Source organism: Polynucleobacter sp. AP-Nino-20-G2, assembly GCF_018688235.1.
Taxonomy (GTDB): Bacteria; Pseudomonadota; Gammaproteobacteria; order Burkholderiales; family Burkholderiaceae; genus Polynucleobacter.
In genome coordinates this window covers 1855582-1967684 of the sequence record NZ_CP061313.1, presented here as the reverse complement: position 1 = coordinate 1967684, position 112103 = coordinate 1855582, and the positions used below count along the sequence as shown (strand labels likewise).

Below are 112103 nucleotides of genomic sequence, written 5' to 3'. Positions count from 1 at the left end.
AACTGATCGGCTTCGGTACTTTTGCTTCTGGTAAGCGCGCTGCACGTATGGGTCGTAACCCAAAAACTGGCGAGCCACTCAAAATTGCTGCTGCTAAAACTGTTAAGTTTTCTGCTGGTAAGGCATTTAAAGATTCAGTTAACAAGCGTAAGAAGTAATTCTTGCTTTGTGATGAAAAAGCCCGGCATGCCGGGCTTTTTTGTTTCTGGAAGTATCGTAGTCCTAGTGAATTTGATTTAGCTTTGCACAAGACGGCGGTGGCGATGAATGCTCATCAAAATGCCCGCGCCAAAGCCTAGGGTAACCAGGGCCGTGCCACCGTAGCTAATGAAGGGTAGCGGAACTCCTACTACCGGCAATAACCCGCTCACCATCCCAATATTCACAAAAGCGTAGGTAAAGAAAATTAACGTTACCGATGCGCCAAGTAAGCGAGTGAATAAATTTGGTGCGCTTGCTGAGATAGCCAACCCTCTTTTAATGAGTGCAAAAAAGAGCGCCAATAAAACCAGGTTACCTAAGAGGCCAAACTCTTCAGAAAACACAGCGAATACAAAGTCAGTATGTTTTTCTGGAATAAATTCCAGATGTGCTTGTGTGCCTTGAAACCAGCCTTTGCCAAAAAATCCACCAGAGCCGATGGCGATCATCGATTGAATAGTATGAAAACCTTTTCCAAGTGGATCGCTGCTTGGATCGAGCAATGTACAAACACGGTGTTTCTGATAGTCATGAACAAATGGCCATACAACATCATGCGCGCAAATGGTGTTGCCAAAAATAACAATCAAAATAATTCCAAATGCGCCGACCCCGATAAATGGCAGAATCCATTTCCAAGGCAAGCCAGCAAGAATGATCACATACATACCTGCGGCAAAAACTAATAAAGCAGTACCCAAGTCCGGTTGCCGCGCAATCAACAACACTGGAATACCTAGAATCAATGCAGCTACTCCATAGTCCCAGGATTTTTGAATGCCCTCCCGTTTTTGAAAGTACCAAGCAAGCATGAGCGGCATTGCTATCTTCATGAGTTCAGATGGCTGAATCACTACGCCGATATTGAGCCAACGTCTCGCACCCTTTTTAATTAATCCAAATACGGCAACTGCAATTAGAAGAGCAACGCCAAGACCGTAAATCCATGTCGCTGCCATTTCTAACCACTTTGGTGGGATGCGAGAAACAATCCACATTACCGCGAATGACAATGCTAAATTTCGAAACTCATCTTCAAAGCGAACGGGCGTATTTTGACTGGCGGATAAAAAGGTTACAAAGCCAACAGCCGCTAAGCCAAGCAATATAAGGCCTAGCTGGCGATCTAGTCCGCTAAAAATGCTGAAAAATAATTCTTTTAATTTATTTATGGCGCTCTTTTCCATTCAGGAATCTCCTTGGGCCATTTACCTTCAAGATAAAAATCGAGCGCTTTTCTTGCAATCGGAGCAGCATACTGTGCTCCAAATCCAGCATTCTCTACCACCATCGCAATGACGATGGTGGGCTTATCTGCAGGAGCAAACGCAATATACAAAGCATGATCGCGCAAAAATTCTGCGGTAGCGCCATGCTTATATTCTTTTGAGTTCAAGCTAAATACTTGTGCGGTTCCGGTCTTTCCGCCTACCTGATATCCAGTGCCCTTAAATGCGGCTGCAGATGTCCCGGAATTATTTACTTCGACCATTGCTTTTTTAATGACTTCAATGTTTTCTGGATTGAGATCAATCCGATAACTTTCTTTGGGTGTCGTCAGAGTGCGATGTCTGGTGAATGGATCTTCAATGGCTTTTACTAAATGGGGCTTCATCACAACCCCGTTATTCGCCATGTTCGCCATTGCATGCGATAGCTGCAAAATGGTGAAGGCGTTATACCCCTGGCCAATACCTAATGAGATGGTTTCGCCCTCGTACCATTTTTGTTGTTCTGGTTTCTTGAAGGTATTTTTTTTCCATTCGGTCGATGGTAGAACGCCTTTGGATTCACCTTGTAGATCGATGCCCGTGATTTGACCAAAGCTAAATGGCTTCATAAAGTCATGCATCATGTTTACACCCATATCGCGCGCCAACATGTAGTAGTAGGTATCGCAAGATTCAACAATCGACTTTTGCATATCGACAATGCCGTGACCACCCTTTTTGTCGTCCCGAAATGTATGGTTACCAAAATCAAAGTAACCAGGATCGGAAATGGTTTGTGATGGCGTGCGCTTTTTTGTCTCTAAAGCGGCCAGCGCCATAAATGGCTTATAGGTAGATCCTGGTGGATAGATGCCTTTGAGTGGGCGGTTATAAAGCGGCTTCTGTGGAGAGTCATTGAGCTCTTTCCATGTCACCGAATCAATGCCCTCAACAAAGTCATTTGGGTTGAAGTTGGGCTTCGATACAAATGCCAATATGTCACCAGTCTCAGGTTCAATCGCCACGAATGCCCCGCGGAAATTTCCATAGAGCTCCTCCACCAAATATTGCAATTTGATATCGATGGACAGGACGATATTTTTTCCAGGAACAGAGGGCGAACTAGAAAGTGTGCGTACCGGTTTTCCGCCGGCAGTGATCTCCACTTGATCGTATCCAGGGACGCCGCGTAAGACAGATTCGTAACTTTGCTCTAAACCAATTTTTCCTACGTACTGAATGCCAGGCAAAAATGAAGTCTGCAATGCATCTGGATCATCCGTTTTGGAGCTCTCGATTTCAGCCTGCATTTTCTCTTTATCTCTTTGAGAAACTCGGCCGATATAACCAATTAAATGGGAGGCTAGCTCGTTATATGGGTACTCTCGGAAGCTGCGTGCACGAATCTCCACCCCGGGAAAGCGGTAGCGATTTGCCATAAATCGGGCTGTTTCGGCCTCAGTAAGCATGGATCTGAGGGGAAAAGTGCCCATTTTTCGAGAATCCTCGAGGGAGCGCTTGAAATTGCGGCGATCTCTAGGGGAAATCAGCACAATTTGCGAGAGTTCGTCGATCAGATCATCCACATTTCCTTTAATCTCCTCGGCATTGACATCTAGAGTCAGTGCCGAGTAATTCCTGCCGATCACAATCCCGTTGCGGTCAATGATGAGGCCGCGATTGGCCGGGGCTGGAACTAGGGCGATGCGATTGTTTTCAGCGAGAAGCGCATATTTTCCGTGGCTCACCAGTTGCAGCCAAACCAAGCGTGTAATCAGCAATAAGAAGCAGAACGTAACGAATAAGGTCGCAATATGAATGCGCTCTTGAAACGAGTCGAGATCTGGTTTTTTGAAAGAAACCATACCGCTCTTTAGATTGGACGATTGTGATCAACGTCAATTGGTCGACGTTGAGGTGAGAGCAAGATGCGGGTTGCAATAGGCCAAAGCAATGCTTCAATAATTGCTTGAATAGTGCCAGTCAAGGCCCACCAGTAGATCTCTCCACTCAATAGCCAATGCGCCAGTACCGGAAATAGCGAGACCAATAAAAAGATTGGTAGCAAATGTAACGCTTGAGTGAGCACTGATAGCGCAATGATGCGGCGATGCCAAGAGATTGCAAGGTAAGCCACTAGCGAGTAACTAAAGGCATGGAGCCCCAATAGATCCGAGTTATGCACATCCATAAACAGACCAAGAATAAAAGCAATAATCACGCCGACATAGCGATGTTGGTGAATGTTCCAAAACACAATGCAAATAATGAGCCAGTCAGGGACCCATCCGTAATTGCCAATAGGTAGTAGGTTTAATAGCAGCGCGCAAAATAAACTGAAATAAATAAATACCGGGTTAACCGGACGCAGAATGTAGCCGCTTTCAAAGTCGATCATTGCATGCCTCGCGCGCGGGTTTGACGACGACCGGGAGTATTGGTAAGTGGCGCCCCAGGCTTATTGGTGACTGTTGATGCTTTGGCATCCCATTGTGGATCGTAAAGAAGTGCAAGTGCTTGACGATAGCGATTTACTGGCGCCACTGGAACGCAGAATACATTCGAAGAATTTTTGTCTGCATTGCGTTCAATGCGACTAATGATCGCCACTGCAAATCCCGGAGGGTAAACGCCATCAATACCAGAGGTGATGAGTACGTCGCCCACCTCCAGATCGCTTGCGACTGGTAAGTAACGAAGCTCTAGGGGGTTGCCGCGCCCTGCGCCAAACACCGCGGCCCTCAAGCCATTGCGCGCTACTTGCACAGGAACTGCAAAGTCACGATCTTCCAATAAGGACACTTCCGCAGAGTGATCGTAAATACGAACTACCTGACCTAGGATGCCCGAGTCGTTGGCAATAGGGTTTCCCAACTTTAGTCCGTCGTCACTACCGCGATTGATCACTATGCGTTGCGAAATCGGATTGGGTGGGTTGAATAAGATCTCTACGGGTAGCGTTTTAAATGAAATATGTTTCTGGAGCTCCATGAGCTGACGCAGGTTTTGGTTCTCCACCAACAGAAATTCAGATTGATTCGCAAGCAAAGAAAGCTCTGCTTGACGTACTTTCATTTCTTGATTTTCTTTGTCGAGTGTTCCGCGTGTCGTGAAATATTCCGATGTTGCTTCAAGGGCATTGCGAGGCATCATCATCACATATTCAAGCGGACGCAATATCCAGTTGACGTTGTTACGAATCGGATCAAGCGCTTTAAAGCGAAAGTCGATCAACATCAATGCGATGCTGATCGATAGACAGACAATCAGTTTGACTAAAGCCGGAACGCCTTGTCTGAAAAGTGGAGGAGCGCTGTGTTGCAATTCCCTAATCGACGTTTAAGTCAATTACTCTTGTGAGAAAACGCCGCCCAACTTATCCATGCGCTCTAGTGCAATACCGCAACCACGAGCAACGCAGGTGAGTGGATCTTCTGCTACATGAATAGGAAGGCCAGTTTCTTCGAGCAACAAACGATCGAGGTCGCGCAATAGTGCGCCACCACCGGTGAGCATCATGCCGCGCTCAGCGATGTCGGATGCGAGCTCAGGAGGAATCTGCTCTAAGGCTGCTTTTACTGCAGTGACGATTTGATTGAGCGGATCGGTCAAGGCTTCAAGCACTTCATTGCTAGTAACAGTGAAGCTACGTGGAATACCTTCAGAAAGATTGCGACCCTTTACTTCCATTTCGCGCACTTCTGCGCCTGGGAATGCAGATCCGATTGTTTTCTTGATCAACTCAGCGGTTTGTTCGCCGATGAGCATGCCGTAGTTACGGCGAATGTAATTAGTGATCGCTTCATCAAACTTATCGCCACCAACACGAACCGAGCCTTTGTAAACCATGCCGCCTAATGACATGACGCCAACTTCCGTTGTGCCGCCACCAATATCAACCACCATTGAGCCTGCTGCTTCAGAAACTGGCAAGCCAGCACCAATTGCCGCAGCCATTGGCTCTTCAATTAAAAATACTTGAGATGCGCCAGCACCCAATGCGGATTCGCGAATCGCACGACGCTCAACTTGGGTAGATCCGCAAGGAACGCAAATGATGATGCGTGGGCTTGGCTTTAAAAGCTTGCTCTCGTGCACCATTTTGATAAATTGTTTGAGCATTTGCTCGGTGATGGTGAAATCGGCAATTACGCCGTCTTTCATTGGGCGAATCGCCTCAATATTTCCTGGAACGCGCCCCAACATCGCTTTTGCTTCTTTTCCAACTGCCAAAATGGTTTTTTTGCCATTTGGGCCGCCTTCAGTCCGAATTGCCACAACAGAGGGTTCATCAAGCACAATACCCCGTTCACGCATGTAAATTAAGGTGTTGGCGGTGCCCAGGTCGATGGCCAGGTCATTAGAAAAGTAGCTGCGGAAAAAACCAAACATGATGTAGTGGGAAAATAAGTAAGTGTTAAAAAATATATATAGGAATGATACTCTAGCGCCCCATGAAACTTGATGATGTCCAGCGCATTGCGCACCTTTCCAGCCTTGAGTTAAATCAAGCAGAAGCCGAGGCAGTTTTGCCTCAATTACAGGCAGTTTTTGCCCTAGTTGAGGAAATGCAGGCTGTCGATACAAGTGGTCTTGAGCCCTTGGCTCATCCCATCCTATTTTTGCGTGATTTGGCCCAGCCCATGCGTGTTGATGCGGTGACTGAATCTGACCATCGCACCGAAAATATGCAATCTGCCCCTGCTCAGCAGGATGGCTATTTCTTAGTTCCAAGGGTGATCGAATGAGCTGGAATCAAACCCCCATTGCCCTAATGGCAAAAGCATTGGCCGCTAAAGAGGTCTCCAGTACTGAGTTAACCAAGTACTTTTTGGATCGAATTGAGGCTGGAAAACAGTGGAATGCCTATCTTGATGTAAGCGCTCACTTAAGTCTAGAGCAAGCTTCTAAAGCAGATGCTTTATTGGCGTCTGGAAAAGGTGGCAAATTGACTGGTATTCCTGTTGCCCATAAAGATGTTTTTGTGACTCGCGGCTGGAAGTCGACTGCCGCCTCCAAAATGCTCGATGGCTACCTCAGCCCATTTGATGCCGCCGTTGTCGCCAATCTGGGAATTCCGAGTGAAGAAAATCCCCATGGCGCAGGTATGGTCTGCTTGGGCAAGACCAATATGGATGAGTTTGCGATGGGCTCATCCAATGAGAATTCAGCCTATGGCCCAGTCCTAAATCCCTGGAATTCACAATATGTAGCCGGTGGTTCATCGGGTGGCTCGGCAGCCGCAGTTGCCGCAGGATTGGCACCGATTGCTACTGGTACAGATACTGGGGGCTCTATCCGCCAGCCAGCTGCTTTTTGCGGTTTGACAGGCATTAAGCCAAGTTATGGGCGCGTTTCGCGCTACGGCATGATTGCCTATGCCTCCTCCTTGGATCAGGCGGGCCCCATGGGCAAGACGGCTGAAGACTGTGCGCTCTTGCTCACGGCAATGTCATCCCACGATCCGCGTGATTCAACCTCGCTTGCTGATTCTGGCGAGGATTACGGACGCTATCTTGCTCAATCCTGGAAAGAAGGTAATACCAATCCAGTAAAGCCTTTAGAAGGTTTGCGTGTTGGCTTGCCTAAGGAATTCTTTGCCGATGGTTTGGCACAAGATGTGGCAAATTCAGTGAATGCCGCAGCAAAAGCTTTGCAAGACTTAGGTGCGCAGTTGATTGACGTGAGTTTGCCAAAAACGAAGCTATCGATTCCAGTCTATTACGTCTTGGCACCAGCCGAGGCCTCCAGTAATTTGAGCCGATTTGATGGCGTGCGTTATGGTCATCGCGCTAATGAATATCGTGATTTAGCCGATATGTACAAGAAGTCTCGTACCGAAGGATTTGGCGCTGAAGTGAAGCGCCGCATCCTCATTGGAACTTATGTGCTTTGCCATGGTTACTACGATGCCTATTACCTACAAGCGCAGAAAATTCGTCGCATTATTGCGGCAGATTTTCAGGCGGCATTTGAGCAATGCGATGTGATTTTGGGTCCTGTGGCGCCGGATGTTGCATGGCGCTTAGGGGAGAAATCAAAAGATCCAGTGCAGATGTATTTGGAAGATATTTACACGCTCTCTACTAACTTAGCGGGACTGCCAGCAATGAGCGTTCCTTGCGGGTTCAATTCAAACAATTTACCGATTGGTATGCAGTTGATTGGCAATTACTTTTCAGAAGCGCGCTTGTTACAAGTGGCGCATCAATATCAGCAAGCCAGTGATTGGCATTTGCGTCAAGCAAGCGAGGTGGCATGATGCAATGGGAAGTCGTTATTGGTCTAGAAACCCACGCGCAACTACAAACACAATCTAAAATTTTTAGTGGTGCAAGCACGCGCTTTGGCGCTGGTCCAAATACACAAGCTTGTGCAGTGGATTTAGCATTGCCCGGAGTATTGCCAGTGTTAAATCGCCAAGCAGTCGAGCATGCCATTCGCTTTGGTCTTGCAGTGAATGCGAAGATTTCACCAGCGAGTATTTTTGCTCGCAAGAATTATTTCTACCCAGATTTGCCTAAGGGTTATCAGATTAGTCAGATGGAGCTCCCTGTAGTTGTTGGCGGCTATTTAGAAATCTTGGTCGGCGATCAAGTGAAGGTGGTTGAGCTTACACGCGCTCACATGGAAGAAGATGCGGGTAAGTCCGTTCATGAAGAAGGTTTTATTGGTCCTCATGGTGAAGCGTCTAGCGGCATTGATCTTAATCGCGCCGGCACTCCTCTATTGGAGATCGTGACTGAGCCAGTGATGCGCAGCGCCGCCGAAGCAGTGGCATATGCAAAAGCCTTGCATACCCTGGTGGTGTGGTTGGGCGTATGCGATGGCAATATGCAGGAGGGCTCCTTCCGTTGTGATGCCAACGTTTCTGTGCGCCCAATGGGTCAAAAAGAATTTGGTACGCGTTGTGAGATTAAGAACTTAAACTCCTTCCGCTTTTTAGAAGAAGCCATTCAATATGAAGTGCGTCGCCAAATTGAATTAATTGAAGATGGCGGTACAGTCATTCAAGAAACGCGTTTGTACGATCCCGATCGCCAAGAGACGCGTAGCATGCGTAGTAAAGAAGATGCAAACGACTATCGCTACTTCCCTGACCCCGATTTATTGCCAGTGGTCATTGATGACGCTTGGATTGCAAATGTACGTAGCCAAATGCCAGCATTACCTGCGCAGCTTCGCGAGCAGTGGCAAGGTGAGTTTGGTTTGAGCGCATACGATGCACAACTGCTTACACAGGATCGTGACACGGCCCAAGTGTTTGAAGAGCTCTTGGCGCTTGTTGGTAAGCCATTAGCAAAAGCTGCGGCCAATCTGATTGCGGGCGAGTTTGCCTCGTCATTGAATCGTGCAGGCATTGCTACTGCAAGCGCACCTTTGAAGGCCGCACATTTAGCACCACTGTTGACTCGTGTTGCTGATGGCACTATCTCTAACAAGATTGCAAAAGATATCTTTGCGATTCTGTGGGAGGAGGCTGTAGCTGGTAAATCCATCAGCACCGTTGATCAAGTCATTGACGCTAAGGGCCTAAAGCAAATTAGTGATAGCGGTGAGCTTGAGGCGATGATTGACAAGGTCTTGGCCGCGAATGAGAAGTCCGTAGAAGAGTTCCGTTCAGGCAAAGAAAAAGCATTTAATGCATTGGTAGGTCAAATCATGAAGGCGTCCCAAGGAAAAGCAAATCCTGGTCAAGTGAATGAGTTGTTGCGTAAAAAACTAAGCTAAGCACAAGCCAAATAAAAGAGTAAACGAGGAAGAGATACATGAGCGCGATTGATCCCAAGCAAGCAGAGCAAGAAGAGTTGGTGGCGGAGTGGTTGCGCGCAACCCCTGGTTTTTTTGAGCGTTACGCAAACCTCTTGAACGAAATTCGTTTAAAGCATCCGCACGAGGATCGCGCGATTTCATTGCAAGAGCGTCAAATGACTTTATTGCGTACGCAAAACCAAGAGCTCAATCGTCGTTTAAGTGAGATGTTGCACTTTGGTAGCCGCAATGACAAAACACAGCAAAGTTTGGTCTCCTGGTTGCTGCGACTCATGCGCGCCAACAGCAAGGCTGACGTTGAAGCTGCGGTGACTGCGGGCTTGGCAGAAGTGTTTGAGGTTGAAGCTGCGGAACTCCTGTCGCCCAATCCCGCATTTAGTCCTTGGGTTGATACGCCGCTGTGTGGATCGGCCAAGGAGTTGGCTTCTGCCAGCGTGGATTTACTTGCAACCCAAGTCAAGATAAATCCAAAGTGGCAAAGCATGGTCGCGATTGGATTGCCTTTAGGTAAGAGCGTTGGAGCCGTTCAGTCTCCGGCGGTGTTGCTCTTGGCTAGCAAGGATGAAACGCGTTTCACGGCTGATATGGGTGCTTTCTATTTACGCCAGATTGCTGAATTAACTGCCGCAGCTTTGGATCGCATCCAGGCTTATGAGCCAAACGCTAGCTGAGCTTCATCCTCTTGTACAAGAGTACTTGCACGAGCTGCATGTCCTAAGGCAGCTCTCACCGCATACGCTGAAGGCCTATCGCATGGATCTCAGCGAGCTCCAAACCTTTGCAGCGGATGATTCAGTGGAGTTGCTCAAGGTGACTAATGCGCATGTGCGCCGGTGGGCCGGACGTATGCATTCAAAAGACAAGTCTTCTCGTACCATTGCTAGAGCGCTGTCTGCTTGGCGCGGTTGGTATGACTGGCTAACTGAGAAAGATGCGCGCCGTGAGGCACAAGCTGGGCGCGTGACTGCCAATCTTGTTGCTAACCCTGTCGATGATGTCAAAGCCCCTAAGCGTTTGAAGTCTTTGCCTAAAGCCCTCTCGGTAGAGCAAGCACTCTCTTTGGTAAACCAGGCGGTTAAAGAGGCCGAAGAAAAGCAAGATTTAGAAAGCATGCGCGATGCCGCCATCATTGATTTGCTCTACTCCTCGGGATTGCGTTTATCTGAACTTCTAGGCATCGATGTCATGCAGAGCAAGGATCGTCAGCATGAGTCTGCAGGTTGGCTTGATTGGGATGCTGCTGAAGTCACTGTTTTGGGTAAGGGCGGCAAGCGTCGCTCCGTCCCCATCGGCGGACCAGCCATGCTGTCTTTGAAAGCGTGGCGAGAGGCTCGAGATCAAGCCTGCCACGCTGGGCAAGCGCAATCTTCACATGCCCTGTTTATATCGGCTACGGGGGCCCGTCTATCTCCGCGGACGGTACAGGCACGCTTGCGAACCTTGGCGATGCGAGCAGGCCTTCCAACCCATGTTCACCCCCACATGATGCGACATAGCTTCGCTAGCCATGTTTTGCAGTCATCACAGGATTTGCGTGCCGTTCAGGAGATGTTGGGCCATGCCAGCATTGCAAGCACCCAGATTTACACCTCTTTAGATTTTCAGCACCTTGCTCAGGCCTACGATAAAGCCCATCCACGCGCAAAGGCTGGCAAAGACTGAGGAACTCGGTAAGATATCAGGTTTCCCGCTTGGGAACGCATTACTTCTAGATTTTGATTGGATCCATCATGGCGTTAATTCCAGTAACCATTCTGACTGGCTTTTTAGGTAGCGGTAAAACCACTTTGCTCAAACATATTCTGACTGAGCAACATGGCAAAAAAATTGCCGTGATTGAAAACGAGTTCGGCGAAGAAAATATCGATAACGATATCTTGGTTCAAGACAATCAAGAAAATATTGTGCAGATGAGCAATGGTTGTATCTGCTGCACGATTCGTGGTGACTTGGTGGAAGCGCTCAATGAGTTGTGGGAACAGCGTAAAGATAAAAAAATTAGCTTTGAGCGTGTAGTCATTGAAACTACAGGCGTTGCCAATCCAGGCCCGGTAGCACAGACATTCTTTATGGATGACGATGTTGCGGATCATTATGTGTTGGATGCCGTTGTGACATTGGTAGATGCGAAGCATGGACAGCAACAGCTGACTGAACATGAAGAGGCGCAGCGTCAAGTGGGTTTTGCAGACCAAATCTTTATCACTAAGACCGATCTAGTAAGCCCTGCAGAGGTGGATGCTTTACGTGGTCGCTTAATGCACATGAATCCTCGTGCACCGATTCAGGCGATTTCTAAAGGAGTGGTTCCTTTGGATGCTGTTTTAGATCTCAAAGGCTTCAATTTGAATGCCAAGCTAGACATTGACCCCCATTTTCTGGAGCAAGAGGATCATGATCATGCGACCTGTGGACACGATCACAGCCATGATCACCATGATCACAGCGCTTGCGGGCATGACCATAGCCATGACCATCATGGCCATTCTGGCCATACGGACCGCATCCAATCCTTCGTTTTTCGTAGTGATAAACCCTTTGATCATAAAAAACTGGAAGACTTCCTTGGGGGTATTTTGGAGGTCTTTGGCGAGAAGATGTTGCGGTACAAAGGGGTGCTCTACGTGAAGGGCAGTAACCGAAAAGTCGTGTTTCAGGGCGTTCACCAGATGATGGGGAGCGATTTGGCTGGTTTATGGGGCGCGGAGCCCAAGCAAACCAGGATGGTATTTATAGGCATCGATTTGCCCAAAGACACGCTACTGGCTGGGCTGGAGGGCTGTTTGGCCTAGGGTTTTTCAAGTACAATCCGGCCCCACGGTCAATATTGATGAATATTACCTAAAGTGCAGTAAAACTTTGGCAGAATGAAGTAATAATGCTTCAAACCCATGGAAAGAATGAAATGACGGTAAAAACACCAACGAAATCTACGGCTACGGCAAAAGCGAGCACTAAGGTTGCCAAGGGCGCACCTTTAACTGAAGCTGAGTTGCTCAAGATGTCCGATAAGGACTACATGAGTGCAGCCCAGTTGGATTTCTTCCGTCAGAAGTTACTGACTTTAAAAGACGACATCTTGAAGAATGCTTCTGAAACAACAGAGCATCTGCGTGAAAATATTTTGGTTCCCGATCCTGCAGACCGCGCGACGATTGAAGAGGAGCATGCCCTTGAGTTGCGCACACGCGATCGCGAGCGTAAGCTGCTGAAAAAAGTTGAGCAGGCCTTGGCTCGTATCGAGTCTGGCGATTACGGTTGGTGCGAAGAAACTGGCGAGCCTATTGGTCTAAATCGTTTAATTGCACGCCCAACAGCCAACTTATCTCTTGAGGCGCAAGAGCGTCGCGAACTCCGTCAAAAATTGTTTGGCGATTAATTCACCGGATCCACTTTTAATAAGTAGCAATGACTAAGCAATCTCCATCTATTAGCGAAATCCCCCCCTTACTGAAGGCGGAGATTTTGGCCGAGGCTTTACCTTACATTCGTGCTTATCACGGTAAGACTATTGTGATTAAGTACGGTGGTAACGCCATGGTTGAGGAGCGCTTGAAGGAAAGCTTTGCGCGCGATGTCATTTTGCTCAAGCTGGTTGGAATGAATCCTGTGGTGGTTCATGGTGGCGGTCCGCAAATTGACGAGGCTTTGAAAAAGATTGGCAAGACCGGCACCTTTATTCAAGGCATGCGCGTGACCGATGAAGAAACCATGGAAGTGGTGGAATGGGTTCTTGGTGGTGAAGTGCAGCAAGACATCGTGATGTTGATTAATCACTTTGGCGGCCAGGCTGTTGGCTTGACCGGTAAAGATGGCGGCTTGATTCGTGCGAAGAAAATGTTGGTTGCTGATGAGCAGAAGGCTGGCAGCACTATAGATCTTGGCTTCGTTGGTGAAATTGAGGCTATTAATCCTGCGGTAGTAAAAGCGCTGCAAGATGACGCATTTATTCCGGTGATCTCCCCGATTGGATTTAGCGAAGAGGGTCAGGCATACAACATCAATGCTGACTTGGTTGCTGGCAAGATGGCTGAAATTCTGCATGCAGAGAAGTTGGTAATGATGACCAATATTCCTGGTGTGATGGATAAGAGCGGCACTCTATTAACCGATCTCACTGCGCGTGAGATTGATGGTTTGTTCGCGGATGGAACCATTTCCGGTGGGATGTTGCCTAAGATTTCTTCGGCCCTTGATGCGGCTAAGAGTGGTGTGAATTCGGTGCACATTATTGATGGACGAATTGAGCACTCGTTGTTGCTGGAAATTCTTACTGAGCAAGCATTCGGGACAATGATTCGCTCGCGTTAAGAGCTGAATAAGAGATATGAATATGCGTGATTCTTTGGACCCAAATTCATCAGAGGTTGAGGCCGTGATTGCCGATGAGGGTAAGACACGCAAGCGTCCACGCCCCGGCGAGCGACGCCTACAGATTCTTCAGGTATTGGCGGAGATGCTGCAAAACCCTAAGGGTGAGCGCGTTACAACCGCAGCGCTAGCAGCGAAAATTCAAGTCTCAGAAGCGGCGCTTTATCGTCATTTCGCCAGTAAGGCGCAGATGTTTGAGGGATTAATTTCCTTTATTGAGCAGACCGTATTTGGTTTGATTAATCAAATTAATCAAAAAGAAGAGTCTGGCTTGGCACAGGCGCGCGGTATTTTGCAGATGCTTTTATTCTTTGCGGAAAAAAATCCGGGAATGACTCGTGTATTACTAGGTGATGCTTTGCTCCAAGAAGATGACCGTTTGCAAGAGCGTATTACACAAGTGCTTGATCGTGTTGAGGCATCTTTGAAACAAGCATTACGTATTGCGCAAACACAGGGCGGCTCTTGGGCAAACGTGTCTCAAGATGAAGTTAGCATTCGCGCGGCAATGTTGATGAGTTCCGTCTTAGGCCGTTGGCATCGATTTGCGCGCAGTGGCTTTAAGAAGCTTCCCACAGAATCTTCTGACATTAGTCTTCGCATCCTTCTATCCGAATGAGCGAGTTACATCTCTCTAGAAATACTATTCACTTTGCCGAGCCTTTGCCTTTGCAGAGTGGCGCCACTCTATCTGGCTATGACTTAGTTATTGAAACCTACGGCAAGCTCAATGCTGATAAAAGTAATGCCGTCTTGGTTTGCCATGCCTTAAATGCTTCACACCATGTAGCCGGACCAAATCCTGATAATCCCAACGATATTGGTTGGTGGGATAACATGATCGGACCAGGCAAACCTGTCGATACCGATCATTTTTTTGTCATCGGTGTGAATAACTTAGGCTCCTGCTTTGGCTCAACTGGGCCGATGAGCATTAATCCCGCAAGCGGCAAGCCCTATGGCGCAGATTTTCCAGTAGTTACTGTTGAGGATTGGGTAAACACCCAAGCTCGCCTAGCCGACAAATTAGGTATTCGCCGATTTGCAGCGGTGATGGGGGGCAGTCTTGGCGGCATGCAGGCGATGGCTTGGGCGATTCAATTTCCTAAGCGATTGCAGCACTGTGTCGTGATTGCTTCAACACCAAAACTGAGTGCGCAAAATATTGCCTTCAATGAAGTGGCGCGCAATGCCATTTTGTCTGACCCCGATTTTCATGGGGGCAATTACTATGAGTATGGAGTGGTTCCAAAGCGTGGCCTGAGGTTGGCCCGTATGGTTGGTCACATCACCTATTTGTCAGACGATGACATGGCTGAGAAATTTGGTCGTGAATTACAGCGACCCAATGGCGAGTCAAATGATTACCGTTTTAGCTTCGATGTGGAATTCGAAGTAGAGAGTTACTTGCGCCATCAAGGTGACAAGTTTTCTACATATTTTGATGCCAATACTTATCTACTGATTACTAGGGCATTAGATTACTTTGATCCCTCGCGTCGTTATGAGGGTAGCTTGAACCGTGCGCTGGCTGAGGTGCAGGCTAAGTTCCTAGTGGTGAGTTTCTCCACCGACTGGCGCTTCCCGCCAAATCGCAGTCGTGAGATTGTGGAGTCTTTATTGAGCAATAAGAGTGAAGTGAGCTACGCAGAGATCGATGCGCCTCATGGCCACGATGCTTTCCTGTTGGATGATCCGCGTTATCACAATTTGATTCGCGCTTACTTTGAGCAAATGCTAAAGGACCAACCATGAAGCGCGCAGACTTTGCGGCAATCGCGAAATGGATTGCCCCTAATAGTGAAGTGCTTGATCTCGGCTGTGGTGATGGTAGCTTCTTGGAATACCTATACAAGCAAAAACCAGTACATGCCTACGGTGTAGAGATTGATGATGCGCGCGTTCTCTCTTGTGTGCAAAAGGGGTTGAACGTCATTCAGCAAAATCTTGAAGGCGGCTTAGCTTTGTTTGAGAACGACAGTTTTGATACGGTTGTTCTCTCCCAAACTTTGCAGACTATTCATCAGACTGAAAAGATTTTGCGCGAAGTGGTTCGTGTCGGCAAAGAATCCGTTATATCTTTCCCAAATTTTGGGCACTGGTCCCATCGTTTGGCGGTTGGCTTTGGGCGCATGCCGGTTTCTAAAAGTTTGCCATATCAGTGGTACAACACCCCCAATGTCCGTGTTTTAACGGTTGCCGATTTTGAGAGGCTGGCCTCTAGTCTTGGACTGAAAATTCTGGATCAATGCATCTTGCATGAGGGTCGTCAGGTGACCTTGTTGCCCAATCTGTTTGGAAGTTTGGCGCTATTCCGCATCCGTCGTGCTTAAGGCGATTGGGTCCTGGTTAAAAGATTTTCGGGTTTACCTCGAATGGCCTTGTTTGCGAATGCTCTTCTTGGGCTTCTCTGCAGGGCTTCCTCTGCTCCTCATCTTAGGAACGCTCAGCTTCTGGTTAAGAGAGGCAGGCATTGATCGCAGCACCATTGGTTACCTCACTTGGGTAGGGTTGATCTACGCGGTGAAGTGGATGTGGGCTCCCTTAGTCGATCGACTCCCAATCCCGTTGCTAACGAAATTTTTTGGTAGGCGCCGTAGCTGGCTTCTATTTGCGCAGCTGTTGATTATCTTGGGCTTGCTTGGAATGGCTAGTATTGATCCCCAGGCGCAACTCACTTCAATTGTTTGGTGTGCATTGTTGGTGGCTTTTGGCTCCGCCACCCAAGATATCGCCCTTGATGCATTCCGCATCGAATCAGCTGACAGTGATCACCAGGCCGCTTTAGCTGCAACCTACCAAACAGGTTATCGACTCGCTTTGATTTGGTCTGGTGCTGGTGTGTTGTGGCTCGCAGCTCGAGTTGAAGCGGGGGCGGGATCATATGATGCGAGCGCTTGGCAGTTTGCTTATCTTTGCATGGCGCTCTCAATTGGAGTGGGCGTAATTACCACTTTACTTAGTAAAGAGCCGCTACGCGTTCAATTGCCCCAAGTGCGTGATGCTAAAGCGTGGCTGTATCAAACCGTAGTCGAGCCTTTTGCAGATTTCATTCAGCGTTATGGATGGCATGCCATTTTGATTTTGTCCTTAATTGCAATCTATCGGATTAGCGATGTTGTCATGGGCATCATGGCTAATCCTTTCTATGTTGACATGGGCTACACCAAGGATGAAGTTGCCGCAGTGAGCAAGGTGTTTGGTGTAGTGATGACTCTGGTGGGCGCCTTCGTTGGAGGCGTGCTCACGCTGCGTTTCGGAGTGATGCGCATCTTGTTCTTGGGCGCTATTTTATCGGCTGTAAGCAATTTGCTATTTGCTTGGTTAGCTACCCAGGGCCATGATTTACATGGATTGGTATGGGTGATCTCCGCTGATAATTTAAGCTCGGGCATTGCGAGCGCTGCCTTTATTGCATTCTTATCGTCACTGACAAACATTCAATATTCAGCGACTCAGTACGCTTTATTCAGCTCAATGATGTTGCTATTGCCAAAGTGGCTGGCAGGATTTTCTGGAGTGTTTGTTGACCATTTTGGCTACCAGGCATTCTTTGTTAGTACGGCGATTATTGGCGCGCCAGTGTTAATTCTGATTTGGCTTGCCATGTACCTCAAGGTAGTTGAATTCAAAAAACACGATTCACAACTGGCTAAATAGACCAGTCGTAATCTACCGTTAAGGGTGCATGATCGGAGAAGCGCTCATCCTTGTACACGGCTGTGTGCTTGGCGCTAGCGGCAATTCCAGGCGTGGTGATGTGATAGTCAATACGCCACCCAACATTTTTCGCATAAGCCTGACCGCGATTGCTCCACCAGGTATAACAGGCATCGCTCGCTTCAGGCTCTAATTTTCGATAGACATCTACGTAACCTACTTTATCGAAGAGGTTCGTGAGCCACGCACGCTCTTCTGGTAAGAATCCAGAGTTCTTGAGGTTGCCCTTCCAGTTCTTCAGGTCGATTTCATTGTGGGCAATATTGACATCGCCGCAGAGCACGATTTCGCGCCCAGACTTTTTTAATTCAATCAGGTGTGGCAAGAAAGAATCTAAATAACGATACTTCGCCTCTTGTCGCTCTGGCGAACTAGAGCCTGAAGGCATATAGACGGAAATAACGGATAGCTTCTTAAATCTTGCCTCTACATAGCGACCTTCAGCATCAAATTCCTCATTGCCATAACCATACAGAACTTGATCTGGTGTGTGGGGGGTGTAGATGCCGCAACCGCTGTAGCCTTTTTTCTCGGCATGGTGAAAAAAGCCATGCAGACCGTCTGGATTGAGAATGGCATCCTCTAGGTCATCCTGCTGAGCTTTTAGCTCTTGCATGCAAACAAAGTCGGCCTTCTGTTTGACCACCCAAGGCATAAAGCCCTTTTTGACCGCGGAGCGGATTCCGTTGAGGTTGGCAGAAATGATGCGTAACATATAGGCCTATGAGCTCAAAAAATTCTAATCAAGAAAACTTTATTCGTTTCGCCTTAGAGGCAAACGTTTTGTCGTTTGGGGAGTTTAAAACCAAAGCTGGTCGACTCTCCCCTTATTTCTTTAATGCGGGTGGATTTAATGATGGCGCGCGCTTAAGCGCTCTTGGACGCTATTACGCTAAAGCCTTGCAAGAATCAGGCCTTGAGTACGACATGCTTTATGGCCCCGCCTACAAGGGTATTACTTTGGCCGCTGCTACTGCCATTGCCTTAGCAGATAGCGGTCGCAACGTGCCATACGCCTATAACCGCAAAGAAGCTAAGGATCACGGAGAAGGGGGTTCTTTGGTGGGTGCGCCTGTGAAGGGTAGAGTGGTCATCATTGACGACGTTATCTCTGCAGGCACTTCGGTGAGAGAGTCGGTTGCCTTAATTCGCGCGGCTGGTGCGGAACCTGCTGCTGTATTGATCGCCTTAGATCGAATGGAGAAGTCGGGAACAGCAACAGAGATTGGCGATAAATCCGCAGTTCAAGCAGTTGAGCAGGAATTTGGCTTGCCAGTAGTGGCGATTGCCAATTTAGCTGATCTGATGGCTTTCTTAACGGCATCTAGCGATGCGGAGCTGACCAATTACTTGCCAGCAGTAAAAGCGTATCGCGAGAAATACGGAATCTGATTCAAGGGCTGCGGTAAATATGGCCACTTTCCTTAAATGCTGGTTTCGCCCTCAAAGACAGTAATAGCTGGGCCAGTCATGATGACTGGCTGAATAATCTCATTGATAGTTCCGCCCCAGGCGATCTGTAAATCACCGCCACGGGTGTGAACGTTTACAGGGGAATCGAGTAGTCCACGACGAATGCCTGAGACAACCGCTGCGCATGCTCCAGTGCCGCAAGCAAGCGTCTCGCCAGCGCCACGCTCATAGACACGCAACTTAATTTCATTGCGACCCATGATTTGCATATAGCCCGCATTGACCTTTTTAGGAAAGGCTGTATGCTTTTCGATGGAGGGGCCTTCTTCTAGAACCGGTGCGCTATTGACATCTCCCACTACTTGAACGGCATGCGGGTTGCCCATGGATACCACGCCAATCCAGCTGTCATGGGTAGCCGGAGTGGCGATGGGAAGGGCATAGAGCATCTCATGAAACTCTTGTTTGCTTGCTAAGCCATCAGCTACGAACGGAATGTTGCTGTGTTCAAAAATAGGCGCACCCATATCCACCTCAACCCGTCCATCTTCATGGGATTTGAGGGTAAGAACGGTATGCGCCACTTCAACACGCAATGGATTTTTATTGGACAGCCCTTGGTCGAGTACAAAGCGAACAAAGCAACGAGAGCCGTTGCCGCACTGCTCAACTTCGCCGCCATCGGCATTAAAAATACGATACCGAAAATCCGCATCTGGACGACTTGCTTTTTCAACGAGCAGAATTTGATCTGCGCCAATACCAAACTGACGGTGCGCTAGTTTTTGCCACTGCTCACGAGTGATGTTGCTGAGGTCTTGGTCAATGCCGTTGAGCACAATGAAATCGTTGCCCGCACCATGCATTTTGGTAAAGCGCAGCTTACGTGCGGACTGATTTAGATTCGTGCTCAAAAGATTTCCAATTATTGATAAAGACTAGGTTCGCCAGGCGGCCTATGTTTAAAGCGTTTATGCACCCAATAGTACTCTGCCGGTCTTTCGCGAACAAGATCTTCAATGTATTTGTTCAGGCGCGCTGTATCAGCTTCTACATCATCGGTTGGGAAGTTGGGCAGTGGTGCACTGATGTTGCAGGTATAGGCTTTGCGATCTGGATTCAATGTAGTGGTCATGAGGCACACTTCGGCGCCACTGAGTCTTGCTAGGCGTGAGACAGAGGTAATCGTATTTGTCTGAATACCAAAGAAGGGTACAAAAATAGAATCACGTGGTCCTAGATCGATATCCGGAGCAATAAAAATAAAATTGCCCGTTTGAATTTCTCGAATGAGATCACGTAAACGACTTTGCCTCTCAATGGATTTGCCGCCAAAACGATTTCTCCATTCAATCATCTTTTGATTGAAGAATGGGTTCTTCATATTTTGATAGAGACCGGCACCGCGCGGCCAATCATGCTGGCTTGCTAAAACGGAAAGCGCCATGAAGCCGCCCTCAAGTCCCACAAAGTGAGGATTGATTAAGAGTCGAGGCTTGCGATCGCCCAAAGTAATTGCAGAGTTGATCGTGACGATGTCAGTAATTTGTTTGCCGCTGCCAAGCCAGATACGACTTCTCTCAATTACGCTGCGGCCAAATAACTTCCAGTGCTCAAGTGCCAGCGCATCGATTCCTGTTTCACTGAGATTGGGAAAGCACAGGCGTAAATTCGTTTTAACAACTTTTACTCGTTCATTTGGGATATGCGCTACCAGCCAGCCCAAGCCATAGCCTATGTAGATGGTAAGGGTGTAAGGGAGAAACGCAAATAGGCGCAGCAGATTGAGCGCAAAAAAATTAAAGAAGTTTTGTAACCAGATCATCTTCAATAAATTATAAATTTATTAACTAATGGCTTGGTGGTAATTCCGCTCCGCTCGGATGCTTATAGCGGTTGTATGCCCAAATAAATTGGTTGGGTGCAGTCAAGATAGCATTTTCAATTGCGATGTTCAGTTCTGTCGCCGCGAGAAGAGAATCTTCTGAAAGTGGCGCCAGTCTCTTGGCTTGCATGAGCCATCCTTTGCCTAGCCCTTTGCGTTTGGCGGTAAACATCACGACGGGCGTGTTGTTGCGATTAGCTAGCCGTGCAGGAAGCGGAGTCGTGTAGGCGGGGCGCCCAAAAAAGGGGACCCATACACCTTCACCGCCGCTGGGCACTTGATCCGGAAGAATGCCAATGGCTTCGCCACGCGTTAAGGCGCGCGTCATTTGACGAACCCCATTCAAGTTGGTGGGTACGAAATGCATATTGGGGTATGCACGACCTTCTTCGACCACTTCATTAAGCCATGCTTGTCTTGAGGGGCGATAGAGGATGGTTGCTGGAAAGTGTTGCGCTAAGACTCTGGGAATGATTTCAAAGCCACCCAAGTGGGGCGTGAGCATTACCAGGCCGTGCCCTTCGCTGATTGCCGCTTCAACCACTTCCCAATCCTGTACCTCCACTAGGTTTAGTGCCTTTTGGGGGTTGCGCCAAATCCACAGACTATCGGAGAAGAGTTGGCCGGAGGCGGCAGCAGCGCTCCAGATCTGAAGGGGCAAACCGCGGCTTTTCAGCACTGCCTCATATTGAGGACGAAAAAGTGAGCGATATTGCTTTGAGCCAACATAAGCCAATATGCCTAAGGCCGCTCCAATTGCCTGGACCAGGAAAAGGGGCAAGACTGCTATTGCATTGAGAATGAGCTTGAAGAGTAGTTTGCGCACCCTGCAATGATATTCAATGCTGAGCCCAGGGCCAAATTTCTCACGGTTCTTGATGGATATAGCGCTTTTCGGATAGAATTGCCCCATCGCTGAGTTAAGGCAACTTGCAGGGCGATTCATAAATTCTGCTAAAGCGTCGCCGTTGTGGTTCCTGGCACGTCGAGTTGTCACTTAGATCGTGTTAATTTTTAAAGGAATATGTAATGGCAAACGATTACTTCTTTACCTCAGAATCCGTTTCTGAAGGTCACCCCGATAAAGTAGCAGACCAAATTTCTGATTCGATCTTAGACGCCATCTTGGCTCAAGATCCGACAGCGCGTGTTGCTGCAGAAACTTTGTGCAATACCGGCTTAGTTGTTTTGGCCGGTGAGATTACTACAAATGCGAATGTGGATTACATCCAAGTTGCTCGCAATACTTTGCGTGAAATTGGTTACGACAATACAGATTACGGTATTGACTACAAAGGTTGTGCGGTATTGGTTGCCTATGACAAGCAAAGTCCTGATATTGCTCAAGGCGTTGATAAAGCGCACGACGATGGCTTAGATCAAGGCGCTGGTGACCAAGGCCTCATGTTTGGTTACGCTTGCGATGAAACAGCAGAGCTCATGCCTTTGCCAATTCACCTGTCACACCGTTTGGTAGAGCGTCAATCTCAGTTGCGTCGCGACGGTCGTTTGAACTGGTTGCGCCCAGATGCGAAGTCCCAAGTAACCCTGCGTTATGTTGATGGTAAGCCAGACTCTATTGATACCGTTGTTCTCTCTACTCAGCACGATGAAGAAATTTCACTCGAGAAATTGCGTGAAGCAGTGATTGAGGAAATCATCAAGCCAGTATTGCCTAAGCATCTCATCAAGGGTGCGATTAACTTCTTGGTTAATCCAACAGGTCGATTTGTGATCGGTGGCCCACAAGGCGATTGTGGTTTGACTGGCCGCAAAATTATTGTTGATACATACGGCGGCGCAGCTCCACATGGTGGTGGCGCATTCTCCGGCAAAGATCCTTCTAAGGTTGACCGCTCTGCCGCATACGCAGGCCGTTATGTTGCCAAGAACGTGGTTGCCGCAGGCTTAGCAAGCAAGTGCTTGATTCAGATCTCCTACGCAATCGGTGTAGCAAAGCCAACTTCAGTAATGGTGAGCACATTCGGTACGGGCAAGATCTCTGACGAGAAGATTGCGCAATTGGTGTCCGAGCACTTTGACTTGCGTCCAAAGGGTATTGTGAAGATGCTGAATCTCTTGCGCCCGATTTATCGTAAGACTGCTGCTTACGGCCACTTTGGTCGTGAGGAGCCAGAATTTACTTGGGAGCAGTGCGATAAGGCTCCTGCCTTACGCGCAGCAGCGGGCCTGTAATCGGCCTGCAAGCAGTAAATTGGTAGTTTGTTGTTGTATTGAAGCTAAATATGGCGAAATTGATTACAATTTCGCCATACCTTCAAGGAGCGTTGCAAGGAATGCTGAGACCCAGCACTTCCCCAGGCTTGAAGGGAGTGAGTTCCTAAACGGAATTTGCTAATTGCAACTGCGCTCGCTAACCCATGATTCAATGGCTAGCGAGTTCTTACTCCAGCATTGAATCGTATTTAGCTGGAGCATTCATGAGTACCGTTTCCGATTTAAACAACTTTGTTGCAACCCGTTGCGCTATTGCCGATATTTCCTTGGCTGATTTTGGCCGTAAAGAAATCGCTATTGCTGAAACAGAAATGCCTGGATTGATCGCTATTCGTGATGAGTTCGCGGCGCAGCAACCATTGCGTGGTGCACGCATTACTGGTTCATTGCACATGACCATTCAAACTGCGGTATTGATTGAGACCCTTGAAGCGCTCGGCGCTGAAGTGCAGTGGGCTTCTTGCAATATTTTCTCTACACAAGATCACGCTGCCGCTGCGATTGCTGCAAATGGCACGCCTGTATTTGCGATCAAAGGCGAAACCCTTGAGCAATACTGGGATTACACCCATCGTATTTTTGAATGGGCTGATGGTGGCTTTACCAATATGATTTTGGATGACGGTGGTGATGCCACTTTGTTATTGCACCTCGGTGCCCGCGCTGAGAAAGATCAAGCTTGCTTGAACCATCCAACGAGCGAAGAAGAAACGATTTTATTTGCGGCTATTAAAAAGAAATTGGCGCAAGATCCGACTTGGTATTCCACACGCTTAGAAAAAGTCAAAGGCGTTACAGAAGAAACCACTACTGGCGTACATCGCCTGTATCAAATGTTTGCTAAGGGTGATTTGAAATTCCCAGCAATTAACGTGAACGATTCTGTTACTAAGAGCAAGTTCGACAACCTGTATGGTTGCCGCGAGTCTTTGGTTGATGCGATCAAGCGCGCTACCGATGTGATGGTTGCCGGTAAAGTTGCAGTGGTTTGTGGTTATGGCGATGTGGGTAAAGGCTCCGCACAAGCTTTGCGTGCTTTGTCTGCCCAGGTTTGGGTGACCGAAGTGGATCCAATCTGTGCATTGCAAGCCGCGATGGAAGGTTACCGCGTTGTAACGATGGACTACGCTGCTGATAAAGCGGACATCTTTGTTTCTGCAACAGGTAACTACCATGTGATTACCCATGACCATATGGTGAAGATGAAGAATCAGGCCATCGTTTGCAACATTGGCCACTTTGATAACGAGATTGATGTTGCTGGTATTGAAAAATACAAGTGGGAAGAAATTAAGCCACAAGTTGACCATGTGATTTTTCCGGCGGCCAATGGCATGCCTGAGAAGCGCATCATCATCTTGGCTAAAGGCCGTTTAGTGAACCTCGGTTGCGGTACTGGACATCCTTCATACGTCATGAGCTCTTCATTTGCAAACCAAGTGATTGCTCAGATTGAATTGTGGAATGCCGTTGGTACAGATAAATACCCAATCGGTGTTTACACATTGCCTAAGCATTTGGATGAAAAGGTTGCTCGCTTGCAGTTGAAGACGCTCAATGCAGAGTTGACAGTATTGTCTGATCAGCAAGCTTCATACATTGGCGTAACGAAGGAAGGCCCATACAAGGCTGACCACTACCGTTATTAATCCGCACTATTGCTAGACATTGTTCATTAGATACACAGGCCCAAGATCATGGAATTAAGCGTCGAATTCTTCCCTCCAAAAACACCTGAAGGTGAGACTAAGTTGCATCTTGTGCGCGAGCGTTTGAGTGAAACACTCAAGCCTGCGTTTTATTCCGTGACTTTTGGTGCTGGTGGCTCTACACAATCTGGCACATTAAAAGTGGTGAGCGATATTCATGCGGCCGGTGCGTCAGTTGCCCCTCACTTATCTTGTGTTGGTAGCTCACGTGAAAGCGTGCGTGAAATGCTCAAACAATATCAAGCCTTAGGTGTTAAACGTATTGTGGCCTTACGTGGCGACTTACCATCTGGTATGGGCCAGTATGGTGAGTTCCATCATGCCAATGAGTTGGTGGAATTTATTCGCGCAGAAACAGGCGATTGGTTTCATATCGATGTTGCCGCCTATCCAGAAACGCATCCTCAGGCCAAGTCGCCTGCAAGCGATGTGGACTTCTTTGTGCAAAAGATGAAGGCTGGCGCTAATTCAGCAGTGACCCAGTATTTCTACAATAGCGATGCTTACTTCCGCTTTGTAGATGAAGCTTATGACCAAGGCGTTACTCAGCCGGTGATCGCTGGAATTATGCCGATTACTAACAGCACGCAACTTCTGCGTTTTTCAGATGCCTGTGGCGCTGAGATTCCACGTTGGATTCGCTTGCGTTTGCAGTCGTATGGGGATGACATTGCTTCGATTCGGGCATTTGGCGAAGAGGTAGTTACTGATCTTTGTGACCAGCTCTTAACGGCAGGCGCTCCAGGTTTACATTTTTATTCGCTCAATCAAGCAGATGCCGTATTGGCCATTGCTGACAACTTGGATCTAACAAAGTAAGTGCTCGGCTTAGCGATGTAAGCCGGACTCTGTCAGAAGCATATCTAGGGGCTCATCATGAGTTTGGGCCGACCACTGAGCATCATCAAGTTTTTGCCAATCAAAACCAATCCCAAGACATATAAGCTTGGGATTTTTTCTTCTGAGCTGAGCTAGGGTTCGATCGAAGTATCCACCGCCATAGCCTAAGCGCCAATAGTGATTTTTTGAGCCTTGTTGAGATTTAGACCACCCTACACAAGGGATCAAAATACAGTCTGGTGTCACCTGGGGGCGACGAGGATTATTGGGATCTGGCTCCGGAACGCGATGCTGACTTGGAATGAGAATATCGCTGTCTTGCCAGGTATAAAAATCAAGGTGTTTGTCAGGGCGCGCAAATGGTAGCGACAGCACTCTTGCTGGTGATGCATTGGCCCAGGCTAGCAGAGTCGGCCGAAGGTCAATTTCTTCCTTGATGGGGCAATACAAGGCAACTGTGCGCAAAGCAACCCCAGAATCTGTAAGAAAATCGCCAAGCCCTACTAAAAGAGCATCTCTTGCGGCAGGATAGCTAGCGCTAGCCGCAAATTGTCTTCTTTGGGCTAGTAAGTCCTGCCGTAGAGTTTTTGGAGAATTGCCGTGCATATCAAGCATTATCAGGCGAAAATTAGCAGATATAGTAAATCGATAAGGCAAGACGGTGAAAAAGAAGTTTGATGCTTTGAGTGCTTGGCAAAAAGCCTTAGGTGGGGTGTTATTTCTTGCGTTGGCAATGAATGCTCCTAGCTTTGCAGCTGAGAAATCAAAGAAAGTGACGCCCCCAAAAGAAAGCAGAATTTCTGCTTTTGAGATTACCGATGGCGACCGTACTTTTATCGAATTACGTGAAGCGGCAAAGAAGAATGATGTTGCTCGCTCTCAAACACTGGCGGCTAGCTTGTCTAGCTATCCCTATGATGACTATGTAGCCTATTTCCGCATTAAGCCCCAGCTTTTCGATAGTGCCGGTGGGGCCCGCGCTGATACCAATGCCGACTCCCAAGTGATCGCCTTTCTCAATCAGTATCAAGGCACTGCTTTAGCCGATCGTATGCGTAATGACTGGTTGCTGGTATTGGGCAAGCGCAAGGATTGGTCTCGCTTTGATGCCGAGTATCCCAAGTTTGTTTTGGATGACGACACGCAGGTGAAGTGCTATTCACTCCAGTCTAAGTTAGCTCAAGGCGAGAATCCAACTAAGGTGGGTATAGATGCCCGCGCCATCTTGCTTGACCCCCGTTACTTTGGGCAAGCCTGTCAGGAGTTGGTACCCGCCCTAGTAGCGGCAGGCGGAATGACTCCAAGCGAAGCAAAAGCGATAGGCCGTGCTGCAGCTGAAATGGGTTTTGACACCATGGCCCGTCGTCTCGGTGGTGAAGATCCGATTGCAGAGGTTGTGAAGGCTGCCAAGGCTGATCCAGCAAAAGCATTTAAGGACTTTTCTCAAAATGCATCGCGCTACAGCAAAGAAAATCAAGCCCTTGCGTGGGGTGTGATCGGCCAGTTTTTAGCGAAGAAATTAGATCCCAATGCTGATGATGCCTATCGACTCCAGCAAGATCTTGGTTACAACGAGCTGCTATCAACCGAAGGTCAAGAGTGGAAAGTGCGTGCGGGCTTGCGCGCTAAAGACTGGACTTTAGTGAAGAATGCGATCGAAGGCATGAACCCTGCAGTGCGTAGCAAAGATCCCGCCTGGACATATTGGTATGGTCGCGCACTGAAGGCTGAGAGTCAGAACGAGAATGCGCGTGAGAATTTTGAGCTGATCGCTGACCAGTACAACTTCTATGGACAATTGGCTCGTGAAGATTTGGGTAAGTCCAATCATGCGCCGGCTCGGACTAAGGTGAGCGATCAAGAAATTGAAGCCATGTCTAGTCGCAAAGGCTTTGTTCGTGGTGAACGTTTATATGCTATGAATCTTCGCTTCGAAGGCAATCGTGAATGGAATTGGGAATTACGCAATATGAGCGACAAGCAATTACTTGCAGCCGCTGAGTATGCCAAGCGAATTGGGCTCTACGATCGCGTCGTCAATACTGCGGATCGCACCAAGCAAGAGCATGACTTTAGTTTGCGCTACCCCACGCCTTATCGTGATGAACTTTCTCCGATTGCAAAGCAGATTGATTTGAACTTAGCGTGGGCATATGGATTAATTCGTCAAGAATCCCGCTTCATCATGAATGCCTCCTCTTCAGTAGGAGCTTCGGGTTTGATGCAGGTGATGCCAAATACCGCCAAGTATGTGGCCAAGAAAATTGGCATGACCAGCTACACCAATGACAAGCTGAGCGATACCAATACCAATCTCACCCTGGGTAGTAATTACCTCAATATGGTTTTGGTAGATTTAGATGGCTCATGGGTGTTGGCTTCCGCTGCATATAATGCCGGCCCATCCCGCTCCAAATCATGGCGTGAAAAACTCACCAGTCCAACGGAAGGCGCAATCTTTGCGGAAACCATTCCGTTCAATGAAACGCGTACCTATGTAAAGAACGTGCTCGCTAATGCAACATATTATTCTTCGGTGATGCACGGCCAAGCGCAATCTTTAAAGCAACGATTGGGAGTGATTACTCCTAAAGCAGCAAATCCTTCTGAATTACCTTAGCATTCCAAAAATATCGGAGCCTTATGAAATACGACATTCTGCTGATTGGTGGTAACGGTTTTGTAGGAAGAGTGTTAGCTGCTCAATTACAGGCAGAGGGCTACTCTGTTTTATTGCCTACTCGGCATTTAGCGGCTGCACGTGAATTGAGGCTCTTGCCTAAGGTGCATCTTGAGGATGCGGATGTGCATGAGTTTGATGCTTTGCAAGAACTTTGTTCTTGTATCAAATCGAATGGTGCAGTCATTAATTTAGTTGGGGTATTACACGACAAACCAGCAAGGCCTTATGGCAAAGTATTTGAAGCTGCGCATGTTGAGCTGCCCAAAAACATTATTACGGCGATGCAAATGCATGGCCTAAAACGTTATCTGCATATGAGTGCGCTGGGTGCCGATTCAACAGGACCATCGATGTATCAGCGTAGCAAAGGCGATGGCGAGGCCGCTGTGAAGGCAAGCAATTTAGATTGGACCATCTTTAGACCTTCGGTTATTTTTGGTGCCCATGATCAATTTATTAATCTGTTTGTAAGGCTGACAAAGTTATTCCCGGCGATGCCTTTGGCAAATTCTGATGCTCAGTTTCAGCCAGTAAGTGTTGATGATGTAGCAACTGCTTTCACTAAAGCTTTAAAGATGCCATCCACCATTCATCACGCTTATGATTTGGTGGGCCCTACGGTATATTCCATGAAAGAGATTGTGGAATTTGCCGCACGAAAAGCAAAGACGCGATGCGCCATCATTCCAGCTCCCGATTTTGTTGGATATTTGCAGGCGCTGGCGTTTGAATTTTTGCCGGTACCTACGTTGATGTCTCGTGACAATATTGACTCTATGAAGGCGCCTAACATCTTGCCACTCAACGGGCTGGATGCATTGACTACGGTTTTTGGAATCAGTCGTCGTACTTTGGAAGGTATGAAATAAGCAAATGAAGATCTACGCGGTTGGTGGCGCAATTCGGGATACCCTTATGGGTATGCCGGTGCACGACATTGATTATGTTGTGGTTGGCGCCAGCGTAGAGGAAATGATTGCGCAGGGCTTTCGTCCTGTCGGAAAAGATTTTCCCGTATTTCTGCATCCAGAAACACAGGCCGAGTATGCCTTAGCTCGAACCGAGCGTAAGACAGGCAAAGGCTACAAAGGCTTCCTGTTTTACGCTGATCCAACAGTCACCCTAGAGCAAGACCTAGAGCGTCGCGATTTGACGATCAATGCCATGGCGCAAGAGGTGGGTGATGATGGAAAGTGGGTTGGTCCAATCTTAGATCCATTTAATGGACAACAAGATTTGGCCGCCCGAATATTTCGTCATGTGTCAGATGCATTTGCGGAAGATCCACTTCGCTTGTTGCGCATCGCGCGTTTTGCCGCACGCTTTCCGGATTTCACGGTGGCAACAGAAACCATGGATGCTTTGCAGGCGATTGTGCAATCAAATGAGCTATCAGATTTATCGGCCGAAAGAATTTGGCAAGAGTTGGCTAGAGGGTTGACGGCTGCCAAACCCATGCGCATGTTTCAGGTACTGCTGGATACTGGAGCGGCAAAGTCGCTCTTACCAGCAGACTTAGTCAGCGCGCTAACAAATGAGTCATATCGTGAAGAGTTGATTGCCCGTTTGCAGACTTCAAGCGATCGCTTGGAGAATCGTTGTGCGGTAGTGCTCATACATTTACCTGCTAGTGAGATTCGCTCATGGTCAGACTGTGTGCGCATGCCAAATGATGTGCGTGATTTCAGTGAGATCTTTAGTGAACTCAATCAACTAATCCAAAAGAGCATCAGTACAACTCAGTGCGCCTATGGCGCTGTCGATGTGCTTGCTTGGTTTAATCGCGCGGATGTTTGGCGTAAACCTGAGCGTGGAGAAGCCCTATTGGATTTAGCTAATCGAATTGGTTTAAGGGTAGATGCTCTACTGCAAGCGATGCGAAACGCACAGGTGCTCAACACCGCAGAAATTATTTCGAGTATTCCTGCTGAAGATCGTACGAATGGCGAATGTATTCGTAGTGCAGTAGACGCCGCAAGACTTTCTGCCGTTGCCTCCGCACTCAACACCTAAAACCTAGAGTCTATTTCGGCCTCTCAGGCCTGGTAAATCTTCTAGCGTCTGGCCTGGCAACAGATCATTCAGTTTCTTTGAAAAGGCAAAGACTTTAAAGAGCTCACCCATCTCTGCTTCGGACAAGAGTTTTTGTAATGCATTGCTAATCGGTAAAAAAGTTTCTGGATTTCCAGGGTCGCCATTTTCAAGGGCGATATCACCAATACCAGCATCAAGTAAGTAGCTTGCCTGATTACTAAGATACACATCATCGACATCTGCTTCTAATGCGTTACGCGCAATTTGGGACCACTCAACGTGCGTTGTGATGTCACAAAGACCAGGCAGATGAAATGGATCTTGAATGGCGTGATGGCGATGATGTGCCATGAGCGTGCCTTCTAGGCGTTGCGCATGGTAATACTCAGCTTCTGGAAACCCATAATCGAATGTGAGGAAGAGGCCAGCATCCAGCTGTTTGGCGATATGACGCATCCAGGCATTTGCTTGCGTATGCAATTCAGTGACGTAGCCCTCTGAAAAATTTCCTGTGAGCAATGTTTCAGGAAGCAGGGATTGCTCAACAGGCTTGCCGGTGACCCAAGCTAATTTCCCGCCAGTGATCGCAACCCCATGCCAATACCAAAAACCATTCTGAAAAACGATCGCCTCACAAGGAATTGCGTCAATGACTTCGTTGGCCAGAATAATTCCTGTGAAGTTATTCGGGAGTGATTGAGGCCAGTTACATTGGGTGGAAAGCTGGAGATTTTTAGTAAGAGCTTTAAGACGGTTTTCTTGCCTTTGGGCCAAATCAGGCGATATCTCGATGATGTCGTAGCGATCTAGCGAGAAACCAAGATCATTTAGGCGGCTCAAAATGGACTCCGCAAGCTTTCCGGTGCCGGCACCAAATTCCAGGATTTGAGTAGGTAAACCTTTGGCTTTCAGGCCCTCTAGGATGGGTAATAGCGTGGAAACGATGGCGGCGCCAAAGAGGGGGGACAATTCCGGCGCCGTTGTGAAATCCCCGCCCGCACCAAGCTTGTGGGCGCCGGCGCTGTAATAGCCCATGCCTGGCTCATAGAGAGCCATTTCCATATACCTAGAAAAGGGCATCCAACCCCCTTGAGAGGCGATTTCACCCATTATTTTCTGGTTCAGGAGCTCGGTATGCGCCGTTTCAAGGCCGGTCAAGGTAATATCCATAGCTCGCTAGTCTAAGAGAATTTCAGTGAACTTGAGTTCAAATCCACAACATCAGCAAAACAAAGCGGTTTTAGTGACCGGCGCAGCTAAGCGTCTCGGTCGTGAAATTGCCTTAGAGTTTGCACATCAAGGCTGGGATGTGGCTATTCATTATGGAAGGTCTGAGCTTGAGGCTCAGGCAACGGTCGGCGATATTCAGAAGTTGGGACGTAAGGCGCACGCCTTTCAGGCTGACCTCGCTCAAGAGGACCAAATCAATGCTGTATTTTCCGCGGTTACTGCAAAGTTTCCAGATTTGCGCTGTCTGGTCAATAGCGCATCCATCTTTGAATATGATCGTGCTAATTCCACAAGCCCGATGACGGGTAAAAACTTGCGTGATCATATGCAGGTGAATTTGGCTGCTCCAATTCTGCTGTCCCAGCTCATGTTTGAGTATCAAAAGAGCAGGTCTAAAAATGCAAGCGATGTAGAGAGATCCATTGCCTCTGTGATTCAGCTGCTTGATCAAAAGCTCATTAATCTGAATCCAGACTTTTTGTCTTATACCCTCTCAAAGGCAGCCCTCTTAAGTTCCGTAGAGCTGCTTGCTGTGGACTTTGCACCTTACTTAAGAGTGCTTGGCTTGGCCCCCGGCATTACGCTTCTATCAGGTGATCAAACTGAAGAAGGTTTTTCTAAAGCGCATCAGATGACGCCATTAGGTAAGTCTTCAACGCCTGGCGACATTGCTAAAGCAGCGGTATTTTTAGCAAGTTCAAATTCTATTACTGGTACCACCTTGTACGTTGATGGCGGACAGCATCTGCTGCCTTCTTCACGCGACGTGATGTTTAAAACAAGTTGAGTATTTCACTAAGAAATTCATTAAAAGTTATTCAAAATTTATGCACGCTATTCTTTCTCATCCAGCATTAGTTGATTGCCGACGCTTATTCTTGCGTGACTACGAAATCTATATCAATATCGGTGTTCATGATTTTGAGAAGAAGGCAGAGCAACGCGTCATTCTGAATGTGGATCTATATATCCCTTTAACTATGAATACTCCTTCAAAAGATTTGCTAGAGGAGGTTGTTGACTATGACTTTATGCGTGAAACCATTAAGGCGCGGTCTTCCCAGGGGCATATCCATTTGCAAGAAACCTTCTGCGATGACATCGTGACTGCGATGCTGCTGCACCCCAAGGTTATTGCTGCTCGTGTCAGCACGGCCAAGCCCGACGTGTATCCCGACTGTCATTCTGTAGGCGTTGAAGTCTTTCGGATGAAGCAAGTTTAAGAGCAGTATTAAGAAAAGAATTTCCTAGCCATGAGTGATATTCGTAAAGTCGTCTTCGAAGAAAACAAGCTTGAGAAAAAGCTATGCCGTTTAGTGGGTCAAGCTATTGGCGACTTTGGCATGATTGAAGATGGTGACAAAGTCATGGTGTGTCTATCGGGTGGTAAAGATAGTTATGCCATGCTCGATATCTTGCTGAAGTTGCGTGAGCGTGCCCCCATCAACTTTGAAATTGTTGCTGTGAATTTAGATCAAAAGCAGCCAGGATTTCCGGCTGATATCTTGCCAAACTACTTAACTGCTTTGGGGGTCCAATTCCACATTGAAAATCAAGATACCTATAGCATTGTGAAGCGAGTTGTTCCAGAAGGTAAGACCACTTGTGGACTCTGCTCTCGATTGCGCCGTGGCATTTTGTATCGTGTGGCGGACGAATTGGGTGCGACAAAGATCGCCTTGGGTCATCATCGCGATGATATTTTGGAAACCCTATTATTGAATATGTTCTTTGCTGGCAAGCTAAAAGGCATGCCGCCAAAGTTACGTTCAGATGATGGCAAACATATTGTCATTCGTCCTTTGGCATATGTTCCAGAGAAGTTGCTTGAGCGTTATGCCGTGGATATGAACTTCCCCATTATTCCGTGCAATCTTTGCGGCAGTCAGCCCAATCTTCAGCGTGGCGCCATGAAAGAAATGCTGCGCGAATGGGAAAAGAAACATCCGGGCCGAGTGGAGAACTTGTTCCGTTCTATGCATCACATCGTGCCCTCCCATTTAATGGATGACGAAGCGTTTGACTTCAAGGGCCTGGAAATTTCGACTGAACTTTCGGGCATCGCCGCTAGATCTGCTGGCGACAAGGCTATTGATGAGACGGAAATCGATGAATTGGCCTGCGGAACCCTAATACAAAGCGTTTCAGGCCCCTTTAGCGACTAATACTTATGGGGAATATAAATAAGGCAATTTATAATTCCTCTTTATGAATATCGTTATTTTGGCTGCTGGCCAGGGAAAGCGGATGAAGTCCGCCTTACCCAAGGTTCTACAAACCTTGGCTGGAAAACCGCTCCTCCAGCATGTTCTAGCTACAGCCCTCTCCCTGCAGGGTAAGAATGCCAAAAACGGCCCAATTGTTGTCGTAGGCCATGGCGCTACGGATGTAAAAGACTTCTTAGATCTTGCTAGTGAGCAGGATGCTACCTATCGCAAGGTCAGCACTGCATTACAAGCAGAGCAAAAGGGTACGGGCCACGCCCTATTGCAGGCGCTACCTAAGCTTGATGTCAATGAACCTACATTGGTTCTTTATGGCGATGTCCCTCTGACGAGCAAACAAACCCTGTCTAAATTGGCGAAGTTGGCTGACGGCGTACGCGGTCAAGATTCCGCCTTGGCTTTGCTGACACAGAATTTAGATAAGCCAACAGGCTATGGCCGCATTGTGCGGGATGTCGATGGTTCCGTTAAAGAGATTGTCGAAGAAAAAGACGCAACGCCTGCGCAAAAGCGCATTCAAGAAATTAATACGGGCATTATGGTTTTGCCAACCCAAGCATTAAAAAAATGGCTAAAGGCTTTGCGTGCTAGTAATGCTCAAGGTGAATATTATTTAACGGATGTGATTGCAATGGCCGTTAAAGATGGGGTGCCGATTCGAACTGCACAAGCTGATGCTGAATATGAGACGGTGGGTGTTAATAGTCGCGATCAGTTGGCTGCTCTAGAGCGTGTGCATCAACTCAATCAAGCGAATCTACTGATGGATGCGGGAGTATCTTTGGCAGATCCAGCGCGTATTGATATTCGAGGAACACTCGAATGCGGCACGGATGTTTTTATTGATGTAGGTTGTGTATTTGAGGGTTGTGTGACCTTAGCTTCTGGTTCTAGGATTGGCCCTTATTGCATTATTCGCAATAGCGCAATTGGTAAGGGCGTGATCATCCATCCATATAGCCATATCGATGGCGCTAAAGTGGGCGCGGGCTCTTTGATTGGTCCGTATGCTCGCTTACGCCCAGGTGCTGACTTGGCAAACGATGTTCATATTGGCAACTTTGTTGAAGTGAAAAACAGCAAGATCGCCTCGAACAGTAAAGCAAATCATTTAGCGTATGTGGGTGATTCAATCGTTGGTTCTAGAGTCAACATTGGCGCCGGAACAATTACTTGCAACTACGATGGTGTGAATAAGCATCAAACAATTATTGAAGACGATGTCTTTATTGGCTCCGATACGCAATTGGTTGCTCCTGTCCGTGTTGGTCGTGGCGCAACTTTGGGGGCGGGTACTACCTTAACTAAGGATGCGCCTCCAAACCAATTAACTGTTTCTAGAGCAAAGCAGATTTCTTTGCAGTGGCAACGTCCAGTAAAGCAAGAAAAGAAAGTGGTCGCTAAAAAGCTTACCGCAAAGACTCAGGTAAAAAAGGTAAGTAGTAAAAAATCCGTTAAGGCTAAAAAATAATGTGCGGAATTGTTGGCGCAGCATCACGTGAAAATATTGTCGATGTCTTAATCGAAGGGCTTCGTCGTCTTGAATACCGAGGCTATGATTCATGTGGCTTCGCGGTGATCAATGGTGATGACGCAAAACACCCCATTGAACGTGCGCGGACAACAGCGCGCGTTTCTGAATTGGCCGAGCAGGGCAAGGATTTCCGAGGCACTTTAGGTATTGCGCATACACGCTGGGCGACGCATGGTAAGCCTGATACACAAAATGCCCATCCCCATATTTCTGGTGGATTGATTGCAGTGGTTCATAACGGCATCATTGAAAATTACGAATCACTTCGTGCGGAGTTGAAATCTGCTGGATATGAGTTCACCTCAGAGACCGATACAGAAGTGATTGCTCATCTGATTCATCAAGCTTATATATCGAGCAAGCAAGCAGATTTAGTTGCCTCCGTGAGATCGGTGCTGCCACGATTGCATGGCGCTTATGCTATTGGTGTCATTGCGCAAGATCGTCCCGACATGTTGGTGGGCGCGCGCGTTGGATCTCCACTTGTGGTCGCGCTTGGTGAGAATGAAAACTTCTTGGCTTCCGACGCTTTAGCCCTTGCGGGTAGGGCGCACTCTATGATGTATCTGGAAGAAGGTGATGTTGCCATTCTGAAGGCTGATAGTGTTGAGATTATTGATCAAGCGGGTCAAGCGGCTCAGAGAGAACATAAGGCTATGCCAGCGCAGGCTGACTCTGTTGATCTTGGCCCTTATCAGCATTACATGCAAAAAGAGATTTTCGAGCAGCCTAGGGCAATTGGAGATACGCTGGCCAATATCGCTAGTTTTGGTCCTGAACTCTTTAATGCTGATTCAGAAGAGTGGCAAAAATTTGATCAGATCCTCATCTTAGCTTGTGGCACCAGCTACTACTCAGCTTGTGTTGCGAAGTATTGGCTGGAAGATCTTGCTGGAATTCCGACACAGGTAGAGATTGCGAGCGAGTATCGCTATCGCACAACCGTTCCGAATCCAAACGCTTTAGTGGTGGTGGTTTCTCAATCTGGTGAAACCGCTGATACCTTGGCTGCTTTGCGTCATGCGCAATCCTTGGGGCATCAATACACCCTGGCAATTTGTAATGTTGCTAGTAGCGCCATGGTTCGTGAGACTAAGTGGAATTTCTTAACCAAGGCTGGCACAGAGATTGGCGTTGCTTCCACGAAGGCATTTACTACCCAGTTGGTCGCGTTGTATCTTTTGGCGGTGTCATTGGCTAAGCGTGCTGGCAAAGTGAGTCCTGAGCGTGAAAAAGAGCTTTTAAGAGATTTACGCCACTTACCAAAAGCGTTGCATGCGGTCTTGGCGCTTGAGCCCCAAATTATTGCTTGGAGTAATGCATTCTCTAAATGTGAGAATGCTTTATTTCTAGGCCGTGGGATGCATTACCCCATCGCGCTTGAGGGTGCCCTCAAGCTCAAAGAGATTTCGTATATTCATGCTGAGGCTTACCCGGCAGGCGAGCTGAAGCATGGCCCCCTTGCTCTAGTGACTGAAAAGATGCCTGTAGTAACGGTCGCCCCAAAAGACGACCTTCTAGAGAAGCTCAAATCCAATATGCAGGAAGTAAAGGCTCGGGGCGGTAAGCTGTATGTTTTTGCTGATCAAGATACTGATATCAGCAGCAGCGAAGGCATCAATGTCATTCGCTTGCCTGAGCACTATGGCAATCTCTCACCAATTCTGCATGTCGTTCCCTTGCAGCTCTTGTCGTATCACACGGCTTGTGCCCTTGGGACTGACGTGGATAAGCCGCGCAATCTAGCAAAGTCAGTTACCGTCGAGTAAGTCTCCATAGGGCTTTGCGGCCCTATGACCATTAACCCCATCTATTTCCTGATAGTGAATAGGGCCTTGCAATTAGTACGAGTTAGTACTAAACTAGTTCGCATACAGACTAAATTATTGAAAGTTCTTATGAATTACCTGTCACTGGTGAAAGAGTTGGCGCAGACCTACCAGGCCTTTGAGGCGCATTCGGGAAGTCATGTAAAAGAGATGGGTTTAACCATGACCCAGTTCGATATTGTGGCCACTTTGGGCAATCAACCGCCAATGACCTGCAAGGAGCTTGGTGAAAAAACCCTGGTTTCGAAGGGCACGATGACTGGAGTGCTTGAGAGATTGGAGGCAAAAGGACTTATCGAGAAATTTGTGAATGTAGAAGATGGAAGGAGTTACAAGATTGGACTCACTAAATCTGGCGACAAGTTGTTTAAGAAAGTATTCCCAGAGCATATTGAGTATCTGGGGAAGGCATTTAGTAAGCTTAGTAAAAAAGAATTGGAACAAGCAGTAACGGTTTTACGAGAAGTAAAAGCAATTTTTAATTAATTCACATACCAGTAAATAAAAAGGAGCATTACATGAACACATATCAAAGCGCACTCAACCTCATCGGCCGATTGCTAATCGTTGCTTTATTTTTGCCAGCAGGCCTAGGAAAGATTGCTGGGTTTGAGGGTACATTGGGCTACTTCGCATCATTAGGCATTCCTGCCCCAGTATTTGCACTGGTAGTAACCATTGTGATTGAAGTGTTGGGAAGCACTGCATTGATCGTAGGATTCCAAACACGAGTAGTTGCCATCATCATGGCCATCTTTACATTGGTAGCGGCTGTTACTGGCCATGCATTTTGGGCTGCTCCTGCAGATGCTGCATTCATCGCACAATTACTGTTCTTCAAGAACATTGCAGTAATGGGTGGTTTGTTAGTTCTAGCTTCAGCTGGCGCAGGTAACTTCAGCATTGATGGTCGTAAAGCAGCGAATTAATTTCATTCATTTAAGGAAAATAAAATGACTACAGTAGCCGTTGTATTTCATAGTGGTTATGGCCATACCGTTAAACAAGCGGAAGCAGTGGCAAAGGGTGCGAATGGTACATTGGTAGCTATCGATGCAGAAGGCAATATTACCGATGCGCAGTGGGAAACATTAAATGCTGCAGATGCCATCATATTTGGCTCACCCACCTACATGGGGACTGTGAGCTGGCAATTTAAGAAGTTTGCTGATGCTAGTTCTAAGCCGTGGTTTACACAACAGTGGAAAGACAAGATTTTTGGTGGCTTTACTAACTCTGCCACTATGAATGGTGACAAGCATTCCACATTGCATTACTTTTTTACCTTAGCTATGCAGCATTCTGGCATTTGGGTTGGTACTGGCTTGATGCCTTCCAATGCAAAAGCTGCTAAGCGTGATGACGTGAACTATGTAGGTTCTTTTGCTGGCGCAATGATGCAAACTCCTTCAGATGCAAGTGCTGATGAAGTGAACGCAGGTGACTTAGAAACTGCACGCCTGTACGGTGAGCGCATTGCTAAAGTTGCTGGCCAATTCAAAGGTAAGTAAGCTTATTAAGTCTTGATTGGTTATTGGGGGATTTATGAAGAAAGTCATTGGCATTCAGGGTAATGATCGTGGTCATTGGGTGGGTGATGGCTTTCCCGTGCGCACCTTGTTTTTCTATCAAAATCTAGGAAAACAAATGAGCCCTTTTTTGATGCTCGATTACGCTGGACCAGCCGACTTTCCCCCAACGGCCGATCGTAAGGGTGTGGGCTCACACCCCCATCGCGGTTTTGAAACAGTCACCATTGTTTATGAGGGTGAAGTAGCGCATAAAGATTCCACAGGTCAGGGCGGAACAATTGGTCCCGGCGATGTTCAGTGGATGACAGCAGGCTCCGGCATCTTGCACGAAGAGTTTCACTCAGAAGGTTTTGCTAAAAGTGGCGGAACTTTAGAAATGGTGCAGCTCTGGGTAAATCTACCTGCAAAACATAAAATGACACCGCCGGCTTACCAGGCGATTTTGGATAAGCAGATTCCCACTATTAATCTACAGGGTGAAGCAGGACAGGCTCGGATCATTGCCGGTGAATTTAATGGTCATGCAGGACCAGCCCGTACGTTTACTCCCTTGAATGTAGTGGACTTGAAGTTGAAGAAGGGTACTGTCACTATCCCAGTCCCCGAGGGCTGGAATACATCGCTCGCAGTATTAAAGGGTACTGTTGAGGCTGGTGAGGGCGCGCTAGCTAAAGATGCGCAGATGTTGATGTTTAGCAATCAGGGGCAAGATATTCTAGTTCATGCCTTGGAGGATTCCATTGCATTGCTACTGAGTGGCGAACCGATTGATGAGCCCATTACAGGCTACGGACCTTTTGTCATGAACACCCAAGAAGAGATTGCTCAGGCGATGCAAGATTTCAATAGTGGAAGCTTTGGAAAGATTCCTAGATAACAAGCTAGTTCAGTTGCACTGTTTGTATTTATTCTTCTTGGCATCTTCTAGGCGATCATTAAATACTAGCAATGGATCAAATTGCTTCTCCCCAAGAATGGCGAACTTAAAGCCCTTGGGGGTGGCCTGGTATGAGCCAAACCAAGAGTAGGCCGTCATGAAGCGTTTCGTTTTTCCATTCACAGTCAAGTCGACATCTGAGGCCGTGCCATCTTTCTCTGGGTTGATCAAGCGATACTCAACCACCGTTTTGCCATGACAGTACACAATGCCTTCGGCATTCTCAATGGCAAAAGAAATGTTTGAGAAAGTCACCGCAAGCAATAACAGAATTTTTTTCATCAATCTTTCCCTCTAATTTTTATTTCTTTAAACAAATGCTTAGGCTTGGCCTAATGCCTTCAAGACACTGGGCTGCACTAGCGTTATTCATGACTGCGTTGCGATAGCCAACATAGTAAAGAGACCAAATAGCGTAACACCTAGCCTCAATATCGTCGTATTGATAGTGGGTTAAGCAGTCAGAGATCGGCTTCAAGATCTGCATGAGTTGAGCAATAATGAATTGCTCATAATTGGTAGACCACTTCCAGCCAAAAGCCGCACCCTCTTTACGAATACTTTTGATGGCAATATCTTTGGCGTAGAGATCAAGAAGGTATCTCTCAATATAGTCGGCAGCGGTTTTTGATTTACCCGCTACAAAAGGCTTGATGGCATCAATGATTTCTTGATTGACGATCAAAATGACTTCGGCAAGCAAATCTTGCTTGTCTAGACCGAGTCTATAGACCTGCATTGGGCTGATACCAGCTTCTTTAGCAATTTCTCGCACACCCACAGCCTCGTATCCTCGCGTTTCGAACAATCGATGGGCGATATTGATCACTTCAGACTTACGTTCCTCGGTCTTGATGGTTTTAGAGGGGCCGGAGGCTTTCAATTTAAGGTGTTGAGCCGAATTTGCATGTAATAATTGTGGGTATATAGATAACATGTTAACAAAATGAATTTAAAATCGCTAATTCTTATAAATTTGACTGTCATTGGTCTGAGCTCATGCACTTCGTACCGATACGAGTACATCGCTCCGGCAACTGAAACTGGGAAAACTTGTGTCATGCAATGCATGAATACAAAAAATGTTTGCTATGGCGCCGTACAAGCCCAGGCCCAAAACAATGCAAATATGTGCCAACAAAACAATCACTTCAGTTATCAAGCGTGCGTTAATCGCGCACAGAGTCATGATGATGTAAAGAGGTGCAATCCTAATCCACAGTATTGCCCTGTCAATCCAAATTATTGGCAGTGTGATGAATCCTATAGACAGTGCTTTGCCGCATGCGGTGGAACAGTCAATGTATATAAAAACGAGTAAGCGCTATTGTGAAGAAAAATAAGCTGGCGAGTGTCGTGAGAAATATGTTTTTAATGGTAGCCGTTTGTGTTGTCAATTCGACCTTCGCTGCTCAATGTAGCGACGCGGGCGACCCATTAATTATTTCGGTTAGTTGTGAGTCCCTAGCAGTTGGCTCTAGCAAGACTGGTGGCATTGTTATTAACAGCGGCGTTACGGTTAATGTTCCAACCTTTGGGTCAGATCCAGCGGTTAATGTGAATGACAATATATGGGTATCCTCATTTGTAAATAATGGGTTAATCAGTGCCGTTTCTGGAGCCGGGGGAAACCGAAGCGGTTTGGTGCTTGGGTTGGGGTCATCTGTGAATACATTTCAAAATGCTGGCACCATTTATAGCAATGCCTATAACACGCTCAGCAGTTCAATTGCTGCAATAGAGAATTATGGAAGTATCGGAACCTTTACTAATGCTGGCAGTATTTCAACTGCTGGGACCGCCTATGGAATGGTGATCGGTGGCACAGGATCTATTGCTACATTGAATAATTCCGGAACAATTTCCGGGCAAACCTATGCGATATGGGTTGGTAGCAATGGTTCGATTGGGACATTAAATAATTCCGGAACAATTTCCGGCGGAAATTCCATGGGAGCATTCGCAACCAATGGCATTCAAATTGAAAGTGGGGGTTCGATCGGCGCCATCAATAACAGGGGGGTAATTTCGAGCGCAACTTCTGGCAGTGTGAGTATTAATAACTTAGGATCTGTTGGCACTCTTAGTAATGCACAAAATAACTTAACGTATAGCGGTCATCTGCCTTCAACTTATAAAGTTATCATCAACAGCCTTTCAGGCTATGGCCAGACCACTTTTTCAAATGTTGTACCAAGTGGCGCTACTGATGGAAAGATGACATTTGGAATTGGGTCTGGATCAACAATTAGTCGATCTAATACATACGCAGACGTATTAAGCGGAATAACTCCAGGGAATCTAGCAAATACCTCAGGAACCTTGGGCGGCGGAATTGTGTTGACGCAATGGAGCCTGTCAAATACTGCCGGCACAAATTGGAGTCTAACGACTACTAGTGGATCCCCAATTACTCCAAATATAATCGGCAGCAGCTCTACAAATGCGCTGGTCAGCTCAATCGTTTCTGGCTATACCTTAGCCACGAATGGGGGCGCCAATATTACGCTTGCCAATGGCACAACTTTTGCGGGCGCGGTTCAGGGCCTAACAACTTCCCAGGTAAATCAACTGATCAATGTTCATGCTGAAGGTTATTCCTCAAATATGACCATTGGTCTTGAGCAGATGGCGCACATTACAAATACGGTGATAGATCGTATCCATACTCCCATGAGTTCTTCGCCAACTACCAAGGTATACCAAGATGATGAAGGTCGATATGTGTGGGCTGATGCTGCGGCCGTAAAAGGCACAGTGAATAATTACAACAATCTCGCAGGTTTTGGATATAACCTTTATGACCTCATTATTGGCGGAGACATCAAGAGAACTAAAGACGGTGGATATGGTGTATTCGCTGGCACGGGTACCACTTCAATGACTGAGAGTCAGCAAGTGACTCAAAACTTCAACACAACCAATTTTTATGCTGGTTTATATGGCGCGCATAACTTTACTGAGCAAGTAAAGCTCTCTGGTGCCTTGGGCTACATGTATGGCAACACCAATGCCAATCGAAATACACCGAGTGTTGGTTTATTTACTGGCGGGAATGCAACAAGCTCTTATAAAACCAATGGTGTTTATGGCGCGGCAAAGTTAGCTAAGGCATATCAATTTAGCGATGTGACGGTTTCACCGTTTGTGGGGGCTTCATATTCTCAGTTATGGATGGGTGGCGTATCTGAGCAGGGTGGCAACGACTTCAACTTTGGGATAAATTCTGCAACAGCATATACAGCTGTGACCTTTGCGGGCGCTGACTTTGTGTATCCGTTGCTCAAAGGTGTGAATAACCCACTCTCATTAATTGGGTTTTATAAATTTGGTTATGACTGGTATGCCAACAGCAATTCAGCGCATTCCATTACTGCAACAAGTCCAATTTACGGCTCATTTACTCAAGTGGGTGCAAACATGGGTCCTGTATCCAATATGTTTGGCCTAGGTATTCAAGGCGGAATTTCTAAAGATGTTTCTGCACGCATTGGTGTGGTTGCCTCTACCAATAGTTATGGTCAAGAGTATGGTGGTGGCGCAGAATTACGAGTGAAATTCTAAAGAAATAATAAGGGGCTCATATGACGTTAGGTGAATCAATCAGCACTTGCTTTAGTAAGTATGCAAAATTCGATGGCAGGGCTGCTAGAAGCGAATACTGGTGGTTCATGCTTTTTATCTTTTTAGTAAGCGCTGCTGCCAGTATTAATGACACTGTTTACGGGGTTGTGGCTTTTGCGTTGTTATTGCCACACTTGGCGGTCGCCTCGAGAAGATTGCATGACTTGGATAGAACCGCATGGTGGCTTTTATTGGGCTTCGTACCCATTGCCAATATATTGCTGCTGGTTTGGTTCTGTATGAAAGGAACTTCCGGGCCAAATCGGTTTGGGGATGCCCCTTGTTAATTTAATAGAACCACCTTCGGGTGGTTTTTTATTGGCTTGCGCGAGAGTCTGGTGTTGAGCAACTTCAACTAAAAAATGTATTTGACTTCTCGTTCTAGCTGTGAACAAAATTCATTAGATAAATCAAGGTGTTACACAGACTGAATTATAAAAGTGTGTTCAAATATCTTCTGTAGAAAAGGATATTTGTCCCACTTCATGTTTGATTTAAAAGATTTCTCTATTCGGCGTTTGCATTTGCTTCTGCTTACTTCTGCAGGGCTTCTTTCTGCATGTGCGGCTGGCCCAGACTTTAAGCAGCCAGACGCACCTAATACTTCCAGCTATACCGAAGGCACTCTTTCGAAGAAATTGGTTACTGCACCTGGTGTTCCGGGCGGTACAGATCAGGAGTTTGTAGAGGGCGCCGATATTGAGGCTCAGTGGTGGGAGTTATTTAAGTCCCCCGAGCTAGACGCTCTGATTAAAAAAGCCCTTCAACAAAATCCAAATCTTGGCGCTGCTGATGCGGCCTTGCGTGCTAGCCAAGAGAATGTAAATGCACAAATTGGTGGGCAGTACTTTCCAGCGATTGGTTTAGGTGGTGGGGTTACACGTCAGCTCCAGCCATCCGCAATCTATGGTCTGCCATACGGTTCTGATACCTATAACTTGTATAACGCTTCAGTGAATGTGACTTACAAGCTCGATGTATTTGGAGGCGCACGCCGTGCAGTTGAAGGTGCAAGAGCTCAGGCAGAGATTGCGCAGTTTCAATTGGAAGGTGCTTATCTCTCATTGACTGCCAACATCGTGACAGGTGCAGTACGTGAAGCTGCTCTGCGCGCGCAGATGCAAGCTACTGAAGAGATTCTGAAAGCGCAAACCAATCTAGCTGAAGTAACGGAAAAGCAATTGGTGATTGGAACTGTTTCCAGGGTGGACGTTACCTCGCAAAGAACTTTGGTATCCAACTCTCAGGTAGATTTATTTACCTATGAGCGCAATCTTGCATTTGCGCGTAATCAATTAGCGGTACTGGTTGGTGAATTACCGAGTAATGCTGCAATTACCAAGTTCGATTTGAAGTCATTGCATTTGCCCGATAAGTTGCCTCTCTCGATTCCTTCTAGCTTGGTGCGTCAACGTCCTGATGTGCGTGCTGCAGAGGCACAGCTCAAAGCTACTAATGCATTGGTGGGTGTGGCTACTGCAAATTTATTGCCCCAATTTAATATCACTGGCGCAATTGGTTCAGCAGCCTTAACAAGCGCCGCCTTATTTGGTCCAAACGCCACCTTATGGTCTATTGCCGGCGGCATCTTCCAGCCACTCTTTCAGGGCGGGCAATTGTTAGCGCAGCGTCGTGGTGCTCTCGCAAATTATGAGCAAGCGGTATTCCAGTATCAAGCGACAGTGCTGAAGGCTTTTCAGGAGGTAGCAGATGCATTGCGCGCTTTGGAGACGGGCGCACAAGCGTTGAAAGCGGCATCGGATGCTGAGCGCTACGCTTATGAAACATTAGAGTTAGTTCAGCAGCAATACAAATTAGGCACTGCTAGTTACTTGTCGGTTCTCTACTATCAGAATCAATATCAAATTGCCAAAGTGAAATCCGTATCGGCGCAAGCTACACGCTTCTCAGATACAGCAGCACTATTTGCGGCACTCGGTGGTGGTTGGTGGAATCGTACCGGCCCAGCCTTTCAACCAAAAGACATAGCGAACAAAGATCAAAATGAAACTTCTGGAAACAATTAAAACTAAGGTCACTACTGCTGTAGTCGTCTTGTGGGCTTGGATGCTTGTCAAAGCGCAAGAGTGGAAGCTACGTGATAAGGCGATTGCGCTTTGGGAAAAAATTAAAGGGCGTTGGACACGCTTACGTGAGCGTGTCATGCAAACCAAGGCATATGCCAAGTTGCAAGAAATGACGCCTTTGCGCCGTCGCATGATCATCATGTTATGTGGTGTATTTTTACTGCTTGGATTGATCTTTGGCTTTAATCAGCTCAAGACTTTCATGATTAAGCACTTTATTGCGGGTATGGGCTTGCCTCCTGCAACCGTTACCACCATGGTTGTTACTACAAGCGAATGGCAGCCTAAGCTCTCTAGCGTAGGTAATGTGCGCGCGTTTAGGGGTGTAGATCTCAGTACTGAAATCGGCGGTCTTGTGCAAACAGTGCCGATTAAGTCTGGCGCGGATGTTAAAGAGGGTGATCTGCTCATTAAGTTAAATGATGCTTCTGATGTTGCTCAGCTAAATTCGTTAAAGGCATTGGCGGATTTGGCTAAGGTCATTAATGAGCGTGACAGGCAGCAATTGGCGATTCAGGCAATTAGTAAGAACGTATTTGATACCAGCAAGGCTGATGCCAAGTCTAAACAGGCCCAGGTAGAGCAACAAACGGCTTTAGTGGCGAAAAAGAATTTAAAGGCCCCCTTCAGTGGGCGCGTCGGCATTGTGATGATTAATCCAGGACAGTTTGTAAATCCCGGTGATAAGTTGCTGACTTTGCAAACTTTAGATCCTATTTTCGTAGACTTCAACTTGCCACAAGGCAATGCCGAACAAATTCAGGTTGGGCAGGAGATTGTGGTGACAACGGATGCATTTAAAGATGCGACCTTCACTGGCAAGGTGACTGCGGTTAGCCCTAAAGTGGACACTAATACTCGCAATATTCAGATTGAGGCTCAACTCGCCAATCCAGATAAAAAAATATTGCCTGGGATGTTTGCCAACGTGAACATTAAGCTCGGCGATGAGGTGAAGATGTTAACGCTACCTCAGACGGCTGTGACCTATAACCCATATGGCTCCACAGTATTTATTGCTAAACCAACGGGCAAGAAGGATAAACAGGGCAAGCCTGCACTCGAGGCCCAGCAAGTCTTTGTGACTACTGGCCCTACACGTGGCGATCAGGTCGCAATCTTGAAGGGCATTGAAGAAGGCGACACTGTAGTTACTAGTGGTCAGCTCAAGTTAAAGAACGGCACACCACTCATTGTGAATAACAAAGTGCTGCCGGCCAACTCACCAAACCCACAGCCACAGGAATAAGTCCTAAATGAATTGGACTGACATATTTATTCGTAGACCAGTGTTGTCACTGGTAGTGAGTGCGCTCGTTTTGGTATTTGGCTTAAAAGCAGTGGGTTCTTTGCCGGTCAATCAGTATCCGCAAACGCAGAACGCCATTGTCACCATCACAACCGCCTATTACGGAGCAGATCCTGAAACAGTGGCAGGATTTATCACTCAGCCTTTAGAGACGGCCATTGCGCAATCGCAGGGAATTGATTATCTATCCTCTACTAGCGTTAGCGGTCTATCCACCATTACCGCGACCCTAAAGCTCAACTATGACTCCAATGCGGCATTGACGCAGATTCAGACGCAGATCAGTTCGGTGAAAAATCAGTTGCCTCCACAGGCCCAGCAACCTGTATTGACCGTACAGATTGGACAATCGACTGCTGCCATGTATATGGGCTTTTACAGTGATGAGATCCCGAATAACGCGATCACAGATTATTTGTTGCGTGTGGTCAAGCCAAAGCTGGATTCTATAGATGGCGTCCAAAATGCGGAGATTACTGGTGGTAGGAAGTTTGCTCTGCGTGCTTGGCTTGATCGTGAAAAGATGGCTGGCCTTGGTGTTGGCGCTGACGATGTATTTAGCGCCATGTCTGCTAATAATTACCTTTCAGCGGTGGGCAGCACTAAAGGCGATATGGTTTCGGTGGATCTGGTTGCCGGTACCGATCTGCATACGCTCGACGAGTTCCGTAAATTAGTCGTTAAAAAAGACGGCATCAATATTGTGTATTTGGATCAGGTGGCTACTGTGAGTATGGGCTCAGAGGACTACAACACCAATGTCGCATTTAGCGGCAAGCGATCTGTCTTCATCGCGATTAAAGTGGCTCCACAAGCAAACTTATTAGATGTTGCTGCTCGAGTCCGGGCTGCAGTTCCGGATATTCAGAAGCAATTGCCTACAGGCATGTCAGGCAAAGTCGTTTATGACTCTACTAAGTTCATTACTACATCGATTGATGAAGTAGTAGCTACTTTGCTAGAAGCCTTGCTGATTGTGACGGTGGTGATTTACTTATTCTTAGGAAGCGCACGTGCGGTTGCGGTTCCCGTAATTGCAATGCCGCTCTCATTAATCGGTACTTTCTTTTTGATGCAAGTATTGGGCTACTCCATTAACTTGCTTACCTTGCTGGCTCTAGTTCTAGCAATTGGTCTGGTAGTGGATGACGCAATCATCGTGGTCGAGAACGTTGATCGTCATATGAAAGAAGGCAAGTCTCCACTAGAGGCTTCCTTAATTGCTGCTCGCGAACTGGGCGGCCCAATTTTGGCGATGACGATTGTATTAATTGCAGTGTATATCCCTATTGGCTTCCAGGGTGGCCTGACTGGCGCCCTCTTTACCGAATTCGCATTTACTTTGGCTAGTGCGGTTGCGGTATCGGGCTTGATTGCCCTAACCCTTTCGCCGATGATGTGCTCCCGCATTTTTACGGAAGAGCAAGAAGCCTCTTCTTTTGTGCAAAAGATTGACCGTATTTTCGACAAGGTTCATCACAGCTATCAAAGCACTTTGCGTGAGCTGTTGAGCACCTGGCAGGTCATTATCGTGATGGGTGTCATTTTATTGGGCGGAGTAGCCTATCTCTATGCAACAGCGCGTTCTGAGTTAGCTCCAACTGAAGACCAAGGCATTGTTCTGATGCAGGCATCTGGACCGCCAAATAGCACCGTAAATCAGATGCAGACTTATGCGGATCAGATTTATCAAATATCAGCAGCAGAGCCTGAATATGAGCAGATGTTCCAAATCACCAGCCCAACCAGTAGCTTTGGTGGTGTTTTGTTGAAAGATTGGGATCAACGCAGTCGTAATGCCACCAAGTTCCAAGAGGATATGCAAAATAAGTGGAATACGATTGCTGGCGCTCGCGTAGCCGCTTTCCAGTTTCCAGCCTTACCGGGTGCGCAAGGCTTGCCTGTCCAGGTGGTCATCAATACAACTGAGTCCTATGAATTACTCAATGAAGTGTCTCAAGCAGTTTTGGACAAAGCTCGTCGCAGCGGAAACTTCTTTTTCGTGGATTCGGATTTAAAGATTGATAAACCTCAGGATGTTTTGGAGATTGATCGTGAGAAAGTTGCTGCTTTGGGCATGACTCAGCAGCAAGTGGGTAGTGCCTTATCTGCAGCCCTGGGCGGTGGTTACGTGAACTACTTCTCTGTCGCAGGCCGTTCTTATCGCGTGATCCCGCAGGTCAAGCAGATAGATCGTTTAAATCCAGATCAGATTTTGGATTACTACATTCGCACGCCGAGCGGACAGATGATTCAGGCTCGTACGATTGCAACGATTAAGCAAAAAGTCGTTCCGCAATCGATTAATCACTTTCAGCAGCTGAACTCCGCAACCATATCTGGTGTCAGTACACCGTTTATTTCACAAGCAGATCTACTGGAATTTATGCGTCAGACCTTAAAAGAGGTGGCGCCTAGTGGTTACACCATGGATTACGCTGGCCCCTCACGTCAGTTTATGGCGGAGTCTGGCGGCTTCTTAGTTACGATGTTCTTTGCGATCTTGATCGTGTTCTTAGTGCTGGCTGCGCAGTTTGAAAGCTTCCGTGATCCGATTGTGATTTTGGTGTCAGTGCCACTTGCTTTATTTGGCGCGCTGATCTTTATCAATTTGGGATTCACTACCTTGAACGTTTACACCCAGGTTGGTCTAGTCACCTTGATGGGTTTAATTAGTAAGCATGGCATCTTGATTGTGGAGTTTGCTAACGAGTTACAAGAGGCGGGGCGCAGCAAGCTTGATGCGATTGTTGAGGCTAGTAGCGTGCGTTTGCGCCCGATTCTCATGACGACTGCGGCGATGGTCTTGGGCGTTGTTCCGCTAGTAATTGCTTCTGGCGCAGGTGCTGCAGGCCGACAGTCTATGGGTATTGTGATCTTTACAGGATTATCGATTGGTACTTTGTTTACCCTGTTTGTGGTGCCAGCGATGTACTTATTTATTGGCGCTGATCATCATCAGAAGAAATTTAAGCAGCAGTAATTTCTCTCATGTACTCCAAAAGAAAAGGGTGAATTGAATTCACCCTTTTTGCTTTAGTCCCACCTAAAGAAGTCTTTGGGCATTACTTCACAATATTGAGTTCTTTTTCGGCCACAGAGTTGTATTGAGTAGTTTCTTCAAGGCGCTTCATCCAGGCATCAATATTGATCAAGTGGGTACGTGGCCCAGTTTTATCTGGGAAAGTTTGATTTAGCAGAATCCAACGGCTGACACAGAGTGCCAGCGGGATATCTCCGATGTGGAAATGATTGCCCGAGCAATATTGTTGAGTGGCTAATTGTTGATCCAATAGCGCTAGTAATGCATTCGTATCTTGATAGGCCTTGTGGATAAGGTCGTAGTTGCGTTCATTTTCTGGGGTGCGTGTGAGCCCTAGAAAGGCGGGGCGTAAGGTTGGCCACATAGTTCCCAATTGCCAATCCATCCATTTCTCAGATTGATATTGGCTGTTAATGTCATCGGGAAAGTGTTTGGCGGTATCGTACTTGCGTGCAAGATAGCGCAGGATAGTATTGGATTCCCAAAGAACAATCTCCCCGTCCTGCAAGGTTGGTACTAAGCCATTTGGGTTCAGCGCTAGAAATTCAGGCGTACGATTTAGGCCAAAATTCAGGCCGGCATCGATGCGCTCAAAATCTTTGCCTTCCTGAAGTCCAAGCTCTGCCAGGCACCATAAAACCTTTTGCACATTGATAGAGCTTTTTCTTCCCCATAAACGCATCATGAGAATTTCCTTAGATATTTTGGTGTTACTTACAGTGAGGAATCAAGGCCTACAAATTTGCTATGAGCAAAGATGAGAGGTTGACTAAGTGGATCATGTTTTAGGTTGAGTACTTTGGCAACAATGATATTGTGGTCGCCACCGGTGTGGACCGAGACTGTCTCGCACTCAAAATAGGCTGCGCATCCCTCAATTTGAGTCAGGCCACTCGCTGCAATTTTATGTGGGATATTAACGAATTGATTTTCTTTGACTGTGGCGAAATGCATTGCCATAGCCTCTTGAGAGCGTTCCAGCACATGAATAAGTTGCTTATGGCCAACTTCAAAGTTGGGCATCAGGCGGGAATGCTTCTTCAGACTCCATAAAATGAGCGGTGGCTCTAATGAGACGGTATTAAAAGAGCTGATGGTGATGCCGTGAGAGTGGCGATCAGCATCTAGGCAAGTGATTACCGTGACCCCAGTGGCAAAAGAGGAAAAACCCTTACGCAGTTCCTGTGAAGTAAATGGGGCCATCTAGCGGTAATTATTTAGTTGTCGCTGGTGCGGATGCTTCAGCGGGAATCGTTGTGCCAGGAATTGGGACTAACACTTCATTTTCTTCGGCTTTTACGCACTTAAAGCGGTATTCCTTGCCGGCCTTTGAGAGAAAGCTCGCGCCTTGGTAGAAATCATTCTGGCAGGTGCTATTCGCAAAATCCATCACATCTTGTGGGGCTGCACTGGAGGTGATCAGGCGCATATTGCCCATAGACATATTAATTTGGCTTGAAGAGCATCCAAGTAGTGCCAAACCAGAAATCGTAGTTAATAGTAGAATTTTTTTCATGGAAACCTCCATAATCAACAATGCTCGTTAGGATAAACCTATTACACATTTGTTGCGGAGAATGCGGCGCTTTTAAAAGGAAGAGACATGTTTAAAGCTATTTTGGTAAATAAAGATGACCAGGGCTATCGCGCTGAGCTTTCCCAAGTGGATGAGGCCAGCCTCCCGGAGGGGGATGTCAAGGTCAAAGTGCTGTACTCCACGCTCAATTACAAAGATGGCTTGGCCATTACTGGTAAAGGCCCGGTTGTTCGTAGTTTTCCAATGGTTCCAGGCATTGATTTTGCTGGCGAGGTTTTAGAAAGCTCCAATACTGACTTTAAGGCCGGGGATATGGTCCTACTCAATGGCTGGGGCGTCGGTGAGGGGCATTGGGGCGGCTTAGCGCAACAAGCGCGCGTGAAAGGGGATTGGCTTATTCCTTTACCTAAGGGCTTTACTGCTAAACAAGCCCTGGCTATAGGTACCGCGGGCTATACGGCGATGCTGTGTGTCATGGCTTTGCAAAAGCATGGCCTTAAGCCAAGTGATGGCGAGGTATTGGTGACTGGCGCTGCTGGTGGAGTTGGGAGTTTCGCCATTACGCTCTTAAGTAAGTTGGGCTTCAAGGTGGTGGCAAGTACAGGCCGCATGGCGGAGGCTGACTACCTTAAAAAATTAGGCGCAAGTGAAGTGATTGATCGCGCTTCTTTATCTGCCCCTGGTAAGCCCTTGGCTAAAGAACGATGGGCGGCAGTGGTGGATAGCGTTGGTAGTCATACCTTGGCAAACGCCTGTGCGCAAACCAAATCAGATGGTGCTGTAGCTGCCTGTGGTTTAGCTCAGGGAATGGATTTTCCATCTACGGTGGCGCCATTTATTTTGCGCGGCGTAACTTTGTATGGCATCAACAGTGTGACTGTGCCAAAGGCAAAGCGCATTGCTGCTTATGAGCAATTAAGTCAGTTGGTGGATCTCAAGACCCTGGAAGAAATCTCTCATGAAATTAGTTTGGAAGATTCTTTGAAGTATGCGGCGGATCTAATGGCGGGCAATGTTCGTGGCCGCTTGATTGTGGATGTAAATAAATAACTAGATTGTTTGCTGAACTATTGATAGAGGGGTTTGAGGTTTGCGCGCATCCAGCTTGGCCCAGACCTCAAGCTTTTCAGGATTAGATAGTGCAGACCAGTTAGCAATTTCCTTGAGCGTACGAAAGCAGCCGCGACAGTAACCATTTTCAGGATTAATGTCACACCAATTAATGCAAGGTGATGGAACTGTTGTCATTAGAAACCCAAAGATAAAGATAGATGAATACCAAAAATCAATCCAGTGCTGCTAGCCCTATTCATTATCCCTTAGCTGAGACTTTGCCGGAAGTCGGCACAGCTATTGAGCTTGCGCCTGGGGTTCGTTGGTTGCGGATGCGTCTACCTTTCGCCTTGGACCATATCAATTTATGGCTCTTGCGCGATGTGTATGAGGGTGTTGAGGGTTGGACCATTGTTGATTGTGGCATCGCTAATGATGAGACTAAGGCTGCATGGGAGCAGATCTTTACTACACAATTAGACGGTTTTCCAATATTGCGAGTCATCGTTACCCATATGCATCCCGACCATGTGGGACTCTCACAGTGGTTGTGTGAAAAGTGGAATGTACCTCTCTGGATTTCAATGACGGACTATTTGACTGCGCAGTGGCTTAGTCATAAAGAGGGTGGTGCAGCAATTGGTGCGCGTGCTGGTAGCGGAGGCTCCGCAGATCATTTTCAGAAGCATGGATTAAACGCGCCAGAAGATTTGGAAAAAATTCGGGCGCGTTCTAATTACTACAGCAATATGGTTCCGGGAGTGCCGCGCCAATATCGACGCATCATGGATGGCGAAATGATTTTGATTGGCGGACATGAGTGGCAAGTCATCATGGGATTTGGGCACGCACCTGAACATGCATCTTTATTTTGCAAGGCGCTTGGCGTATTAATTTCAGGGGATATGTTGTTGCCGCGCATTTCTACTAACGTGAGCGTCTATGATGCTGATCCTGATGCAGATCCTTTAGGGCTCTATCTCAGCTCGCTTGATCGATATTTACCTTTGCCGGACGACACTCTAGTGCTACCTTCTCATGGCAAGCCATTTACGGGAATGAAGCCACGCATTGAACAACTCAAGACGCATCATGATGAGCGCTTGGCCGATACCCTTGGGGCATGTAAAAAACCGGCTACTGCTCGTGAGATAGTGCCGGTTTTGTTTAGGCGTGAATTAGATATTCACCAAATGACGTTCGCCATGGGCGAGGCTATCGCTCATCTGAATTACCTACTTCGTCGAGGAAAGTTGAATCGCCAGCTTTGCGACGACGGCGTGTTGCGGTTTTGCGTGGTTTAGCAGCCTTTGTCCCAGACGTTTCGCCTGTTCCAGTAGCCGCTGCAGCTGAGGCGGAAACCGCATCTCCAAAGGATTTGAGAGCCATCATAGTGGCATGCTGCACTTCAAGCCCCTGAATGGTGGATTTCAGGATATTGAGATTGAGGTTTAGCCAATTTTCAACACTCTTCAGATCCTTGATGCGCTTCTCCAGTTCGTCGGTATCAAGACCTGGAAATGCTGCACCAAATCCCCCTGCGGCCTTTGAGGCGTCCGTTGTAAAGGGAAACTGACCTGGCGCCTGCCCAGCCGCTCCTTGACCCCACATGGTTTTCATCATTTCAAGGCTTTGATTGAATTCTGGGATAGTTCCAAACATAGGGGGGCTCCGGGTTAGATAAAAGTGGCTTATTGCCAATACAATAGGAGATTCTAGAGATTAATCCCGGTTAAGCAATGCAATCTAATGGTTTATCCCAGCCTTACACCCGCGGTCAGGCGCTTCCCGAGCTCCTAAAGCAACGTATTCTGATTTTGGATGGCGCTATGGGCACCATGATTCAGCAATACAAGCTCAATGAAGCCGACTACCGGGGTCTACCCACCAATACACGCTTTGCTAATCATCCGGGCGATATCAAGGGCAATAACGAATTATTGGTGCTAACCCAGCCTCACATTATTAGCAAGATTCATGAGCAATATCTCGATGCTGGCGCTGACATTATTGAAACCAATACTTTTGGCGCGACTTCTGTCGCCCAAGAGGATTACAAGATGGCTGGCCTGGCGCGTGAGATGAATGTCATCTCCGCTCAATTGGCTCGAGCTGCTTGTGAAAAGTACAGCACTCCAGATAAGCCGCGTTTTGCAGCGGGCGCAATTGGACCAACACCAAAGACGGCCAGCATTTCTCCAGATGTAAATGATCCAGGTGCACGCAATGTTACTTTTGATGCCTTACGCGCCTCTTATCGTGAACAGATTGAAGGTCTCTATGAGGGTGGTGTTGATTTGTTTTTGGTGGAGACCATTTTCGATACGCTCAATGCTAAAGCTGCACTATTTGCCTTAGATGAATTCTTTGAAGAGACTGGTGAACGTTTGCCGGTGATGATTTCTGGGACGGTGACTGATGCATCTGGCCGTATTTTGTCTGGTCAAACTGTAGAGGCATTCTGGAACAGCTTGCGCCACATTAAGCCACTGACTTTTGGTTTGAACTGCGCATTAGGTGCCGCACTGATGCGCCCTTACATTGCCGAGCTTGCTCGTATTTGTGATGCTGCTGTTTCTTGTTATCCCAATGCTGGTTTGCCAAATCCAATGAGCGACACTGGTTTTGATGAGACGCCAGAAATTACTTCCAGTCTGGTAGATGGTTTCGCAAAAGACGGACTCGTAAATTTAGTGGGCGGTTGTTGTGGAACTACTCCCGACCATATTCGTGCGATTGCCAATGCAGTAGCTAAGCGCAAGCCACGCGCCTTCTACCGTGAGAGCGCCGAGGTGTCAGCATGAGTAACGCGAAGAATTCCAAAATTATGCCAGCTATGAAGCTTTCTGGCTTAGAGCCTTTTAACGTCACTCCTGATGTCGGTTTTGTAAATATCGGTGAGCGTACTAACGTTACTGGATCAAAAGCGTTCGCTCGCATGATTCTCAATAATCAATTTGATGAAGCTCTTGCGGTAGCAAGGCAGCAGGTTGAGAATGGCGCGCAGGTTATCGACATCAATATGGACGAAGCCATGTTGGATTCCGAAGCTGCCATGACGCGCTTCTTGAATCTGATTGCTTCAGAGCCAGATATCGCTCGCGTACCAATCATGATTGATTCTTCCAAGTGGAGCGTCATTGAAGCAGGCCTGAAATGTATTCAGGGTAAGCCAATTGTTAATTCGATTTCTTTAAAAGAGGGCGAAGAGCCATTCAGAAAGCAGGCGCGATTAATTCGTCGTTATGGTGCTGCCTCTGTAGTGATGGCATTTGATGAGGTAGGTCAAGCCGATACTTTTAAACGTAAGACAGAAATTTGTCAGCGTTGCTATGACATTCTCGTGAATGAAATCGGCTTCCCTGCGGAAGACATTATTTTTGATCCCAACATCTTTGCCATTGCGACTGGTATTGAAGAGCACGACAACTATGCGGTTGACTTCATTAATGCTACTCGTTGGATTAAAGAAAATCTTCCCGGCGCAAAAGTAAGCGGTGGCGTATCCAATGTGAGCTTCTCCTTCCGCGGTAATGATCGCGTGCGCGAAGCTATTCACACAGTATTTCTGTATCACGCTGTTCAAGCCGGCATGGACATGGGTATCGTTAATGCTGGCCAGCTTGGTGTCTATGCTGATCTAGATCCCGAGTTGCGTGAGCGCGTTGAGGACGTTGTCCTGAATCGCTTCAAAGAAAAAGAAGGTAAAACTCCCACCGAGCGCTTGCTGGATATTGCTGATCAATTTAAGGGTGGTGGCGCAAAACAGGTTGAGAATCTGGCGTGGCGTGAGGGCCCTGTACGTGAGCGCTTAACCCATGCATTGGTGCACGGCATTACTACTTTCATTGAAGAAGATACTGAAGAGTTGCGTGCGCAAATTATGGGCGCAGGCGGTAGGCCGATTGAAGTGATTGAGGGCCCACTCATGGATGGTATGAATGTCGTCGGCGATCTATTCGGCGCCGGAAAGATGTTCTTGCCGCAAGTAGTGAAAAGCGCGCGTGTGATGAAACAAGCGGTGGCAATCTTGATTCCGTATATTGAGGAAGAGAAGCGCTTACATATTGCCGCGGGTGGCGAGGCGAAAGCTAAGGGCAAGATTGTGATGGCTACTGTGAAGGGCGACGTCCACGATATTGGTAAAAATATTGTGACTGTAGTCTTGCAGTGTAATAACTTTGAAGTAGCTAATATGGGTGTGATGGTTCCTTGTGCGGAAATCCTAAAACGCGCCAAGGAAGAGAAGGCAGATATTGTTGGCCTTTCTGGTTTGATCACTCCGTCACTCGAAGAAATGACTTATGTTGCCCAAGAGATGCAACGCGATGATTACTTCCGTGAACGCCAGATTCCATTGATGATTGGTGGCGCAACCACTTCACGTGTTCATACTGCTGTCAAAATCGCGCCACACTATGACGGTCCTGTAGTCTATGTGCCAGACGCTTCACGTTCTGTATCCGTGGCTTCTAGCCTACTCTCCGATGAGAGTGCGAAGAAATTCATCCAAGAATTACGTGATGACTATGCGCGTATTCGAGAGCAACATGCGAATAAGAAAGCAACGCCAACGATTTCATTGGAGGCGGCACGTAAAAATCGCGAGTTGATTGATTGGGCATCTTACGTCCCCGAGAGGCCAAAATTTATTGGGCGCCGCGTCTTTAAAAATTTCGCTTTAAGTGATATCGCTAAGTACATTGACTGGACTCCTTTTTTCCAAACTTGGGATTTGGCTGGTAAGTTTCCAGCAATCTTGGATGACGAAGTGGTTGGTGTTGAGGCTCGTAAAGTATTTGGCGATGCTCAGGTACTGCTCGACAAATTAATTAAGGGTCAGTGGCTACAGGCCGATGCGGTTGTTGCTTTTTATCCTGCCAATACTATTGGTGATGACATTGTTTTATACAGTGATGAAGCGCGCGAGCACCCGCTCTTTGTTTGGCATAACTTGCGTCAGCAAGCGGAGCGTCCAGTAGTGGATGGTGTACGCCGTCCGAATCGTTGCCTAGCTGATTATGTCGCCCCAAAAGATTCTGGCGTTGCTGATTACCTGGGTTGCTTTGCAGTCACTACGGGCCATGGTGTTGAGAAAAAGGCTGCTGAGTTCCGCGCTAAGAATGATGACTACAGCGCGATCATGCTGCAATCTTTAGCGGATCGTTTAGCCGAAGCATTTGCAGAGCTCATGCACCACCGTGTGCGTACAGATTTATGGGGCTATGCCACTGATGAGATTCTGACCAATGATCAGATGATTAATGAGGAGTACCGTGGTATTCGCCCTGCGCCTGGTTACCCTGCTTGTCCTGCGCATGAAGTGAAGAAGGACTTATTGCGCGTCATTGGGTCTGAGGATATTGGCATGACCTTAACGGAATCCATGGCGATGAATCCTGCATCTAGTGTGAGCGGTTTTTATTTGGCCCATCCAGATGCACGGTACTTCAATGTTGGCAAAGTTTCAGCTGATCAATTAGAAGACCTTGCGCAGCGTCGTGGAGAGTCAATCGAGGATGTGCGCCGGCAGTTGGCGAGCTCGATTGATTAGGTAGGGTTGCCTTGTGGGGTGGGGTAGGTAGCGTTAAACGCCCCACATCACTGGCTCATCTTTGGCTTTGGCCTGTTTCATGAGCTCTAGAAAAGGATAGGCGCGTTGCCCCAATCTATCGGCTAATTTCGGCTTTTCAGTATTTTCTTGGCCAGCTTCATTGCTTTTTGCTCGCTCTTCGAGGTCTTTCAAAATAGCGGTTTCTAGGGCGGTGATTAGGCTTGGCAGTTGCTCAATCGTCAAAATCCCCCTGGGCTCTAATGGGCGCCCCAAAATATCAAAGATCCGTTGGGTCAGATCGGCCAGCATGATGACGTCAGGACCCGCTTTTGAGCGAAATTGATAGATCATTTCGATAGCTTACCACCTGATAAACTCACTTATCTATGTTGTTAACTAATAAAAATCGTTTAATTGAGATGCTCGGTGCCGCCTTGCAGGGTTTGGCGCAAGAGCGTGGTTTGGGAGAGGCGCCGCAGCCTCGCTTGGAGCGTCCAAAGGCTGTTGACCATGGCGATGTCGCCTGCAATATCGCCCTCCAGCTTTCTAAAGCTTGGAAGCTCAATCCTCGAGAGCTGGCTCAGGCGCTAGTTGAGCGTTTGCAGCAGCAGCCTGGTTACGGAGATTTGATCGCTGCTTGCGAAATCGCCGGCCCAGGATTTATGAATTTCCGCTTGAGCAATGCCGCTAAAACAACTGTAGTTCAGGAGGTCTTATCGGCCGGCGCTCAGTTTGGCCAACTCAAACCCGGATCTGCGCCTGTAGCAAGTGCCATGATTGAGTTTGTCTCCGCCAATCCAACAGGCCCTTTGCATGTTGGTCACGGTCGTCAAGCTGCGCTTGGTGATGCTCTGGCCAATTTATTGGCAACGCAAGGTATTAAAGTGCATCGCGAGTTTTATTACAACGATGCTGGTGTACAGATTGCCAATTTGGCGCTTTCTGTTCAGGCGCGTTTAAATGGCTTGAAACCAGGTGATGCTACTTGGCCAGAAAGTGCTTACAACGGTGAATACATTGCTGAAATTGCGAGTGCTTATAAAGCGGCTCCTGGCTATCGCGATGATTTGTCGGATGCAGAAAAAATTGAAGCCATTCGTCAGTTTGCAGTGGCTTATCTGCGTAATGAGCAAGACATTGATTTAAAAACATTTGGCGTGAAGTTCGACTGCTACTACTTAGAATCTTCTTTGTACACCGATGGAAGCGTTGCGCAAATTGTTCAAGACTTGCAAAGTATCGGCAAGACTTATGAATCTGAGGGCGCGCTTTGGCTCAAGACAACTGATGATGGCGATGATAAAGATCGTGTCATGCGCAAGTCGGATGGTAGCTTTACTTACTTTGTTCCTGATGTGGCATATCACACCAGCAAGTGGAATCGCGGCTTCGAAAAAGTCATTAACGTCCAGGGTAGCGATCACCATGGAACTATCGCTCGCGTGCGCTCAGGCCTACAGGGCGTGGCGCAGAAGCGCGGTTGGGATATTCCTAAAACCTATCCTGATTATGTTTTGCATAAGATGGTGACGGTGATGCGTCATGGCGAAGAGGTAAAAATTTCTAAGCGCGCAGGATCCTATGTCACTGTGCGTGATTTAGTGGAGTGGTCTGGCGGCGTTACTCCGGAGATGACTCCTGATGAGCGTGAATTAGCGTTGCAACGTGGCCGAGATGCGGTGCGTTTCTTCTTGATCTCTCGCAAGGCTGATACTGAGTTTGTATTCGATGTGGATTTAGCTCTGCAGCAAAACGATGAAAACCCCGTGTTCTATGTGCAATATGCCCATGCACGCATTTGTTCTATTTTGAGTCAATGGGGCGGTCAAGCTTCGGATCTTAAAGAGGCGGATTTATCCCTATTGCAAAGCAAAGCTTCAGATCATTTATTGCGCCGCTTAGCCGAGTATCCAGAGATGTTGACGGATGCAGCAGCAGGCTTGGCGCCACACGCTTTAGCTTTTTACTTGCGCGATTTGGCTGGGGATTTCCACACCTTCTATAACGCTGATCGCGTTCTAGTCGACGATCCAGCCCTAAAATTAGCCCGTTTGGCCTTGCTCTCAGCGACGCGCCAAGTGCTTGAAAATGGTTTAAAAGTATTGGGAGTGTCGGCACCCGCTAAGATGTAAGTTGCGGATGCTTTGTGGCATATAGGCGGTGACAATGAAGGATGGGGACACGATGAAAAAAACGAATCAACAAGCCAGCTTCATTCCAAGGGTAGATGCTTCAAGCCCAGAGTATGGCGGCACCATCTTGGGCTTCATATTGGGTCTGGGCGTTGGTCTGGGCGTTGCGTTTGTGATTGCCTTTTACTTGTCCAAGAACACACCTCAGGAACGTCCAGGTGTAAGAGCCCCTAATCTGCCCTTAACCATTAAATCTGCGCCAGCAAGTGATGGCGAAGCTTCCACCCCAGCAGAGCCATTGGATTTAAACAAACCGTTGCAAGGCAAATCTCCTGCGCCTGCTGCTGCCCCTGATCCGATTGGCGATCTTGCTGCTGGCAAGAAGTCTGCGGAGATATCTGCTGCACCTGTGGCTAAGGCGGATGCAATCTACTTCTTGCAGGTAGGCGCGTTTAATAAACGGGCTGATGCGGATGCTCAAAAAGCAAATTTGGCTATTCAGGGCATTCAATCCCAACTGAGTGAAGTGAGTAGCGAGGGCATCACCTTGTGGCGAGTTCGTGTTGGACCCTACAACAGTGTTGAAGAGAGCAATCCCGTGCGAGATAAACTCAATGGCATGGGAATTAAACCAACCGTTATTAAATCAAGCAAATCATGATTTCATTATCCAAAAGAGCGCTACTTTCAGTTGCAGCCTTATGTGTTGCAGTTTCTATTTCAGGTGTCGTAAGCGCCCAGAGTCCAAAGATTGAAGAGGGCTTTGATTACCGCATTCTTCCGGTTGCGCAACCTGTTGATACCAAAGGCAAGGTCGAGGTCATTGAGTTCTTTTGGTATGGCTGCCCACATTGTTATGACTTTGAGCCTGAGCTCAGTGCGTGGGTAAAGCGCCAACCTAAAGATGTGGTGTTCCGTAGGGTTCCAGTGGCGTTCCGCGATGACTTTTTGCCGCACAGCCAGTTGTTTTACGCTCTTGAAGCCATGGGCAAGGGTGATGCCCTGAATGAAAAAGTGATGTATGCCATGCATAAAGAGAATAAGCGCCTCATGACTGAAAATGAGATTGCCGATTGGGTTGCCTCTCAAGGTATTGACCGTAATAGCTTCTTAGCTACTTATCGTTCGTTTGCGGTAGTTTCCAAGGCTCGTGCAGCAAGACAGTTGGCCGATGCCTATCGCATTGATGGTGTGCCAACCATTGTGATGCAAGGTCGTTATGTGACTTCACCATCGATTGCGGGCACCAAAGCCAAGGCAATTTTGGTGATGGATTATCTAGAGCAAAAAATCCGCAAGGACAAATACAAATAATCTCGCTTTAGATCTTAACGAAGCGACGCACAATCCAGAAGTAAAGCGGGTAGGGCAGGATTCTGAGAAATTTTAAGAATCCTGAAAACTGTTTCGGGAAATGAATATCAAATTTCCCTTTCTGAATCCCATCTAGAATCTCAGTCGCTGCCTCATCGGCTGTAATGAGTGCCGGCATTTCAAAATCATTTTGCGCCGTAGCTTCCGTTGCCACAAATCCAGGTGAAATCATGTGCACGCTAACTCCTTGCGGAAGCAGATCGTAGTACAAGGTTTCGCAGAAATTGATAATGCCGGCTTTACTGGGTCCATAAGCCAATGCCTTTGGTAGACCACTGTAACCAGCAACGCTTCCAACAATTGCAATGTGGCCCGAATGATTTTTAATCATCTCAGGTAAAACGATAGAGACGGCGCGCATCGGTCCGAGGAGGTTGGCATCGATCGTTTTGTACGCCACATTGAAGTCAAACTCATCTGCTCGTAGCGGGGTGTATACGCCTGAGACAAAGAGCAGTAGATCCATGCCACCCCAACTTTCTACAATCTTGCCATATGCGCTATCTAGCTGCTCTACGTGGGTAATATCCAGCGGAAGTACAAGGCTATTGGAATTGGGGGCTGAATGTGCCAATGCATCTAAGCGCTCGGCGCGACGGCTGGAGAGGGCTACTCTTGCACCTGCCTTTAATAGCGATTTTGCGCAGGCCTCACCAATGCCGCTAGAGGCGCCGATCACCCAAATGCGCTTACCTTGGTAACTCTCAATCCCTTTTTGCTTCATGAGCTTAGTTGATCGCTAGATCGTTTTGGTGATTGATGTTTTAAGGTGAATTGCACCACATCAATGGATTTCTCGGAAAACCCAGCAGCACAATACATGAGATAGAAATTCCAGAGGCGGACAAAGGCCTCATCAAAGCCTAGGCGATAGATGTCTTCCAGCTTTTGATTAAAGCTGTCACGCCAAAGGCAAAGAGTCTTTGCATAATCAGTACCAAAAGCAAATTCTGCCTCCACCTCAAGGCCAGCGCTTGCCGCCGCCGCTTTAAATTTCGAGGGCGATGGCAGCATCCCTCCTGGGAAAACATACTGCTGGATAAAGTCCGTGCTTTGGCGATAACGGTCAAATAATTCTTCCGCAATAATGATAGTTTGAATGCAGGCTCGTCCGCCCGCCTTAAGACGCTTGGCAATGGTTTGGAAGTATTCGCCCCAGTGATTCTCTCCCACTGCCTCAAACATTTCAACTGAGGCGATTCCATCAAACTCCTCGGCACAATCTCGATAGTCTTGAAGGCGCACTTCAAATTGTTCGCGCTTACCAATTTCTGCTGATACCTGTTCAAGCCTGATATCTGCAAAAGTTTTTTGTTCGGTCGATAAAGTGAGGCCGGTAATTTGATTGCCATTGCGTAAGGCTTCTTCCATAAAGCCACCCCAGCCGCAACCTACTTCAAGCAATCTGTCATTCGGTTTTGCTTGAATGGAGTCAAGGATGCGCCGTATCTTAGCTCGTTGCGCTTCTTGAAGAGATTGTTTTTCGCCTTCAGAAAACCACGCACTGGAATAGCTCATCGTTGGATCAAGCCACAATGTGTAGAAGGCATTTCCTAAGTCGTAGTGAGCGTGAATATTTTTACGACTACCAGATTTGGAGTTATCTCTTAGCCAATGTTTGAGTCGGTAGATGAGTGATCCAAGCCAATTTCCATAAATTGCTTTTTCTAGAATGACGCGATTTCGAATTGCCAGTTCTAGAACAGCTTTTAAGTCTGGAGAGTTCCAATGGCCTCGGATATAGCTTTCTGCAAACCCAATATCGCCATGGGATAGAACTTGTTTAAATACCGACCAGTCGAGTATCTGAATTTCCGCATGGAGTTTATCTGCGCGATTTCCAAATTCTTTTGTTTCATGATTTGGAAGGGTTAAGAGAAGGTGGCCGCTACGTAACTGTGACAAAAGACCCAGGATGGTTTCGGTACTAAGGCGATAGCGCTGAGATTGGGTTTCGCGCACAGAAGCGCGGGAAAAACTGAGTCTTGATAGGAGTGATTGACCGGGGCGGTTCATCGGGTAACCTCAATTGCTGGCGGTGTTGGTTTTGAATAAAAGGGTACACCTTTTAACCATAATTTCAATGCTTGCCAATGAATCCGTCCAATGACGCCCAGACTCATTAGGGGGTAGCGCAGAAAAGCTAAGTAAAGGACTCGTTTATTTAATGGCTCTGCTACACCGCTAATGCTGGTGTTGATGAGTGGGAGGCCGTTTTCATGGAGTTCAATTCGGCACACAGTATTTGATTGTGATTTGCTATCTTGGGGGAATAAAAAACGAAAGTGATACTCACCTTGTACATCGCAGAAAGGGGAGACATGAAAAACTTTCTTGCTCGTTAAAGTTTCACCAGATTGAAGAGGTTTGCCGGAGTCATGGTGAAGAAGGTAGCAGTGGCGCTCTCCAAAAGTATTATTTACTTCGGCCAAGACCGCTTGAACTGCCCCATTAGATCTTGTGCAAATCCAGAAGCTGACGGGGTTGAATACATAGCCCAGCACTCGCGGAAAAGTTTGTAACCAAATTTCCCCGTCAACCTGGCCAATCTGATTCTCTAGCAGAATCTTCTCAATCCAAGCGAGGCTATCTTGATTTCCTGTGCCATGGTCACTATCGAAGAATGAAAATAGCCCGAAGCGGTTATCGGCCAAACCCTGCTTGCTAAGCAATGACTTGTTTGCATTTCTAGCCCGCATAGGAATGGAAATCGTAAAGACGCCATAACCAAAGGTATTCGATGCTGGACGAAAGCGTCGATGCTTTACCACTCCAAAGTTAATCGTCGCACCAGTCATTTATTGAGCATCTTGGGTTGAGCCGAGGGCGGTGTGGGAGTGAATAGATTCGATGAGGTCTTTAGCAACCAGCTCTCCAGAGCGAAGACCGTCTTCGTGAAAGCCAAACCCTGTCCATGCGCCGCAATACCAAATAGAGGAGTTGCCTTGAATTAGTGGCAGTTCCTTTTGTGCTTGCACGGCCCGCATATCGAACACTGGATGTGAGTAATGAATTTCTTGATGCACGAGACGGTGATCTGGTTCTGTGAGTGGATTCAGGCTAACAATGATTTGCGTACTCTGTAGCCCTTCGGGCAAGGGCTGCAAGCGATTGATCAGGTAATTTACGCTGACATGCTGTTGCGCTGTGGGAGTTGCTCCAGACTTGGCGGTGTAATTCCATGCTGCCCAACACCGTTCTGTTGTAGGTAAAAAATGGGTATCCGTATGCAAGATAGCGCGATTCTTTTGATAGGGGACTGACGCTAAAATATTACGAGCGTCTTGGCTAATGCCATGCACCAACTCAAGCGATTGATCGCTATGGCAAGCCATGATGACCTCATCAAACCAGTGCGATCCAGACTGACTAATGACTTCCGCCTGATGGCCGTCTGCGTGACTAGCGTTGACTCGATTGACAGACTCGCGCACGATTTTGACGTGATGTTTTTCTAAAGCGGAAACCAAGAGTTTGACGTATTCTCGCGATCCGCCCCGCACGGTTAACCATTGAGGGCGATTCTGAATTTGTAAAAGCCCATGGTTATGACAGAAGCGCACCATTGTCTGAATCGGGAACTCGAGCATCTGCTCAACTGAGCATGACCAGATCGCTCCAATCATAGGCAAGAAATAATTTTCTCTAAAGCTGGCACTAAAGCGATTGCGATCTAAAAAGTCTTTAATGCATTCATCTGGTTCGGAGTACTCCAACTTTGCGGAGATTTGCTCCTCTGCCAATCTAGTGGCTAGACGATTAAAACGCAAAATGTCGTAAGCCATTCTCCAGAAAGAGAGGGAGAAGAGATTGGATCGTTGACCAAAGAAGGAATTGAGATCATTGCCGGCCCACTCAATTTTTTTCTGATGCCCTGCTTTTTGGGTGGCATCAATCGAAACGGAAAATGACATTTCCGATGGCGCAATAGGAACTCCAATTTCTTCAAACAGGCGAACGAGGCGGGGATATGTTTTGCGATTGAACACTAAAAAACCTGTATCAATTCCGTGTGTAATTGATCCCTGAGGGGTATCTAGCGTGAAGTCGACTGTATTGCTATGGCCGCCAATATGATTGCCGCCTTCAAATATCGTGATGTCTAGATCGGGGTGTTGACGAAGTGCGTATGCGCACCCCAGACCAGAAATCCCTGCACCAATAATGGCAACTTTTTTCTTACTCACTAAATTTTTTCTCCAAGCAATTTCTCAATTTCCGCAGTAAGGCTGCTGCTGGTGGGTTTGGTCACACTTCCGAATGAGTCGACTGCATTGCCACGGCGATCAATCAGGTATTTGTAAAAATTCCATTTTGGACTAGTGCCAGTTTTGGCAATCAACATTTTAAACAGCGGGTTTGGGTTATTGCCGCTGACTGAACTTTTTGCAAACATCGGGAACTTCACGTCGTAGGTGTTCTTACAGAAGTCCGCAATTTCCTTATTACTGCCTGGCTCTTGTTGTCCAAAATCATTGGATGGAAATCCCAGAACCACAAAGCCGCGATCTTTATATTTGGCATAGAGTTGCTCGAGCCCCTCATATTGGCTGGTAAATCCGCAAAAGCTGGCTGTATTGACGACCAGAACTACCTTACCTTGGTATTGGCATAGACTTTGTGGCGTTTCGTCCTGCAATCTTGGAAAGGTATGGGACAAAAGTGGGCTGCAGCTAGCAGAAGCGGGGGGTGCGGCTTGGGCGAATTCCAGTGTAGGGACTAACAAAAGCAGGGCTAGTAAGCAGCGAGCCAAATTACGAATCATGTTGAACCTTTTAGGTGGGCGGGGATGCCCAAGTCTAAGACATTCTGGCAAATATCGTTGGGCGAGACTTAATACTATTAATATTGCGTTATGACTTCATTACCTTTACCTTCTTTTGAGTCCAAGGTGTGCTCTCCAGCGGATTTGGATGCCCGGATTGCTGAGCTCCCAAGGCCGCTAGTATTCACTAATGGCGTATTCGATATCCTCCATCGCGGACATGCTAGTTATTTGGCTCAGGCCCGTGAATTAGGAGCAAGCCTTGTGGTGGGCGTGAACTCCGATGCTTCGGTCAAGATGCTGGGTAAAGGGGATGATCGCCCAATTAACACTGAGGCTGATCGCCAGGCTCTATTGGCTGCGCTAGCTAGTGTGGATTTGACAATATTGTTCACTGAGCAAACCCCGGTAAGCTTAATTGCCAAAATTCGTCCAGATATCTATGTCAAGGGCGGAGATTATGAAATTGATTCCCTGGAAGAAACGCGTCTAGTGAAAACATGGGGTGGAAAAGCCATTGCCATTCCATTCTTGTATGAGCGATCTACGACGACTCTTTTGGGCAAGATCCGCACTCAGTAATACGGATCAAGCTACTGCTTTTTAAAGATTTTGAAGTAGCCAGGCCCATAGGCCACGCAGTACCAGTCCTTCAATGGACTCTACCGGCAGCATGTTGAGTTCTGGAAATTTCTGAATTTCATTTGTCAGAATCTTGGCATTCCCGCCATCAATCCAAATACGCTCAACAGGGTGATGCATTTCTTTTGCCAAATGAGCTGCGCGTAGTATTGCTCCAATCTGTGCCGCATCGCATCCGCCAATAATTGCCTCATTAGTTGATATGCCAAAGCTTGCTTGTAGCGCTGCAGTATCCGTGCGTTCAGCCAAGGGAAGTTGAGCAGTGTTGCTGCGCAAACTCTCTTGCATCAAACTCAGTCCTGGCAAAATCCAGCCGCCGTAATGAACGCCATTGCCGCCTAATAAATCAATTGTTGTGGCAGTACCAGCGTTAATCATTAAGGTGTTGGTGCTCGATAGCGCCCTTGCGCCAATGAGGGCTGCCCAGCGATCAGCTCCCAGTTTGGCGGGATCTTCATACAGAGTGCGCATGCCTTGATAAGGGCTGTCACCTTTTAGTTGCTTCCACGCACTATCTTTCCATTGAGGAAAAAGAGCTTGAAGATTTTCAATAGCGGCATCGCCTGCTACACAGCAATATCCAATGGCATCGGGCTTTGGCAAGGTTTTTGCAATGTAGTCAGATAACTCCGCGCGTAGCTCAAGAGATTCCAATGATTTACTACTAATGGATCCGGAATAGGCCCAGAGTTTTTTATTGCGGTCGGCAATATTTTGCGTGGACTCAACCGCCGCCCATTTCAGGCGAGTATTTCCCACATCGAATAATAAATACAAACTCATCATTGAACTCGCAGAGAAACATCGCCCGCATGAATGGCAATAGTTTTATTGGATTGACTTAATAGTAATGCGCCAGTGTCATCTACTCCTGCTGAGATGCCAAAGATCGTCTCTTTGCCGGCGCCCGAAATGGAGACTGCTTGCTCATGAAACGCATCCCACTGTGCCCAGGTGTTCTTAAAGTGCGTAAATCCATGGCGCTCAAAATCGGTAAGATGTTTTTCAAAGGATTCAATGAGTTTTAGCCAAATGAATTCATTGTCAGGGAGGGTTTTTCGGTCAGAAATAAGCTGATCCAATGCCGCCACTCCGAAGGAATGGATGTCCTCTAAATTTTTTTCAATTACATCAGCATGTCGCAAGTTCAGGCCGACACCGATGATCATCCATGTGGGCGCAGTCGGGCTTGTTTGGCCGCCTTCAATGAGGATGCCGCCTAGTTTGGCGTTATTGAGAAGGAGATCATTTGGCCATTTGAGTCTCAAGCCGCGTTGATGCAATTCAGCAGGGTTGAGATGGAGGGCTGCTGCGATGCCAGAAATCACTGCCATCCCAATTACCAGACTAAGGCCGCTTAGCTCGTTCGGGCGACATTGAAAGGGGTATGCCAATGAGAAGCACAGGGTGTCACTGGGGTTAGCTAACCAAACCCTCCCAGCTCTGCCTTTACCTGCGGTCTGTTCATGGGCAATTCTGGCGACTGGGTCAATTAATTCGCCAGTACGCCATCTCTCTAACAAATCATCGTTGGTAGATTTCGTTTTGGCGACACGTTCTAGGATGCAATTCCAGCTCATTTCTCCATTGTAGAAAGGTCTGACCTAGAATTGGGGAATGCATCATGAAGATCATCGTCCTCGCAAGTTTGTTTGGCCCCTCCAGGCCATGCCTTTGGCGAGGGCCATTAGCCTAAGTTATGCCCTTTTAATCATTTATGTGAGCTTGAATCCCTTTGATTTCAGCTTTGAGAATGGGGTTTCCCCATGGGCATGGTTGGATGCTCCTTTGCCGCGGTTTATCACTCTTTTTGATGTATCTGTGAATATCTTGGCTTATATCCCTTTGGGATTTTTGCTGGTTTTTGCGTGTTATCCCCGCTGGCGTAATTTTGTTGCCCTTGGGATTGCTTTGAGCTTTAGTGCTGTTTTGGCCTTTAGCGTGGAATCTCTGCAATCTTGGCTACCCACCCGCATTCCTAGTCAGATGGATTGGTGGGCCAATGTCTTGGGTGGGTTGCTCGGCGCTCTGCTGGCTATCCCGCTGGGACCGCAGTGGCTATCTGGAAGCGCTATTCGACGTCGTTTTGATCAGTGGTTTGGACTGAATTGGGCGGCTTGCGCCTTATTTCTGCTATTTCCTTGGTCGCAAATTTATCCTCAGAGCTCTTGGTTGGGTACTGGAGTCTGGGGACACGCCATCTTTGCTTCCGTAGATTGGGGAACGATGGTGATTAACCATGTCGTTCAAGAGTCTATCATTACGGCCTTGTGTTGGCTTGGCGCAGCTCTCTTGCTATCTTTGGGGATGCGTGCCAAAGCGCCGCAATGGAGAATATTAAATAGTTTGCTTTGCTTCACTGTTTTGATAAAGATTATTTTTACTGCACTGCAATTTGGGGCTGAATTTAGTTTGCTTTGGCTAACTGCTGGTGCCATGTGGGGCATGATCCTGGGTAGTATTTGTTTGAGGTGGGCTTTACGTTTTTCCGATACGACTAAGTTTTGGCTTGCTTTAGCTTCTTTGATTAGTGCCACGATTGCCATTAACCTCTTGCCTGACAACCCCTACTTTGTTCTAACCTTAAGGCATTGGTATCAAGGGCGACTATTGCACTTTAATGAGCTCATGCAGTGGGTTTCGGTAGTATGGTTGCCGTTAGCTTTAGTTTGGCTTATTCGTAACAAATCCATATTTCATTTAAAACCTTGATTGATATTCTTTATGAGCTTTAAACACCATGTATTTTTCTGTCTCAATCAGCGCAGTAATGGGGAGGAGTGTTGTGAGCAACACAACGCATTCGCACTATTCGAGTATGCAAAAAATCGCGTGAAAGAGCTCGCCCTTTCTGGTCCCGGGAAGACTCGGATTAATAAGGCTGGATGCTTAGACCGATGTGCTGATGGCCCCGTCATGGTGGTGTATCCAGAAGGTGTTTGGTATACATTTGTTGATACCGAAGATGTTGAAGAAATCATTCAATCTCATTTAATTCAGGGGCGTCCAGTAGAGCGCCTGCAGTTGGTTTAGTAGAGTTAGAAAGCGCACTTCATGAATGGTCGTACAAAAATAATTCATATTGACGGTGTGGTGGGACAGATTGAAATGTCCATCGATTTGCCTGATGAATTAAAAAATAATCCAGAGTTCTCTGTAAGAGGTTTGGCATTGGTGGCGCATCCACATCCATTGATGGGTGGCACGATGGATAACAAGGTGGCGCAAACAATGGCACGCGCATTTAACCAATTGGGGTATGTCAGTGTGCGTCCCAATTTCCGTGGAGTGGGCGCTACAGCTGGTGTTCATGATGATGGTATTGGTGAGATGGAGGATTTATTGCATGTCACCGACTGGATGCGTACTCCTTCAAGCTGGACAGAGGTTGAAGCGACAGCGCATCAGGGCTGGATTCATGAGGCCAATATGTTGCCCTTGGTAGTTTCCGGCTTTTCATTTGGCAGTTATGTGGGCACGCATCTCGTTCAAAGATTGTCGGAGCTTGGTCGTCCAGCAGAGCGCCTTGTGATGGTGGGTAGCGCTGCTGGCAAGTGGGATCTGGCTCCTGCGCCAGCAGATACTATTTTGATTCATGGAGAAGTGGATGAAACTATTCCATTGATTGATGTTTTGGATTGGGCGCGCCCACAAGAGTTAACTGTTCAAGTGGTTCCTGGCGCAGATCATTTTTTCCATCGCCGCTTGCACTGTATTCGCAACATCATTACTGGTGCTTGGCTAGGAATGCCAGATCATCGTAATCATTAAATACCAGAAGCTGATTAAAAAATAACTCAGAAAGATTACAGGGAAACCATGACCGAAGATAGAAAATCTCTTATTGAGTACCCATCTGAATTTCCGATCAAAGTGATGGGCAAGGCAAGCCCAGAATATCTACCAGCGATCTTGCATATTGCTCGGCAATTCGATCCAACATTTGATGAGAGCAAGGTTGAGCAAAGACCTTCTAAAGATGGCAACTATTTGGGCATTACCCTGCCGATTACGGCAACTAGTCGTGAGCAGTTGGATGAGTTGTATCGTACGCTTTCTACGCATCCATTGGTAAGCATAGTTCTCTAAGTGTTCGTATGCCCATTTTAGTCAAGCATCTAGGCATTGCTAATTACGAATCGACTTATCAGGCGATGCGTGACTTTACCCAACATCGTGATAGCGGCACTCCAGATGAAATCTGGGTGCTTGAGCATCCGCCCGTATTTACTTTAGGCCTTGCTGGCGATCCAGAAAACCTCCACACCCCTAGTAATCAAATTCCAATGGTGCAGGTAGATCGAGGTGGTGAGATTACGTATCACGGGCCTGGGCAGATTGTGGTGTATCTGCTGTTGGATCTGAGGCGTTTAGGTTTATTTGTAAAAGAGTTGGTTTCTAGAATCGAACAGGCCTTAATTGATACTTTGGCAGATTTTGGCTTGCAGGCAGAGAGACATCCCGGCGCACCCGGTATTTATGTCGCACAGGATGCCAATGTGGCTCCGGAGAATCGCGGCGCCAAGATTGCCGCCTTGGGGCTCAAGGTCTCAAAAGGCTGCTCCTATCACGGCCTAGCGCTAAATGTCGCAACGGATTTAGGGGCATTTGCTCGGATCCACCCTTGTGGTTATGAGGGCTTAAAGACCGTCGATATGCAAACCCTTGGGATCAAGGACAATACAGACATTATTGGCCAAGCCCTATTGGGGCATTTGCAGAAGCAACTCATTACATCATGACTACGAATAAGCCGGATCTCGACTCTACTGTCCACGCACGCCAGGATGTGAATTACGATGCTTCGCGTAAGCAAAAATCGAGCGAAAAAACTGCCCGTATACCAATCAAGATTGTTCCGCTAGAGGAAGTTCTAAAGAAGCCAGACTGGATTCGGGTGAAGGCGGCCTCTGGAAACTCCCGCTTTGCTGAAATCAAAAAAATATTGCGCGAGAATGAATTGGTCACCGTTTGTGAAGAGGCGAGCTGCCCCAATATCGGTGAGTGCTTTGGTAAAGGCACTGCCACCTTCATGATCATGGGTGATAAATGCACGCGTCGTTGCCCATTTTGCGATGTGGGCCATGGCAGACCAGATCCTCTTGATGAAAAAGAGCCGGCTAATTTAGCGCGTACGATTGCCGCCCTGAAATTAAATTATGTTGTGATCACTAGCGTCGACCGAGATGATTTGCGTGATGGTGGTGCAATGCATTATGTGGATTGCATTTCTCAATCGAGAGAGTTATCTCCCAACACTCGTATTGAAGTCTTGGTCCCGGATTTCCGTGGCCGTTTAGATAAAGCTTTGGATATTTTTTCGGAACATGCGCCAGCTGGTTTGCCTGATGTGATGAACCATAATCTTGAGACAGTCCCACGTTTATATAAGCAGGCGCGGCCTGGTGCTGACTACGCTCACTCTTTAAAACTCTTAAAAGATTTCAAAGAACGTTTCCCGCATATCCCAACAAAGAGTGGTTTGATGGTGGGCCTGGGTGAAACTGATGAAGAGATTTTGGAGGTGATGCGTGATATGCGTGAGCACAATATCGACATGCTCACGATCGGGCAATATCTAGCCCCATCTGGCCATCACTTGCCGGTACAACGTTATGTACACCCTGATGTATTCAAGCGCTTTGAGGAAGAGGCTTATGCCATGGGCTTCTCTCATGCGGCGGTCGGCGCCATGGTCCGGTCTAGTTATCACGCTGATCAACAGGCGCACGGAGCTGGAGTTGTCTAAACGCAGTCTTCAAGGCCTTGGTGTATTTCTGGTACTGACGTTTTTACTATCCGCCTGTAGCCCTAAGTTGGATTGGCGTACTGTGCAGTCCCCTCAAGAGGGCTATAGCGTTTTATTTCCAGGTAAGCCTGAAAAAATAGATCGCAACATTCCATATCAAGATCAAGAGATCCCACAATTTTTAGAGGCAGTAAAAATTGATGATGATATTTACTCGGTCAGTTCTATTCATCTCAGTAAAGATCAGGCATCTTTGGCGCCAAAATTATTGGCGCAACTGCAGGGTAATTTATTGCAGCGAGCCAATGTGAATTTAGAAACAGCTGCAAGCAGTGAATCTTTTTATCAAACCGCAAATCATCAACGCATTGCCATTAAAGATTATTTTTTAGAATTCCCTTCCACTGGGGCGGTAGAGACTTCCATGCGAGTGCGGTGGATAACTAGGATGGCGTCAGATGGAGGCGTTTGGATTTACCAGCAATCTGTCCTGCATTCTGCGCCAGCACGAGTTGAAGCTAAAAAGTTTTTTTCTGAAGAGGCTTACTCAAATTTCTTTGATGAGTTTCACCCGGAGTAGGCGATTAGTTTTTTATTGGGATTTTTCTAAGGCTGCTACTTTAGCTTCTAGAAGCTCTAGTTTTTCTCTGGTCTTAGATAGCACCTTAGATTGCAACTCAAACTCTTCGCGTGTAACCAGGTCCATTTTTTGAAAACCTTGATTCATCATCGCGCGCACATTTTTTTCAATTTCTTGTGCCGGTGAATTACGGATGGCATCCCCAACCTTGTTTTGCATATCGCTAGCAATGCGCTGGATTTGTTCTAGGATTTCGCCTGGTTTTTGCATAAGACTGCCCACCGTTCGTATAAAGAGTTGCATAAAAGATACAGAAGCCATTTTAAGTTGTAGAGCCAAAATCATGCAGAAAAGGCCATAAATCAGGAAATTGCACCAAAATGTACGGGAATGGTGCAAATATTGGCACCAAAATTGTGCATTAGCCTTATTTAGGTGAATCGCCAGAAATTGGGGGGCGGAGGGGGATTCATGATCACTCCATGCAATAAAGCATTTATCCCTTTTTCATGACCACTTAGGAGCTATATATGAAAACAATTCACAAAACAGCCCTCGCTCTTGCAGCTTCTGGCTTATTCGCTACAGCAGCTTTTGCGGCTGACACACCAGAAAATCCTGAAGAAGCAGGCAGCCCAATTGCGGCCAATGTCTCGGTGGTCAGTGACTATCGCTATCGTGGTATTTCTCAGTCAAACCTAAAGCCAGCAATTCAAGGCGGCTTTGATTATGCGCATGAGAGCGGTTTCTATATTGGTAACTGGAATAGCTCGATTAGTTGGGTAAACAACTTAAACCCATCGGTGTCCTCTGGTATTGAGATGGACTTTTATGCTGGTGTAAAAAAAGAGCTCATCGGTGAAGGATTTGCGTCTGATTTGGGTGTTTTGCAGTACTACTACCCAACAAGCGGAAACTTTACTAGCCCTAACGTAAATCCAAATACGACTGAGATTTATGCTGCTCAAAACTATACATTTGGCCCGGTTACTGGCTTCTTGAAGTTTTCATATGCCGTGACAAATACTTTCGGCAACCAAAATAGTTCCGGCTCTTACTATCCTGATTTAACTGCCAACTACGACACTGGCATTTGGGGTCTTGCAGTGAATGCACACGTTGGTTACCAGTACATTGCTGGAACGCCAGCGGGAACCACCACATCTAACTCTAGTCAATATAGCTACACTGATTGGAAGCTTGGCTTGACTAAAGATTTTGGGGGTGGCTTGTCTTTAGCAGCTGCTTACATTGGAACAAATGCCAAGAAAATTGGTAGTTCCTATGCATACGTTAGCCCATCAGGAAAAAACTTGGGCGGATCAACTGGCGTTCTTACCCTCACAAAAACTTTCTAATTTCCAACTCTGAACGGAGAAATATATGAAATTAATTACCGCAATCATCAAGCCCTTCAAGCTTGACGAAGTGCGCGAAGCTCTCTCGGAAGTGGGAGTTTCGGGCATTACCGTCACTGAAGTTAAAGGCTTTGGTCGTCAAAAAGGTCACACCGAGTTGTATCGTGGTGCTGAGTATGTAGTCGACTTTTTGCCTAAGGTAAAAATTGAAGCTGCTGTTGAAGATGGCATCTTGGAGCGAGCGATTGAGGCAATTGAAAAATCAGCTCGTACTGGCAAGATTGGCGATGGCAAGATTTTTGTCTCACCAGTTGAACACGTCATTCGCATTCGTACCGGTGAAACCGGCGCGTCAGCACTTTAAAGAGAGGTTCAAAATGTTAACTTGGATGAAACGACTCCTAGCTGGAAGCGCAATGGCCTTGGCTATTGGTGCAACTAGCGTCATGGTGGCTTCACCAGCTTTTGCTGATGAGGCTAAACCAGCGGTTGCGGCGGCTGCTGCAGCAGTTGCTGCCGCTCCTGCATTGGTGCCTAACAAAGGTGATACAGCATGGTTGCTAGTGTGTACTGCATTAGTAATCTTGATGACATTGCCTGGTTTGGCTTTGTTCTACGGCGGTTTAACACGTAGCAAAAACATTCTTTCTGTACTCGTACAGTGTATGTTTGTTTTCGCTTTGATCACAGTATTGTGGGCGCTATATGGTTATAGCTTTGCATTTACTGAAGGCGGTGCATTCATTGGTGGTCTTGATCGTTTGTTCTTGAGTGGCATTACTCCAGATTCAGTTGCGGCAACTTTTAGTAAAGGTGTTGTAGTTCCTGAGTTTGTATTTATGGCCTTCCAAGCTGCATTCGCAACAATCACTTGCTGCTTGATCATTGGTTCATTTGCTGAGCGTGCTAAGTTTTCCGCAATCGTGTTGTTTGTGATCCTCTGGTTTACTTTCAGCTACTTGCCAATCGCTCATATGGTTTGGTTCTGGCCTGGTCCTGACGACATCAAAGATGCTGCATCACTTGAAGCTATCACTGCACGTGCTGGTTGGTTGTGGCAGAAGGGTGTTCTCGACTTTGCTGGTGGCACTGTTGTTCATATCAATGCAGCGATTGCTGGTTTGGTAGGTTCATTCGTGATCGGCAAGCGTTTGGGTTACGGCAAAGAAGCGATGAAGCCGCACAACCTAGTATTCGTCATGATCGGTGCATCACTCTTGTGGTTCGGTTGGTTTGGTTTCAATGCTGGTTCTGCTCTCGAGGCGAACGGCAGTGCAGCCTTGGCATTCGTAAACACATTATTGGCAACAGCTGCTGCAGTATTAAGCTGGTCAGTAGCTGAGTGGGTTCACAAGGGTAAGCCTTCCATGTTGGGTGGCGCATCTGGTTGCGTAGCTGGTTTGGTTGCGGTTACTCCTGCTGCTGGTTTTGTTGGCCCAATGGGTGCCCTCATCATCGGCGCTGCTGCTGGTGTAGTTTGCTTGTGGGGTGTTTCTGGTCTCAAGAAGATTTTGGGTTCAGACGACAGCTTGGATGTATTCGGTGTGCATGGCGTTGGCGGTATTTTGGGCGCTTTGTTAACCGGTGTATTCGCCGATCCAGCTTTGGGTGGAACAGGTATTTGGGATTATGTGGCGAATGCTGCTGCTCCTGACTACTCTATTGCTAGCCAATTATGGATTCAGAGCCAAGGCGTGATCGTTACCTTAATTTGGTCTGGCGTGGTTTCTTACATTGCCTACAAATTGGTAGATATCGTGATTGGTCTACGCGTTAAGGAAGATCAAGAGCGCGAAGGCTTGGATATCAGCTCACATGGTGAGTCAGCCTACGAGTCTTAATCGGTAGATTTACCCCTCACCGGGCGGCAAAGCATTGTTGCCCGGTTTTTAAGCGCGGGATCCTCGGATTCCGCGTCTTTCTTTTAAAAATCTTACAATGGTGAAATGGTCCCACATCTCATCACTGCCCTTAGCGGCCCTCTTCTCGAACTCGAGTCGAAGGTATTAGAAGCTACTCCAACTATCGAGCGCTGGTTCAGGCTTGAGTGGCAGGAGCATACCCCACCGTTTTATTGTTCGGTTGACTTGCGTAATGCGGGCTTTAAGCTTGCACCGGTCGATACCAATCTCTTTCCCGGTGGATTTAATAATCTTTCCCCGCAGATGTTGCCTTTAGCAGTACAAGCTGCAATGGCTGCTATTGAGAAGATTTGTCCAGAGGCAAAAAACCTATTACTAATTCCTGAGCGTCACACACGCAATACTTTCTATTTGCAGAATATCGCGCGTCTCTCATCTATCTTGCGTCAAGCGGGACTGAATGTCCGCCTAGGCACTCTGTCTGATGAAATCAAGAAGCCCACTTGGATAGAATTGCCTGATGGCAACCGCCTATTAATGGAGCCTTTATCTCGCTTGGGATTGAGGAAGCAGCGTTTGGGATTGAAAGACTTCGATCCATGCTCCATTCTGTTGAACAACGATTTATCTGCTGGCATTCCGCCGATCTTAGAAAATCTACACGAGCAATATTTATTGCCTGGCTTGCATGCCGGCTGGCATGTACGTCGTAAATCAAATCACTTCGCTGCTTATGATGAAGTGGCTAAGAAGTTTGCCAAAGTAGTTGATATTGATCCTTGGATGATTAATCCATTCTTTGCGAGTTGCTCAAATGTGAATTTCCACGAGCGCAAAGGTGAGGAAGAGTTACAGGATGCTGTTGAGAAGGTTTTAAAGAAGACCGCTAAAAAGTATCGCGAATACGGTATTAAAGAGAAGCCATATGTCGTTGTTAAAGCTGACGCCGGAACTTATGGCATGGGCGTGATGGTGGTGAACGATCCATCACAACTCAAGGGTTTGAACCGTAAAGACCGCAACAAGATGAGTGTGGTTAAAGAAGGTCTTGAGGTAAGCGATGTATTGATTCAAGAAGGCGTATATACCTTTGAGAAAGTCAACGAAGCCGTGGCTGAGCCCGTGGTCTATATGATTGATCGCTACGTCATTGGTGGCTTCTATCGCGTACATACTGATCGTGGCCCAGATGAGAATCTCAATGCGCCTGGTATGCATTTTGTGCCATTGGCATTTGAGCAAAACTCTATGCCAGATATGGGCGCCAAGCCAGGTAGCGCTCCGCCAAATCGCTTCTATTTATATGGCGTTGTAGCTCGCTTGGCATTGTTAGCGGCATCGTTGGAGCTTGAACGCTCCGATCCTAATGCTGAAGTTGCTTAATTTATTAATGGATATTCGGACATAAAAATGGACCTTCTTTTTATTGCCGATCCCTTGGAATCTTTCAAGATCAGTAAAGATTCCACGTTGGCGATGATGCGTGTTGCTCAAGAGGCTGGTCATAAACTGTGGTTTTGTGAGAGCCGCAATATTCTTTGGCGAAATAATCTTGTAGTAGCTGATTGCCAATCACTCGCAGTCAAGCCAAGCAGCACCGCATGGTTTGAGTTGGGTGAGATTGAAGGGCGCGCATTAAATGCTTTCTCAGCGGTATTGATGCGTACCGACCCACCTTTTGATATTGAATATCTCAATACGACTTGGTTGTTATCTGCGGCTACCCGTCAGGGCGCAAAAGTTTTTAATAATCCAGCGGCTGTCCGTGATCACTCTGAGAAATTGTCCATCACAGAATTTCCGGAACTGATTCCCCCAACATTGGTTACTCGTGAGCTTGCTGCCATTGAAGTTTTTCATCAAGAGCATCGCGATATTGTGATCAAGCCTTTAGATGGCATGGGCGGTATGGGAATCTTCCGTGTTGGTCCTGATGGCTTGAATCTCGCTAGCATCGTCGAAACCTTGGGTGAGAATGGCGCGCGCACCTTGATGGTTCAGCGCTTCTTGCCGGAGATTGCTCAAGGCGATAAACGGGTGCTCTTGATCGGCGGTGAAGTAGTTCCATTCGCGCTTGCTCGTATTCCTCAGGGTAGTGAAATTCGAGGAAATTTGGCTGCTGGCGGAAAGGGTGTTGCTATGCCTCTGACAGATGCTGAAAAGAAAGTCGCGGAATATCTGGCGCCTATTTTGAATGAGCGTGGCTTGTTCTTGGTAGGATTAGATCTGATTGGTGCTTATGTCACTGAAATTAATGTGACTAGCCCAACCTGTTTTGTAGAGATCACTGAGCAAAGTGGTTTTGATGTTCCACAATTTTGGTTAAAAGCCCTAGAAAAGGCGCTAGCGTAAACATGGTCGGAATTGTTATTGTTGCTCACACTCCAGTAGCAAGCGCCATGCTGGGATTTGCCGAGCATGCTTTTGGGGTTTTGCCTGAAGGAGTGAGGGCTGTCGATATTCCTCCCCATGAAGACACTAAAGCGAGCTTTGATCGAGTCCTGAGAGCGGCCTATGGTGTTGATACAGGTAAGGGGCTTTTAATTCTGACGGATGTGATGGGTGCTACCCCTGCAAATGTGGCATCCAAGTTAGAGGCGCTTGGCCCCCTCTCGGGATTGAACTCTCCACTCATTGTTTTGGCTGGACTCAATTTACCTATGCTCATGCGTTGCATCTCTCACCGTGGAGAGGGCCTAGAAGAGTTAGCCCAGAAAGCATTACAAGGCGGTCAAAATGGAATTTTGCGTTTGGGTTCTAAGGCGCATCAAGAAACTGTGGAGAAATAAACCTAGCCATGCCAGTTACTGAAATTGAAATTATCAATAAATTGGGTTTACACGCACGTGCATCTGCAAAGCTGTCACAGCTTGCCGCCCAATTTCCCTGTGAGATTTTCTTGTCACGCAATGGTCGTCAAATTAATGCGAAGAGCATTATGGGTGTCATGATGCTTGCGGCAGGAATAGGCAGCACTGTTACATTGGAAACAGTTGGCGATCAGGCGGATGAAGCGATGAAGGCTTTGGTAGATCTGATTAATGATCGTTTTGGTGAGGGTGAGTAAGGATGACTTTTGCCTTGCACGGAATTCCAGTATCAAAGGGCATTGCCATTGGCAAAGCTGTACTGATTTCGCGTGCGGCATTAGAGGTCAGTCATTACTTAGTTGAGTCTGGTAAGGAAGAGGCGGAAGCCAAAAAATTATTAGACGCCTTTGAGCAAGTGCGCCTGGAATTGGCGCAACTACGTCAAGGATTGCCAAAAGATGCGCCACAAGAGATGGCTGCATTCTTAGATGTGCATGGCATGATTTTGGCTGACCCAGCCTTGGCTGAGAAGCCGTTGAAACTCATTCGCACGCAACGACTCAATGCCGCTTGGGCATTGACGACCGAGCTGAATGATCTCCTCGAACAATTTTCCGAGATTGAAGATCCTTATCTGAAAGAGCGGGGAAATGATATTCGCCAGGTTGCGGAGAGAGTGCTTAAGGCCCTCAACGCACAGCAAAAAGATACGCTGAGTGACTCCGAGCTCTTATCGCCAAGCGATGTTGGCGTAGATGCCATTATTGTGGCGCATGATATTGCGCCTCATGACATGTTGCGCTTCAAAGAGCACGCATTTACTGGTTTCGTTACTGACCTCGGCGGAAAAACTTCCCACACCGCAATTGTTGCGCGCAGCATGGAAATACCGGCGGTAGTTGGTGTGCGCCATGCCAGCGAGATGATTCGTCATGGTGATTGGTTGGTGATTGATGGTGAGCATGGTGTGGTGGTGGTTGCCCCAGATGAGCAATTGCTCTCGGAATATCGTTTGTTACAAACAAAGGCGATCGAAGAGACGCGCAAGCTCCAAGAGCTTAAACACTCTCGCACCGCCACAGCAGACAAGGTGGCCATTGAGTTGTTAGCGAATATTGAATTACCTGAAGATGCTACTCAAGCGGTAGAGTTAGGCGCAATTGGAGTTGGTTTATTCCGCTCAGAATTTTTATTCATGGATCGCAATCAAGCATTGCCAGACGAAGAGCAGCAATATCAAGAGTATCGCCGTGTAGTCGATTTGATGCATGGTTTGCCAGTGAACATCCGCACTATTGATGTGGGAGCGGATAAGGCCTTGGGCTCTGGCTCCGATTTATCCCAAACCGGAACATCTCCTTTGGGCTTGCGCGCTATTCGCTGGTCTCTCACCGAGCCAGAAATCTTCTTGACTCAGTTGAGGGCGATCTTAAGAGCTTCGGCGCATGGCCAAGCTCGCATCATGATTCCAATGTTGGCTCATGTGAAAGAAATTGATGAGACATTGCGCTTGATTGAAAAAGCAAAGCAACAGTTGCATCAGCGTGGACAGCCATTCAATCCAAACATCCAAGTGGGCGCCATGATTGAAATTCCGGCCGCCGCTTTGGTATTGCCCTTGTTCATTAACCGCTTTGATTTCTTATCAATTGGTACAAACGATTTAATTCAGTACACATTAGCAATCGATCGTGCGGATCATGCGGTGGCGCATCTTTATGACCCGTATCATCCTGCAATCTTGAATCTGCTATTCAATATTATTGATCAGGCAAAGCGGGCCAATATTCCTGTAGCCGTATGCGGTGAGATGGCGGGTGATCCGACGATGACGAAGTTGTTGTTAGGTTTGGGGTTGACTGACTTTTCAATGCACTTTAGCCAGCTGTTATTGGTCAAGCGTGAAATTCTGAAAGCCGATGTGGGTCTACTGAAGTCACGTATCCAGGCCGTATTGCAAGCCATAGAGCCAGAGGATCAAGCTCAGGCGCTTGAAAAACTCCTAGCTTGATAGCTTAGGCCGAGTGACGCTGCCCACAAACGGGGCATTCAGGATTTCTAGAAATTCGAATTTCATTAATCTGGGTATTGAGTGCATTCCACAGTAGCATTCTTCCAACCAATGGCTGGCCAAACCCAATCAGAATTTGTAAGGCTTGAGCTGCCTGCATGGCGCCAATAATTCCCACTAGGGGTGAGAAGATGCCCATGCTGGCGCAACTGACTTCCTCAAATTGCTCATCTGGTGAAAAGAGGCAGGCATAGCAAGGTGAGGAATCACTTCTAAAGTCAAACACACTCAATTGACCGTCAAACTTCAATGCCGAGCCAGAGACCAATGGAATGTGATGCTTGAAGCAGGCAGCATTAATTAGATGGCGCGTTGCGAAGTTATCAGTGCAATCCAAGACAACATCAACAGTGGGTAGTAATGAGTTAAGTAAAGCTTCGGATGCTTTTTCCTGAATGGCGTTTATCACCAAATTTGAGTTAAGGCTTTGCAAGAACAGCTTGCCTGACTCCACTTTGCTTTTCCCAAGAGAGTCTTGAGAATGCATGATTTGACGTTGCAGGTTAGTCAATTCAACTTGATCGTGATCTACTAAAGTGATCTTTCCTGCGCCAGCAGCGGCAATGTAGGGCGCTGCTGCACTGCCTAAGCCACCCGCACCAATGATGAGGACGTGCGAGCTTAGAACCTTTTCTTGTCCTGCGACATCAATTTCCTCGAGGAGGAGATGCCTCGAGTAGCGAAGTAGCTGCTCATCATTCATATTGAATAAAGCCAAGGAAGCGCTTACTCGAGTTTTGAAGCAGAGCGCTTCACGGGCTCACCATTGATAAAAGCCACAGCCTGGGAAAGCATGAAGTCATCAGCACTACCAAGTTCGGTAGGTTTCTTGGACTTCTCTTTTTCTTTTTCTTCAGGAGTCTTCTTGGCATTTTTCTCTTCAATGCGCTGTAGCTCCTCAAGGCGACGCTTCTCGCGATCAGCAATCAGCTTTTCTTCGGATGACTGCTTATTGCGCAGATGCTTCTCACTGTCAATTTCGCGAGTAATCAACACATCATCTGGATCACCATCTTTGTTTTGATCGACTGCGATATCCGGCTTAATGCCATAGGCTTGAATGGATCTGCCAGTAGGCGTGTAGTAATACGCCGTTGTAATTTTTAAAGCGGAATCATTTGTTAGAGGACGTACTGTTTGTACGGAGCCCTTACCAAAAGTGGTTTTACCAATAATGGTTGCGCGTTTGTAATCCTGCAAGGCGCCCGCGACAATTTCGGAGGCAGATGCTGAGTACGCATTGACCAATACGACCATTGGCAGCTTTTTAAACATGGCAGGAACACCGGCCAAAGGATCGCCAGCCTCGCTCAGGCGGTACATAGCAGGCGTCGCATTAAATACCTGCTTAGAGTCTGGTGTTTGACCTTTGGTCGAGACGATGACTGCATCAGCAGGCAGAAAGGCTGCGGCAACGCCAACAGCGCCTTGAAGTAAGCCACCACCATTGTTTCTCAGATCAAGGATGATGCCCTTCATTTTCGGATCTTGATTGGCGAGTTCAATTAACTTCTTCGCCAAATCAGGAACAGTGCGCTCTTGAAAGCTAGTGACTCTCACCCAAGCGATATCGTTATCCAAAATCCTGGCTTTAACAGATTGCACTTTAATTTCAGCGCGGGTAATGGTTACAGGGAAGCTGCGCTCTTCACTCTTACGAAATACGGTCAAAGTAATTTTCGTGCCTGGTGTGCCGCGCATCGTGCGCACTGCCTTATCAAGAGACATACCTCGTACAGGCTTGTCATCCAGGCGAGTAATTAAATCACCGGCCTGTAGTCCAGCATGCGCTGCGGGACTGTCTTCAATCGGATTGAGTACTTTAACTACGCCATCTTCAGAAGTGATTTCAATACCGAGGCCCGCAAACTTCCCGCTTGTTTGCTCCTGCATTTCAGAGAAATCTTTTTTATCTAAATAGGTAGAGTGCGGATCAAGACTGCTCACCATGCCTTTGACGGCATCCGTTAGTAACTGTTTGTCCTCAATAGGCTCGACATACTCACGTTTAATTTGAGCAAAGACATTCGATAAAGTGCGCAGCTCATCTAGAGGCAATGTGGCGCCTTGTTGGGCGGTTGCCGATAATTGAATGGTTGCTGCAACCCCGGCGATTAAGCCAGCAGTGACTAGGGCAAAGTTCTTCAGAAATACGCGCATGCTTTTTTTACCCTAATCCAAATAAAAGTGTTGAATCGGTTTGAGGTTGTCATCCAGCTCATAAACGAGAGGGATGCCGTTGGGGACATTAATTTCCATAATGTCTTCGTCAGATACCTGATCTAGGTATTTAATTAAAGAGCGGATGCTGTTTCCGTGCGCAACGAGCAACACTCGTTTGCCCGCTTTGAGGGCTGGGGCTATGGATTCATTCCAAAGTGGCAAAACTCGCTCGACGTTGTCTTTTAAGCATTCGCCTAATGGAATGTCTGAAGGGCTGAGTTTTTCATAGCGGCGATCGTTTTGTGGATTACGGTCATCGCCAGTTTCCAGCAATGGAGGGCGTACGTCATAGGAGCGACGCCAAATGTGTACTTGTGCATCTCCATATTGGGCGGCAGTCTCGGCCTTATTTAATCCGGTTAGGGCGCCGTAATGACGCTCATTTAATCTCCAGCTATGGACAACTGGGAGCCACATCAAATCCATGGTGTCCTGTACATGCCAAAGAGTGCGAATTGCCCGTCTTAAAACTGAGGTGTAAGCAACATCGAACTCATAGCCTGCTTTTCTGAGGTTTTCACCAGCGGCCAGGGCCTGCTCTGTCCCTTTTGGGGTTAAGTCAACGTCCGCCCAGCCAGTGAAGCGGTTTTCAAGGTTCCAGGCGGATTCGCCATGACGAATAAGGACAAGTTGTTTCATAGAGCCATTCTATAATCCGGTGATGAACTTTCTCACGCAAATTGATAATTTAGCGCTTATCGCCCTTTTAGTAGTAACGGGCTTAGCGCTTTTCCTGCCTACATTATCTACGCTTATTAGCGGAAAAGGCTTATCGGCTACCGAGGCAACCATTTGGATGAATCGTCGCAAAGCCTCTGTTTTAGATTTACGCCCCGAGGCGGCATTTAAAGCCGGTCATTTGCCAGGCGCTAAAAACCTATCTGCAGCCCAGCTCACTGCTGGCATTGATAAGCTCAAACTAGATCGTAAGCACCCATTGATTTTGGTTTGCGAGACTGGCGTGAGCTCGCGTAAAGCCCTTGCCGAGGCTCAAAAGTTAGGTTTTGCTGAGGTTGGGATTTTGGACGGCGGCGTTCAGGCTTGGCAATCCGCAGCTCTTCCACTAGTTAAATAATTTTCGAGCGTCTGATATGCCCTTAGTTACGATGTATAGCACCCAAGTTTGCCCATATTGCGTCATGGCAGAAAAGCTGTTGCAAAAAAAAGGTGTCGCGAATCTAGAAAAGATTTTGATTGATCGTGATCCCGCACAACGCGACATCATGATGACCCGCACTGGCCGACGCACAGTTCCGCAAATTTATATTGGCGAAACACATGTTGGCGGGTATGACGATTTAGTCGCCCTTGATCGTGCTGGACAACTTGACCCATTATTGGCTTAAAAATTATTCTGAAAGTTTGCAATGACTGAACAATCTATCCCAACACCAGACAGTGCTGATAACTCTAAAGAGCCTGGATTTCGTATTCAGCGCATCTATCTCAAAGATCTTTCTTTAGAGCAACCAAATGCCCCGCAAATTTTATTGGTGGCAGCTGAGCCTCAGGTAGAGGTTGAGGTTGATGTTGCCGTCACTCGTTTGAGTGATGAAATTTTTGAAGTCGCTTTAATTGCGACGGTTACTGCCAAGGTGGAGAGCAAAGTTCTCTTTTTGGTTGAAGCAAAGCAAGCTGGAATCTTTGAGTTCAGCAATATTCCTCCGGAGCAAATCGATCCAATGTTAGGCATTGCTTGCCCAACGATTTTGTATCCATACTTGCGCTCCAATATTGCCGACACTATTAGTCGCGCAGGCTTTCAGCCGATTCATTTAAATGAAATCAATTTCCACGGTATGTATGAGCACCGCATCATGCAGGCTCAGCAAGCTGCTGCCGAGGAAGGCAAGGGAAAGCTTCCTAACTAAATCCACGCGAAAGGTCCACAGATCATGAAAGTGACGCTGCTTGGAGCTGGATCCTGGGGTACTGCCATGGCTGCGCAAGCCGCACGCCATCTTGAGCCAGGCGCTGTATGTTTGTGGTCGCGTAGCTCGCAGCAGTTAGACGACATTCAAAAGACGGGTGAAAACGCTGGCTATTTGCCCGGCGTTGTTTTGCCTAAGGGCCTGGTGTTAGAGGCTAATTTAGAGCGCGCTATCGAGCGCCTCTCAGAAAATGATCTTTTGGTAATTGCGACACCAATGTCCGGGTTGTCGGAGACGGTTACACAGGTATTGCGGATTGCTAAACATCCGCTCAATATCGTTTGGCTATGCAAAGGTCTTGAGCCGAGTACTACCTTATTGCCGCATCAAGTGGTTGAGCGCGAGGACCAATTGCACAGCCATGGATTGCATCATGCCTATGGCGCACTTTCTGGCCCTAGCTTTGCTCAAGAGGTTGGCAATGGCATGCCTTGCGCGCTTACGGTAGCAAGTCAATCCAATTCCCTGTGTGACATTGTTCAAGCTGCTTTTCATCACGGCAATATGCGTATTTACGCTAGCGATGATTTGGTGGGCGTTGAGTTGGGCGGCGCCATTAAAAACGTATTAGCAATTGCCGCCGGTATAGGCGATGGTTTGGATTTAGGTCTTAACGCTCGCGCTGCTGTATTGACACGCGGCCTTGCGGAAATGATGCGTTTGGTAAAAGCGGCTGGCGGCCGACCAGAAACTTGCATGGGATTGACTGGTGTTGGCGATTTAATTTTGACTGCCACTGGGGATTTATCGCGTAACCGTCGCGTTGGTCTTGCTCTTGCTGCAGGAAAATCTTTGCCGGAAATTTTAGGAAGCTTAGGTCATGTGGCTGAAGGTGTTTTATGTGCCTCTGCTGTTGGCAATCTGGCTGAGCGTTTGGGGGTAGAGATGCCCATTACTGCCATGATGGGTGAGGTGTTATCTGGAAAGCTTGCTCCAAAAGAAGCGGTAAAAAAATTAATGGGGCGCGACCCCAAAGTAGAATCCTGATCTTCGATTAGTTTCCGCCAGCAAGCCCATTCTGGCGCCAGGCTTCGTAAACCACAATAGCAACAGTATTCGAGAGATTCAAGCTACGGCTGCTGTCTTGCATCGCTAAACGCATCTGGTTTGGCTTGGGGATAGAGCTTCTTACTTCTTCAGTAATTCCTTTGGTCTCGGAGCCAAAGACAAAATAATCTTCCGGTAAGTATTTGCCGTCATGGAACTTGCCGGATCCTTTAGTAGTCAGTGCAAACATGCGCTCAGGATTGGGCTGTTCATTCGCAAGAAATTGCGCCCAGTTCTGATGAACTTTGACTCTAGCGAACTCGTGATAGTCCAGGCCAGCTCTACGCAGTTTGGCATCCTCCATCGGAAAGCCTAGCGGCTCAATCAAATGAAGCTTGGCGCCAGTATTCGCGCACAGACGAATGATGTTCCCAGTATTGGGTGGAATTTCTGGTTCGAATAAAACAATATTAAACATGCTCTGCTCTTTGCGCTGTTCTCCATCATGCTTGACGGAGTGTTCTTAATAGAACCCAATTAATAACACGAGATACGCCATTGTCCTTCAGAATGCGGGCGATTTCATTTAAGGTGGCGCCAGTAGTCATGACATCATCAAATACGATCACTGTTTGGTTCTCTAGTTGATATTGGTATTTTGGATTGACATAAAACATTCCCTGAATTGACTTATGTCGATTGAGTCGACTTTCATTGGCTTGATGCAGGGTGTGGTGATGACGCTTCAAGATGAAGGGGGATTGATGGATATGAGGCGCGCATTGAATTCTTCTGGCCAATTCCCAGCTTTGATTGAAGCCACGCAAGCAAAGTTTTTCTTGGCTTAATGGCACTGGCAGCAAATAACTTGCCTGGACATCTCTTATTTGTTCATTCATTAACTGATTCCAAGCAGCGCTTAGTCCATGTGCGCATGCTAGGCGCTTCTGATATTTCAGTTGATGCAGGGCTCTCTGCAGTTTTCCGTGATAGCGATCTAAGCAGTAGGTTTCATCAAAATAAGGTGAATTCAATTGGCACTCTTGACATCGCTGTTGAGTAATCTCACTCGCGAGTAAGGTAATGCCGCATTGTTGGCAGCACTCATAGTGTGAGAGTTGCTCGGCGGCCAATAAGTCGGCGCATTGAGTGCACAAGGTCTGCTGCTGATAGGCCTCGCAAACGATGCATGCGCTTGGCAGAAGATGCGAGCTTATCGCTTGAAAAATATTCTCAAATATTCGCATCGGGCGCTGAGTATACTGAGCCAATGACCCAATCAATCAGATGGCTTCAGGATGAAATTGCAGACCGTATGTTGCAAAAATTAGACATCGTGAAGATGCAAGTAAAGGATGTCTTAGTCATTCCGGATTTCTCCGGGCGGCACGCTCATTTTTTGGCGAAACGTTTTCCTGGCATTCGATTTCATAGTGCGCCAGAGTCTGACCTGTCCGCGTGGGAACGGTTGAAATTGAAGGTCTCTCGTTTGTGGAGTTCTGGCTTTAAGGTCGCACCTACCGTTTCCTTGGCGAGCTATCAAAAAACGGGTCGCCTTGATCTTCCAAATAATTCAGTAGATTTAGTATTTAGCGTTTTATTGATTCAGGATTTGCCTGATCCAAAGCATTTCTTGCAGGAATGTTGGCGTGTACTCAAAGAGGGTGGTTTACTCACATTGAGTTATTTAGGGCCGGATACGGCTAAAGAGCTTTATATGGCTGGCGACACACCACAACAGATTGCTTTAAAAAAATTGGCAAACCCATGGGATATGCACGATATGGGAGACGCTCTTTTGGGGGAACGTTTTTCTGACCCAGTGATGGATATGGAGTTTTTGAAGTTGGATTACGAGTCAGATGCGGTTTTGCTAGCCGACGCCAAAGCGCTCAAAATGATTGAATCAGGCATCGAAAGCCCCTTTTTTGGGGATAAATTACCCAAAAAACTGACCTTAGAAGTGGTTTATGGACACGCTTGGGTGATTGGTAAGCACCTGGCTAAAGCGGAGGACCATGTGGCCTATATTGATCTAAATCAAATCCAGCGCAAGACTAGGAGTGATTCTGCTTAAGTGTAAGTGATCACTATCATTAAAACCTTTATCAAGATTGAGGCAAGCCTGGTTTACCTGGTTTGTTGTTGAACTTAATTAACCCTATAATCTCTGCTGGATGTATTGGCTTGATACCGCTTTTTGGGCTATCTGGGGCTGTATTGCCACAGAAGTTCACGACAATAAACAGAGAATAAGATGAATTTATTTGGAAAAGTCACAAGGGCTTCGCTCTATTTAGTAGCAGCCTTCGGCACTGCATTTGCACATGCAGCAGAAAATATGCCTGGCGGCCCAGCTGTCAATCAGCTCAATTTTGCTGCGCCAGCAACCAAAATCATGCAAGAAATCCATTGGTTGCATTGGATGATGTTGGTCATCTGCGCATTGATTTTTATCGGTGTTTTTGGGGTGATGTTCTACTCCATCTTGAAACATCGCAAATCTTTGGGTCATAAGTCAGCCTCATTTCATGAGAGCACCACTGTTGAAATTATTTGGACAGTGATTCCTTTGCTTATCGTGATTGGTATGGCTTTGCCAGCAACTAAAACAGTTGTGGCTATGAAAGACACTACAAATTCAGACATCACGATTAAAACTACTGGTTATCAGTGGAAATGGGGTTACGACTACATCAAAGGTGAGGGCGAGGGCATTAGCTTCTTGTCTACTTTGTCGACATCCCGTGAAGCAATTAACAACTTGGCACCAAAATCAAATACCTATTTGATGGAAGTGGACAACGAAATGGTTGTGCCAGTTGGAAAAAAAATTCGCTTGATTACTACTGCTAATGACGTGATTCACGCGTGGACTATTCCAGCGTTTGGCGTTAAGCAAGATGCGATTCCAGGTTTTGTACGTGATACATGGTTCCGTGCTGACACTATTGGCACATTCCGTGGTCAGTGTTCAGAGTTGTGCGGTGCTGAACACGCCTTCATGCCTATCGTGGTGAAAGTGGTGTCACAAGAAGACTACAGCGCTTGGGTTGCACAGAAGAAAAAAGAAATGTCAGCCGCCTCTGATGATCCTTCAAAGGCCTACACCTTGGATGAGCAAAAAGAGCGTGGTGCAAAAGTGTACGCAGCAAATTGCGCTGCATGCCATCAGCCTAACGGCAAGGGTGCTGGTGCATTCCCAGCATTGGATGGCAGCAAAGTGGTTAACGGCCCTAAAGAAGGTCAATATAACATTTTGCTGAACGGCAAAAATGCAATGCCTAAATGGGCTGGCGTGATTTCTGATGGCGATATCGCTGCTGTGATCACCTATACCCGCAATGCATGGGGTAATAAGACGGGTGAAGTGATTCAGACCCAAGACATTATTACCGCACGCGGTGGCAAGTAATCCATTCATTAATACAGATAAAACGAAACCGGAGTAATCCATGAGCACAGTCTCTACTACCCACGATCACGCGCACGATGATCACATGCCACATGGTTGGCGTCGTTGGTTGTTCGCAACCAACCATAAAGACATCGGCACGATGTACTTGATCTTCTCGTTTGTTAGCTTGTTAGCTGGCGGCATGATGGCTTTGGGAATTCGTTTGGAGCTATTCCAACCTGGTCTGCAATATTTGCGCCCAGAGTTCTTCAACCAATTAACGACCATGCACGGTTTGGTCATGGTGTTTGGCGCGATCATGCCGGCTTTCGTTGGCTTTGCTAACTGGATGGTGCCTTTGCAAATTGGCGCATCTGATATGGCGTTTGCGCGTATGAATAACTTCAGCTTCTGGATCCTGCCAGTGGCTGCAACTTTGTTGTTGAGTTCATTTTTGGTTCCTGGTGGCGCTCCATCAGGTGGCTGGACTATTTACGCTCCATTGACTTCGCAGATGGGCCCTGGAATGGATATGGCAATTTTTGCTCTCCATTTATTAGGCGCCTCTTCAATCATGGGTTCAATCAACATCATTGTGACGATTTTGAACATGCGCGCTCCTGGCATGACATTGATGAAGATGCCAATGTTCTGCTGGACTTGGTTGATCACTGCTTACTTATTGATTGCGGTAATGCCTGTATTGGCTGGTGCGATCACCATGGTTCTGACTGATCGTCATTTCGGCACTTCATTCTTCTCTGCTGTTGGCGGCGGCGACCCAATCATGTTCCAGCATATTTTCTGGTTCTTCGGTCACCCAGAGGTTTACATCATGATTCTTCCAGCATTCGGAATTATTAGTGAAATCGTTCCAGCATTCTCCAGAAAGACATTGTTTGGTTACAGCTCCATGGTTTATGCGACAGCATCGATTGCGATCTTGTCATTCATCGTTTGGGCTCACCACATGTTTGCTACTGGTATGCCAGTAACAGGCCAATTGTTCTTTATGTACGCCACAATGTTGATTGCTGTTCCAACTGGTGTGAAGATTTTCAACTGGGTTGCAACAATGTGGAAAGGTTCAATGACCTTTGAGACTCCAATGTTGTGGGCCATCGGCTTTATTTTCGTATTCACCATGGGTGGCTTTACTGGCTTGATCCTAGCGATGGCGCCGATTGATATCGGTGTTCAAGATACATACTACGTAGTAGCGCATTTCCACTATGTATTGGTTGCGGGTTCTTTGTTTGCAATGTTCGCTGGTTTCTACTACTGGTGTCCAAAGTGGACTGGCCACATGGCTAGCGAAACTCGCGGCAAGATCCATTTCTGGGCTTCCATGATTTTCTTCAACATCACCTTCTTCCCAATGCACTTCTTGGGTCTAGCTGGTATGCCACGTCGTTACGCAGACTACCCAACTCAGTTTGCTGACTTCAACATGATTGCATCGATTGGCGCCTTGGGCTTTGGTTTGGCACAGGTTTATTTCTTACTCTTCGTTGTCTTGCCTGCTTATCGCGGTCATGGCGAGAAGGCACCGATGAAGCCATGGGATGGTGCAAAAGGTTTGGAGTGGACTATTCCTTCACCAGCACCACATCACACTTTTGAAACTCCGCCTAGTGCAGAGCAGATGCGTGAAGCAGGAATTTAATTCTTCAGCGAAACAAACCCTGGCTGCGAGCAATCGTAGGTTGGGGTTTGTACTTCTGAGTGTTGTACTGACGTTCTTTATTGGAATTGTGATTAAACGGAGCTTATTGGGTTAATCCCGCTTATTGCGATGGTCTCTACTCAATCTCTTAATCGCCAAATTTTATTAAAGCTCTTAATTGCGGCTGTGATGATGTTTGGTTTTGGTTACGCATTGGTTCCGATGTACAAGGCCTTGTGTGAGGTCACTGGGATTAACGTAGTCACTAGTAAAAATGATTATGGTGTCAGAGCCTATAGCGCTAATAAGGTCGGTAATACGCAGGTAGATAGTTCGCGTACAGTGACCATTGAGTTTGACTCCAATAGTCGTGGTCCGTTTACCTTTAAGCCTGTAAAGAATTTTTTAGAAGTGCATCCCGGCGAGATGTCTGAAATTGTGTATGAGGTGACCAATAATTTGGGCCGCACAGTAAAGGCGCAAGCGATACCGAGTTACGCACCCAAAAGCGCAACAGAGTTTTTTACGAAATTAGAGTGTTTTTGTTTTCAGGAGCAAACGCTAGCGGCAAATGAAACAAGAAAGATGCCGGTAGTGTTCGTCATTGATGCAGGTTTGCCTGAGGATGTGAAAACAATTACTTTGTCGTATACCTTTTTTGAATTGGGACTTGGTACTCCTCCAGCTCCAAAATCAAAGGTAGCGTCATGAAAAAGAAAAGCAGTTTTTGGCAGTCTATGAAAGCAGTAATGTGGGGCTTCTTGGGTGTCCGTAAGCAGTCGGGCTTGCAAGAGGATGTTGCTTCACTCAGTTTTGTTCACATTATCATTGCAGGAGTGGTGGGAGCCTTAATTTTTATGGCAGTCCTCTTGTTGATAGTGAAAGCAGTTGTTTCCCATTGATTTTTTTTGATTGAATAGAGAGAATAAGATGTCATCCAATTCAACCCCATACTATTTCGTCCCTGGACTATCTAGACACCCAGCTATGGCAGCTTTTGGCTTGATTGCCTTTGGCTTCGGCATGTCAGGATGGGTAAACCACACTTCTTGGGGCGGCCCCCTAAGCTTGGTTGGTGTGGCATGGATTCTCTATGTCCTCTATCACTGGTTTGGCGATACGATCGCTGAATCCAACGCTGGTAAGAACGGCGTGAACGTTGATATTTCTTACCGCTGGTCTATGGCCTGGTTCATCTTCTCTGAAATCATGTTCTTTGGCGCATTCTTTGCGGCACTCTTCTACGCACGCAATATCGCGATGCCTTGGATGGGTGATGTTGAGAGCAAATTGCTTTGGCCTAACTTCCAAGCTGTATGGCCGAATGATGGGCCTGCAGGTTTGGTTGAGAAATTCACCACTATGGGTCCTTGGCCAATTCCAACAATAAATACATTGTTGTTGTTGAGCTCTGGCGTAACGATCACTTATGCTCACCACGCATTAGTTGAAAACCACATGAAGAAAGCCATCATCGGCCTAGCTGCGACTGTTGGTTTGGGTTTCATCTTCTTGTGCTTCCAAGGCTACGAGTACTACCATGCTTATCATGAACTGAACCTGAAATTAACCTCTGGTGTTTACGGTTCTACATTCTTCATGTTGACTGGTTTCCATGGCTTCCACGTATTCCTTGGTGGAACCATGTTGGCAATTGTGTTGCGTCGCATGATTCGTGGTGACTTCACATCTAAGCATCACTTTGCCTTCGAAGGCGCTGCTTGGTACTGGCATTTCGTTGACGTTGTCTGGCTCGGCCTGTACATCGCTGTCTACTGGATGTAAGTTGAATACAAATCGGGGCGTTAAGCCCCGATTAGTTTTATGGTGTTCTGTTTGTGGGCAGTGTTCCTTAGTTTGTTCCAACCCTAATGCCAGTAGCTTCAATGTAGCCAAAGTAGTGTGCAATTAAAATCCCGAGGAAAAGCACAATCGATAGGCCAATCCTAAGCATGAGTGAGTGCACCATCCTAGGACTTTTGCCTTTATCTTTCATCATGTAGTACAGGGCAGAGCCAAGGCTTGCGACAATCATGAGCAATGCAACCGGAATAATCCACTTCATTTCATATCCTTATTTTGAATCTATTTAACAGCCTTATTACAAAACGCCTAGCTGCTACTGTATCAGCCTCGCTGGTCATTGCAATTGGCTTTGCTGCAGGGGTATGGCAACTCAATAGAGCAAGCACGAAGATTGCATTGGCAGCTAACTTACAGGCGCGCCAACAGATGCCTATTTTGAATGCAAGTAATGGATCTTGGACTTTGGAGGAAGTGAGTGAGCGACGCATGATTGCTCGCGGCCAATATATCCCTGAGGCTGCTATTTGGCTGGACAATCGCCCAAAACCAATTCCAGCTGGCGGTGGTGCCAATGCGGCACAGGCTGGCTTCTATTTAATGATGCCGCTGAGCTTGGAGGGCCGGCAGACGGTTGTGTGGGTCAACCGAGGATGGGCGCCACGAAATAACGACGATAGAGCACTGTTACCGCCAGTGAAGACCCCCTCTGGAGCGGTCAGTGTTGAGGGAATCGCGTTTGCGCACCCCGGCAGGGTCTATGAGTTGGGAAAGGCTAGCGAGGCGATTGATATCAGCAAGCCTCGCATTGAGCAGAATTTTGATTTGGCAGAAGAAGCGAAGCTCCATGGCTGGTCTCAAAGCCCCTTTATTTTGCGTGAGGTGGAGACTGGATTGGAGGATGGCCTACTGCGCGAGTGGCCTCCCCTGACAAACGGAGTCGATCGCCATTATGCTTATGCATTCCAGTGGTTTGCTTTAGCGTTTTGCGGCTTTTTATTTTGGTTAATCACCGGCTTGCGTCAATATCGGCGCCGAGATGTTGTAAATGGGGATCAAGCGTGACTGATAAAGACTTATTAATTCCGGCATCTCAAGTGGATGCTTTGGCAATCAATTCACGAACTCGTCGTGGTCGCATACAGATGTTCATGCTCTTGCTCGCATGTGCTGCGCCAGTCATTGCGTCCTATCTCGCTTATTATGTTTTCAAGCTTGAGGGCGGAAAAACCAACTTGGGGACTTTGGTGTATCCAGCTCAAGAATTGAATACCGCATGGCTTGATACTCCAATGAAGGGTAAGTGGACGCTGTTGATAGCAAGACCCGCCGGTGAGTGTCAAATAAAAGATGAGAAATGTATTGAGGCTTTATTTCTGATGCGACAGGTGAGGGTTGCAATGGGAAGGGAGAGTCAGCGTGTACAGCTGATTTGGGTCAATACCGATGGCAAGCCAGTGGATGCAGAGGTCTTGGCGGCTTATGACGAAAAGGCTGCTGGCTTCAAAGTGGTTTTACCTCCAACAGACCCAAAGCTAAAAGAGGCTTTCGATCTTTGGTTGAATAAAGAGGGCGCCGGGCAGCAGATTCAATTGATTGATCCCAGCCCCGCCAAGATGATGTACTTCCCAGTGACAAATTCTCCTAAGGAATTTTCTAGTATGAAGAAAGATTTGGAGAAATTGCTCAAGCTTAATCACAAGGGTGAGAGTTTGTAATGCCTAGCATTGGCTTATTTCTAGAACTTGCTGCGATCGCAATTGTCTTTGCTGGATTGCCTTTGTTTTATTTATGGAAAAGACCTGGCTATAACTTTTTTCAAAAACTCAACTGGATCTTAGTTTTCATGACTTTTGATCTGATTGTGTTTGGTGCGTTCACTCGTTTGACTGATTCCGGGTTGGGATGCCCAGATTGGCCCGGCTGTTATGGCACCTCAAATCCGTGGCATGCGATTGGTGAGATTCAGCTTGCTGAAGCAAGTATGCCCACTGGGCCAGTGACTGTCATTAAGGCGTGGATCGAAATGATCCACCGTTATCTCGCGATGACAGTTGGCGCTTTAATTCTGATACAAGTGGGTTTTGCTTTGAGTAAACTCAGGACTTTGGGTAAGGCGCCACTAATGGGTAGTCTGGGCCTACTACTGCTAGTGTGTGTTCAAGGCGCATTTGGCGCATGGACAGTGACCCTCAAATTGCAACCCATTATTGTCACAATTCATTTAATGTTGGCATTGACATTGCTAGCGTCGTTGACTGCATATGCTCAGCAAGACTGGATAGATCAATCTTCTTCCGTTCGACGCCTCAAGCTCAAGCCAATTTCTGCGAAGTTATTGGTGGGCGCTTTCATAGTCTTGGGCACACAGATTTTTCTAGGTGCTTGGGTGAGTACAAATTACGCGGTTCTCGCATGTCCTGATTTTCCAACATGTATGGGCGCGCTTTGGCCAGAAACCGCATGGCATGAAGGCTTCTCTCTGTGGCGTCAGCTAGGCCTTAACACCCATGGTGAGTCTATCTCACCTGTAGCTTTACAGACCATCCACTGGGCGCACCGGGTTTTTGCGACTTGCGCGGTATTGGTGCTGGGCTTGCTTGGCGTGAGCGCTCTTAGGGCGAGTAATCCCACTTTGTCTGACCTGGGGCGTATTGCTAAGTTATTGCTAGCCTTATTAGCACTTCAGTTGCTGACTGGCATCTCCAACGTTATTTTTCAGTGGCCATTAGTTGCCGCATTAATGCATACCGCAGGATCTGCTGCACTGGTGTTTTGTTTAGTTCGCTTAAGCCACTGGTCCTCTTGGAATGCACCCATTCATATTAAGATAGCTAAATCACTATGAGCAGCCCCACATCATCTTCCGCGGTAGCGATGCCTCGTTGGCGTCAATACTGGGTTTTAACTAAACCTCGCGTCACTCAGCTTGCTGTTTTCTGCGCAGTGATTGGTATGTTCTTGGCAACCCCAGGCATGGTTCCATATCCAGTGCTGATTGGTGGCATTGTGGGTATTTGGTTGTTGGCAGGCGCAGCATTTGCAATGAACTGTTTGATTGAACAGGCCGTTGACGCCAAGATGAAAAGAACTTCTTGGAGGCCATCGGCTACCGGTGAGGTTACCCCTTTCCATATTGTCATTTTTTCGATTGTGCTGGGTTCATTAGGCATGGTCATTTTGTGGAACTTCTGCAATCCACTCACTATGTGGCTTACAGTGGCGACATTTGTGGGATATGCCGTTATCTACACATGGTTATTAAAGCCGGCAACCCCGCAGAATATCGTGATCGGCGGACTTTCAGGAGCAATGCCGCCCGCACTAGGCTGGGCTGCTGTAACCAATGGCCTATCTGCTGAAGCATGGCTTTTAGTCTTGATTATTTTCGTCTGGACGCCGCCCCATTTTTGGGCGCTCGCTTTATATCGTCGCGATGATTATGTACAAAGTGGTTTGCCAATGCTGCCAGTCACTCACGGTGAGCGCTTCACGCTACTCAATATTTTGCTGTATACCCTGATTCTGATTGCCGCTACTTTGCTGCCTTACATTTATGGCATGAGTGGAATGGTGTACTTGATCTCTGCAATTATTCTGGGGCTCTTATTCTTGGCGCATGTGATTGCCTTATTTATTTCTTATAGCGATGCCCTTGCTAAGAAAACTTTTCACTTCTCAATTACTTACTTATCGCTACTCTTTGCAGCGTTGTTAGTAGATCACTATTTCATGTGAGATGAACATGTCCGCATCAACACTACTTCGCAGAATTATTTACGCCTCATTGATCACGGTATTTGGTTTCACTTTGCTTGCTTGCAGCCCTAAGCCAAGTTTTAAGAATATCGATATCACTGGTGGTAAAGCATTTGGTACTGACTTTAGTTTGCTAGATCCCGATGGCAATGTGAGAACTCTGGCAGACTTTAAGGGTAAGGTCGTGGTCATGTTCTTTGGCTACACACAATGCCCTGATATTTGTCCCACTACATTGACAGAGATTCAGCAAGCAATGGAGTTGATGGGGCCACAGGCCGATAAGGTGCAGGTCTTGTTTGTAACGGTAGACCCACAGAGGGATACTGCGGCCATTCTGAAGCAATATGTACCTGCATTTGATTCGCGCTTCTTGGGCTTACGTCCAGCCGATGAGGCAGCTTTAGAGAGGGTTACCAAGGACTTTAAGATTTACTACAAGAAGGTGCCGGGCGTGGCCCCAGGCTCATATACTATGGACCACACTGCAGGAAGTTATGCATTTGATCCAGAAGGCCACTTGCGTCTTTATATCAAGCATGCGCAAGGTCCAGAGACCTTGGCACAAGACTTGAAAGAGCTTCTAAAGTAATTGGGAGTAGCGTTAAGCGGCTTGCGCTTGAAGTAGGCCGCGCATTTTCTTAAGTGCGGCTGTTTCGATTTGACGAACACGCTCAGCAGAGATGCCGTATTCGCTAGCAAGATCATGCAATGTTTTGGTGCCATTGCCGTCCGCATCCATTGCCAGCCAACGTGATTGAACAATATTACGACTACGCTCATCCAAAGCCATCAGCGCTTGATCAAGCTGTGGTCCATGTAGTGCATCTGTTTGAGCGGCTGCCATCATCTCAGTAGGCTCTTGAGTGCTATCGGCTAACCATTGAATTGGTGCGTAAGCCGAGTCATCATCATTGTCATCACCCTCTAGGGCAACATCACCACCTGCCAGGCGCATCTCCATCTCTTTAACATCCGAGCCCTTTACATCGAGTGCCTTTGCTAAAGCTTCTACTTCGTTTGGAGTGAGTGCGGCAAGAGTGGGTTTATTGCTACGCAAGTTAAAGAACAACTTACGTTGCGCTTTGGTTGTCGCAACTTTGACTAAACGCCAATTCTTGAGAATGTACTCATGAATCTCCGCCTTAATCCAGTGGATGGCATAAGACACTAAGCGCGCACCTTGATTTGGGTCATAGCGCTTGACTGCTTTCATGAGACCCACATTGCCTTCTTGGATGAGGTCAGCATGAGGAATACCATAGCCAAGATATTGGCGTGCGACAGAAACCACTAAGCGCAGGTGAGAAAGTACCAGTGTTTTAGCGGCATCGACATTTTCAGTGCGACGAAACTCTTGCGCCAGATGAAGCTCTTCTGCAGCGCTGAGCATCGGCACACGATTCACGTAAGCGATATAGGAGTCGAGTGTGCCAACCCCAAGGGATGGCAGCATCGGAAAGGCAGACGAAGCCGCAGCAGTCTGCGCTGCTGGCAGTGTTTGCCTTGCTTGCAATTGCGGTTTGTATGCTGTCTTTTGAACCATTTTCTTTTTATATATTTTAGGTGTTAATAGGCTTCTATTTTAGCACTCTTGTCAAGAGAGTGCTAATGGTTTTTTAACCCTGCAAGTATCTGATTTAATTGAATAATTCAGAGGAATATTGCTCTGCAGTAAAGGGGGCTAAATCTTCAATTCCCTCCCCTTTGCCTAAGGCTAAAACCGCTGGCTTTGACCCTTCATTGAGGGTGTGGGCAAGGGCGCAAATGACGCCCCCTTTGGCGGTGCCATCCAATTTGGTAACGATCAGGGCGGTTAAGCCCAAAGCCGCATGGAAGGCCTTCACTTGGCTCAAGCCATTTTGACCAGTATTGCCATCAAGAACAAGCAAAGTCTGGTGAGGCGCCCCAGGAAGGGCTTTGCCGATGACTCTTTTGACCTTCTTTAACTCTTCCATCAAGTGATCTTGGGTAGCCAGTCTGCCGGCGGTATCAATAATCAATATGTCGCTCTTACGTGAGATGGCGGAATGAATGGCATCGTGCGCTACTGCAGCAGCATCACCACTCTCTTGGGTAATGACATCGACTTGGTTGCGCCCACCCCATTCCAGGAGCTGATTGCGAGCAGCGGCACGGAAAGTATCGCCGGCTGCCAGTAGGACTGATTTTCCTTGAGACTGAAAGAGGCGGCAGAGCTTGCCAATGGTGGTTGTTTTGCCCGCACCATTGACGCCGATTACAAGCCACACCTCAGGTATGGTCTTTTGATCATGTGTATACAAAGGATTTGGGATTGGCTCTAATGGCTTGAGTAGGCTGGCAACCTCTTGAATCAGGAGTTGTTGCAAGTCTTCTGGGCTGCTTGCCTTTTCGGATTTGGCTGCTTTCCGAAGTTTGCTCATGAGCTGTTCGGTCGTAGGCAATCCCACATCACTGAGGATGAGAGATTCTTCAAGAGAATCAAACCAAGCTTCATCAGTCTGGTTTGATTTGAATAGGGATCCGAGGGTTTTACGTAGGCCGAACATAATCGATACAATTTAATACTTGCATCTTATCAATTTAATTCAAGGGATATGGTGATCTTACAGATGCGCTCCACTTTGTTGCGTTTTTCTTTCTGTCTTTTAGTGCTCTGTCACGGTGCATGGGCCGCGCCAGAAAATGAAGCTCCCAATACGCATGAGTTCCAGCTTTCCAATGGATTGAGGTTGATTGTGCGTGAAGATCATCGCGCGCCGACTGTTGCCCATATGGTTTGGTATCGAGCAGGCTCTATGGATGAGATAAACGGTCGAACCGGGGTGGCCCACGTTCTAGAGCATATGATGTTTAAGGGCACCGATAAAGTGAAGGCTGGAGAGTTTTCCCGTCTTGTTGCCGCAGTAGGCGGTCGTGAAAATGCATTCACTTCACGTGACTACACCGCGTATTTTCAGCAGGTTGAAAAGTCAAAATTAGATGAGGTGATTAAGCTCGAAGCGGATCGCATGAGCAACCTTAATTTTGATGATGCCGAGTTTCTGAAAGAAATTCAGGTGGTGATGGAAGAGCGACGCCTTCGCACTGAAGATAATCCTAGTAGCCTATTAAATGAATCTCTCATGGCGACTGCTTATATGAGTTCGCCATATCGCCACCCCGTTGTTGGATGGATGAATGATCTTGAAAATATGAAGGCCACAGATGCTCGTGATTGGTATCGCAGTTGGTATACCCCAAATAATGCGACGGTAGTAATCACTGGCGATGTGGATCCTCAAGCAATCTTAGCCACAGTGACAAAATATTACGGCGTAGCTTCCGAAAAATCGTTGCCAGTACGCAAGCCACAAATAGAGCCTCCTCAAAAAGGGGTTAAGCGAGTAGAGGTAAAGGCGCCAGCAGATAGCGCGCAACTATCAATGGCCTGGAAAGTGCCTAAACTTCAGCCTGGAAAGCTAGATGACACCGAGCCTTATGCTCTGGAGCTGCTTGCTGCCGTCTTAGATGGCTATGACAATGCGCGCTTAAACCGCGTACTCGTTAAACAAGAGCGCGTAGTGAATGATGTGGGTGTGGGCTATGACATGGTTTCTAGAGGGCCAGAGCTATTTTTAATTAATGTCAGTATGGCCAAAGGTAAAACTATTGCTCAGGCCGAAAGCAGTATTCGTAAAGCGCTGCAAGAGATTAAGCAAAATGGAATTCTAGAATCTGAATTAAAGCGGATTAAGGTGCGCATATTGTCAGACCAGATTTATAAGCGCGATTCTATTTTTGGTCAGGCAATGGAAATCGGTAGCACTGAGATGGCTGGATTCTCATGGAGAGACATTGATCTGATGTTAGAAAAAATGCAAACTATTACTCCCGCCCAAGTCCAAGCGGTTGCTAAAAAATATCTTGTGGATGAAGGATTAACCATTGCAGTGTTGGATCCTCAAGTGCGAAAGTCTGCCGATACTGGCAAGGGGAGTAAGTAATGCTAAAGATGGTAAGACATATCCTGCTTCCGCTCTGGTTGATTTTGGGGGTGATTACATCAGCGCATGCTATTTTGCCGATTGAGAAATTAGAGTCCTATAAAGGTGCGCAAGCGTATTTGGTGCAAACGAAAACTTTGCCAATGGTTGATATTGAGATCAGCATTGATGCTGGCGATCGTTATGATCCCGTTGCTAAAAGCGGGTTGGCAACGGTTGCTGGTGGGCTGATGAACTATGGAGCCAGAACAGACAAGGGGTCTCTAAGCGAGGCGCAGATTGCCGATGAGATTGCTGATTTGGGCGCGAACTTCGGAATTTCAGTGAGTGGGGAACGCGCAGTAGTACGAATTCGTACGCTGAGTAGAAAAGATTTGCGCGATCGCGCCGTTCAATTGACTTCAGCAATCTTGAGTGCCCCAACTTACGATGTCAAAATTCTGGCGCGCGAGAAGCAAAGAATGACAACTGCTTTGTTAGAGGCGGAGACTAAGCCAGAGGCCGTATTAGAGCGTCGCTTTAAAAAGGCTGTGTATGGAACCTATCCTTTAGCAAATTCACCAACGGTGCAATCTGTTGCCAATATCAATGCAGTAGATTTGCAGCAATTTCATCGGCAGTTTTACCGTAGCGATCGGATGATTGTGAGTATTGTGGGTGATGTTGATAAGACCGAGGCTAATGAAATTGTGCAGAGTCTGTTGCGCAAAATTCCGCAGTCCAGGGCTGCTATTGCCAAGTTGCCGGAGTTTGAGCGCTCACCGATAGAGTCTCTTACGCAGCGCGAAGTGAATATTCCATTTGATTCTCAACAAGCCCATATTGCTATGGGAATGACTGCAGTCACTCGCGACAATCCAGATTACTTTCCCCTGCTAGTTGGTAACTATGTCTTGGGCGGTGGCGGTTTTGTATCGCGCTTAATGTCAGAGGTGCGTGAAAAGCGCGGGCTGGCATATAGCGTATTTAGTTATTTCGCTCCTGGTAAGGATGCGGGCATATTTCAGGCGGGCCTACAAACGAAAAGTGATCAAGCGTCAGTAGCGCTTGAAGTGATGAGCTCCACTATTGAGCAATTTATTGCTAAGGGACCGACGCAGGGAGAACTTGATGCTGCCAAATCGAATCTGGTGAATGGCTACCCTTTGAGAATTGATAACAATCGTAAGTTGCTCGATAACGTTTCTTCAATCGCTTGGAATAACTTGCCACTTAACACGATGGATATTTGGACCAAGCAAGTAGAGGCTGTTACCTTGGACCAAGTGAAGGCGGCATTTCAAAAATACTTGGCGATGGACCGCATGAAGATTGTGATTGTGGGAGCAAAAAATCAATAAGCTTGCAAAACAGGGGAAATCTCAACAGCGTTCAGAACCCCCTAAGAAAGTACGCATTATTGGTGGAGTTTGGCGTAGCCGTTTATTAACAGTATTGGATTTACCTGGCCTTCGCCCAACAACGGATCGGGTTCGAGAAACGCTGTTCAATTGGCTTGGCCAAGATTTAATTGGCCTCCATTGTTTGGATCTTTTTGCCGGTACCGGTGCTTTAGGTTTTGAGGCTGCTTCTCGCGGTGCGAATTCCGTTACCTTGCTGGAGAAAGATAAAAAGGCGCACGCCAATCTCTTGGCTAATTTTGCCTTACTCCAATCTTCCCCGGTTCAAGGTGATGTTCGCATTCTTCATAAGGATAGTTTGGAGTTTTTGAGGCATCAGGCAGACCAATCTAGCCATTTAATCTTTATAGATCCCCCTTTTCAGGATGGAGATTTATTGAACCAAGTGCTTCAAGAGGCTGGGCGTATTTGCGATGACCGCACTGGCGGGGGGATTTATGTGGAGTTTCCTGCGGCTCGCTCTCGCGAGGAGATGGCAGCCTTATTGCCTGATTGGCATTGTGGAAAGTACTTAGAGGCTGGGCAGGTAAAAGCTTGTCTATTTCGCTCGGGAAGAGGCTAAACTCTTGCCTGTAGCTGATAAAGCCTTAGGAGCGTTATGACAGTCGCTGTATACCCTGGAACATTTGATCCATTTACTCGTGGTCACGAGGATTTGGTGCGTCGTGCTTCGAGCATTTTTGGTGAGTTGATCGTTGGTGTTGCCGACAGTCGAAGCAAGCGCCCATTTTTTACTTTGGACGAGCGTATTGAGATTGCCAGGGAAGTGCTTGGTCACTACTCCAACGTCAAGATCGTCGGCTTTACGGGTTTGCTAAAAGACTTTGCGCGTGAGCATAACGCTCGTGTGATTGTGCGTGGACTGCGTGCCGTCTCCGATTTTGAGTATGAATTTCAGATGGCAGGGATGAATCGTTATCTCTTGCCGGATGTGGAAACCTTGTTCTTAACGCCATCGGATCAATACCAATTTATCTCCGGCACATTTGTTCGTGAGATTGCCTCGATGGGCGGTGATGTTAGCAAGTTTGTTTTTCCATCGGTAGAAAAGTGGTTGGTCAAAAAGATCGCCGCCAATCAAAGTAAAGAGTAAGGCTATTTAGTAACAATATGGCCTTACTGATTACCGATGAATGTATCAACTGCGATGTATGTGAACCAGAATGCCCTAATGACGCCATTTATATGGGCCTTGAGATCTATGAGATTGACCCCAATAAATGTACTGAATGTGTGGGCCACTATGATGCCCCTCAATGTCAGCAGGTGTGTCCAGTAGATTGCATTCCGTTAAATCCTGCTTTTCCAGAAACCCAAACTCAGCTCATGGCGAAGTACCAAGCCTTAACTGCTGCCAAAAAGGCACTGGGTAAATAAGTACTTTTATCGGTGCACGCTGCACCAGACCTTAATTGGTTTTTGAGTGCAATTCGAGCATTGCCGTTTGCGTATCACCCTTGAGAAACAGCGGCAGAATTTGCAAACCATCTTGAATGCTCGCGTCAATTTTTTTCTGCTCTACCTGTAGTGGTCGTCTCAGCACATAATCCGCCACATCCATTGGTCGCGCACCCTCACCGGCAAGATCCCGTGGATGACCGATGCCAAGGCGTAGGCGCCAGTAGTCAGGCGTACTGAGGTGGGCTTGTATGTCTTTAAGACCATTATGACCACCAGTGCCGCCGCCGAGCTTAATGCGTGCTGTACCGGGCTTCAGATCGAGCTCATCTTGCACCACCAGCACATCTTTGGGAATAATTTTATGAAAGCGGCATAGGGCGCCTACCGCTTGGCCGCTGAGATTCATATAGGTGTTTGGCTTCAGCAAGTAAAGATCTTCACCTTCCCACCTTGCCTTGGCTACTTTCCCATGAAAGCGTTTTTCAGTTTCAAAGCGGACGCTTAATTGTTTCGCCAAGGCATCAACAAGCCAGAAGCCGGCATTGTGCCGATCTTCTTCGTGTTCATCACCAGGGTTACCGAGGCCAACAATTAATTTAGTCATGAGTATTGCTACAGGATAAAAGCATTTCTACAAAAAAGAAAACCCGCTTGTTAGCGGGCTCTCTCTGTCGCAAAGATATTCTTAAGTAATTAAGCTTTATCTTTTGAAGCTTCAGCAGCAGGGGCCGCAGCAGCTGCAGGAGCAGCTTCAGTATCAGCAGATTTCACTGCAGGGATACGTGCGTTAGCCAATACTGGGTTTTCTTGCTCAACATGCAATACCAATGAAACACCTTTTGGTAATTTCAGGTCTTTAGCATGAATACCATGACCAACTTCGATATTGGCCAAGTCCACTTCAATGAACTCTGGCAAGTCTGCTGGCAAGCAAGAAACTTCCAATTCTGTTGCGATGTGGCTAATCACGGCACCTTGCAATTTCACTGCAGCTGAAGTTTCAGCATTCACGAAATGCAATGGAACGCGCATATGAACTTTCTCAGTCGCAGAAACGCGCTGGAAGTCAATGTGCAATACCAAGGGCTTAAATGGGTGCATCTGATAATCGCGCAACAATACTTTTTGTGCTTTGCCGCCGATTTCGAGATCAAGGATGGATGAGTGGAATGCTTCCTTGCGGAGAGCATGAAACAGTGCGTTGTGATCCAACTCAATTACGGTTGCGGCATCAGCGCCGCCATAGATGATTCCCGGAGTTTTACCGGAGTTGCGCAGACGGCGGCTCGCACCCGTTCCCTGTACGCTTCTTTCAAAGGCTACTACTTTCATATTCAATTCCTCAATTAAGGTTAATTTCCGTTCGCGACCAAACAGAAAAGCCTTCGATTATATCTTGGGAATAGCAGTTTTTGCCTAGAAAAGCCTCAAAACTGCCAAAAACAGGGTAAGGAACGCTATTTTTGGCTTATTCGGCGAACATTGACATCACTGAATCACCCTTGCTAATGCGGGAAAGGGTTTCAGCAAGGATAGGGGCAACGCTCAATTGACGAATTTTGGCAACTTTCATAGCTTCTGGGGTCAATGGGATAGTGTCGGTAACGACCAGCTCATCGAGTTCAGAGGCGGCAATGCGGGCTACAGCGCCCCCAGAGAGAACGGCATGGGTACAGTAGGCGGTAACGCCCTTGGCGCCACGCTCTTTAAGAGCCTCAGCAGCTTTACAGAGCGTTCCGCCGGTATCGATGATGTCATCCATGATCACGCAGTGACGGCCTTCTACTTCGCCGATTAAGTGCATTACTTCAGAGACGTTGGCTTTAGGACGGCGTTTATCAATAATCGCCAAATCTGTGCCTAATTGCTTTGCCATTGCACGAGCACGAACTACGCCGCCAATATCCGGAGAAACAATGATGAGGTCTTTTTGGGTTTTCTGAGCCTGCAGGTCATCCAGCAATACGGGGGATGCATAAATGTTATCTACAGGAATATCAAAGAAACCTTGAATTTGGTCTGCATGCAGATCCATAGTCAAAACACGCTCAACTCCAGCAACGGATTGGAGCATGTTGGCAACGATTCTGGCGGAGATGGCAACCCGCGCTGAGCGTGGGCGACGGTCTTGTCTAGCGTAACCGAAGTAAGGGATCACTGCGGTTATGCGGCTTGCAGATGCTCGCTTTAGAGCATCGATCATGATCATGAGTTCCATCAAACTATCGTTTGTTGGAGCGCAAGTAGATTGAATCACTACGACATTCTTACCGCGGACGTTTTCTTGAATTTCTACCTGAATTTCGCCATCAGAGAAGCGGCCAACAAATGCTTTTCCCATCGGGAGATTGAGCTCTTTGGCAACGGCATGAGCCAAAACTGGATTTGCATTGCCTGTGAAAAGAGTCAGTAAATCAGCGTTCATTGGAGCGGACATAGTTGATTTTGGAATTTTGGTAGGGATCGAATGGATGTCTTTGGGTCGTATCTACAGTATTTGGCAGGGGAAGAAGGATTCGAACCTTCGCATGCTGGAATCAAAATCCAGTGCCTTAACCAGCTTGGCGATTCCCCTACAGCTTAATCTGAAGAAATCAAATTGTAAGCGGGATTTTTATTTAGCCCTCGAACAATTCGACCTATCCATCCTTTTGGAAGATTTTGCAGGAGATTTTCTAGTTTTGCGGTGTCCGTCTTAGAGTCTAAGGCGGCAAATACGCTACTTCCAGAGCCGGACATACAAGGCGCCGAGTTTGGCAGAACCTTGTGAATCCAATCTAATGCTTGCTTCACTTCAGGACATTTCTGCATCGCTACTGCCTGACAATCATTCGACTGAAATGACCTTGGCGATGCAAGAAAGCGATCTATTGTAATCGGAGCGTGATCCCGGGTCAAATGAGGGTCTTGAAAAATCTGAGCAGTCGCAAGCCCTTGATTGGGGAAGATCACCACAAAGTCTTGTATTTCTAGGGCAATTTCCTGGATTTTTTCCCCAACGCCCTCAACAAAAGCATTGTGACCAAAGATAAAAAATGGCACGTCGGCGCCCAATTTAAGGCCTAGTTGGCTCAGAGTGGGGATGTCCAGGCCAAGATTCCAAAGGTGATTAAGTCCGATGAGGGTAGAGGCGGCATCCGAGGATCCTCCTCCTAGGCCGGCACCCATCGGAATCGCTTTTGTGAGGCTGATTTCAACGCCCTTATCAACCTTCGCAAAATCCTTGAGTAGTTGAGCTGCTCGCACCACTAAGTCTTGTTCGGGTGCTACCCCGGGAATGGGGTCAATACGACGAATCTCTGATTCAGGAATGGGCTTAAGCGTGAGGGTATCGCACCAGTCAATCAGTTGAAAAACTGATTGGAGAAGATGGTAGCCATCATGACGACGACCAACGACGTGAAGAAAGAGGTTGAGCTTGGCTGGGCAGTGAAGCTCTAGCGTCTCAGTGATACTGTTGGCTTCACTCATTCGGCGTATCAAATACCAGGCGGATATCAATTGACCCAATATTAGAGCTGCGAGTCATGGTGAGCCTTTCCAAGCTGCGCGCATTTCCCCAGTTGTAATTTAAAGTCCAGCCGTCTTGAGTAATTTTGCTTACCTGACCTTTGGCATTGCGTTCAACGCTGGCATTGCTGCCTGGGCGAGTTTGTCCACGCAGCCAATCGGATAGACCACGCGCAGGCAGTGGAAGTCCAAGTGCATTTTGAATGAGTGTATCGGCATCCACTGCGGTGATGACTTGCCCATCACGTTCGAGCGATGCTTCCCCCGGCTTGATGGTAATTTTTGCAATCGAGCCACCCATCGGATTACGAATTTCTAGTACATCGGTAAGCGCATCTTGCGTTAAGGTAAAACCACCAGAGCCACCTTGATTGGTCCCTTCGGTTAGCCCAGTGACCTTCACTGCGAAACGCCCGTCCCATGTGCCTTTGAGGCCTACGTCAGCTACAGACCAGTCTGGCTTTAAGCGCTTCAGGGTTTCTTTCAATGTGGGATTATTGGCATCCAATTGCTGTCCTTTGCGCCACATCTCTTCTGCTTCTGTTGGACGATTCATGACCCACAATACTTCACCAATGTGTGCGGCAATATCCGCTTCAGGCTTGATGTTGAACGCTTGCTGCAGTTGTTCCAATGCAAGCGCATTTTTACCCATACGAAAGTTCACCCAGCCAAGGCTATCAAGGATGAAGCCATCTTTTGGTGAGAGCTGATGCGCCTTGCTAATGAGCTTAAATGCCTCGGGCAAATTTTGATTGCGATCCGCAAGTGAATAACCCAATGCATTCAGACTATTCACATCGTTTGGATTCTGGCGCAAAATTTCTCGCAATGTTTTTTCCATCACATTGATGTGACCCGCCTTTTCAGCGGACATGGCGTAGGTATACAAAATGCTAGGGTCTTTTGGGGTGGGCTTTAAGCTAGAAACAATTCCATAAAAAGCTCGCAAAGCCTCTGACTCATCATTTGCTTTCGAGAGTAATGCTTGTATTTGTTGAAGAGTAATTTCACGCTGGGTCGGGGTTTGCTGATTCAATAGCGAGATAGCAGGTTGAACTGCATCTGACCAGCGTTGATTTAGGATTAGCAGGGTAACCAAAACCTCTTTGGGCTTGGTTTGCATTGGGCCCGCAATGCTATCCCAGGTTTGGGCTGCTTGCAGGGCTAAGTCGGGGGCACCTGCCGTGATCGCTATTTCCATCGCCCTTTGCGCTAAGCGTGGGTCATCTAACTGACGAGCAAGCTCTAAATAGGTTTTGTAGGCAAGACCGGCCTCGCCTCGTTGCAAGGCTATTTCAGAGGCTAAAACCTCAAAGACTGCTTCGCCACTCTCAAGACTGCTGGTTCGAGCGATCGCTTGGCCAGAAATGAGGCTTGAGCTAAGCCCGGCAGCAAGGAGCAAACTGGCTAAAAGTGACTTTGGTGAAAATTTGGTCATAAGCACATTCTAATCTGCGAATCTACAATCCATTTATGCCAGAACTCCCAGAAGTCGAAGTTACCCGCTTGGGTATTCAGCCCCATTTAGAGGGGCGCAAGATTACTGCGGTCAAAATTATTGATGGCCGCTTGCGCTGGCCTGTACCCACCAGTTTAGTCAAGTCGCTTCCAGGTCAAAAGGTCCTGGGTATAGAGCGACGTGGCAAATATTTGCTGATGGAGATGGAGACGGGCTATTTGCTGCTCCATCTCGGCATGACAGGAACGCTACGCGTACTACCTGGCAATGAGCCCCTCAAGCCACATGATCGCGTGACCTTTGAGTTTGGCGAACTGAGTTTGCGTTTGCATGACCCTCGGAAATTTGGCGCAGTGTTGTGGCACTCAAAATCCAAGGGGCCGATTGAGAAAAATGCGCTATTGCAGAAATTGGGGGTTGAACCTTTCTCCCCAGAGTTTTCAGGCGAGCTAGGCGCGGATGTTTTGTATCAGTGTTCGCGTAATCGCAGCATTGCGGTAAAGCAGTTTTTACTCGCTGGGCAAGCGGTAGTGGGCGTGGGCAATATTTATTGCTCTGAGAGTTTATTTGAGGCCGGTATTCACCCTGCCAAAGCAGCCGGGAAGTTAACTCGCCCACAATGCTCTAGATTGGCTGCTGCTGTGAGGTTAATTCTCAAAAGGGCTATTGCAGCAGGGGGTAGCTCTCTGAAAGATTTTGTGAATAGCCAAGGCGATCCTGGGCACTTCATGATGCAAACCAAAGTCTACGATCGAAAAGATCAAGCTTGTCAGGTTTGCAAGACACCTATTAAGCAGATGGTGCAAGGCCAGCGCTCAACCTACTTCTGCCCTCAATGTCAAAAGCGTTAATCACGAGTTTTTCTAAAAAACTCATAGCCTGGCATCAGGCAGATGGGCGTCAAGGCTTGCCTTGGCAAGGCGTCCGAGATCCTTATGCGGTTTGGGTGTCCGAGATCATGCTGCAGCAAACTCAAGTAGCAACAGTCTTGGAGCGTTACCCACGTTTTATGAAGCGCTTTCCCACTGTAAAAAAGTTAGCTGCCGCTCCAATAGATGATGTCTTGGCTGAATGGGCTGGTCTGGGTTATTACTCACGGGCGCGAAATTTACATGCTTGTGCAAATCAAGTTATGGAACAGTTTGCTGGACAATTTCCTAGCAATCCTCAATTGCTTGAGCAATTAAAGGGTATTGGTCGATCAACTGCTGGAGCAATCGCTGCTTTTGCGTTTCACGAACGAGCCCCGATTTTAGATGCCAATGTGAAACGAATTTTGGCCCGCTTGTTTGGAATAGAGGGCGCCCTTCAAGACAAGGTAGTGAATGACCAATTGTGGGTGCTGGCTGAAGAATTACTCCCAAAAGATTCTGATGACATGCCGGTCTATACGCAAGCCCTGATGGACTTTGGTGCTACGTGGTGTACCTCGCGTAAACCGGTGTGCATTAGCGGCATACAGAAATGCCCCTTTACAAAACAGTGCCAGGCAAATTTAAGTGATCAAGTGCTGCAGTTGCCTCGCAAGGTGCTCAAGGCAAAATCTCCAGAATTCGATTGCGATATGGTGTTGTTGCGACATGGCGATTCAGTATTGCTGCATAAGCGGCCAGACAAGGCGATTTGGGGTGGCTTGTGGTCTTTGCCAGAGTCTGAGTGGAGGGCTAAGGCCCTTCAGCAGTCGGAATTCTCTGTCTATACCGCCAAAGAATTATTTGTGATGACAATGCCTGACGATCATTATTCAGCTGCTTTAAAAAAATGCACAACGCCGATACGCGGAGAGCAGATCCGGCATATTTTTACCCATAGACGCTTATGGATGCAGATATGGAATCTTTCTATCGATGATGCGGTGAAGTTTTCTAGCGACAATTTGAAGTGGGTTCCCTTGCGTCAGCTAGGGAGATACGGCTTGCCGCAACCGATCAAATTGCTTTTGCAGGGATTGAGTCTAGCTCGCGGTGACGACTTAAAAAATTAATCTGCAGTGCCGCCAAACTTTTTTGGGCAAAAAAGTGTTCGCTAATACGGCTCACGAGATAAACCGAGCGATGCTGCCCGCCAGTGCAACCAATGGCAACAGTCAGATAGCTGCGACCATCTGCAATGTAATGCGGCAGCCACTTCTCCACAAATTGAATGATGTCTGTTTCCATACTGACAACCTCGGGAATTTTTTCTAAAAATTCTTTTACAGGCTGGTCTTTTCCAGATAAGGGGCGTAAGACTTTGTCGTAGTGGGGGTTTGGGAGACAGCGAACATCAAATACGAGATCTGCCTCGCTGGGTAAACCCTTTTTAAAACCAAAGGATTCAAAAATGACGGTTAAGCCAAGTGGCTTATCTTTGAGTAAATCCTGGATCCAAGACCGTAATGCATGTGCAGGCAGGTTGCTGGTATCGATACTGTGGGCCTGGGCCCGCAAGGGCTCCAAGAGGTTACGTTCTTTATCAATTGCCTCTATGAGCGTAGCCGCTTGAGTCTGTTGGGTTTTTCCAGAAAGGGGGTGACGTCTCCGCGTTTCTGAAAAACGCTGTATCAAAGTGTTGGTATCTGCATTAAGAAAAACGATGCGCACCTGGTGATGGCGGCGTAGGTTTTCTAATATTTGCGGCAGCTCGGCAATAGATTGCCCCCGTCTTGCATCAATTGCTACAGCAACGCGTTCACAATTTTCTGCCTCTAAAGTGGAGACTAAATTTTCCAGTAAGGTGACCGGTAAATTATCGACACAGTCATAACCTGCATCCTCAAAAGCTCGTAGTGCAACGGATTTACCTGAGCCCGAGATGCCGGTAATCAGATTGATTTGCATGTTAAAGCAGGCGACCTTGTGATTTACCGAAGTCTGCTTCCGCACTCATTTGGATGCGTTGACGCTCTATGAATTCTTTAAGCGTATCAATGCCGCGTAACTGTAGGATGGTATTGCGAACCGCTGCCTCTACAAGAACCGCCAAGTTGCGACCTGCCGCCACTTGAATTTTGACGGTGCGAATAGGCACGCCTAAAACATCGATATGTTGCGCTTCCAAGGGGAGGCGTTCAAACTCACCATCATTGCGACGTACAAGTTGAACAATGAGGCGAAGTTTGAGTTTGCGACGAACAGCTGTTTCGCCAAAGATGGTTCGAATATCTAATAAGCCTAATCCGCGCACCTCTAAAAGATTGCGCAAAATTACAGGGCAGCGACCTTCGATATAGTCGGGGCCTAGGCGAGCAAAGTCAACAGCGTCATCTGCTACTAAACCATGCCCGCGAGAAATGAGCTCTAAACCCAGCTCACTTTTTCCAAGGCCAGATTCACCCATAATCAAAACTCCCAAGCCCAAGATGTCCATGAATACACCGTGCTTAGTCATTTGAGGGGCGCCAATCTTGGTGAGATAGGTGCGCAAGTGGTCAATGACCTCAGCGGCAGAAATTGCCGTTGTAAATAAGGGGGTGGAAGAGCGTTGGCAGAAGAGTTGCAGATCAGCATCCGCAGCCTTGCCATCCGCCACAATGACGCAAGGTGGCGTCTTGGAAATCAGGTTGGAGATTTGCTCCTGCCTTTGTTTGGGCTCTAGCTCAGCGTGATAGTCGACTTCTTGAATGCCAAAAATTTGAATTCGGCTTGGATGGATCAAATTTAAGTGGCCCACGAGATCGGAACTAGCTGCCGCTGCTTTTAC

At 47.2% G+C, this 112103-nt stretch carries 122 protein-coding genes, 1 tRNA gene and 1 riboswitch (2 of these 124 only partly in view); of the genes, 80 read left to right on the top strand and 43 right to left on the bottom strand.

The annotated features are described in order from the left end of the window. Positions 1–158, top strand: partial view of an HU family DNA-binding protein gene (locus tag FD960_RS10200; RefSeq protein WP_143742185.1) — the end only. 163 nt of this gene lie to the left of the window's left edge; 158 of the gene's 321 nt are visible here — the last part of the coding sequence; its start codon lies beyond the left edge, outside the window; it ends in the stop codon at positions 156–158. A 78-nt stretch (positions 159–236) separates the two neighbouring features. Here FD960_RS10200 and rodA read toward each other — a convergent pair whose 3' ends face one another. The 5 genes from rodA to FD960_RS10175 are packed head-to-tail and all read right to left on the bottom strand — an operon-like array spanning position 237 to position 5804. After that, a complete protein-coding gene (rodA, locus tag FD960_RS10195) occupies positions 237–1388 on the bottom strand; it encodes a rod shape-determining protein RodA (protein WP_215299121.1) in 1152 nt (383 codons plus the stop codon). Further along, positions 1370–3277: a penicillin-binding protein 2 gene (mrdA, locus tag FD960_RS10190; RefSeq protein ID WP_215299120.1), complete on the bottom strand. Its 1908-nt coding sequence runs from the start codon at positions 3275–3277 to the stop codon at positions 1370–1372. Before mrdA ends, rodA begins: the two co-directional genes overlap by 19 nt. 8 nt (positions 3278–3285) lie before the next feature. Continuing rightward, on the bottom strand, positions 3286–3810 hold the full coding sequence (gene mreD, locus FD960_RS10185; RefSeq protein WP_215299119.1) for a rod shape-determining protein MreD: 525 nt from the start codon (positions 3808–3810) through the stop codon (positions 3286–3288). Beyond that, positions 3807–4736 carry a rod shape-determining protein MreC gene (mreC, locus tag FD960_RS10180; protein ID WP_215299118.1) on the bottom strand — a complete coding sequence of 310 codons (930 nt, stop codon included), beginning with the start codon at positions 4734–4736 and terminating at the stop codon, positions 3807–3809. The genes mreD and mreC overlap by 4 nt, the downstream gene beginning before the upstream one ends. A gap of 24 nt (positions 4737–4760) precedes the next feature. Beyond that, on the bottom strand, positions 4761–5804 hold the full coding sequence (locus FD960_RS10175) for a rod shape-determining protein (RefSeq protein WP_215299117.1): 1044 nt from the start codon (positions 5802–5804) through the stop codon (positions 4761–4763). 62 nt (positions 5805–5866) lie between these two features. Here FD960_RS10175 and gatC point away from each other — a divergent pair, with 62 nt between their 5' ends. The 12 genes from gatC to FD960_RS10115 all read left to right on the top strand — a co-directional run bounded on the left by gatC (position 5867) and on the right by FD960_RS10115 (position 17216). Beyond that, complete coding sequence (gene gatC, locus FD960_RS10170; protein WP_215299116.1) at positions 5867–6160, top strand: Asp-tRNA(Asn)/Glu-tRNA(Gln) amidotransferase subunit GatC; 294 nt, start codon at positions 5867–5869, stop codon at positions 6158–6160. After that, on the top strand, positions 6157–7674 hold the full coding sequence (gene gatA, locus FD960_RS10165) for an Asp-tRNA(Asn)/Glu-tRNA(Gln) amidotransferase subunit GatA (protein ID WP_215299115.1): 1518 nt from the start codon (positions 6157–6159) through the stop codon (positions 7672–7674). Before gatC ends, gatA begins: the two co-directional genes overlap by 4 nt. Beyond that, positions 7674–9143, top strand: coding sequence for an Asp-tRNA(Asn)/Glu-tRNA(Gln) amidotransferase subunit GatB (gene gatB, locus FD960_RS10160; protein ID WP_215299114.1), 1470 nt, complete (start codon positions 7674–7676; stop codon positions 9141–9143). Before gatA ends, gatB begins: the two co-directional genes overlap by 1 nt. Positions 9144–9181: 38 nt before the next feature. Beyond that, positions 9182–9856, top strand: coding sequence for a DUF484 family protein (locus tag FD960_RS10155; RefSeq protein ID WP_215299113.1), 675 nt, complete (start codon positions 9182–9184; stop codon positions 9854–9856). Beyond that, positions 9837–10847 (top strand): tyrosine recombinase XerC, encoded by a 1011-nt coding sequence (locus tag FD960_RS10150; RefSeq protein ID WP_215299112.1) that lies wholly within the window; start codon positions 9837–9839, stop codon positions 10845–10847. Before FD960_RS10155 ends, FD960_RS10150 begins: the two co-directional genes overlap by 20 nt. 65 nt (positions 10848–10912) lie before the next feature. Further along, positions 10913–11977 carry a GTP-binding protein gene (locus tag FD960_RS10145; RefSeq protein WP_215300685.1) on the top strand — a complete coding sequence of 355 codons (1065 nt, stop codon included), beginning with the start codon at positions 10913–10915 and terminating at the stop codon, positions 11975–11977. Positions 11978–12186: 209 nt separating this feature from the next. Further along, positions 12187–12564: an RNA polymerase-binding protein DksA gene (dksA, locus tag FD960_RS10140; protein ID WP_215300684.1), complete on the top strand. Its 378-nt coding sequence runs from the start codon at positions 12187–12189 to the stop codon at positions 12562–12564. A gap of 29 nt (positions 12565–12593) precedes the next feature. Continuing rightward, positions 12594–13496, top strand: a complete 903-nt coding sequence (gene argB, locus FD960_RS10135; RefSeq protein ID WP_215299111.1) for an acetylglutamate kinase — start codon at positions 12594–12596, stop codon at positions 13494–13496. 22 nt (positions 13497–13518) lie between these two features. Beyond that, entirely contained in the window at positions 13519–14175 is a 657-nt protein-coding gene (gene slmA / locus FD960_RS10130; RefSeq protein WP_215299110.1) for a nucleoid occlusion factor SlmA, read from the top strand. Then, a complete protein-coding gene (locus tag FD960_RS10125; RefSeq protein WP_215299109.1) occupies positions 14172–15311 on the top strand; it encodes a homoserine O-acetyltransferase in 1140 nt (379 codons plus the stop codon). Before slmA ends, FD960_RS10125 begins: the two co-directional genes overlap by 4 nt. Beyond that, the gene (gene metW, locus FD960_RS10120; RefSeq protein WP_215299108.1) at positions 15308–15889 is read left to right on the top strand and encodes a methionine biosynthesis protein MetW; all 582 of its coding nucleotides are present in this window, start codon (positions 15308–15310) and stop codon (positions 15887–15889) included. The genes FD960_RS10125 and metW overlap by 4 nt, the downstream gene beginning before the upstream one ends. Continuing rightward, a complete protein-coding gene (locus FD960_RS10115; protein WP_251369795.1) occupies positions 15882–17216 on the top strand; it encodes an MFS transporter in 1335 nt (444 codons plus the stop codon). Before metW ends, FD960_RS10115 begins: the two co-directional genes overlap by 8 nt. Here the strand turns inward: FD960_RS10115 and FD960_RS10110 are convergent. After that, positions 17209–17991 (bottom strand): exodeoxyribonuclease III, encoded by a 783-nt coding sequence (locus FD960_RS10110; protein ID WP_215299107.1) that lies wholly within the window; start codon positions 17989–17991, stop codon positions 17209–17211. The two genes, FD960_RS10115 and FD960_RS10110, sit on opposite strands and share 8 nt — an antisense overlap. Positions 17992–17999: 8 nt before the next feature. On the opposite strand from FD960_RS10110, the gene pyrE reads away from it, so the two are divergent. Beyond that, the gene (pyrE, locus tag FD960_RS10105; protein WP_215299106.1) at positions 18000–18668 is read left to right on the top strand and encodes an orotate phosphoribosyltransferase; all 669 of its coding nucleotides are present in this window, start codon (positions 18000–18002) and stop codon (positions 18666–18668) included. Between the two features lie 32 nt (positions 18669–18700). On the opposite strand, the gene dapF is transcribed toward pyrE, so the two are convergent. The 3 genes from dapF to FD960_RS10090 are packed head-to-tail and all read right to left on the bottom strand — an operon-like array spanning position 18701 to position 21520. Then, positions 18701–19555, bottom strand: a complete 855-nt coding sequence (dapF, locus tag FD960_RS10100; RefSeq protein ID WP_215300682.1) for a diaminopimelate epimerase — start codon at positions 19553–19555, stop codon at positions 18701–18703. A gap of 59 nt (positions 19556–19614) precedes the next feature. Beyond that, positions 19615–20514 carry a lipid A biosynthesis acyltransferase gene (locus FD960_RS10095; RefSeq protein ID WP_215299105.1) on the bottom strand — a complete coding sequence of 300 codons (900 nt, stop codon included), beginning with the start codon at positions 20512–20514 and terminating at the stop codon, positions 19615–19617. 25 nt (positions 20515–20539) lie between these two features. Next, complete coding sequence (locus tag FD960_RS10090) at positions 20540–21520, bottom strand: lysophospholipid acyltransferase family protein (protein ID WP_215299104.1); 981 nt, start codon at positions 21518–21520, stop codon at positions 20540–20542. An 83-nt stretch (positions 21521–21603) separates the two neighbouring features. On the opposite strand from FD960_RS10090, the gene metK reads away from it, so the two are divergent. The 3 genes from metK (at position 21604) to metF (ending at position 25340) form a co-directional block, all read left to right on the top strand. Beyond that, positions 21604–22770 (top strand): methionine adenosyltransferase, encoded by a 1167-nt coding sequence (gene metK, locus FD960_RS10085; protein ID WP_215299103.1) that lies wholly within the window; start codon positions 21604–21606, stop codon positions 22768–22770. Positions 22771–22848: 78 nt separating this feature from the next. Continuing rightward, a riboswitch (S-adenosyl-L-homocysteine riboswitch) is annotated at positions 22849–22954 on the top strand. A gap of 61 nt (positions 22955–23015) precedes the next feature. Beyond that, positions 23016–24461: an adenosylhomocysteinase gene (gene ahcY, locus FD960_RS10080; protein WP_215299102.1), complete on the top strand. Its 1446-nt coding sequence runs from the start codon at positions 23016–23018 to the stop codon at positions 24459–24461. A gap of 48 nt (positions 24462–24509) precedes the next feature. Next, a complete protein-coding gene (metF, locus tag FD960_RS10075) occupies positions 24510–25340 on the top strand; it encodes a methylenetetrahydrofolate reductase [NAD(P)H] (RefSeq protein WP_215299101.1) in 831 nt (276 codons plus the stop codon). A gap of 9 nt (positions 25341–25349) precedes the next feature. On the opposite strand, the gene FD960_RS10070 is transcribed toward metF, so the two are convergent. After that, on the bottom strand, positions 25350–25967 hold the full coding sequence (locus tag FD960_RS10070) for a 5-formyltetrahydrofolate cyclo-ligase (protein ID WP_251369794.1): 618 nt from the start codon (positions 25965–25967) through the stop codon (positions 25350–25352). A gap of 127 nt (positions 25968–26094) precedes the next feature. On the opposite strand from FD960_RS10070, the gene FD960_RS10065 reads away from it, so the two are divergent. The 3 genes from FD960_RS10065 to FD960_RS10055 are packed head-to-tail and all read left to right on the top strand — an operon-like array spanning position 26095 to position 30057. Then, positions 26095–27981 carry a lytic transglycosylase domain-containing protein gene (locus tag FD960_RS10065; RefSeq protein WP_215300681.1) on the top strand — a complete coding sequence of 629 codons (1887 nt, stop codon included), beginning with the start codon at positions 26095–26097 and terminating at the stop codon, positions 27979–27981. Between the two features lie 23 nt (positions 27982–28004). Then, a complete protein-coding gene (locus FD960_RS10060) occupies positions 28005–28913 on the top strand; it encodes a complex I NDUFA9 subunit family protein (RefSeq protein ID WP_215299099.1) in 909 nt (302 codons plus the stop codon). 4 nt (positions 28914–28917) lie between these two features. Then, on the top strand, positions 28918–30057 hold the full coding sequence (locus tag FD960_RS10055; RefSeq protein WP_215299098.1) for a polynucleotide adenylyltransferase: 1140 nt from the start codon (positions 28918–28920) through the stop codon (positions 30055–30057). Between the two features lie 3 nt (positions 30058–30060). Here the strand turns inward: FD960_RS10055 and FD960_RS10050 are convergent, their stop codons facing one another. After that, positions 30061–31248, bottom strand: a complete 1188-nt coding sequence (locus FD960_RS10050; RefSeq protein ID WP_215299097.1) for a class I SAM-dependent methyltransferase — start codon at positions 31246–31248, stop codon at positions 30061–30063. A 25-nt stretch (positions 31249–31273) separates the two neighbouring features. Here FD960_RS10050 and FD960_RS10045 point away from each other — a divergent pair, with 25 nt between their 5' ends. The 9 genes from FD960_RS10045 to FD960_RS10005 all read left to right on the top strand — a co-directional run bounded on the left by FD960_RS10045 (position 31274) and on the right by FD960_RS10005 (position 39305). After that, the gene (locus FD960_RS10045) at positions 31274–32095 is read left to right on the top strand and encodes an SDR family oxidoreductase (protein ID WP_251369792.1); all 822 of its coding nucleotides are present in this window, start codon (positions 31274–31276) and stop codon (positions 32093–32095) included. A gap of 40 nt (positions 32096–32135) precedes the next feature. Beyond that, positions 32136–32531: a dihydroneopterin aldolase gene (locus FD960_RS10040; protein ID WP_215299096.1), complete on the top strand. Its 396-nt coding sequence runs from the start codon at positions 32136–32138 to the stop codon at positions 32529–32531. Between the two features lie 30 nt (positions 32532–32561). Further along, positions 32562–33473 (top strand): tRNA 2-thiocytidine(32) synthetase TtcA, encoded by a 912-nt coding sequence (gene ttcA, locus FD960_RS10035; protein ID WP_215299095.1) that lies wholly within the window; start codon positions 32562–32564, stop codon positions 33471–33473. A 43-nt stretch (positions 33474–33516) separates the two neighbouring features. Then, positions 33517–35004 carry a bifunctional UDP-N-acetylglucosamine diphosphorylase/glucosamine-1-phosphate N-acetyltransferase GlmU gene (glmU, locus tag FD960_RS10030; RefSeq protein WP_215299094.1) on the top strand — a complete coding sequence of 496 codons (1488 nt, stop codon included), beginning with the start codon at positions 33517–33519 and terminating at the stop codon, positions 35002–35004. After that, positions 35004–36836, top strand: coding sequence for a glutamine--fructose-6-phosphate transaminase (isomerizing) (gene glmS / locus FD960_RS10025; RefSeq protein ID WP_215299093.1), 1833 nt, complete (start codon positions 35004–35006; stop codon positions 36834–36836). Before glmU ends, glmS begins: the two co-directional genes overlap by 1 nt. A 129-nt stretch (positions 36837–36965) precedes the next feature. Further along, positions 36966–37382 carry a MarR family winged helix-turn-helix transcriptional regulator gene (locus FD960_RS10020; RefSeq protein ID WP_215299092.1) on the top strand — a complete coding sequence of 139 codons (417 nt, stop codon included), beginning with the start codon at positions 36966–36968 and terminating at the stop codon, positions 37380–37382. A 32-nt stretch (positions 37383–37414) separates the two neighbouring features. Further along, positions 37415–37825, top strand: coding sequence for a DoxX family protein (locus tag FD960_RS10015; protein ID WP_215299091.1), 411 nt, complete (start codon positions 37415–37417; stop codon positions 37823–37825). A gap of 24 nt (positions 37826–37849) precedes the next feature. Next, positions 37850–38407, top strand: a complete 558-nt coding sequence (locus FD960_RS10010) for a flavodoxin family protein (RefSeq protein WP_215299090.1) — start codon at positions 37850–37852, stop codon at positions 38405–38407. 34 nt (positions 38408–38441) lie between these two features. After that, positions 38442–39305: a pirin family protein gene (locus FD960_RS10005; RefSeq protein WP_215299089.1), complete on the top strand. Its 864-nt coding sequence runs from the start codon at positions 38442–38444 to the stop codon at positions 39303–39305. Between the two features lie 9 nt (positions 39306–39314). Here FD960_RS10005 and FD960_RS10000 read toward each other — a convergent pair whose 3' ends face one another. After that, positions 39315–39647: a hypothetical protein gene (locus FD960_RS10000; RefSeq protein WP_215299088.1), complete on the bottom strand. Its 333-nt coding sequence runs from the start codon at positions 39645–39647 to the stop codon at positions 39315–39317. A 19-nt stretch (positions 39648–39666) separates the two neighbouring features. Beyond that, a complete protein-coding gene (locus tag FD960_RS09995) occupies positions 39667–40302 on the bottom strand; it encodes a TetR/AcrR family transcriptional regulator (protein ID WP_215299087.1) in 636 nt (211 codons plus the stop codon). A 728-nt stretch (positions 40303–41030) separates the two neighbouring features. On the opposite strand from FD960_RS09995, the gene FD960_RS09990 reads away from it, so the two are divergent. From FD960_RS09990 to FD960_RS09970, 5 genes are all read left to right on the top strand, one after another. Beyond that, positions 41031–42929, top strand: coding sequence for an autotransporter outer membrane beta-barrel domain-containing protein (locus FD960_RS09990; RefSeq protein ID WP_215299086.1), 1899 nt, complete (start codon positions 41031–41033; stop codon positions 42927–42929). Positions 42930–42949: 20 nt separating this feature from the next. Beyond that, on the top strand, positions 42950–43276 hold the full coding sequence (locus tag FD960_RS09985; protein WP_215299085.1) for a DUF805 domain-containing protein: 327 nt from the start codon (positions 42950–42952) through the stop codon (positions 43274–43276). Between the two features lie 198 nt (positions 43277–43474). Next, positions 43475–45016: an efflux transporter outer membrane subunit gene (locus tag FD960_RS09980; RefSeq protein ID WP_215299084.1), complete on the top strand. Its 1542-nt coding sequence runs from the start codon at positions 43475–43477 to the stop codon at positions 45014–45016. Positions 45017–45185: 169 nt separating this feature from the next. Continuing rightward, positions 45186–46325 carry an efflux RND transporter periplasmic adaptor subunit gene (locus tag FD960_RS09975; RefSeq protein WP_215300679.1) on the top strand — a complete coding sequence of 380 codons (1140 nt, stop codon included), beginning with the start codon at positions 45186–45188 and terminating at the stop codon, positions 46323–46325. A gap of 7 nt (positions 46326–46332) precedes the next feature. After that, positions 46333–49368: an efflux RND transporter permease subunit gene (locus FD960_RS09970; RefSeq protein ID WP_215299083.1), complete on the top strand. Its 3036-nt coding sequence runs from the start codon at positions 46333–46335 to the stop codon at positions 49366–49368. Positions 49369–49450: 82 nt separating this feature from the next. Here the strand turns inward: FD960_RS09970 and FD960_RS09965 are convergent, their stop codons facing one another. Genes FD960_RS09965 through FD960_RS09955 form a run of 3 tightly spaced genes read right to left on the bottom strand, consistent with a single transcriptional unit; the run spans position 49451 to position 50944 of the window. Continuing rightward, positions 49451–50113 carry a glutathione S-transferase family protein gene (locus tag FD960_RS09965; protein WP_215299082.1) on the bottom strand — a complete coding sequence of 221 codons (663 nt, stop codon included), beginning with the start codon at positions 50111–50113 and terminating at the stop codon, positions 49451–49453. 29 nt (positions 50114–50142) lie between these two features. Further along, positions 50143–50631, bottom strand: coding sequence for a flavin reductase family protein (locus FD960_RS09960; RefSeq protein WP_215299081.1), 489 nt, complete (start codon positions 50629–50631; stop codon positions 50143–50145). Positions 50632–50641: 10 nt separating this feature from the next. Further along, entirely contained in the window at positions 50642–50944 is a 303-nt protein-coding gene (locus tag FD960_RS09955; RefSeq protein ID WP_215299080.1) for a hypothetical protein, read from the bottom strand. Between the two features lie 87 nt (positions 50945–51031). Here FD960_RS09955 and FD960_RS09950 point away from each other — a divergent pair, with 87 nt between their 5' ends. Then, positions 51032–52015, top strand: coding sequence for an MDR family oxidoreductase (locus FD960_RS09950; RefSeq protein ID WP_215299079.1), 984 nt, complete (start codon positions 51032–51034; stop codon positions 52013–52015). Here FD960_RS09950 and FD960_RS09945 read toward each other — a convergent pair whose 3' ends face one another. Next, positions 52016–52213: a DUF1289 domain-containing protein gene (locus FD960_RS09945; RefSeq protein ID WP_215299078.1), complete on the bottom strand. Its 198-nt coding sequence runs from the start codon at positions 52211–52213 to the stop codon at positions 52016–52018. Positions 52214–52236: 23 nt separating this feature from the next. Here FD960_RS09945 and FD960_RS09940 point away from each other — a divergent pair, with 23 nt between their 5' ends. After that, positions 52237–53322 carry an MBL fold metallo-hydrolase gene (locus FD960_RS09940; protein ID WP_215299077.1) on the top strand — a complete coding sequence of 362 codons (1086 nt, stop codon included), beginning with the start codon at positions 52237–52239 and terminating at the stop codon, positions 53320–53322. Here FD960_RS09940 and FD960_RS09935 read toward each other — a convergent pair. After that, positions 53234–53680, bottom strand: coding sequence for a PhaM family polyhydroxyalkanoate granule multifunctional regulatory protein (locus FD960_RS09935; RefSeq protein ID WP_215299076.1), 447 nt, complete (start codon positions 53678–53680; stop codon positions 53234–53236). The two genes, FD960_RS09940 and FD960_RS09935, sit on opposite strands and share 89 nt — an antisense overlap. 77 nt (positions 53681–53757) lie before the next feature. On the opposite strand from FD960_RS09935, the gene FD960_RS09930 reads away from it, so the two are divergent. After that, positions 53758–54822 (top strand): homocysteine S-methyltransferase family protein, encoded by a 1065-nt coding sequence (locus FD960_RS09930; RefSeq protein WP_215299075.1) that lies wholly within the window; start codon positions 53758–53760, stop codon positions 54820–54822. Then, entirely contained in the window at positions 54819–57572 is a 2754-nt protein-coding gene (gene metH / locus FD960_RS09925; RefSeq protein ID WP_215299073.1) for a methionine synthase, read from the top strand. The genes FD960_RS09930 and metH overlap by 4 nt, the downstream gene beginning before the upstream one ends. 33 nt (positions 57573–57605) lie before the next feature. Here the strand turns inward: metH and FD960_RS09920 are convergent, their stop codons facing one another. Next, on the bottom strand, positions 57606–57923 hold the full coding sequence (locus FD960_RS09920) for a DUF1840 domain-containing protein (RefSeq protein ID WP_215299071.1): 318 nt from the start codon (positions 57921–57923) through the stop codon (positions 57606–57608). Between the two features lie 35 nt (positions 57924–57958). Here FD960_RS09920 and argS point away from each other — a divergent pair, with 35 nt between their 5' ends. The 3 genes from argS to FD960_RS09905 are packed head-to-tail and all read left to right on the top strand — an operon-like array spanning position 57959 to position 61018. Continuing rightward, the gene (argS, locus tag FD960_RS09915; protein ID WP_215299069.1) at positions 57959–59704 is read left to right on the top strand and encodes an arginine--tRNA ligase; all 1746 of its coding nucleotides are present in this window, start codon (positions 57959–57961) and stop codon (positions 59702–59704) included. Positions 59705–59756: 52 nt separating this feature from the next. After that, positions 59757–60365, top strand: a complete 609-nt coding sequence (locus FD960_RS09910; protein WP_215299067.1) for an SPOR domain-containing protein — start codon at positions 59757–59759, stop codon at positions 60363–60365. Next, a complete protein-coding gene (locus FD960_RS09905) occupies positions 60362–61018 on the top strand; it encodes a thiol:disulfide interchange protein DsbA/DsbL (protein ID WP_215299066.1) in 657 nt (218 codons plus the stop codon). Before FD960_RS09910 ends, FD960_RS09905 begins: the two co-directional genes overlap by 4 nt. Positions 61019–61025: 7 nt before the next feature. On the opposite strand, the gene FD960_RS09900 is transcribed toward FD960_RS09905, so the two are convergent. Genes FD960_RS09900 through FD960_RS09880 form a run of 5 tightly spaced genes read right to left on the bottom strand, consistent with a single transcriptional unit; the run spans position 61026 to position 65843 of the window. After that, positions 61026–61802 carry an SDR family oxidoreductase gene (locus tag FD960_RS09900; RefSeq protein ID WP_215299065.1) on the bottom strand — a complete coding sequence of 259 codons (777 nt, stop codon included), beginning with the start codon at positions 61800–61802 and terminating at the stop codon, positions 61026–61028. Continuing rightward, the gene (locus FD960_RS09895; protein ID WP_215299063.1) at positions 61799–63094 is read right to left on the bottom strand and encodes a cyclopropane-fatty-acyl-phospholipid synthase family protein; all 1296 of its coding nucleotides are present in this window, start codon (positions 63092–63094) and stop codon (positions 61799–61801) included. The genes FD960_RS09900 and FD960_RS09895 overlap by 4 nt, the downstream gene beginning before the upstream one ends. Then, positions 63091–63876 (bottom strand): DUF1365 domain-containing protein, encoded by a 786-nt coding sequence (locus FD960_RS09890; RefSeq protein ID WP_215299062.1) that lies wholly within the window; start codon positions 63874–63876, stop codon positions 63091–63093. The genes FD960_RS09895 and FD960_RS09890 overlap by 4 nt, the downstream gene beginning before the upstream one ends. Next, positions 63877–65265, bottom strand: a complete 1389-nt coding sequence (locus tag FD960_RS09885) for an NAD(P)/FAD-dependent oxidoreductase (protein ID WP_215299060.1) — start codon at positions 65263–65265, stop codon at positions 63877–63879. It lies immediately after the preceding gene. Beyond that, complete coding sequence (locus tag FD960_RS09880) at positions 65265–65843, bottom strand: glutathione peroxidase (protein ID WP_215299058.1); 579 nt, start codon at positions 65841–65843, stop codon at positions 65265–65267. The genes FD960_RS09885 and FD960_RS09880 overlap by 1 nt, the downstream gene beginning before the upstream one ends. A 90-nt stretch (positions 65844–65933) precedes the next feature. Between FD960_RS09880 and rfaE2 the strand changes: the two genes are divergently transcribed. Continuing rightward, positions 65934–66425, top strand: a complete 492-nt coding sequence (rfaE2, locus tag FD960_RS09875) for a D-glycero-beta-D-manno-heptose 1-phosphate adenylyltransferase (RefSeq protein ID WP_215299057.1) — start codon at positions 65934–65936, stop codon at positions 66423–66425. A gap of 21 nt (positions 66426–66446) precedes the next feature. Here rfaE2 and FD960_RS09870 read toward each other — a convergent pair whose 3' ends face one another. After that, a complete protein-coding gene (locus FD960_RS09870; protein ID WP_215299055.1) occupies positions 66447–67268 on the bottom strand; it encodes a type III pantothenate kinase in 822 nt (273 codons plus the stop codon). Continuing rightward, on the bottom strand, positions 67268–68065 hold the full coding sequence (locus FD960_RS09865) for a biotin--[acetyl-CoA-carboxylase] ligase (RefSeq protein WP_215299053.1): 798 nt from the start codon (positions 68063–68065) through the stop codon (positions 67268–67270). The genes FD960_RS09870 and FD960_RS09865 overlap by 1 nt, the downstream gene beginning before the upstream one ends. Before the next feature lie 37 nt (positions 68066–68102). Here FD960_RS09865 and FD960_RS09860 point away from each other — a divergent pair, with 37 nt between their 5' ends. Genes FD960_RS09860 through FD960_RS09830 form a run of 7 tightly spaced genes read left to right on the top strand, consistent with a single transcriptional unit; the run spans position 68103 to position 72814 of the window. Beyond that, positions 68103–69197 carry a VanZ family protein gene (locus FD960_RS09860; protein WP_215299051.1) on the top strand — a complete coding sequence of 365 codons (1095 nt, stop codon included), beginning with the start codon at positions 68103–68105 and terminating at the stop codon, positions 69195–69197. 12 nt (positions 69198–69209) lie between these two features. After that, positions 69210–69518: a ferredoxin gene (locus tag FD960_RS09855; RefSeq protein WP_215299050.1), complete on the top strand. Its 309-nt coding sequence runs from the start codon at positions 69210–69212 to the stop codon at positions 69516–69518. Between the two features lie 21 nt (positions 69519–69539). Next, positions 69540–70256 carry an alpha/beta hydrolase gene (locus FD960_RS09850; RefSeq protein ID WP_215299048.1) on the top strand — a complete coding sequence of 239 codons (717 nt, stop codon included), beginning with the start codon at positions 69540–69542 and terminating at the stop codon, positions 70254–70256. A gap of 48 nt (positions 70257–70304) precedes the next feature. Next, the gene (locus FD960_RS09845) at positions 70305–70574 is read left to right on the top strand and encodes a YbeD family protein (protein WP_215299046.1); all 270 of its coding nucleotides are present in this window, start codon (positions 70305–70307) and stop codon (positions 70572–70574) included. Between the two features lie 8 nt (positions 70575–70582). Further along, positions 70583–71227, top strand: coding sequence for a lipoyl(octanoyl) transferase LipB (gene lipB / locus FD960_RS09840; RefSeq protein WP_215299044.1), 645 nt, complete (start codon positions 70583–70585; stop codon positions 71225–71227). Beyond that, entirely contained in the window at positions 71224–72234 is a 1011-nt protein-coding gene (gene lipA / locus FD960_RS09835; RefSeq protein WP_215299043.1) for a lipoyl synthase, read from the top strand. Before lipB ends, lipA begins: the two co-directional genes overlap by 4 nt. Next, positions 72227–72814, top strand: coding sequence for a hypothetical protein (locus FD960_RS09830; protein WP_215299041.1), 588 nt, complete (start codon positions 72227–72229; stop codon positions 72812–72814). The genes lipA and FD960_RS09830 overlap by 8 nt, the downstream gene beginning before the upstream one ends. A 12-nt stretch (positions 72815–72826) precedes the next feature. Here the strand turns inward: FD960_RS09830 and FD960_RS09825 are convergent, their stop codons facing one another. After that, positions 72827–73084 (bottom strand): accessory factor UbiK family protein, encoded by a 258-nt coding sequence (locus FD960_RS09825; protein ID WP_215299039.1) that lies wholly within the window; start codon positions 73082–73084, stop codon positions 72827–72829. A gap of 260 nt (positions 73085–73344) precedes the next feature. Here FD960_RS09825 and FD960_RS09820 point away from each other — a divergent pair, with 260 nt between their 5' ends. From FD960_RS09820 to ptsP, 8 genes are all read left to right on the top strand, one after another. Next, positions 73345–74172, top strand: coding sequence for a TorF family putative porin (locus tag FD960_RS09820; RefSeq protein ID WP_215299037.1), 828 nt, complete (start codon positions 73345–73347; stop codon positions 74170–74172). Positions 74173–74197: 25 nt separating this feature from the next. Continuing rightward, positions 74198–74536, top strand: a complete 339-nt coding sequence (locus tag FD960_RS09815) for a P-II family nitrogen regulator (RefSeq protein ID WP_011903792.1) — start codon at positions 74198–74200, stop codon at positions 74534–74536. A gap of 13 nt (positions 74537–74549) precedes the next feature. Then, positions 74550–76013: an ammonium transporter gene (locus FD960_RS09810; protein WP_215299035.1), complete on the top strand. Its 1464-nt coding sequence runs from the start codon at positions 74550–74552 to the stop codon at positions 76011–76013. A 105-nt stretch (positions 76014–76118) separates the two neighbouring features. Then, positions 76119–77417, top strand: coding sequence for a glutamate--cysteine ligase (gshA, locus tag FD960_RS09805; protein WP_215299033.1), 1299 nt, complete (start codon positions 76119–76121; stop codon positions 77415–77417). Between the two features lie 27 nt (positions 77418–77444). Continuing rightward, positions 77445–78386 carry a glutathione synthase gene (gshB, locus tag FD960_RS09800; protein WP_215299031.1) on the top strand — a complete coding sequence of 314 codons (942 nt, stop codon included), beginning with the start codon at positions 77445–77447 and terminating at the stop codon, positions 78384–78386. A 2-nt stretch (positions 78387–78388) separates the two neighbouring features. After that, positions 78389–78823: a PTS sugar transporter subunit IIA gene (locus tag FD960_RS09795; protein WP_215299029.1), complete on the top strand. Its 435-nt coding sequence runs from the start codon at positions 78389–78391 to the stop codon at positions 78821–78823. A gap of 8 nt (positions 78824–78831) precedes the next feature. Next, complete coding sequence (locus FD960_RS09790; protein ID WP_215299027.1) at positions 78832–79101, top strand: HPr family phosphocarrier protein; 270 nt, start codon at positions 78832–78834, stop codon at positions 79099–79101. A gap of 2 nt (positions 79102–79103) precedes the next feature. After that, the gene (ptsP, locus tag FD960_RS09785; protein WP_215299025.1) at positions 79104–80855 is read left to right on the top strand and encodes a phosphoenolpyruvate--protein phosphotransferase; all 1752 of its coding nucleotides are present in this window, start codon (positions 79104–79106) and stop codon (positions 80853–80855) included. Positions 80856–80859: 4 nt separating this feature from the next. Here the strand turns inward: ptsP and FD960_RS09780 are convergent, their stop codons facing one another. Genes FD960_RS09780 through gpmA form a run of 3 tightly spaced genes read right to left on the bottom strand, consistent with a single transcriptional unit; the run spans position 80860 to position 83777 of the window. Then, positions 80860–81618, bottom strand: a complete 759-nt coding sequence (locus FD960_RS09780; protein ID WP_215300678.1) for a molybdopterin-synthase adenylyltransferase MoeB — start codon at positions 81616–81618, stop codon at positions 80860–80862. Positions 81619–81641: 23 nt separating this feature from the next. After that, positions 81642–83075 (bottom strand): S41 family peptidase, encoded by a 1434-nt coding sequence (locus tag FD960_RS09775; protein ID WP_215299023.1) that lies wholly within the window; start codon positions 83073–83075, stop codon positions 81642–81644. A gap of 12 nt (positions 83076–83087) precedes the next feature. Next, entirely contained in the window at positions 83088–83777 is a 690-nt protein-coding gene (gene gpmA / locus FD960_RS09770) for a 2,3-diphosphoglycerate-dependent phosphoglycerate mutase (RefSeq protein WP_215299021.1), read from the bottom strand. 22 nt (positions 83778–83799) lie between these two features. Here gpmA and FD960_RS09765 point away from each other — a divergent pair, with 22 nt between their 5' ends. Genes FD960_RS09765 through FD960_RS09750 form a run of 4 tightly spaced genes read left to right on the top strand, consistent with a single transcriptional unit; the run spans position 83800 to position 86056 of the window. Beyond that, complete coding sequence (locus FD960_RS09765) at positions 83800–84213, top strand: rhodanese-like domain-containing protein (RefSeq protein WP_215299020.1); 414 nt, start codon at positions 83800–83802, stop codon at positions 84211–84213. 16 nt (positions 84214–84229) lie between these two features. Further along, complete coding sequence (grxC, locus tag FD960_RS09760; protein WP_215299019.1) at positions 84230–84484, top strand: glutaredoxin 3; 255 nt, start codon at positions 84230–84232, stop codon at positions 84482–84484. A gap of 21 nt (positions 84485–84505) precedes the next feature. Beyond that, positions 84506–85009, top strand: a complete 504-nt coding sequence (gene secB / locus FD960_RS09755; protein WP_215299018.1) for a protein-export chaperone SecB — start codon at positions 84506–84508, stop codon at positions 85007–85009. Between the two features lie 24 nt (positions 85010–85033). Continuing rightward, on the top strand, positions 85034–86056 hold the full coding sequence (locus tag FD960_RS09750; RefSeq protein WP_215299017.1) for an NAD(P)H-dependent glycerol-3-phosphate dehydrogenase: 1023 nt from the start codon (positions 85034–85036) through the stop codon (positions 86054–86056). Between the two features lie 7 nt (positions 86057–86063). On the opposite strand, the gene trmL is transcribed toward FD960_RS09750, so the two are convergent. Together trmL and FD960_RS09740 are read right to left on the bottom strand one after the other, a co-directional pair. Continuing rightward, positions 86064–86534: a tRNA (uridine(34)/cytosine(34)/5-carboxymethylaminomethyluridine(34)-2'-O)-methyltransferase TrmL gene (trmL, locus tag FD960_RS09745; RefSeq protein WP_215299016.1), complete on the bottom strand. Its 471-nt coding sequence runs from the start codon at positions 86532–86534 to the stop codon at positions 86064–86066. Between the two features lie 25 nt (positions 86535–86559). Then, entirely contained in the window at positions 86560–87090 is a 531-nt protein-coding gene (locus FD960_RS09740; protein WP_251369791.1) for a ComF family protein, read from the bottom strand. Between the two features lie 236 nt (positions 87091–87326). Here FD960_RS09740 and FD960_RS09735 point away from each other — a divergent pair, with 236 nt between their 5' ends. The 7 genes from FD960_RS09735 (at position 87327) to FD960_RS09705 (ending at position 92904) form a co-directional block, all read left to right on the top strand. Continuing rightward, a complete protein-coding gene (locus tag FD960_RS09735) occupies positions 87327–88133 on the top strand; it encodes a methyltransferase domain-containing protein (protein ID WP_251369790.1) in 807 nt (268 codons plus the stop codon). A 180-nt stretch (positions 88134–88313) separates the two neighbouring features. Beyond that, a complete protein-coding gene (gene coxB / locus FD960_RS09730; protein ID WP_215299015.1) occupies positions 88314–89471 on the top strand; it encodes a cytochrome c oxidase subunit II in 1158 nt (385 codons plus the stop codon). Positions 89472–89511: 40 nt separating this feature from the next. After that, positions 89512–91119, top strand: coding sequence for a cytochrome c oxidase subunit I (gene ctaD / locus FD960_RS09725; RefSeq protein ID WP_215299014.1), 1608 nt, complete (start codon positions 89512–89514; stop codon positions 91117–91119). Continuing rightward, entirely contained in the window at positions 91019–91234 is a 216-nt protein-coding gene (locus tag FD960_RS10520) for a cytochrome oxidase small assembly protein (RefSeq protein ID WP_215299012.1), read from the top strand. The genes ctaD and FD960_RS10520 overlap by 101 nt, the downstream gene beginning before the upstream one ends. 14 nt (positions 91235–91248) lie before the next feature. After that, positions 91249–91830 carry a cytochrome c oxidase assembly protein gene (locus FD960_RS09715; RefSeq protein ID WP_215299009.1) on the top strand — a complete coding sequence of 194 codons (582 nt, stop codon included), beginning with the start codon at positions 91249–91251 and terminating at the stop codon, positions 91828–91830. Continuing rightward, positions 91827–92021: a DUF2970 domain-containing protein gene (locus FD960_RS09710; protein WP_215299007.1), complete on the top strand. Its 195-nt coding sequence runs from the start codon at positions 91827–91829 to the stop codon at positions 92019–92021. Before FD960_RS09715 ends, FD960_RS09710 begins: the two co-directional genes overlap by 4 nt. Before the next feature lie 28 nt (positions 92022–92049). Continuing rightward, positions 92050–92904, top strand: a complete 855-nt coding sequence (locus tag FD960_RS09705) for a cytochrome c oxidase subunit 3 (protein ID WP_215299005.1) — start codon at positions 92050–92052, stop codon at positions 92902–92904. Between the two features lie 67 nt (positions 92905–92971). On the opposite strand, the gene FD960_RS09700 is transcribed toward FD960_RS09705, so the two are convergent. Then, the gene (locus tag FD960_RS09700) at positions 92972–93184 is read right to left on the bottom strand and encodes a twin transmembrane helix small protein (RefSeq protein WP_215299003.1); all 213 of its coding nucleotides are present in this window, start codon (positions 93182–93184) and stop codon (positions 92972–92974) included. 14 nt (positions 93185–93198) lie between these two features. Here FD960_RS09700 and FD960_RS09695 point away from each other — a divergent pair, with 14 nt between their 5' ends. From FD960_RS09695 to FD960_RS09675, 5 genes are read left to right on the top strand one after another with little or no spacing between them, the layout of a single operon-like run. Then, positions 93199–93987: an SURF1 family protein gene (locus tag FD960_RS09695; RefSeq protein ID WP_251369789.1), complete on the top strand. Its 789-nt coding sequence runs from the start codon at positions 93199–93201 to the stop codon at positions 93985–93987. Beyond that, complete coding sequence (locus FD960_RS09690; RefSeq protein ID WP_215299001.1) at positions 93984–94640, top strand: hypothetical protein; 657 nt, start codon at positions 93984–93986, stop codon at positions 94638–94640. The genes FD960_RS09695 and FD960_RS09690 overlap by 4 nt, the downstream gene beginning before the upstream one ends. Beyond that, a complete protein-coding gene (locus FD960_RS09685; protein WP_215298999.1) occupies positions 94640–95770 on the top strand; it encodes a heme A synthase in 1131 nt (376 codons plus the stop codon). The genes FD960_RS09690 and FD960_RS09685 overlap by 1 nt, the downstream gene beginning before the upstream one ends. After that, the gene (gene cyoE / locus FD960_RS09680) at positions 95767–96660 is read left to right on the top strand and encodes a heme o synthase (RefSeq protein WP_215298998.1); all 894 of its coding nucleotides are present in this window, start codon (positions 95767–95769) and stop codon (positions 96658–96660) included. The genes FD960_RS09685 and cyoE overlap by 4 nt, the downstream gene beginning before the upstream one ends. 7 nt (positions 96661–96667) lie before the next feature. Then, on the top strand, positions 96668–97273 hold the full coding sequence (locus FD960_RS09675; RefSeq protein ID WP_251369788.1) for an SCO family protein: 606 nt from the start codon (positions 96668–96670) through the stop codon (positions 97271–97273). Positions 97274–97285: 12 nt separating this feature from the next. Here FD960_RS09675 and rpoH read toward each other — a convergent pair whose 3' ends face one another. Together rpoH and ftsY are read right to left on the bottom strand one after the other, a co-directional pair. After that, the gene (gene rpoH, locus FD960_RS09670) at positions 97286–98227 is read right to left on the bottom strand and encodes an RNA polymerase sigma factor RpoH (protein WP_215298994.1); all 942 of its coding nucleotides are present in this window, start codon (positions 98225–98227) and stop codon (positions 97286–97288) included. 94 nt (positions 98228–98321) lie between these two features. Then, complete coding sequence (gene ftsY, locus FD960_RS09665; protein ID WP_215298992.1) at positions 98322–99212, bottom strand: signal recognition particle-docking protein FtsY; 891 nt, start codon at positions 99210–99212, stop codon at positions 98322–98324. A 63-nt stretch (positions 99213–99275) separates the two neighbouring features. On the opposite strand from ftsY, the gene FD960_RS09660 reads away from it, so the two are divergent. Genes FD960_RS09660 through FD960_RS09640 form a run of 5 tightly spaced genes read left to right on the top strand, consistent with a single transcriptional unit; the run spans position 99276 to position 103426 of the window. Beyond that, complete coding sequence (locus FD960_RS09660) at positions 99276–100649, top strand: pitrilysin family protein (protein ID WP_215300674.1); 1374 nt, start codon at positions 99276–99278, stop codon at positions 100647–100649. Then, entirely contained in the window at positions 100649–101989 is a 1341-nt protein-coding gene (locus tag FD960_RS09655) for a pitrilysin family protein (protein ID WP_251369787.1), read from the top strand. Before FD960_RS09660 ends, FD960_RS09655 begins: the two co-directional genes overlap by 1 nt. Further along, positions 101967–102611, top strand: a complete 645-nt coding sequence (gene rsmD / locus FD960_RS09650; protein ID WP_251369786.1) for a 16S rRNA (guanine(966)-N(2))-methyltransferase RsmD — start codon at positions 101967–101969, stop codon at positions 102609–102611. The genes FD960_RS09655 and rsmD overlap by 23 nt, the downstream gene beginning before the upstream one ends. A gap of 36 nt (positions 102612–102647) precedes the next feature. Then, the gene (coaD, locus tag FD960_RS09645) at positions 102648–103142 is read left to right on the top strand and encodes a pantetheine-phosphate adenylyltransferase (protein ID WP_215298990.1); all 495 of its coding nucleotides are present in this window, start codon (positions 102648–102650) and stop codon (positions 103140–103142) included. Positions 103143–103159: 17 nt separating this feature from the next. Continuing rightward, positions 103160–103426 (top strand): YfhL family 4Fe-4S dicluster ferredoxin, encoded by a 267-nt coding sequence (locus FD960_RS09640; protein ID WP_215298989.1) that lies wholly within the window; start codon positions 103160–103162, stop codon positions 103424–103426. Positions 103427–103457: 31 nt separating this feature from the next. Here FD960_RS09640 and pth read toward each other — a convergent pair whose 3' ends face one another. The 6 genes from pth to FD960_RS09610 form a co-directional block, all read right to left on the bottom strand. Further along, positions 103458–104054, bottom strand: a complete 597-nt coding sequence (pth, locus tag FD960_RS09635; protein ID WP_215298987.1) for an aminoacyl-tRNA hydrolase — start codon at positions 104052–104054, stop codon at positions 103458–103460. A gap of 89 nt (positions 104055–104143) precedes the next feature. Further along, positions 104144–104782, bottom strand: coding sequence for a 50S ribosomal protein L25/general stress protein Ctc (locus FD960_RS09630; RefSeq protein ID WP_215298985.1), 639 nt, complete (start codon positions 104780–104782; stop codon positions 104144–104146). Between the two features lie 136 nt (positions 104783–104918). Further along, positions 104919–105875 carry a ribose-phosphate pyrophosphokinase gene (locus FD960_RS09625; RefSeq protein ID WP_215300671.1) on the bottom strand — a complete coding sequence of 319 codons (957 nt, stop codon included), beginning with the start codon at positions 105873–105875 and terminating at the stop codon, positions 104919–104921. Between the two features lie 73 nt (positions 105876–105948). Continuing rightward, positions 105949–106025 (bottom strand) — tRNA-Gln (locus FD960_RS09620). A gap of 5 nt (positions 106026–106030) precedes the next feature. After that, positions 106031–106921, bottom strand: a complete 891-nt coding sequence (ispE, locus tag FD960_RS09615; RefSeq protein WP_215298984.1) for a 4-(cytidine 5'-diphospho)-2-C-methyl-D-erythritol kinase — start codon at positions 106919–106921, stop codon at positions 106031–106033. After that, positions 106914–108401: an outer membrane lipoprotein LolB gene (locus tag FD960_RS09610; protein WP_215298982.1), complete on the bottom strand. Its 1488-nt coding sequence runs from the start codon at positions 108399–108401 to the stop codon at positions 106914–106916. The genes ispE and FD960_RS09610 overlap by 8 nt, the downstream gene beginning before the upstream one ends. Positions 108402–108436: 35 nt before the next feature. Here FD960_RS09610 and mutM point away from each other — a divergent pair, with 35 nt between their 5' ends. Together mutM and mutY are read left to right on the top strand one after the other, a co-directional pair. Further along, positions 108437–109273 (top strand): bifunctional DNA-formamidopyrimidine glycosylase/DNA-(apurinic or apyrimidinic site) lyase, encoded by an 837-nt coding sequence (gene mutM, locus FD960_RS09605; protein ID WP_215298980.1) that lies wholly within the window; start codon positions 108437–108439, stop codon positions 109271–109273. Then, entirely contained in the window at positions 109258–110406 is a 1149-nt protein-coding gene (mutY, locus tag FD960_RS09600; RefSeq protein WP_215298978.1) for an A/G-specific adenine glycosylase, read from the top strand. Before mutM ends, mutY begins: the two co-directional genes overlap by 16 nt. On the opposite strand, the gene rapZ is transcribed toward mutY, so the two are convergent. Both rapZ and hprK read right to left on the bottom strand, forming a co-directional pair. Beyond that, positions 110351–111241 carry an RNase adapter RapZ gene (gene rapZ / locus FD960_RS09595; protein ID WP_215298977.1) on the bottom strand — a complete coding sequence of 297 codons (891 nt, stop codon included), beginning with the start codon at positions 111239–111241 and terminating at the stop codon, positions 110351–110353. The two genes, mutY and rapZ, sit on opposite strands and share 56 nt — an antisense overlap. 1 nt (position 111242) lies before the next feature. After that, a protein-coding gene (gene hprK, locus FD960_RS09590) for an HPr(Ser) kinase/phosphatase (protein WP_215298975.1) crosses the window boundary here: on the bottom strand, positions 111243–112103 show its 3' portion. Its footprint extends 126 nt past the window's final position; only the last 861 of its 987 coding nucleotides appear in the window; the start codon falls outside the window, past its right edge; it ends in the stop codon at positions 111243–111245.

Bases quoted from the DNA above. Each gene is read 5' to 3' on its own strand.
- FD960_RS10065 (WP_215300681.1), top strand. From the start codon at position 26,095: ATGAATGCTCCTAGCTTTGCAGCTGAGAAATCAAAGAAAGTGACGCCC.
- metF (WP_215299101.1), top strand. From the start codon at position 24,510: ATGGAATTAAGCGTCGAATTCTTCCCTCCAAAAACACCTGAAGGTGAG.
- FD960_RS10055 (WP_215299098.1), top strand. From the start codon at position 28,918: ATGAAGATCTACGCGGTTGGTGGCGCAATTCGGGATACCCTTATGGGT.
- grxC (WP_215299019.1), top strand. From the start codon at position 84,230: ATGCCCTTAGTTACGATGTATAGCACCCAAGTTTGCCCATATTGCGTC.
- FD960_RS09705 (WP_215299005.1), top strand. From the start codon at position 92,050: ATGTCATCCAATTCAACCCCATACTATTTCGTCCCTGGACTATCTAGA.
- FD960_RS10050 (WP_215299097.1), bottom strand. From the start codon at position 31,248: ATGGATATTACCTTGACCGGCCTTGAAACGGCGCATACCGAGCTCCTG.
- pyrE (WP_215299106.1), top strand. From the start codon at position 18,000: ATGAGCTCAAAAAATTCTAATCAAGAAAACTTTATTCGTTTCGCCTTA.
- FD960_RS10175 (WP_215299117.1), bottom strand. From the start codon at position 5,804: ATGTTTGGTTTTTTCCGCAGCTACTTTTCTAATGACCTGGCCATCGAC.
- FD960_RS09765 (WP_215299020.1), top strand. From the start codon at position 83,800: ATGAACTTTCTCACGCAAATTGATAATTTAGCGCTTATCGCCCTTTTA.
- FD960_RS09865 (WP_215299053.1), bottom strand. From the start codon at position 68,065: ATGAGCTGGAATTGCATCCTAGAACGTGTCGCCAAAACGAAATCTACC.
- FD960_RS09955 (WP_215299080.1), bottom strand. From the start codon at position 50,944: ATGAAAAAAATTCTACTATTAACTACGATTTCTGGTTTGGCACTACTT.
- FD960_RS09700 (WP_215299003.1), bottom strand. From the start codon at position 93,184: ATGAAGTGGATTATTCCGGTTGCATTGCTCATGATTGTCGCAAGCCTT.
- coaD (WP_215298990.1), top strand. From the start codon at position 102,648: ATGACAGTCGCTGTATACCCTGGAACATTTGATCCATTTACTCGTGGT.
- FD960_RS09970 (WP_215299083.1), top strand. From the start codon at position 46,333: ATGAATTGGACTGACATATTTATTCGTAGACCAGTGTTGTCACTGGTA.
- rpoH (WP_215298994.1), bottom strand. From the start codon at position 98,227: ATGGTTCAAAAGACAGCATACAAACCGCAATTGCAAGCAAGGCAAACA.
- FD960_RS09945 (WP_215299078.1), bottom strand. From the start codon at position 52,213: ATGACAACAGTTCCATCACCTTGCATTAATTGGTGTGACATTAATCCT.
- FD960_RS09820 (WP_215299037.1), top strand. From the start codon at position 73,345: ATGAAAACAATTCACAAAACAGCCCTCGCTCTTGCAGCTTCTGGCTTA.
- glmU (WP_215299094.1), top strand. From the start codon at position 33,517: ATGAATATCGTTATTTTGGCTGCTGGCCAGGGAAAGCGGATGAAGTCC.
- ispE (WP_215298984.1), bottom strand. From the start codon at position 106,921: ATGAGTGAAGCCAACAGTATCACTGAGACGCTAGAGCTTCACTGCCCA.
- FD960_RS10060 (WP_215299099.1), top strand. From the start codon at position 28,005: ATGAAATACGACATTCTGCTGATTGGTGGTAACGGTTTTGTAGGAAGA.
- gatA (WP_215299115.1), top strand. From the start codon at position 6,157: ATGAGCTGGAATCAAACCCCCATTGCCCTAATGGCAAAAGCATTGGCC.
- mreD (WP_215299119.1), bottom strand. From the start codon at position 3,810: ATGATCGACTTTGAAAGCGGCTACATTCTGCGTCCGGTTAACCCGGTA.
- FD960_RS09845 (WP_215299046.1), top strand. From the start codon at position 70,305: ATGACCGAAGATAGAAAATCTCTTATTGAGTACCCATCTGAATTTCCG.
- FD960_RS09780 (WP_215300678.1), bottom strand. From the start codon at position 81,618: ATGAATGATGAGCAGCTACTTCGCTACTCGAGGCATCTCCTCCTCGAG.
- ftsY (WP_215298992.1), bottom strand. From the start codon at position 99,212: ATGTTCGGCCTACGTAAAACCCTCGGATCCCTATTCAAATCAAACCAG.
- ctaD (WP_215299014.1), top strand. From the start codon at position 89,512: ATGAGCACAGTCTCTACTACCCACGATCACGCGCACGATGATCACATG.
- gshB (WP_215299031.1), top strand. From the start codon at position 77,445: ATGGACCTTCTTTTTATTGCCGATCCCTTGGAATCTTTCAAGATCAGT.
- FD960_RS10095 (WP_215299105.1), bottom strand. From the start codon at position 20,514: ATGATCTGGTTACAAAACTTCTTTAATTTTTTTGCGCTCAATCTGCTG.
- dapF (WP_215300682.1), bottom strand. From the start codon at position 19,555: ATGCATGGTGCGGGCAACGATTTCATTGTGCTCAACGGCATTGACCAA.
- FD960_RS09655 (WP_251369787.1), top strand. From the start codon at position 100,649: ATGCTAAAGATGGTAAGACATATCCTGCTTCCGCTCTGGTTGATTTTG.
- FD960_RS10010 (WP_215299090.1), top strand. From the start codon at position 37,850: ATGACTACAGTAGCCGTTGTATTTCATAGTGGTTATGGCCATACCGTT.
- FD960_RS10015 (WP_215299091.1), top strand. From the start codon at position 37,415: ATGAACACATATCAAAGCGCACTCAACCTCATCGGCCGATTGCTAATC.
- cyoE (WP_215298998.1), top strand. From the start codon at position 95,767: ATGAGCAGCCCCACATCATCTTCCGCGGTAGCGATGCCTCGTTGGCGT.
- FD960_RS09930 (WP_215299075.1), top strand. From the start codon at position 53,758: ATGCAATCTAATGGTTTATCCCAGCCTTACACCCGCGGTCAGGCGCTT.
- gatC (WP_215299116.1), top strand. From the start codon at position 5,867: ATGAAACTTGATGATGTCCAGCGCATTGCGCACCTTTCCAGCCTTGAG.
- mrdA (WP_215299120.1), bottom strand. From the start codon at position 3,277: ATGGTTTCTTTCAAAAAACCAGATCTCGACTCGTTTCAAGAGCGCATT.
- FD960_RS10155 (WP_215299113.1), top strand. From the start codon at position 9,182: ATGAGCGCGATTGATCCCAAGCAAGCAGAGCAAGAAGAGTTGGTGGCG.
- FD960_RS09910 (WP_215299067.1), top strand. From the start codon at position 59,757: ATGAAAAAAACGAATCAACAAGCCAGCTTCATTCCAAGGGTAGATGCT.
- FD960_RS09985 (WP_215299085.1), top strand. From the start codon at position 42,950: ATGACGTTAGGTGAATCAATCAGCACTTGCTTTAGTAAGTATGCAAAA.
- FD960_RS10090 (WP_215299104.1), bottom strand. From the start codon at position 21,520: ATGAATCGCCCTGCAAGTTGCCTTAACTCAGCGATGGGGCAATTCTAT.
- FD960_RS09625 (WP_215300671.1), bottom strand. From the start codon at position 105,875: ATGAACGCTGATTTACTGACTCTTTTCACAGGCAATGCAAATCCAGTT.
- FD960_RS10110 (WP_215299107.1), bottom strand. From the start codon at position 17,991: ATGTTACGCATCATTTCTGCCAACCTCAACGGAATCCGCTCCGCGGTC.
- argB (WP_215299111.1), top strand. From the start codon at position 12,594: ATGACTAAGCAATCTCCATCTATTAGCGAAATCCCCCCCTTACTGAAG.
- lipA (WP_215299043.1), top strand. From the start codon at position 71,224: ATGACTACGAATAAGCCGGATCTCGACTCTACTGTCCACGCACGCCAG.
- lipB (WP_215299044.1), top strand. From the start codon at position 70,583: ATGCCCATTTTAGTCAAGCATCTAGGCATTGCTAATTACGAATCGACT.
- FD960_RS09905 (WP_215299066.1), top strand. From the start codon at position 60,362: ATGATTTCATTATCCAAAAGAGCGCTACTTTCAGTTGCAGCCTTATGT.
- FD960_RS10000 (WP_215299088.1), bottom strand. From the start codon at position 39,647: ATGAAAAAAATTCTGTTATTGCTTGCGGTGACTTTCTCAAACATTTCT.
- argS (WP_215299069.1), top strand. From the start codon at position 57,959: ATGTTGTTAACTAATAAAAATCGTTTAATTGAGATGCTCGGTGCCGCC.
- ahcY (WP_215299102.1), top strand. From the start codon at position 23,016: ATGAGTACCGTTTCCGATTTAAACAACTTTGTTGCAACCCGTTGCGCT.
- mutM (WP_215298980.1), top strand. From the start codon at position 108,437: ATGCCAGAACTCCCAGAAGTCGAAGTTACCCGCTTGGGTATTCAGCCC.
- mutY (WP_215298978.1), top strand. From the start codon at position 109,258: ATGTCAAAAGCGTTAATCACGAGTTTTTCTAAAAAACTCATAGCCTGG.
- FD960_RS09685 (WP_215298999.1), top strand. From the start codon at position 94,640: ATGCCTAGCATTGGCTTATTTCTAGAACTTGCTGCGATCGCAATTGTC.
- FD960_RS09775 (WP_215299023.1), bottom strand. From the start codon at position 83,075: ATGCGCGTATTTCTGAAGAACTTTGCCCTAGTCACTGCTGGCTTAATC.
- metH (WP_215299073.1), top strand. From the start codon at position 54,819: ATGAGTAACGCGAAGAATTCCAAAATTATGCCAGCTATGAAGCTTTCT.
- slmA (WP_215299110.1), top strand. From the start codon at position 13,519: ATGCGTGATTCTTTGGACCCAAATTCATCAGAGGTTGAGGCCGTGATT.
- FD960_RS09900 (WP_215299065.1), bottom strand. From the start codon at position 61,802: ATGAAGCAAAAAGGGATTGAGAGTTACCAAGGTAAGCGCATTTGGGTG.
- metK (WP_215299103.1), top strand. From the start codon at position 21,604: ATGGCAAACGATTACTTCTTTACCTCAGAATCCGTTTCTGAAGGTCAC.
- FD960_RS10520 (WP_215299012.1), top strand. From the start codon at position 91,019: ATGGTGCAAAAGGTTTGGAGTGGACTATTCCTTCACCAGCACCACATC.
- coxB (WP_215299015.1), top strand. From the start codon at position 88,314: ATGAATTTATTTGGAAAAGTCACAAGGGCTTCGCTCTATTTAGTAGCA.
- rodA (WP_215299121.1), bottom strand. From the start codon at position 1,388: ATGGAAAAGAGCGCCATAAATAAATTAAAAGAATTATTTTTCAGCATT.
- FD960_RS09995 (WP_215299087.1), bottom strand. From the start codon at position 40,302: ATGTTATCTATATACCCACAATTATTACATGCAAATTCGGCTCAACAC.
- FD960_RS09710 (WP_215299007.1), top strand. From the start codon at position 91,827: ATGAAAAAGAAAAGCAGTTTTTGGCAGTCTATGAAAGCAGTAATGTGG.
- FD960_RS09880 (WP_215299058.1), bottom strand. From the start codon at position 65,843: ATGATTCGTAATTTGGCTCGCTGCTTACTAGCCCTGCTTTTGTTAGTC.
- FD960_RS10125 (WP_215299109.1), top strand. From the start codon at position 14,172: ATGAGCGAGTTACATCTCTCTAGAAATACTATTCACTTTGCCGAGCCT.
- FD960_RS09860 (WP_215299051.1), top strand. From the start codon at position 68,103: ATGCATCATGAAGATCATCGTCCTCGCAAGTTTGTTTGGCCCCTCCAG.
- secB (WP_215299018.1), top strand. From the start codon at position 84,506: ATGACTGAACAATCTATCCCAACACCAGACAGTGCTGATAACTCTAAA.
- FD960_RS09850 (WP_215299048.1), top strand. From the start codon at position 69,540: ATGAATGGTCGTACAAAAATAATTCATATTGACGGTGTGGTGGGACAG.
- FD960_RS10150 (WP_215299112.1), top strand. From the start codon at position 9,837: ATGAGCCAAACGCTAGCTGAGCTTCATCCTCTTGTACAAGAGTACTTG.
- gatB (WP_215299114.1), top strand. From the start codon at position 7,674: ATGCAATGGGAAGTCGTTATTGGTCTAGAAACCCACGCGCAACTACAA.
- rapZ (WP_215298977.1), bottom strand. From the start codon at position 111,241: ATGCAAATCAATCTGATTACCGGCATCTCGGGCTCAGGTAAATCCGTT.
- FD960_RS09790 (WP_215299027.1), top strand. From the start codon at position 78,832: ATGCCAGTTACTGAAATTGAAATTATCAATAAATTGGGTTTACACGCA.
- FD960_RS09795 (WP_215299029.1), top strand. From the start codon at position 78,389: ATGGTCGGAATTGTTATTGTTGCTCACACTCCAGTAGCAAGCGCCATG.
- FD960_RS09660 (WP_215300674.1), top strand. From the start codon at position 99,276: ATGCGCTCCACTTTGTTGCGTTTTTCTTTCTGTCTTTTAGTGCTCTGT.
- FD960_RS09715 (WP_215299009.1), top strand. From the start codon at position 91,249: ATGGTCTCTACTCAATCTCTTAATCGCCAAATTTTATTAAAGCTCTTA.
- FD960_RS10020 (WP_215299092.1), top strand. From the start codon at position 36,966: ATGAATTACCTGTCACTGGTGAAAGAGTTGGCGCAGACCTACCAGGCC.
- FD960_RS09610 (WP_215298982.1), bottom strand. From the start codon at position 108,401: ATGACCAAATTTTCACCAAAGTCACTTTTAGCCAGTTTGCTCCTTGCT.
- dksA (WP_215300684.1), top strand. From the start codon at position 12,187: ATGTCCGATAAGGACTACATGAGTGCAGCCCAGTTGGATTTCTTCCGT.
- FD960_RS09855 (WP_215299050.1), top strand. From the start codon at position 69,210: ATGAGCTTTAAACACCATGTATTTTTCTGTCTCAATCAGCGCAGTAAT.
- FD960_RS09940 (WP_215299077.1), top strand. From the start codon at position 52,237: ATGAATACCAAAAATCAATCCAGTGCTGCTAGCCCTATTCATTATCCC.
- FD960_RS09825 (WP_215299039.1), bottom strand. From the start codon at position 73,084: ATGCAAAAACCAGGCGAAATCCTAGAACAAATCCAGCGCATTGCTAGC.
- FD960_RS09640 (WP_215298989.1), top strand. From the start codon at position 103,160: ATGGCCTTACTGATTACCGATGAATGTATCAACTGCGATGTATGTGAA.
- FD960_RS09980 (WP_215299084.1), top strand. From the start codon at position 43,475: ATGTTTGATTTAAAAGATTTCTCTATTCGGCGTTTGCATTTGCTTCTG.
- FD960_RS09975 (WP_215300679.1), top strand. From the start codon at position 45,186: ATGACGCCTTTGCGCCGTCGCATGATCATCATGTTATGTGGTGTATTT.
- FD960_RS10005 (WP_215299089.1), top strand. From the start codon at position 38,442: ATGAAGAAAGTCATTGGCATTCAGGGTAATGATCGTGGTCATTGGGTG.
- ptsP (WP_215299025.1), top strand. From the start codon at position 79,104: ATGACTTTTGCCTTGCACGGAATTCCAGTATCAAAGGGCATTGCCATT.
- pth (WP_215298987.1), bottom strand. From the start codon at position 104,054: ATGACTAAATTAATTGTTGGCCTCGGTAACCCTGGTGATGAACACGAA.
- FD960_RS09920 (WP_215299071.1), bottom strand. From the start codon at position 57,923: ATGATCTATCAATTTCGCTCAAAAGCGGGTCCTGACGTCATCATGCTG.
- metW (WP_215299108.1), top strand. From the start codon at position 15,308: ATGAAGCGCGCAGACTTTGCGGCAATCGCGAAATGGATTGCCCCTAAT.
- FD960_RS09870 (WP_215299055.1), bottom strand. From the start codon at position 67,268: ATGAGTTTGTATTTATTATTCGATGTGGGAAATACTCGCCTGAAATGG.
- FD960_RS09675 (WP_251369788.1), top strand. From the start codon at position 96,668: ATGTCCGCATCAACACTACTTCGCAGAATTATTTACGCCTCATTGATC.
- FD960_RS10040 (WP_215299096.1), top strand. From the start codon at position 32,136: ATGCACGCTATTCTTTCTCATCCAGCATTAGTTGATTGCCGACGCTTA.
- FD960_RS10070 (WP_251369794.1), bottom strand. From the start codon at position 25,967: ATGCACGGCAATTCTCCAAAAACTCTACGGCAGGACTTACTAGCCCAA.
- FD960_RS09935 (WP_215299076.1), bottom strand. From the start codon at position 53,680: ATGTTTGGAACTATCCCAGAATTCAATCAAAGCCTTGAAATGATGAAA.
- FD960_RS09960 (WP_215299081.1), bottom strand. From the start codon at position 50,631: ATGGCCCCATTTACTTCACAGGAACTGCGTAAGGGTTTTTCCTCTTTT.
- gpmA (WP_215299021.1), bottom strand. From the start codon at position 83,777: ATGAAACAACTTGTCCTTATTCGTCATGGCGAATCCGCCTGGAACCTT.
- trmL (WP_215299016.1), bottom strand. From the start codon at position 86,534: ATGTTTAATATTGTTTTATTCGAACCAGAAATTCCACCCAATACTGGG.
- gshA (WP_215299033.1), top strand. From the start codon at position 76,119: ATGGTCCCACATCTCATCACTGCCCTTAGCGGCCCTCTTCTCGAACTC.
- FD960_RS09735 (WP_251369790.1), top strand. From the start codon at position 87,327: ATGACCCAATCAATCAGATGGCTTCAGGATGAAATTGCAGACCGTATG.
- FD960_RS09950 (WP_215299079.1), top strand. From the start codon at position 51,032: ATGTTTAAAGCTATTTTGGTAAATAAAGATGACCAGGGCTATCGCGCT.
- rfaE2 (WP_215299057.1), top strand. From the start codon at position 65,934: ATGACTTCATTACCTTTACCTTCTTTTGAGTCCAAGGTGTGCTCTCCA.
- FD960_RS09750 (WP_215299017.1), top strand. From the start codon at position 85,034: ATGAAAGTGACGCTGCTTGGAGCTGGATCCTGGGGTACTGCCATGGCT.
- FD960_RS09890 (WP_215299062.1), bottom strand. From the start codon at position 63,876: ATGACTGGTGCGACGATTAACTTTGGAGTGGTAAAGCATCGACGCTTT.
- FD960_RS09965 (WP_215299082.1), bottom strand. From the start codon at position 50,113: ATGATGCGTTTATGGGGAAGAAAAAGCTCTATCAATGTGCAAAAGGTT.
- ttcA (WP_215299095.1), top strand. From the start codon at position 32,562: ATGAGTGATATTCGTAAAGTCGTCTTCGAAGAAAACAAGCTTGAGAAA.
- FD960_RS09815 (WP_011903792.1), top strand. From the start codon at position 74,198: ATGAAATTAATTACCGCAATCATCAAGCCCTTCAAGCTTGACGAAGTG.
- FD960_RS09810 (WP_215299035.1), top strand. From the start codon at position 74,550: ATGTTAACTTGGATGAAACGACTCCTAGCTGGAAGCGCAATGGCCTTG.
- FD960_RS09895 (WP_215299063.1), bottom strand. From the start codon at position 63,094: ATGAACCGCCCCGGTCAATCACTCCTATCAAGACTCAGTTTTTCCCGC.
- FD960_RS09630 (WP_215298985.1), bottom strand. From the start codon at position 104,782: ATGAAAGTAGTAGCCTTTGAAAGAAGCGTACAGGGAACGGGTGCGAGC.
- glmS (WP_215299093.1), top strand. From the start codon at position 35,004: ATGTGCGGAATTGTTGGCGCAGCATCACGTGAAAATATTGTCGATGTC.